Consider the following 113283-nt stretch of genomic DNA (forward strand, 5'->3'; position numbering starts at 1 on the left):
ATGGAACAAGGTCTTCCCCGATCCGGCAATGACGCTCGCGGCCGTCGACAGGCTCGTCCACCATGCGACCATCTTCGAGATGAACGTGGAAAGCTACAGACGACGATCGGCAATGGAGGCGAAACGGAAGAGAGGCAGGCCTGCCGCTTACGCGACAATCAAAAATACACCGCTGATTGACGCGGAGCGACAAACAGCAGCCGAAGAAAACCTTGCCAGCGGCAATCACGATGATAACGTCACAGGTGCCGCGACATAGAATCTCATCCTGATTGTCGCCAGCGTCTCACCCAGATTGTCGCGCTATACTCGGCGGCGGCGCTCAGCTGTGCTGCCATGATGATTGTGCCCGCCGCTCTCTGGGCCGAGGGCGTCCCGCAGTTGCCGGAGACAACGCCGCTGGCAGCGGTTCTGTACCTTGGGCTGCTGCCCACCGCGCTGGCGCAGGTTTTGCTGGTGCAAATCGCCCGCAGCGCCGGGCCTTCCTTCCTGTCGACGGTGAATTATCAGGTGCCAGTCTGGTCGGTGCTGTTCGGCGCCACCCTGCTGAACGAGACCCTGCCACCACAGCTCTTTGCAGCTTTGGCGCTAATCCTTGGCGGGCTGCTGCTGAGCCGCACGCCCCGCCGCCGCGCCCCTGCCCATTCCTGAGACAACCGACAAGCCCTTCGCAATCCTGAACGCCCTCCTGAACCAAAGACTAATTGGTTGACCTCGGTGCCGCGCTCGGGTCTTGTCGCGCGGCTGACGCAAGAGGGGTGTCAGTCAGGTTGACTGCCCCACCTTGGGGCAATCACTTGCAGGCGAACTAGGGACAGCGAAAAGATGCCAGAGCGGATGGGAAAATACTGGGCCATGATCGCCACCCTCGGGTTGGTCTGGGGCGGTACTTTTCCCCTGATCAAAGTGGCTCTGGAAGGGATTACGCCCTTCTGGCTGGCAGCTGGACGCATTGGCTTTGCCGCCGTTTTACTCTGTGCAATCTGGGGCTTGCGAGGCGGTGGTTTATTCAAGGCGCAGACCAGTTGGACGCCTCTTCTGATCATCGGCTTTGCCAGCACGGCCCTTCCCTTCATGCTGATCAATTGGGGACAGCAGCATGTCTCTGCCGGCTTCACGGGGCTTAGCATGGCAGCAATCCCGCTCTTTGTGCTCCCCTTGGCGCATTTTTTTGTACCCGGCGAGCGCATGATCCTGCGGCGTGTGATCGGCTTTGTGATCGGTTTTGTCGGTGTTGCCCTGCTGATCGGCGGCAAGGCCTTTGAAAGCAGCAATTCAGAGCTGGAACTTCTGGGACGTATCGCCTGCCTCTCTGCTGCAGGATGCTATGCGGTCAGCTCGATCCTGACCCGCCGCCTGCCGCCCGTCGATCCGGTGGGTCTTGCCGCGATCCTGCTGGTCATCGGCAGCGTCATCATCCTGCCCACAGCCTGGGCCATAGAAGGCCCTCCGGTCATGCCGGATACGCACACTCTTGCGATTATCGCCTTCCTGGGGCTGATCCCAACCGCTGCCGCCAATTTCCTGCGGGTGATTGTGGTGCGCGAGGCCGGGCCCACCTTCATGACCCTGACGAATTATCAGGTGCCTGTCTGGGCCGTGGTCATTGGTGCGGTCTTTCTGGGCGAAGCCCTACCCGCCTCGATGCTTTTGGCGATGGCCCTGATCCTGAGCGGCCTCTGCATCAGCCAATGGGGCGCCCTGCGCCGCCTGTTTTCGCGCGCCTAAGCCTGTTTCAGCGCACAGCCTGCCACAGGCGCACGGCCTGCGCGGTCTCTGCCACGTCATGCACGCGCAGGATCTGAACGCCCTGCGCCAGACCAGCCAGCCCGACAGCGATTGATCCCGGCGCGCGGGCATCTGGTGCAGGTGCCTGACCGATCTTGCCGATGAAGCCCTTGCGCGACACGCCCAAAAGGATGGGACAGCCAAGACCATGAAACAGGCTAAGATTACGCAGCAGGGTCAGGTTGTGCTCCTGCGTCTTGCCAAAGCCGATGCCGGGATCGATGACGATCCGGTCCCGCAGAACCCCAGTCGCCTCCAGCCGGTCCACCTGCGCCGCCAGAAAGTCATAGACGTCCAGCAGCACATTTTCATAAACCGGGTTTTCCTGCATGGTGGCGGGATCGCCCTGCGCATGCATCACGCAGACCGGCACCCCGGCCTGCGCCGCCAGCGGCGCCAATGCGGCATCAAAGGTAAATCCCGACACATCGTTGATCAGCCCGGCCCCGGCCTCCAGCGTTTCCGCGGCGACCTCGGCCTTGCGGGTGTCGATGGATATGGCCACCTGCGACACCTCGCGGATGGCGGCAATCACCGGCGCGGTGCGGGCGATTTCCTCGTCTTCGGGGATGAAATCCGCGCCGGGGCGGGTCGATTCGCCGCCCACATCGATGATCGAAGCGCCTTCCTCGACCATCCGCAGGGCGGCAGCGCAGCCTGCCTCTACCCCGCTGTGGCGACCGCCGTCTGAAAAACTGTCCGGGGTGACGTTCAGAATCCCCATGACCTGCGGCTGGGTCATATCAAGACCGGCAATCGCAGCGCGGCGGCCACTTAGCCGGTGACAGATGTCTTCCGGGATAAGCCCTGCTGGAATAAGGCGCGGCGGCGCATCGCGGCTCAACACCTCTGCCTCGGAAAACCACAGCGAAGATCCGCCCGCCAGGGGCACCGCCCCTTCGGGGCGGAGGTCTCCGTGCTGCACCAGCGGGCGGTAATACATCACAGTGTGGTTTGCTCCATATCGACGGCGCGCAAGGGCACCTGCGGATCGGTCGGCAGGTCCGCACCGATCACGATCATCTCTCCTGCTTCGAATGTTGCCGCAAACCAGGAGGCAAGCGCAACCGCTTCGGCAGGGGCAGCCGAGGGACCATCGACGGCATCCAGAACGATCTTGGACGGGGCCCAGACGCAGATCTGGCCGTTTTTCATCGCCCAGTCCAATTCAGTCCGGGTCGCCACCACAACGCAGCGGTGATCCTTGGCCGCCAGGCGCCAGGCGTTCTGCTCGATCGCCAGCAGGTCGATCCGGCGCTGGGTCATCTTGTGGCCGGTCTGCGGCACCGCAAGAGGATGCGCGCCGACACAAAGGATCAGCGGCCGTTGGCGGCACTCCATCTGATCGATCCAGCCGGTCAGATTGTCGCTGTCGATTGCCTCATTGGACAGGTACATCAGGCGCGGATGCGGGACTTCGCCTTCGTCCACCGTGTGCGTGACCTGATCCTTGGAGCGGACGATTTCCACCCCCAGCGCCCCCGGTCCACGGTCCAGTTTCTCCACCCGCACGAAACAGCGGATCGCCTGCGGTTCCAGCAGGACCCGTTCGGCCACGCGTTCGGCCAGAGTTTCAAGGAGGTTCAGCCGCTCGGCGGCCAGCTCATAGGCGATTGCCTCGGTCACCTTGTCATAGGACAGGATGCGGTCCACATCATCATCCAGATCCGCAGGCAGCGGCGCCACTTCGACCACCACATTGAAACAGATTCTCTGGGTGGTGCCGCGCTCGGCCTGAAAGGCGCCGATTTCTACTTCGACCAGGTGATCCCGCAGCGAGATCCGGTCCAGAGGACCACCGCTGGCGGTCGCAATCGACCGTTCCGAAGGGTGTTCAAATGCGAGACGGATTTCTGAGGGCATGGCTGCGGGCCTTTGTCTGGCGGTATCAAAACGTACGGTGTCCACCGTACATCTGTCTCCCCGTCCATAGCAGGCCCGCATGCGCCCTACCAGCGACCGAAACCGCCTTTACGGCGATCCGGCCGGTGCAATCACCCTTGCGGCCCGATCACTCGCTGGAAGCGGTGCGGAACCGGTCGTCACGGTAGAACTGGTGTACGCCAATCCGTGCGGTTTTGGTGAAATGGCTGCTCCAGCGCGGGCGCACTGCGGTGGTGTGGTAATAGGTGGCGCCCTTGGTCAGGCCGGTATCAACACCGTCAAGAACCAGACGGGCCACCTTGGCCACGCGTTCAAAGGCGCGTTTTTCGCGAATGACCTCTTTGTGGCCATCGCAGGTATAGGTGAACTGACACTGGTAGCGGCGGCCGGTTCCCTGATTGATCACGCCGCAGAAACTGCCGGGGAATTGGCTGCTTTCGACCCGGTTGCGGATCACCTCGGCGACAGCGAACTGGCCTTTGACGGTTTCACCGCGCGCCTCGAAATAGAGCGCCTCTGCGAGGCAAGCAAAGTTTTCGCCGCCAGTCGCCTTGGGTTGTTCGTCGAGCCAAGCACGGGTGAACCGCAGGTCCTTTACATCCGGCTTGGATGGGGTACGCTTGAACCCGAAAAATCCATTCAGGCGGCGTGTGGGCACGGCGTTCAGGGTGGACTGCTCGCGTTCGAACAGAGACTTCAGGCCAGTCTCGGCATGGGCCATGGGTGACGTGACCGTCAGGGCCGCCAGAGTGGCAGCCAGCGTCAGGAGTTTCATCTACAGATCCTCGTTTGTCAGCTCGCGCACGGCCTCCCCAGGTTGCGCGGTGGCAGGCTCTAAACGAATATCCACAGATCGTCCACCTATACGAATGGTCAGGTCCCTGTGCGCCCAGTAGGGAACCGCCCAGATGGACCCAGCCAAAGCTGTCTGAAATCGAATTTTATTAAGTCTTTACGTAGGTTGGGGCGGCCTTGCCGATCTTCTCTCCAATCGCCAGCTGCGCCGCAGCCAGACGCACCACCGGAACGCGGAACGGAGAGCAAGACACGTAATCAAAGCCCGCCTCACGGCAAAAGGCAATCGATTCGGGGTTGCCGCCGTGTTCACCGCAGATCGACAGAGTGATATCTGCGCGCCCCGTGCGCCCCCGCTGCGCGCCAAGTTTCAGCAATTCTCCGACCCCGTCCACGTCCAGAACGTGGAACGGATCCTCTGGGAAGACGCCCTGCTGCACGTAGTTCGACATGAAGCGACCTGCATCATCGCGCGACAGACCATAGGCCATCTGCGTCAGGTCGTTGGTTCCGAAGCTGAGAAACGCCGTATGCGGCGCGATCTCTTCGGCGCGCAAGGCAGCGCGCGGCGTTTCGACCATGACGCCCAGACGGTAGTCGAACTTCTGGCCGCGCTCGGCGCTGACGGCCAAGGCCACCGCATCGATGCGCGCCTTGACCAATTCCACCTCGCGTTTGGCCGAGACCAGCGGAATCATGATTTCCGGCACCACGGGCGCCCCGTCCTTGGAAGCCTCAAGCGTGGCCTCAAAAATGGCACGGGCCTGCATATCGTAGATTTCCGGCACCGTGACCCCCAGCCGTACACCGCGCAGACCCAGCATCGGATTGTACTCGTGCAGTTCCTCCACCCGCCGGGTGACATCGCTGACGGGAATGCCCAGCGCCTCGGACAGCTCACGCTGACCGGACAGCGATGTGGGCAGGAATTCGTGCAAGGGCGGATCGAACAGCCGGATACAGACCGGCAGCCCCTCCATAATCCGGAAAAGCTCGCGGAAATCGTCCCGCTGCATCGGCAGTAGTCGGGCCAGAACCGCCGCCCGCCCCGAAGAGGTCTCGGCAAAGATCATCTCGCGCATCACGGTCAGCCGACCGGGATCAAAGAACATATGCTCGGTCCGGCACAGCCCGATGCCTTCGGCCTTGAAGTTGCGCGCTGTCTGGGCGTCGGCAGGCGTATCCGCATTTGCGCGAATTCCCATGTCGCGTGCCTCGTCCGCCCAGGTCAGAAGGGTCTGGAAGGCATCGTCCTGCGCCGCTTCCAGCATTTCCGGCTCACCGGCCAAAACCTGACCGTTGCTGCCATCGATGGTGACGGTGTCACCGGCCTTGAAGACCCGGCCGTCCGTGGCCACCAGCTGTTTTTGCTTGGTCAGGAACTTCATGTTCGAGGCGCCAACGATACACGGCACCCCCAGCCCCCGACCGATCACCGCGGCGTGGCTGGTCATGCCGCCCCGTTCGGTCAGAACTGCAACGGCCGCATGCATGCCGCGAACATCTTCTGGCGAGGTTTCCCGACGCACCAGAATACATGGCTCACCGCGCGCGGCACTGGCCTGTGCTTCTGCCGCCGTGAACACGAGCCTGCCTGTCGCCGCGCCTGGACTGGCCGGGATCCCGGCACCAATCACATCCCGTTCGGCCGTTGGCAGCACCTGCCGGTGCAAAAGCTCGTTCAGGGCATGGGCGTCGACCCGCATCACCGCCTCGTGCGGGGGGATGATACCATCCTGCGCCAGCGCTACCGCGATCCGCACTGCCGCCTGCGCCGAGCGTGCCACCCGCACCCCGTCCAGAATATGCACGTCGTCGTCCTGAATGACGAATTCCACCTGCATTTCTTCGCGCAGCCGACGCCGCATCAATCCGGCATAGGATTTCAGATCGGCAAAGGCCGTGGGCGCCAGTTCCTCAAGCGAGGGACCCCGGGCGTCCTTTTCCAGAAACAGCGCGCGCGCCCCGGCGCCCAGCGCCTCGCGGCCCTGCGACTGGCTCAGGTAACGGCCGGTGAGCTGCGGCTTACCGGTGCGGCTGTCGACCAGCTGCAATACGCCAGAGCCGCATTCCCCCTGCCCCAGCCCCGGAATCATCTCCTGCACCACAAGGCCCAGTCCAGCATCCGCCGGAGCGCCCTTGGCCTGGCGCAACAGGCGTGCCGAGGTGCCTTCCCAGGCGCGCGCCATCGAGCGCAAAACGGCCGCCAGTTGCTCAGCCGGATCCTGCGGGAAGGGCTCATCCGTCTCCGCCTCATAGGCCATCAGCGTTTCGCGCAGCGCATCCGGGCCGCCGTCCTCGACATCGTCAAAGGCGTCCGGGTCCAGCCGCGCCACATGCACCGCATAGGATTGCACGAACCGCAAATACAGACCGGCTGCTGCCTCTTCTCCAAGCCGATTGCACAGCCCTTTGCAGCGGTCCTCGTTCATACCGATGTTGAGGATCGCACCCGGTCCGCCCCAATCCGGATCTTCGGATGAGGGCCGTACGCAGAGCAGCGCATCGGTTGGAAACTCCGACAGGATGGCGCTGATATCCGGCATATCTCCCGCGGCGATTTCGTGCACCGCATCAAAAGACAGGGCAACGGTGCGCGGCACCGGCAGATCCAGCCGGACCAAGCGCTGCAGACATTTGGCGCGCCCGCCATGGCTGGAGGTCGCAATTGGGGCTGTCTGGGTGATCAGCGTGGCCAGGGGCGCATCGGGCATTGTCTATCCTGAACTTTCTGCACTGCGGCACTCACAGTTTCCTAGCAGCATAAGCCGCCTTTGCGCTCCTGCAAGAGGAGAACAGAAGAGAAGCCCATGCAACGCCATATTTTCCTGACGTTATCCACGCCGAGCCGGGTGCCCTGCGAAGGCCCTGCCGCGTCCTACGAAAAACGCCGCGCAATCAGCACGGCGTTTACTGTAGTTTCATTCGGGCCTGATGCTCAGGATGCCGTTCAGCCTTCCAGACGGGTCAGGTCAGCCACCTGGCCACAGACCGCGCGGATCTGGTGCAGCAGGTTCAGCCGGTTACGGCGCACGATTTCCTTGTCCGAATTGACCTGCACCGCCTCGAAGAAGGCGTCGATCGGTGCCCGCAGCGCCGCCATGCCGCCCATGGCGGCCGCGAAATCTTCGGCCTCGATGGCCGAGGAGATCGCCCCCTCGCCCAGTTCAAGCGCATCAAACAAGGCAATCTCGCTGTCGTCCTCGGCGAATTTCTTGTCAGCGCCAAAGGAGTATTCGACCCCGTCCTTCTCTTCGGCCTGGGACAGGATGTTATTGGCGCGTTTGAAGCCCTGCAGCAGGTTCTCACCATCCTCGGTCTTGAGGAAGGCCTCCAGCGCCCGGGCGCGTTTCACCAGCAGTGTCAGATCGTCGTTGCCGTCCATGGCAATACAGGCATCGATCACATCGTGGCGGATGCCCTGATCACGCAGGAACACCTTCAGCCGGTCATGGAAGAACGTCAGCAGATCGCGCGACACATCCGGAAGGCTGTCCTTCAGCTCTTCCATATGCTTGGGCAGATCGCCGTCAAAGGCATCCAGAACCGTACGCACTGCGGAGCCGAAGACGCCATGTTCGGCGATTTCCTTGATCATGTCGCGCATCAGCCCGGCCGATACAGCGTCATCGCCGTTCTGTTCCAGCTCGTGGCGCAGCAGATGGGTGTCGATATGTTGGTCCAGCGGCGTGCGGATGTCATTTTCCAGCACCAGCCGGATGACGCCCAGCGCCGCGCGGCGCAAAGCGAAGGGGTCTTTTGACCCAGTGGGTTTTTCATCGATAGCCCAGAAACCGGTCAGCGTGTCCAGCTTGTCCGCCAGCGCGACCGCGACCGAGATCTTCTCACTCGGCACATCATCCGACGGGCCAAGCGGAGAATAGTGCTGTTCGCAGGCATTGGCCACTTCTTGCGGCAGACCCGCGGCCTCAGCGTAATAGCGGCCCATCAGGCCCTGAAGCTCAGGGAATTCATAGACCATTTCCGACGACAGATCCGCCTTGGCCACGCGGGCCGCCTGTTCGGCCAGGTCCGGATCGGCGCCCAGCACCGGTGCCAACTCGCGGGCAAGCGCGGCAATCCGCTCGATCCGCTCGGCCTGGGTGCCCAGCTTGTTGTGGAAGGTCACGTTCGACAGCGCCTCGGTCCAGGAGGACATACCCTCTTTGGCCACGCGCAGATCGTTCTCCCAGAAGAATTTCGCATCGGCCAGACGCGCCGACAGAACCTTCTGATTGCCCGCCAGAATGGTGGCGCCGTGATCGGCGGTTTCGCGGTTGGCAACGGTAACAAAGCCTTCGATCCGGCCCGTCTTTGGATTGCGGACCGAGAAGAACTTCTGGTGCTCCTTCATCGAGGTCTGCAGCACCTCGGGCGGCAGCTCCAGAAAATCGTCGTCGATCTTGCCCATCAGGACCACCGGCCATTCCACAAGACCCGCGACTTCGGTCAACAGCCCCTTGTCCTCGACCACCTCAAGACCACCAGCGAAGGCTTGGTTGGTAGCATCATGCCAGATCGCGGCCTCGCGTTCTGCCGGGTGCAAGATCACGTAAGCGCGCTTGAGCTTGGCGGAATAGTCCTCAAAACCGGTGACGGCAAAGCTGTCCGGCGCCATGAAGCGGTGGCCCCGGGTGCTGTCGCCCGCCTTCAGGCCTTCGATTTCAAACGGCACCACCTCGGCGCCGCCCTCATCCGACAGGATGCAGAGGATCGATTGCAGCGGACGCACCCAGCGCAAGGAACCAGCGCCCCAGCGCATGGATTTCGGCCAGGGGAAGTTGCGGATCGTCGTCTCCAGCACCTCGGCGATGATCTCTGCCGCCGGGCGACCGGGTTTTTCGATAGTGGCGAAATAGACGGCGCCCTTTGGCGTCTCGCGCTCTTCCAGCTGATCACGGGAAATTCCGGCGCCGCGCAGGAAGCCTTCGACGGCCTTGTCAGGCGCGCCGACCTTGGGGCCCTTGCGCTCTTCGCGCAGGGTGGGGCTTTCGGCCAGCAGACCATCGACAGCAAGGGTCAGACGGCGCGGTGTCGACAGGGCATGGGCCGCGGCATAGGTCAGACCGGCCTCGACCAGACCGTCGGTCATCCGTTTTTTCAGATCCGCCGCCGCACGCGCCTGCATACGGGCCGGGATTTCTTCGGAAAACAGTTCAATCAGCAGATCGGGCATTCCAGGTCCTCGGGGGTAGATGCGCCGGTGGCGCGAAAAATCTTCAGTCAGTGCAGCAGCCCCGGATGGGCTGTCAGGTGGTTTACTCGTCCCGCTCCGGGCAGGCGCCCTCCACCACAGAGGTGCCATCATAGGTTTGTTTGCCGCAATCGTTCATATCGTGCCAGACAAAGCCCTGCCCCTGATCGGTGATCGCCACGATGCGATCGACACCATAGGAAATGTTCTTCACTGAAACGAAAGCGGTGGCAGTACCTTCCTCAAGCGCGGTGCCCAGCGCTTCGGCGTCGAAACAGTCGAACCAGCCCGGCGCATTGCGCGGCACGGTCTGCTTGGAGGGGGTGAATTCCGCTGCCAGATCCTGCCGCGTCAAATCGGTCGTGAAGCAGGCCCGGTAGCGGATCGGAGAGCTGTCCGCGTCGATGGCCTGGAAATCATCATAGGCGATCGGGCGCGGCTCGCTGCCATCAAGTGGCAACAGCACCACGTCGCGGCCCGGTTGCGGCGCGACCTCTTCATAGAAGCCATAGACCTGAAGATAGTACATGGCGCCGCCCGCGACGAGCGCGGACAGTCCAAGAAAGATCGCAAGAACCTTGCCCAGCATGGCGTCTGTCCCCTTCAGGCGGCCTGTCCGCCAGCGGCTGTCTGCACAAAGGCATCGGCGCATTGCTTGGCCAGCGCCCGAACCCGGCCGATATAGGCCTGACGTTCGGTGACCGAAATCACCCCGCGCGCATCCAGCAGGTTAAAGATATGGCTCGCCTTGATGCATTGATCATAGGCCGGATGCGCCATGATGATGCGCTTGCCGGTCTTGGGGTCGTCATGCGCCTGCGACAGGATCGTGTTGCACTCCGCCTCGGCCTCTTCGAAATGGCGCAGCAGAACCTCGGTGTTGGCCACGTCGAAGTTCCAGCGGGCGTATTCCTCTTCGGTCTGCTTGAACACATCGCCATAGGTCAGCGGGATCGGCGCATTCGGATCGTTGAAGGGCATGTCCATCACGTGGTCGATACCAAGGACATACATCGCAAGGCGTTCCAGCCCGTATGTCAGCTCACCCGACACCGGCGCGCAGTCATGACCGCCGACCTGCTGGAAATAGGTGAACTGGCTGACTTCCATGCCATCGCACCAAACTTCCCAGCCCAGCCCCCAGGCACCCAGGGTCGGGCTTTCCCAGTCGTCCTCAACGAACCGGATGTCGTGCAACTCCATGTCGATGCCGATCGCCTCGAGGCTGCCGAGATAAAGCTCCTGCAGGTTCGGCGGGCTGGGTTTGATCAGCACCTGATACTGGTAGTAATGCTGCAGACGGTTGGGGTTCTCACCATAGCGGCCATCGGTGGGACGACGGGAAGGCTGCACATAGGCCGCAGCCCAGGGCGCCGAGCCTAGCGAGCGCAGCGTCGTGGCCGGGTGGAAGGTGCCGGCGCCGACCTCCATGTCATAGGGCTGCATGATGGCGCAGCCCTTGGATGCCCAGTAGGCCTGCAGCCGCAGGATGATTTCCTGAAACGAGCGCGGCGCGTCGGTGGAGGCAGTGGTGGCGGCGGCGCCGCTGGTGGTCTGGGTCATATCAGATCCCTCTCTGGGACATCTCAATAGGGCAGCAAATGCGGGGTTCTTCCTATGCAAGCCCCCGCCGGGGGTCAACGGCTAGTCGCCTTTGAACGGCAAGGTAAGGGATGCTTTGCGCCTCTGGCTGCGGCAAAGGTGATGGTTTGCTGCATCAAGGCACGAATTCCCCCTTCTGCAGGAGTTTTCTTTACCCCATCAAAATGCTTATCTGCGCAACAACAAATTGCCCCATCGGGATAGAGGTCCTGTAATGAAAAGAATAGTCACCGCCCTGCTGCTGGCGCTCAATATGTTTGCATTTGCTCTGGCTGGCCCAGCACAGGCGCAACAAGCCGGACAGGAGACCGTCTGGATCCAGATCGCGGCCCGCCCGTCGCTGGCTGATGCCCAGCAGGAAGCGCAGAGCTATGCCGCGCGACTGCCCGATGTGGCCGGTTTCACCCTTGGCGCAGGTTGGTACGGCATCGTTCTTGGCCCCTATACCCGCCAGGATGCCGAACGGGTCCTGCAGGTCTACCGCAGCGAGGGGCAGATCCCCCGCGACAGCTTCATCGCCTTCCAGGCCAACCTACGCAATCAGTTCTATCCGGTCGGCGCACAGGATCAGGCCACCGCGACGGCTCCGACCACGGCTCCGACCGTACCGCAGGTGTCCGAACCTGTTGTTGAATCGCAGCCGCAAATCACCCTGCCCGATGAAACCCCGGCCGAGGCCCGCCGCAGCGAACGCCTGCTGACCCGAGAAGAGCGCGAGGAGCTTCAGATCGCCCTGAAAGCCGCCGGTTTCTATGCTGCTGCGATCGATGGCGCCTTTGGTCGCGGCACGCGCCGGTCCATGTCGGACTGGCAGTCCTTCAAGGGTTTTGAGCCCACCGGCGTTCTGACCACCGCACAGCGTCAGGTTCTGCTGGATGATTACAACGCGCCGCTGATTTCCGTCGGCATGGCAAATGTCATCGATACCGGCGCCGGGATCTCGATGGATATTCCCGCTGGTGAAGTCGCCTTCTCCCGCTATGAATCGCCCTTTGCCCATTACGACAGCCGCGGCTCTTTGGGCGTGCGCGTGCTGATGATCAGCCAGCGCGGCGACAAGAACACGCTGTTCGGTCTTTATGACATCATGCAGACGCTTGAGATCGTTCCTCTGGACGGCCCCCGGCAGCGCGGCAACGACAGTTTCACCATCGAAGGCAGCAACGGGCAGATCGTCTCTCATACCGAGGCCAGACTGCAGAATGGTGAGATCAAGGGCTTCACCCTGATCTGGCCGACCGGGGATGAGGACCGCCGTGCCCGGGTGCTGGCCGCCATGCAGAACAGTTTCCAGCGGCTTGACGGGGTGCTGGACGCCGCCGCAGGCAGCGACGTGCGCCAGAGCGTCGATCTGGTGTCCGGTCTGGAAGTGCGCAAGCCCCGCCTGTCCCGGACCGGTTTCTTTGTCGACCAGAACGGCGCCGTGGTGACGACCTCGGATGTGGTTGCAGGCTGCAGCCGGATCACGCTGGACCATGGCTATCAGGCAACCGTCGCCGCAAACAATGCCGAGGATGGCCTCGCGATCCTGCAGCCTGTCCAGAACCTGGCCCCGATGGCCGTTGCTGGGTTCACCACCCAGACGCCGCGCCTGCAATCCGAAATCGCCGTGTCGGGTTTCTCCTACGAGGGCATTCTGGGCGCTCCCAGCCTGACCTTCGGCACCCTGGCCGATATCAAAAGCCTTGATGGCAACAACGGCGTGATCCGCTTGGATCTCGCAGCCCAGCCCGGCGATGCGGGTGGTCCGGTGCTGGATGCCTCTGGTGCGGTTCTGGGCATGCTGCTGCCGCGCGAAATCAAGGGCCGCCAACTGCCCGAAGGCGTCAGCTTTGGCATCAATGCCACCGCGCTGCGCAATGCACTCACGGCTGCAGGGATCGCCAGTGCCGATCAATCCGCCGGTGCCGCGCCCCTGTCGAACGAGGCACTGGTACGCCACGCCAGCGGCATGACCGTTCTGGTCAGCTGCTGGGAGTAACGACGTAGAAAAGACCTGCACATAAAGCAAAACGCCAGAGCCTGACCGCTCTGGTGTTTTCATTTGGCGACACGCGTTGGTTCGGCTCAGAAGGCGTGGATACGGCCATCCCAGGTGTGAAAGCAGCCTGTCGTCTGCAGTGTCAGCACGTCGAATTCATGCGTCAACCCAGCCGCCGATTCCTGGACCGAGATATCCCCTTCGCTGCCGCCCATATCGGTGCGCACCCAGCCGGGATGATAGATCCCGACCGAAATACCTTCAGGTTTCAAATCCGTCGCCAGATTGCGCCCGATGTTCAGCGCCGCCGCCTTTGAGGCGCGATAGGCATAGCTGCCCCCCGGGGCGCGGGCATGGCTGGCCATCTGGGAAGAAATGATCGCGATTTTCGGGTTATCCGACAGGCGCAGGTTCGGCAGCAGCGCCTGCACAGTCAGGAACACGCCGGTGACATTCACCGCCAGGGACTTGCTCCAGACCTCGGTGGTGTAATCCTCCAGCGCCATGCCCTTGTCGATATAGACACCAGCGTTGCAGACCAGAAGATCAACCGGTTTGTCGCCCAGGTGGGCGGCAAATCGCGCCTGCTGGCCGGAATCGCAGACATCAAGCCGCACCCCCGAGGAATGGTCCCGCGAGGTGCCTGTCACCTCGTGCCCGGCCTCTGTGAGCTGCTTTACCAGCTCCCGGCCAATGCCCCGGCTCGCCCCGGTCACAACTGCGTGCATATGCCTGTCCCTTTAATTCGTTTTTCGCGTCGGACCGAAAGGCAGCGGCAAAACCGGCACCCCGTCCTCGATCAATGCCTTTGCCTCGTCCAGCCGCGCCTCGCCGTGAATGGCCCGTTCGGGCGCATCGCCCAAATGCATAGCACGCGCTTCCGAGACGAAATCCTTTCCGACGTAGTCCGAGTTCTCCTCGACCTGGCGCCGCAGCTCGCGGAGGGCCTTTTCCTGCTCGCTGGCAGGAGCAATGAGCGCACCTGGCGCCCCCTCCGGCACCTGGGCAGGAACAGAAGCCTGCGGCGAAGCTCCGCCTGCCTGCGCGGACGCGGCGGCGGTATCGGGGTCAGTTGAGGGGGAAACAGACTTGCGACCGGGACGCACATGCGGCGCCATAATGGCCTTCTCCACCTTTTGCGAACCGCAGATGGCGCAGGACACCATCCCGGCGGCGGCCAGTTTGTCAAAGGCAGCAGCCGACTGGAACCAGCTGTCAAAGCTGTGACCCTCGGCGCATTTCAGACTATACTGTATCATCTCGTTTCTCGCAGCGGATACTGCCCATTACGCGTTCCCCTCACCTCACTTCAAGAGTTGAAAAGTTCAGAGCCGATCCCATCAGGATCAAACCGGGTAAGAATTTTCTTCAGCGCCTTTTCCTGCACCAACCCCGCAGCCTTGCGCGGGGATGTCCACGCCCGCTGGCGCTGATGCCGCTCGGGGAACTCATCCTGCAGGGCCGTCACGATGACGGGATAGACCCGCACGACACAGGGCACAGGTGATAACTCGCTGCGCCATTTGTCATAGGTAAACTCGCCCAGGCAGTTGTCCACCGGAACGCCCCGCACGCCCGCTTCCTCCCAGGCTTCGATGGCTGCGGATTCGGCCAGGCTGCGCCCCGGGATCGGCCAGCCTTTCGGCAAGATCCAGCGCCCGGTTCCTCGCGACGTGATCATCAGAATCCGCGGCTTGCCGGTCTTAGTGATGCGAAAACACAGCGCCGCGACCTGGGTTGCGGTCCCCGTCCCCGACTTTGAAATGGCAGACAGAGCGGATCTGTTCAATGTGGCACCACCTGGGCTTGCAGGGTTTCTGTGGATACAGCCCCTATCCTCCTTTTACGATAGCAGAGAAAAGGCCCCCAGTTGAAGCGGGATCGACCGCTTAATCCTGCATGCGGGTCCAGCGGGTCACATCTCCGTCAACACCGTCCCAGGCATCCGCGATCAGCGCCAGTCCCAGCACCCGGTCGGGGTTGGTGGGCGGCGGCATCAACACGCCCTCAAGCTTCTCGAACCCGAACCGGCGGTAATAGGGCGCATCGCCCACCAGCATGACGCGCGCCCAGCCAGAATCGGCGGCCCGCGCAAGGCTGTCCCGGATCAGAGACCCGCCCAGCCCCTCCCCCTGGTGGGTCGGGTGTACCGCCACCGGCCCCAGCAACAGGGCATCCGCCGTGCCCACATGCACCGGCCAGAACCGGATCGCACCGGCCAGAATGCCCTGCTCATCCCGCGCCACAAGGCTGAGGCCCGAAACCGGCGGACCCCCGTCGCGCAGGCGATAGGACGACAGCGCCTCACGCCCCGGCGCAAAGCACAGATCATAAAGCGCCTCCACTTCCCAGCGGTCGTCCGGCTGCTCCGGTTTCAGTTCGATCACGCCACTCACGCCTCCGCGAAATCACCCGTAAAGGGGTGGAATTCGCCCTAGCACGGGCCTAAGCATTGAGCAAACAATTGGAGATGCGCATGTTCTACCGCCCCGAAGACGGCCACGGCCTGCCCCATAACCCGTTCAACGCCGTGATCACGCCGCGCCCGATCGGCTGGATCTCGTCCCGCTCGGCTGACGGGGTCAACAACTTGGCGCCCTATTCCTTTTTCAACGGCGTCGCCTATACGCCGCCGCAGGTGATGTTTGCCTCCACCGGCAGCAAGGAAGACCAGGACAACACCAAGGACAGCATGGCCAATATCGAGGAGACCGGCGTCTTCTGCGTCAATATCGTCTCCTACGCCATGCGCGATGCGATGAATGCCAGCTCGCAGACCTTGGGCAAAGAGGTCGATGAATTCGCCCATGCGGGTCTTACCGCCGAGGACTGCCAGACCATCAATTGCGCCCGCATTGCCGGTGCCCCCGCCGCGCTGGAGTGCAAGCTGACCAAGATCGTGACGCTACCCGGAGTCTCCAACCGCGTCGCCTTTGGCGAAGTGACTGGCGTGCACCTGCGCGATGACTGCATGAAGGACGGCATGTTCGACGTCACCACATTTGAACCGCTGGCCCGCCTTGGTTACCGCGATTATTCCCGCGTGACCGAGGTCTTCTCGCTGGCCCGCCCCGACGACTGAGCCCCATCATGCCCCTTCCCGATCCCGGCCTGCGCCACCCGATCATCCTGCCAGACGGCACGCCCCATGCGGGCACCGTGATGCTGTCGCGCGCGGTGGACCATCCCAATTTCCAGGTTGGCGATTACAGCTATGCCTCGGATTTCGATCCGCCACAGGACTGGGCGTCGCATCTGGCGCCCTACCTGTTCCCCGGTGCCCGCGAAAGGCTGGTGATCGGACGCTTTTGCCAGATCGCCCATGGCGCGCGTTTCATCACCGCCTCGGCCAACCACGGGCAGGACGGGCTCAGCTGCTACCCCTTCCCGGTCTTCGACCCCGCGCAGATGGCAGGTTTTCAGCCCGACACCCGCGATACCGTGATCGGTAATGACGTCTGGATCGGCTATGGCGCGATAATCCTGCCCGGTGCGCGCATCGGCGATGGCGCCATCATCGGCGCAGGCGCTGTGGTGCGCGGCTCGGTTCCGGCCTATGGAGTCGTCACCGGCAATCCCGGACGCGCCGAGCGCTTTCGCTTTTCAAAACCCCAGATCGCGCGGCTTCTGGCCCTCAAATGGTGGGACTGGCCTGTCGATCTGATCCTGCGCGCCGAGCCTGCGCTGCTGTCCGGCGATCTCGATATGCTCGAAAGCCTCGCGCCCGACTGACACCTGCCCAAGCTGCTGCTTCGGAGCCGCCCTCGACGCAAACCGGCGGGCACGAAGCCGGACCAAGTGCAAGCAAAATCGCCGAGGCTCCGCGCCCCTGAGAGGGGCGTGGATACGGATATTTTGCTTGTCGCGCGGGACAGGATTCGTGACAGACAGGTCGCGCGTGGGCGGATCCGGGGCTGCTGCTCTGGTGAGCCCGAGACTTCTTTCTTCATACCCTACACACATCAAAAAGGGGCCTCCGCATTCGGAGGCCCCATTCTATTTTCCAGACTTGACCCAGACGGTCAGTGGCCGCCCAGAACCCCGGTCTTGACCGAGTAATCCACCGCCAGCGCGTATTCCGGGTCATCGTCGCTGTCGACCATCAAGTGGCCGGCCTTGGACAGGAGCTGGTGGCAATCACGGCTGAGGTGACGCAGCACGATGGTCTTGCCCTCCTCCTCGTACTTTCCGGCCAGCGCCTCGATCGCCTGCAGAGCAGACTGGTCCACCACCCGGCTATTGGCAAAATCGACGATCACACGCTCGGGATCGCCTGCCACGTCGAAGAGCTCGATGAAACCATCGGTGGAGCCAAAGAACAGCGGACCTTCGATTTCATAAACCTTGGCCCCCTTGTCGCTGGCGGATTCGCGGGTGCGGGCGTGAATGCGGCGCGCGTTGTTCCAGGCATAGGCCAGCGCCGAGACGATCACCCCCACCACCACGGCGATGGCAAGGTCGGTCATCACCGTCACCACGGTCACCAGCACGATCACAAAAGCATCCATCAGCGGCACCTTGGTCATGATCTTGAGACTGTTCCAGGCGAAGGTGCCGATCACCACCATGAACATCACCCCCACCAGCGCCGCCAGCGGGATCTGTTCGATCAGCGGCGAAGCCACGACGATAAAGGTCAGCAGGAACAGCGCCGCTGCGATGCCCGCAATCCGGGTGCGGCCACCCGATTTCACGTTAATCATCGACTGGCCGATCATGGCGCAGCCGCCCATGCCGCCAAAGAAACCGGTGACGATATTCGAGGTGCCCTGCGCGATGCACTCCTGGCTGGCACCGCCGCGCTTGCCGGTGATTTCGCCCACCAGGTTCAGCGTTAGCAGGCTTTCTATCAGACCAATGGCGGCCAGGATCACCGCGTAGGGCAGGATGATCTCAAGGGTTTCCAGATTGAACGGCGCCAGCGCAGTCCCATAAAGGCCAATGCCATCACCAAAGGGATTGTGAAAGGCCGGAAAGCCGCCTTCGATCGAGGCCAGATCGCCGACCCGCGGCACATCAAGGCCCAGTGCGATCACGAGGATTGCCACAATGCCAATGCCCGCCAACGGCGCCGGGATCACCGAGGTAATCTTGGGCGTGCCCCAGATAATCGCCATGGTCAGGGCCACCAGCCCCAGCATCATATAAAGCGACAGACCGGACAACCACTCGGTGCCACCGCTGCCGGGGACCTTGAACTGGGTGAGCTGCGCCAGGAAGATCACGATGGCCAGACCGTTCACAAAGCCCAGCATCACCGGATGCGGCACCAGCCGGATGAACTTGCCCCAATGCATCACCCCGGCGATCACCTGCAGGATGCCCATCAGCACCACGGTCGCAAAAAGATACTCGACGCCATGTTCCGCCACCAGCGCCACCATGACCACCGCAAGCGCCCCCGTCGCCCCCGAGATCATACCGGGCCGTCCGCCGATCAGCGCCGTGATCAACCCCACCATAAAGGCCGCATAGAGACCCACCAGCGGGTGCACCCCGGCGACAAAGGCAAAAGCCACCGCCTCGGGGACCAGCGCCAACGCCACGGTCAGCCCCGACAACAGCTCGGTGCGCACGCGGCCCACGGACCAGCCCTCGTCCTGCATGATGGATAGGTTCGGCGGGGAAATACGATTGGCCAGAAGGGCCATGGCGGCGCGTTTCATCAAGAATACCTGCGGTTGGAGGAGGTCACGTTGTGGCCCGCCCCTAGCTGAAACTGGCCTTGGGGGCAAGGCTCGTGATCCGATCTGACCTCCTCTCGCCCTTTGGTTAGCGGGCTGAAATCACCTGCAATAGCGCACTGCCCAAAAACAGACCAAACCCAAAAAGACCATGCGTGATCAGACTGTTCAATCGAGCGCGCCACGGAAAGGCTGTCTTGCGGGCGGCAAATCCCAAACCCATTGCGGGCTGCAACAGGCAAAAGGGCAAGACCACCGTCAATACTCCGTAGCCAAGCGACAGACCCAGGGCCGGTGCCTGAAGCCATCCTGCGCCGACTATGCCGCACAGGCCGAAGGCTAGCGCGCCCCCAACCGCATAGTGAAACATCCAGCCCAGCGCGGTTTCAAAACCCCTTGGGGGCATCTTCTTTCCCCCGGCGCCCAACATCAGGCGTCCTTGGAAAAGACCCAACACCCAGCGTGCGACAAGTCCCCAGTTCGGCCCCGGCACGCCCATCCAGCGGCCTCGCGCCCATGCTGCGACATCAATCAGCGCAGTTGCAACGCTCCCAACGAAAGTGACCTGCCAGATCAGGCTCCAATGCATCTCCATAATTTGCTCCTGTTTCATAACTCAAACTGCTAGAGATCTGAGGTGTGCAAATTCAAGCCAGCTTGAGGTCAAGATGAAATCCCTGGATATCGCAGAGGTTGCCCGGTGCAGCGGCGTCAAACCCTCTGCCCTGCGATACTACGAAGATATCGGCCTGATCCGCGCCGACAGCCGGAAGGGATTGCGACGTCAGTATGACGACAGCGTTCTGGACCGGCTCGCGCTCATTGCCATGGGACGGGCCGCCGGGTTCAGCCTGCAAGAGATAGGCGCCATGCTGGGCAATGCAGACGGGTTCGATCTGGACCGCCAAAGACTGCACGCGCGCGCAGATGAGGTCGAGCAGCGCATCCGAGAGCTCCGTGTCCTGTCCCGTGCGCTGCGCCACGTGGCAGATTGCACTGCTCCGGACCACAGTCAGTGCCCCACGTTCCGGCGCATGATGGACAGCGCCTTGACCCGCGCATCTACGCCAAAGCGCTGACCTCTCGCACGGGGTTACCTGCGTGCCCAGCCCATCCGGTTTCGGCATCGTGAGACAGCGGGGCTTGCCAAAAGGGCGCCGTCTTGCGCATACCCAAGAAGCAACATCAGCAGGAGAATAGGACGTGACCAAGGACACCATGATCGCCGTCATCGGCGGCTCCGGCATCTACGATATCGACGGGCTGGACGGGGCCGAGTGGGTCAGCGTTGAAACCCCCTGGGGTACGCCCTCGGACCAGATCCTGACCGGCATGCTGGACGGCGTGAAAATGGCCTTCCTGCCGCGGCATGGGCGCGGCCACGTGCATTCCCCGACCGAAGTGCCCTATCGCGCCAATATCGACGCGCTGAAACGGCTGGGGGTGACCGATGTGTTTTCCGTCTCTGCCTGCGGGTCTTTCCGCGAAAATATGGCGCCGGGCGATTTCGTCATCGTCGATCAGTTCATCGACCGCACCTTCGCGCGGGAAAAATCCTTCTTCGGGACCGGCTGCGTCGCCCATGTCAGCGTCGCCCACCCCACCTGCGAGCGGCTCAGCGATGCGGCCGAGGCGGCAGCGCGCGATGCCGGGATCACCGTGCACCGCGGCGGCACCTATCTTTGCATGGAGGGGCCGCAGTTCTCCTCGATGGCGGAAAGCAAAATGTACCGCGAAAGCTGGGGCTGCGACGTGATCGGCATGACCAACATGCCCGAGGCCAAACTCGCCCGCGAAGCAGAGCTTTGCTACGCCTCCATCGCGATGGTGACCGACTACGACAGCTGGCACCCCGACCACGGCGCCGTGGACATCACCGAGATCCTGGCCACGCTGCAGGGCAACTCCAGCAACGGGCGTGAACTCGTGCGTCGCCTGCCAGGCATTCTGGGCGCCGAGCGCGCGCCCTGTCCGCATGGCTGCGACCGGGCGCTTGAATACGCCATCATGACCGCTCCCGAAAAACGCGACCCTGCGGTTCTGGCCAAACTGGATGCGGTGGCAGGCCGCGTGCTCAGCGCCTGATCGCCCTCCAATCGTCTTGGGCCCGCTCGCCGCCGCTCTGCGGCACCGGGCGGCCCAGGATCGCAAGGTTTTCCTTGCATGGGCGGCGCGCTTCGGCCAAACCCCGTGGCGGCTCCGGTGCCCCTTTACCGGTCCGGGCCGCACCCATACGCGCCATCCGTTCCCGCAAGCAGGAGCCTTCCATGCCCAAGAAAACCGCCGTCAAAGACTACATCCGCACCATCGTCGATTTCCCGCACGAAGGGATCATGTTCCGCGATGTCACCACCCTGTTCGCCGATCCGCGCGGGTTCCGTATGGCCATCGACCAGATGCTGCACCCCTACGCCGGTGAGCGGATCGACAAGGTCGTGGGTCTTGAGGCGCGCGGTTTCATCCTGGGTGGCGCCATCGCTCACCAGCTGAGCGTCGGCTTTGTGCCGATCCGCAAGAAAGGCAAGTTGCCCGGCACCACCATCAGCGAAGAATACCAATTGGAATACGGCGAAGCGATTGTCGAGATCCACGACGATGCCATCCAGCCCGGAGAAAAGGTGCTGGTGGTCGATGATCTGCTGGCCACCGGCGGCACCGCAGGCGCCGGGATTAAGCTGATCGAGCGTCTGGGTGGTGAAATCATCTCCTGTTCCTTCATTGTCGACCTGCCCGATCTGGGCGGCCGCAAGAAGCTTGAGGATCTCGGAATGGACGTCCACGTCCTGTGCGAATTCGAAGGCGACTGAACCGCTCCGCGCCCAAACCGGGTCGCGGATCACTCACAGCCTGATCACGTTTTGTTGACTGGAAATCCTGAAACCGCCGGGCTTAGCTCCGGCGGTTTTCTTGTCAAACCCCTCCCGGCGAAAACCCGCTTCATCCGGACCGCCCCCTCTGCCGTAGGTCTCACGATGCCTGACGAAAGGTGTCGCACAACCGAAACACATGAGGAGACCAAGATGTTCCGCAAGATGATGACGACCACCGCAGCCACGCTGTTCATGGCCGGAGCGGCCTTTGCAGGCGGTCATTCCAAGGATATCGTCGACACTGCCGTCGGCGCCGGAGACTTCAACACCCTGGTCGCCGCCGTCAAGGCCGCCGGTCTGGTGGACACCCTGAAAGGCGAAGGTCCTTTCACCGTCTTCGCCCCGACCGATGCCGCCTTTGCCGCCCTGCCCGAAGGCACGGTCGAAGACCTGCTGAAGCCCGAGAACAAGGAAAAGCTGGTATCGATCCTGACCTACCACGTGGTGCCGGGCAAAGTGATGTCCGGTGACCTTACCGACGACATGAGCGCCGCAACCGTGCAGGGCAGCGCGGTGATGATTGATCTAGACAAGGGTGTGATGGTCAATGATGCCAGCGTGGTCACCGCCGATATCGAGGCCGAGAACGGCGTGATCCACGTGATCGACAAGGTCATCCTCCCGAAGTAAGCGCAGACGCGAATTCGTGATGGCGAATTCAGTTGCAGCCCGCCGGCACGCGCCCTAGCGTGCCGGCATGAACACTGCCGCGATCCTTGACAGCCGCTATTCCTGGCTTCGACTTCTCATCACCCTGGCCATTGCAACCGTGGCCAATGTGGGTATGTGGGCGATCATCGTCATCATGCCCGCCGTCGAAGCCGAATTCGGCTCCGGGCGCGCGGCCTCTTCCATGCCATATACGCTCACCATGGTGGGTTTTGCCCTTGGCAACCTGCTGATCGGGCGGCTGGTGGACAGGTTTGGCATTACCCTCGCGCTGATTGGCGCCGTTGCTGCGACGGCTTCGGGTTATGTGCTCTCCACCTTTGCGCCGACGATGGCGGTTCTGTCTCTCACGCACCTGCTTCTGGGTCTGGGCACGGCAGCAGGTTTCGGGCCTCTTATTGCTGACATCTCGCATTGGTTCCTACGGCGGCGCGGTATCGCCGTGGCACTGGTGGCCAGCGGCAATTACCTCTCGGGTGCGATCTGGCCGACGCTGCTGGCCGGGCTGCTGGAGACTGGCGGCTGGCGCATGGTCTATTTCGCCCTGGCCGCGATCACCGTTGCCGTGGTGATCCCGCTTGCGCTGCTGCTGCGGCGCCGAGTCCCGGCAGAGGCCTATGCCGCCTCTGATGCCGCCTCGGCGCTCAATGCGCGCAGCACCGGCATGTCCGCGCGCACCCTGCAATGGCTGCTGGGGCTTGCCGGGATCGGCTGCTGCGTGGCCATGTCGATGCCCCAGGTGCATATCGTTGCCTATTGCGTCGGCCTTGGCTACGGGCCTGCGGTGGGGGCAGAAATGCTGTCGCTGATGCTGCTGGGCGGTGTGGTTAGCCGGATCCTTTCAGGCCTCGCGGCCGACCGGCTTGGCGGCGTGGCGATCCTGCTGATCGGCTCGGTCCTGCAATGTATCGCGCTGTTCTTTTACCTGCCCTTTGACGGCATGGTGCCGCTTTATCTGGTGAGCGCGCTGTTCGGCCTCGCGCAAGGCGGCATCGTGCCCAGCTATGCGCTGGTGGTGCGCGAATACATGCCCCCGAAAGAGGCCGGTGCGCGGGTCGGCTTTGTGATGATGATGACCATCCTCGGCATGGCTCTGGGTGGCTGGATGTCCGGATGGATCTACGACGTGACCGGCAACTACCAGATGGCCTTCATCAACGGCATTGCCTGGAACGGGCTGAATATCCTGATTATCGGCTACCTGCTGATGCGCAGCCGCCCGCAGAAACCGTCGGCCACCCCCAGCATCGCCTGACCCTACGTCCGCGCTCTGCTGCACCGCTGCCCCCTGCGCACAGCGGGCTTTGACCGCTGCCGGGCCCAAGACTGTGAGGGGGCTGGCACAGTCCAATCCTGCAGGCGCGGGAGCGCCACGTTGTCAGGTACCTTGCCGCAGCACCGCGCCGGGGTTCATGATGCCGTGGGGATCGAGCGCGTCCTTGATGGCGCGCATCGCGGCCAGTTTTACCGGATCGCCATAACGCTCCAAATCGCCGGTCTTCATGCGCCCGATGCCATGCTCCGCACTCATCGACCCGTCGAAATCAGCCACCAGATCATGCACCGTGCGTTTCACATCCTCGCGCAGGTGTTCGTACTCCTTGCGCGTCTTTCCCGCCGCCGGGAAGACGTTGTAATGCAGGTTGCCATCGCCCAGGTGGCCAAAGCAGTTGATCCGCATATCGCCCTCTCCCAGCCGCGCAATAGCCTCTCCGCCGCGCGTGATGAAATCCGGAATTTCCGAGATCGGCACCGAAATGTCGTGGCTGGAAATCGCGCCGATCAGACGGTTGGCCTCGGGGATCGTCTCGCGCACCGTCCACAGGGCCTCGCGCTGCGCCGCCGACTGGGCAATCACCCCGTCCTGCGCCAGATCGGCCTCCAGCGCCGCCTCGAACAGGTCCGCAAGCGCCTCTTCCGGGTCCAGCCCGCGCGCCAGCCCCAGGTCAATCAGCACGCACCATTCCGGCGCCTCGGCAAAGGGTTGCCGCACCTGCGGCATGGTTTCTGCCAGAAACGCCAGCCCCTGCCGGTGCATCAGTTCAAAGGCGCTGATCCCTTCGCCCAGCTGGTCACGCGCCAGCGACAACAGCGCAATTGCCGCCTGCGGCGAAGGTACTACAAAGACCGCCGTGCCCTGCGCCGCCGGGATCGGTGACAGTTTCAACGATGCCGCAGTAATGACGCCCAAAGAGCCTTCGGAGCCGACAAGAAGATTGCGCAGATCGTAGCCGGTGTTGTCCTTCCTGAGGCGCGACAGCCCGTGCCAGATCTCTCCATTGGGCAGCACTGCCTCCAGCCCCAGGCACAGATCGCGGGCATTGCCATAGCGCAGCACATTGACCCCGCCTGCATTGGTCGCAAGGTTGCCGCCAATCCGGGCCGAGCCTTCGGCGGCCAGCGACAGCGGAAACAAGCGTCCGGCCTCAGTCGCGGCGGCCTGCACATCGGCAAGGATCGCGCCCGCTTCGGCAATCAGCACGTTTTCCTCGGGGTAGACGCCGCGGATCGCGGTCATCTTTTCCAGCGACAGCAGTAAGGGCGCCGGGCCTTCCGGCATTACCTGACCGCCGACCAGACCGGTACCGCCGCCATAGGGGACCACCGGCACCCGCGCCTCATGCGCAGCGCGCACCAGCGTTGCGACCTCTTCGGTGGAGTGCGGCACGGCCAGCAAGCCCGCCTGCCCCTGATACCTTCCACGCGGCTCTTCCAGATAGCGTGGGTCGGCGGGGCGCAAAACACCCTCAGGCAACTGATCGGCAAGGCGGGCGACAAAGGCGGAATCGGCAGAATTCAGTGTCATGAGACCTGCATGTCCAATTGCGCCTCCCAAGGCAAGACTGCTTACTCGTCTTTGCGCAGATAAGAGGGGCGCAGCACATGGATCGTCGGCCTGTCCGGCAGGCTGCGCAGCGACACAGTGATATCTGCCGCGCCATCCTGCACCACGTCGAACTCCGGCCCGATCTGCGACAGGAAACGCTCCAGCGAGTAGCCGGTGAACCAATGCATCGGCAGGATTACCGAGGACCGCAGCCGGTTCAACACCTCGACCATTTCAGGCAGCGCCAGGGTCATGCCGCCATCCACGGCGGCCATCACCACATCAAGCCGCCCCAGCGCCGCGAATTGCTCGGGCGTCGGCACGTGATGCAGATGGCCCAAATGCCCGATGCACAGCCCGGCGACCTCAAACACGAAAATCGAATTCCCGGCCACCTCGACCCCATCGCTGTAGGCAGAGCGGATATCGGTGGGCACGTTGCGGATCAGCATTTCACCCAGATCCAGATGGTGGCTGATCCCCTCACCAAAGGCACCCCAGCCTTCCAGCACATGCGGGATAGCCGGATCGGGATGGGCGGTCCAATGGGTTTCATGAGCGTGGTTCATGGTGACCACATCCGGGATGAAATCGGCCGATCCGGTAAAGCCGGTGAAGTCGGTCACCACGTTCAGGCCACCTTCGGTCTGGATCAGGAAACTGGCGTGCGACAGATACCGGATCCGCACCGAATGTTCCGGCACCGGGTCCTGCCAGCTGGCCTTATACAGATAGGCAATCCCTGGGGCCGCCTCAGCGAGAGCAATGCAATGGCTGGCCCGGCGCTCCTGCGCGGCCAGCGGAGCGGCGAAGATTGCCGAGACTACGAGCGAAACCAGATACTGAACAAAAACACGCATGGCAGAAGTGTAGCGCACTCGCCCTTTCTGTCAGCCTGTTTTCCGCAAAATCAGCATAAGTGAGCCTCTGCCCCCAGACACTGCCCCGAGTTATGCGCCGCTGCGCTCTGATCGTGTCGGCAAACACTCCCGCCCGGCCCGCGGCATTCACAGAATGCCCCTGCCCCGTTGGGCCCGGCGCCGCGCTAGGCGCGGCGCTGCACCGTGCAGCGCACGGTACCATGCCCAAGGCCGCCAAGGGGCATCGGCACAACCGGTGCATCTGCGGGCGCGGGAGGGGTCGCCCTCATACTTCGAAGAGGTATTTCTAAGCCTGACCGACCAGCGTCTTGCCGCGCCGGTCGTGGCGCAGCGAGGCATAGAGCACATGGGTGCGCCAGCGGCCGTTGATCTGCAGATAGGATTGCGCGACGCCTTCGTATTTGAAGCCCGAGCGTTCCAGCAATCCGCGCGAGGCCACGTTTTCCGGCAGGCAGGCGGCCTCGATCCGGCTGAGGTCCAGCTTGCCAAAGGCATGATGCACCACCGCGCCAATCGCCTCGGCCATGTAACCACGCCGCGCAAAGGGCTGCCCGGTCCAGTATCCAAGGGTACCCGCCTGCGCTGGACCGCGGCGGATATTATCCAGCGTGATCGCCCCCACCAGCGTCTGATCCGAGCGCCGGACTAGGAACAGCGGCAGCGCCGAGCCGGAGGACACCGCCCGCTGCGCCCAGTAGACCCGGTTGGTAAAGGCCTTGCGGCTGAGGTGATCCGGCGCCCAGACCGGCTCCCAAGGGACAAGATAGTCCTGGCTTTGCAGCCGCAACGCCGCCCAGCCGTGAAAATCGCCATGCACCGGCGGTCTGAGCGTCAGACGTTCTGTTTCAAGCCGGACTTTACGGCGGGACAGCAGCATCAGGCAGCGCGCCTCTCCTGCAGCCGCGCCAGACTGGGCGCATCAGCGACCGGACCATAAAGCGCCAACGCCGCCGGTGCCGCGACCGCAAGGCGTTCGGCCAAAGCCCGCACCCCGGCGACGGTTACCGCGTCAATGCGGGCCACGGTATCCTCCAGCGGCGGCACCCGGTCCCAGATCTGCACCAGACGAGCCAGACGTTCGGCGCGGTTCGACGGGCTTTCTAGCCCCATCAGCATGCCGGCCTTCATCTGGGCGCGCGCGCGCGCAACTTCGTCTTCGCGCATATCTTCGGCGGCGCGCTTCATTTCGTCGATGGTGATATGCGCCAGATCGGCAAGCTGATCGCCCGAAGTCCCTGCATAAATCGTCGTCGACCCGGTATCCGCATAGGCGCCTGCCTGCGCAAAGATAGTATAGCAAAGACCCCGCTTTTCGCGGATTTCCTGGAACAGACGCGAGGACATGCCGCCGCCAAGGGCGCTGGCATAGATCTGCGCGGTGTAGATCTCATCATCGCGGTAGCCGGGGCTTTCAAGAGCCAGCGCAAAATGAGCCTGCTCCAGCGGCTTATCCCGCCGCGCCTCGCCGCCACCGGTAAAGCGCGCGGCATCCGGTTCCGGCACTGGTCGTGGCGCCATATGGCCGAACTGCGCCTCGGCCAGCCGCACCAGCGCGTCGTGATCCACCGCACCGGCCGCAGCCAGAATCATCTGTCCCGGTCCGTAGTGCTGATCGACAAAGCCTTGCAGGTCATTACGAGAAAAGCTGCGAATGCGTTCTGCCGGGCCCAGAATGGTGCGCCCCAGCGCCTGATCGCGATAGCTTTCTTCCTGCAACCAATCAAAGATCACATCGTCCGGCGTATCCAGCGCCTGACCGATCTCCTGCAGGATCACCCCGCGCTCGACCTCAATCTCACGCGGGTCGAACACCGGATTGAGCAGGATATCCCCGATCACATCCATCGCCAGCGGCACGTCATCCTTCAGAACCCGCGCGTAATAGGCCGTGACCTCGCGGCTGGTATAGGCGTTGATATAGCCGCCCACATCCTCGATCGCCTCGGCAATCTGCAGCGCCGACCGGGTCTTAGTCCCCTTGAAGGCCATATGCTCAAGAAAATGGGCGATCCCATTCTGTTCAGGCCGCTCGTGGCGGCCGCCTGCTGTCACCCAGATCCCGATAGAGGCGGATTCCAGCCCCGGCATGTTCTCCGAAACGATGCGGAACCCGTTGGCGAGTGTGTGTTGCTGAACTGTCAATTCGCGATGTTCTTTCTGATATGCGCCTCAAGGGCGGCCAGATCGTTGTCGATGCGGGTGACGCGCTCGTCGCGCTCATAAAGATCCGCCATGCGGGCGGGCAGCGGCGGGTGGATACCACTCGCCTCTTCCACCGCGGCTGGGAATTTCGCCGGGTGGGCCGTCGCCAGCGTCACCATGGGGATATCGGCAACGCGCAACTGGTTTGCAACCTTCACACCAACGGCGCCGTGGGGGCACAGCAGTTCGCCCGAGGCGGTCCATTCGGATTTGATCGTCGCCATGGTTTCTTCTTCCGAGGCGCGGCCCGAAACATAGGTCTCCTGCAGCGCCTGCATGGCGCCCTGGCTGACCTCAAAGCCGCCCGTCTTCAGCTCATCCATCAACTGACCCACGGTAGCGCCATCCTGCCCGTAGGCGTAGAACAGGGCACGTTCAAAGTTGGAAGAGACCTGAATGTCCATCGACGGGCTGATCGAGGGAATGGTGTCGCCCTTGAAATAGCCCTGCCCCGAGAGGCAGCGGTGCAGGATGTCGTTCTGGTTGGTGGCCACCACCAGTTGGTCGATGGGCAGGCCCATCTGTTTGGCGATATAGCCGGCGAAAATGTCACCAAAGTTGCCCGTGGGCACGGTGTAGCTGATCTTGCGATGCGGCGCGCCAAGGCTGACAGCAGAGGAGAAGTAATAGACCACCTGCGCCAGCACGCGGGCAAAATTGATCGAGTTCACCCCGGCAAGGCGTACGCTGTCACGGAACTCAAAATCGTTGAACATGTCCTTGACCGCCGCCTGACAGTCGTCGAAGTCGCCTTCGACCGCCAGTGCGTGCACGTTGCTGTCCGCAGGCGTGGTCATCTGGCGGCGCTGCACCTCGCTGACGCGTCCATGGGGATAAAGGATGAAGACATTGACCGCATCCAGCCCCCGGAAAGCTTCAATCGCGGCAGAGCCGGTATCGCCAGAGGTGGCGCCGACGATGGTCACGCTTTCGCTGCGGCGCTTCAGGGCGACTTCGAAGAGCTGACCGATCAGCTGCATCGCGAAGTCCTTGAACGCGAGGGTCGGGCCGTGGAACAGCTCCAACAAGAAATGATTGGGCGCCAGCTGTTTCAGCGGTGCGCGAGCAGCGTGACCAAACCCGGCATAGGCCTTGGCGATGATCTCGCGGAATTCGTCATCGGTGAAGCAATCGCCGAGGAAGGGGCGCATCACCCGGAAGGCAGTTTCCTCGTAAGACAGGCCCGACAGGGCCGCGATCTCATCATGGCTCATCTGCGGGATCTCGGCGGGCACATAAAGGCCGCCGTCGCGGGCCAGCCCGGTCAGCATCGCCTCTTCGAACGTCAGCTCGGGCGCCTGCCCGCGGGTGGAGATGTATTTCATCGCTTCAGCCTTCGGATTTGACGCGGTTGCGCCACAGGAAATAGGCGGTCATCGCGGCCCAGATAAAGGCCAGCGAAAACCAGGTGAGTGCATATTGCAAGTGGTCATTGGCAATGCCCGATATGGTAACGGGCTGCGGCAGGGTCGCGCCGGGATCCACTAAGTCCGAGCGCAGCTCGCGCAGGATCACCATCGCCGGTTCGGTGCCCAGCTCTGCCGCCATCGGCGCAACGTCGCGGGCATACCAGATGTTCTTTTCCGTGTCCGGCTCCGGTGTGAACCCGTCCACCTCGACCGGCCAGTGCAGGTTGCCGATCACGGTCGCAGAACCGATGGTGCGGGTCTCATCCTTGCGGCTGGCGATGATGAAGCCACGGTCCAGCAGCAGGCGACGACCGCCGTCGGTCACGAAAGGCGCGATAACGCGATAGCCCGCGCCGGTGCCCTGGATCGAGGTCAGAACGTGCAATTCACCCGGCAGGATCTCGCCCTCAAGACGCACAGGCAAGTATTTGTCACACTCAGGCTCCAGCACCTCGGGCAAAGGGCCGGGGGCATCCGCAATGCGCGCTTCGATGGTGGCCAGGATGTCTTCCTTCCAGGCCAGGCGCTGCATCTGCCAGATCCCAAGCGATAGCAGCGCCAATAGGCCCAGCCCGCCAACAAGGGATAGAAAGATAAACCGCCGCATCGCGTCCTCATCGCCAATGGAAAAGCGCGCGGAGGAAGCCCCCGCGCGCTGCGTTTCTTACGGGCTGTCTGCGGATTTTGGAACCACAAACCTGTACCCGCTACAATTTCCGGTGTCGCCCGGGTCGGCTTAGTGCGCCAGACCTGCGGTGCCCCAGACGTAGACCGCTACGAAGAGGAACAGCCAGACAACGTCAACGAAGTGCCAGTACCAGGCAGCGGCCTCGAAACCGACGTGCTGCTCGGGGGTGAAGTCACCTTTCAGCGCACGGATAAGGCAAACAGTCAGGAAGATGGTGCCGATGATCACGTGGAAACCGTGGAAACCGGTGGCCATGAAGAAGTTCGAGTAGAACTCATCAGCGCCGAATTCCCAGCCTTCGTGCAGCAGGTGCGCGTATTCATAGCCCTGCAGGAAGGTGAAGAAGAGGCCCAGAACGATACCGATGGACAGGCCCTGAACCAGCGCCTTGCGGTCGTTGTTGTGCACCAGTGCGTGGTGCGCCCAGGTCACGGCACAGCCGGACAGCAGCAGGACCAGGGTGTTGATCAGCGGCAGGTGGAAGGCATCGACCGGATAGATGTCGGGCTGCACATAGGAGGTGCCGACATAGGTTTCCATCGGGTAGATGGCGTGTTTGAAGAACGACCAGAACCAGGCGAAGAAGAACATCACCTCGGACATCACGAAGAGGATGAAGCCATAACGCAGGCCGATGCGGACCACCGGGGTGTGATCGCCCTGACGGCTTTCGGCCACCACTTCGGACCACCAGGCGAACATGACATAGAGCACCATCGCCAGGCCGCCCCAGAACAGCCATGCCGTGATGCCATGCATCCACAGCACTGCGCCGAACAGCATTGCAAACCCGCCTACGGAGCCCAGAAACGGCCAGATCGACGGCGGCAGAATATGAAAGTCGTGATTTTTAGCATGCGCCATTTAAGTGTCCCTCACCTAGCGGCCTAGTTCGTGGTTATGCCTGCCCCGGCTTTATCACCGGTGTCGAGAGCGGCATAGCCCTCGGGCAGATCGATTTCATAGAACGTGTACGAAAGCGTGATCGTATGCACGTATTTTGCGTCCCGGTCGTTGACGATTTCCGGATCCACAAAGAAGGTCACGGGCATCTGCACCCGCTCCCCCGGTTGCAGCACCTGCTCTGTGAAGCAGAAACAGGCGATTTTCTCAAAGTAGCCACCGGCCGAATAAGGCGTCACGTTATACGCTGCCTGCCCCGCGACGGGGTGGTCGGTTGGATTGTATGCTTCGTAGAAGGCCAGACCGGTCTCGCCGATCTTCAGCTCCATCTCGCGCTGCACGGGTTTGAACTCCCAGGGCATGTCGCGCTCCTTGGAACCGTCAAAGCGCACCGTGATGGTCTGATCCAGCACAGTATCCGCGCCTTGCTCTGCCACGCCGGTGACGCCGCCAAATCCGGTGACCCGGCAGAACCAGTCATAGAAGGGCACCGACGCCCAAGACAGCCCGCCCATCAGCGCGACCACGCCGACCAGTTGCAGAACCGTTTTCTGTGGTCCTTTGATCGCCATCAGCCCTGCCCCGCCTGTGATTGGGTCTGCGGGAATTTGAAGCCGTTCGAGGTTACCTTGACCATGGTCAGAGCCAGCACCAGCACCACAAAGGCGCCCAGCAGCAGGCCAACGCCCATGTTGCGCCCGAGGCGCCGTTTGTGCAGTTCATGTTCCTTGCGCAAAGCCATATTACCAGCCTCCCAGACCATAGGGTTTCAACAGGGCTTCGACGAGAATCGCGCCGAAGTGCAAAAAGAGGTAGAGCAGCGACAGCTTGAAGAAACTGCGCTCAGCCTTGAAATTGTCGGCCTCGCTGTCGTCCTCATCGCGGCGGAAGATCTTCCAGGCGCCGTGCAGGAACAGCGCGTTCAGTACCACGGCCACGGCCAGATAGACCGGACCACCGATGCCCGAGAACCCGGTGCCCACAGCCAGAACCGCCAGCAGGATGGTGTAGACGAGGATATGAACGCGGGTGGCGCGGCGACCGTGGGTCACGGTCAGCATCGGAACGCCCGCATCATCGTAATCCGAGCGCATGAACAGCGCCAGCGCCCAGAAGTGCGGCGGCGTCCACATGAAGGTCAGCGCGAACATCAGCCAGGGTTCAACCGACATGGTGCCGGTGGCGGCGATCCAGCCGATCACTGGCGGGAAGGCCCCGGCGGCACCGCCGATAACGATGTTCTGCGGCGTCGCCCGCTTCAGCCACATGGTGTAGATGACGACGTAAAAGAAGATGGTGAAGGCCAGAAACGCACCGGCAAAGAGGTTCGTCGCCAGTCCCAGCATGATGCAGGAAAGGCCCGAAAGCGCCAGACCAAGGCTCAGCGCCTCGCCCTTGTCGACCTTGCCTGCGGGAATCGGGCGCGACTTGGTACGTTTCATCACCTGATCGATATCCGCATCCCACCACATGTTGAGCGCGCCAGAGGCGCCACCACCGATGGCAATGAACAGAATCGCGGCAAATCCGATGACCGGATGCACACCAACCGGAGCAGCCAGCAGGCCGACGAGGGCCGTAAACACGACCAGTGACATCACGCGCGGCTTCAGCAGGGCGAAATAATCGCCAAAGCTGGGCTCGTCTTCGCGGATGGTGCTGGCATTGATGCTTGCGTCGCTCATGTCAGTCTCTTCGGCCACTGAAGGATGGCCGCGCGGGCGCATCCTCGTTGCATTTAAGATGGTGCTATGGGCGCTACCATCGCGGCGCGCCCATGTTCGGGGCCGGACGTTCCGGCCCCTGCTTTAGTCAGTTGGAGGCAACCTGATAGGACTGCGGCAGACCCGCATATTCCTCGATCGCGCCGTCCAGCCATGCGTCATAGGCTTCCTGGCTGACCACTTTTACAGTGATCGGCATATAGGCGTGGTCCTTGCCGCAGAGTTCAGAGCACTGACCGAAGTAGATGCCTTCTTTGGTGGGCTTGAACCACAGTTCAGCCAGACGGCCGGGAACCGCGTCCTGCTTCACGCCGAAGGCAGGCATCGCCCAGGAGTGGATCACGTCGGCGCCGGTCACCTGCATCACGATGGTCTTGCCAACGGGGACAACAACAGCGGTGTCGGTTGCCAGCAGGTACTCGTCCTCGGCATAGCCGTAATCGGCCAGTTCGTCCTTGGCGAGGAGGAAGCTTTCATAGCCAAACTCGTGGTCGACGTATTCATAGCCCCAGTACCACTGGTAGCCGGTTACTTTGATGGTGACGTCGGCTTCGGGAATTTCCTGCTGGCGGAACAGTTCCGGCAGCGAGAAGGAGCCGATGAAAACCAGGATCAGGATCGGGATCACGGTCCATGCGATTTCGATCGGAGTGTGGTGGGTAAACTGCGCCGCGTTGGGGTTCGCGCGCTTGTTGAAGCGAACGATTGCGAACAGCAGCAAACCAGCCACAAAAACGCAGATGGCGGTGATGATCACCAGGATCAGCCCGTCCAGCATGTGAATGCCTTCCGCCAGTTCAGTTGCGGCCGGCTGGAAACCCAGACCGCCGTTGGTCGGCTTACCAATGGATTCAAGACCTTCTTGCGCTGTGGCTGGAAGGCTTGAGAGGCCAGCGAAAAGGCCCGAAAGCATCAAAGCATTCTTCATATCGTGTCCTGATCGTTTGATCGCGTTATTAGCTGCTACCGGTAACGTCGCTGGAAAGCTTGATTCCATAAAACGCACCGAACCCGTTGTCTTTGACGCTGCTTAAAATCATATTCCAACGTGCAGATAAAGAGGCAGGCGAGCGGCAAAGCGTCGCTTTCTTGATTTAGATCAAAAAAAACCGCCGTCGCGAAGAGGATTTGAGACATGGAAACCACGGCCTACCGCCCGTTTGAGACCAGCCTCCCCGAGGATGAGGCGCTTGGCGTGCTGCGCAGCGCCACTCAAGGGGCCGACGATGGCGAGATTTTTGCCGAGCGGCGCAAATCGGAGGCGCTGGTGTTTGATGACGGGCGGCTGCGCAGCGCCAGTTACGATGCCTCCGAAGGCTTTGGCTTGCGGGCGGTCAATGGCGATGTGGCGGGCTACGCCCATTCCACCGACGTGTCGATCAGCGCTCTGACCCGCGCCGCGGAAACGGCGCGCCTTGCGGTGGGCGATGGCGGCGGCACCTATGCCGAACCACCTGCGGCCACCAACAGACATCTTTACGCCGACACCGATCCGATCAGCGCGCTGCCCTTCCCGGTGAAGGTCGAGACCCTGCGCGAGATCGACGCGTTCGCCCGCGATCTGGATCCTCGGGTGGTTCAGGTCTCGGCGACGCTGGCGGCCTCCTTGCAAGAGGTAGAGATCCTGCGCGCCGACGGGGTGCGGGTGCGCGACGTGCGCCCGATGACCCGGCTCAATGTCTCGGTGATCGTGGAACAGGACGGCCGCCGCGAAAGCGGCTCGGCCGGAGGCGGTGGCCGGGTTGGTCTGGACGGGTTGATTGATCCCGTTAGTTGGCAGGCCAAAGCCCGCGAGGCGCTACGAATCGCGCTGGTCAATCTCAAAGCAGTGCCTGCACCCGCCGGGGAGATGGAAGTCGTGCTTGGGCCGGGCTGGCCGGGTATCCTCTTGCACGAGGCCATCGGTCACGGTCTTGAGGGCGATTTCAACCGCAAGGGCAGTTCGGCCTTTGCCGGGCTGATGGGGCAGCGGATTGCCTCCCCCGGTGTCACGGTTCTGGACGATGGCACAATCCCGGACCGGCGCGGCTCGATTACGGTCGACGATGAAGGGACCCCCAGCCAGAAAACCACCCTGATCGAAGACGGCATTCTGGTTGGCTTCATGCAGGACCGCCAGAACGCCCGCCTGATGGGGGTTGAGGCCACCGGCAACGGACGCAGGCAAAGCTATGCCCACGCCCCAATGCCGCGGATGACCAACACCTATATGATGGGCGGCGATGCCGATCCGGCGGATCTGGTGGCCGGAATCAAGGACGGGATCTGGGCCGTTGGCTTTGGCGGCGGACAGGTAGACATCACCAACGGCAAGTTCGTCTTTTCCTGCACCGAGGCTTACCGGGTGCAGAACGGCAAGGTCGGCGCACCGGTGAAGGGCGCAACCCTGATCGGCGATGGTGCCACCGCGCTGCAGCAGATTCGCGCCCTCGGCAACGACATGGAACTGGATCCCGGCATGGGCAATTGCGGTAAAGCAGGCCAATGGGTACCCGTCGGAGTCGGCCAACCCTCTGTTCTAATGGGGGGACTCACCGTTGGCGGGGCAGCAATCTAAGTAAAGATTCCCCGACCAAACCCTTCGGAGTTGAGCACAAAACGGACCCAACGGTCCGTTTTTTTGCGTGACTGTATCAGAAACTGAATCAGTCTTGCCGCCGAGAAGAGGGCGCCATTCGCGATCGCGCCAACTTTTTTCTTTTAAAAACAAATAGCTATTCAAAGAATTCGAAAATCTTCGGAAAATTAAGGGTCATTCACCACCTGTTAACCCGTCAAGGTTAATTCTAATTGTGCAAACAGGCGGAGCAACGGATGACTGAAGAAGCATATTCTTCCACTCACCCCCCACTCCCACCCACCACGGAAGATCTCCGGCGTTCGTGGCTTCGCCTTTTGCGCTCCAGACGGGTAGGTCCGGCTACATTTTACCGGCTGCTGTCTGAACACGGTTCAGCGCAGAATGCGCTGGAAGCGTTGCCTAAAATGGCACGTTCCGCTGGGCTCAAAGGGTATGAAATATGCCCTTCCGATGCGGTAGACGCCGAAATAAATGTCGCAAAAGCCGCCAAAGCGCGGCTTTTGTGCTTTTCGGATCCTGAATATCCCGCTCCGCTTGCGCACCTGAAAGACGCACCGCCCGCGCTTTGGGCCATTGGCGACCTGTCCTTGCTGCAACGCCCCATGATTGCCATCGTCGGGGCCCGCAATGCCTCCTCCCTCGGGACGCGGATGGCGCGGGCACTGGCGCATGATCTCAGTGCCGTAGGATATGTGGTCGTCTCCGGGCTGGCGCGCGGCGTGGACACCGCCGCGCATCTTGCCGCCCAGCCCTCCGGCACCATTGCCGTCATGGCAGGCGGCGCGGATGTAATTTATCCTTCGGAAAACAACCGTCTGGGCAAGAGCATCGGCGAGCAGGGTCTGATCCTGTCAGAGCAACCCATGGGCCTAGCGCCCCAGGCCCGCCATTTCCCGAAACGCAACAGAATCATTGCCGGTCTGGCCCAGGCCGTTGTGGTGGTCGAGGCCGCAGCCAAATCCGGCAGCCTGATTACCGCCCGCGACGCATTAGATCTGGGCCGCGAGGTGCTGGCGGTTCCTGGCCATCCCTTCGATGCCCGCGCTTCGGGCTGCAACATGCTGATCCGCGACGGGGCGCAATTGGTGCGCAATGCCGCAGACGTGATCGCCGCGCTGCCGCCGGTGGAACAGCCTGCCCCTCTTTCAGGCTCTACCGATCAGCCTGACGCGCCACCTGCCAACGCAGGCCTCGCGGATCTGCCGCCGCCGCCTCCCGAACGGCGAAGCCTGCGCGAAACAGCCGCGCTGCATCAACAGGTTCTGGCTCGTCTTGGCCCCTCTCCCACGCCGGAGGATCAATTGCTGCAGGACCTCTCTGTCGCGCCAAAGGAGCTGTCCTCGGTCCTGACCGAACTGGAACTGGATGGCGCAGTCGACCGCCATCCCGGGGGCATGTTGTCCCGCCCGCCCGGAAGGAACGAAGGATGACGTGGGCCAGCCGATCCGGGCAAGCAACCCGGTCCTCACAGCTTGCCCCACATGGCGCAAAACATGGTGCAAAGGCAGCGCAACGCATGCGTCCAAAGCCCACGGATTGACAATCTCCCCTTGCGCGCCACATGTTGCCCCGCCATAGAACGCGCAGTATCCGCCCCTCAAGAGGTCCTGAATTTACATGCCAGTTGTTGTCGTCGAATCCCCGGCCAAGGCCAAAACAATCAATAAATACCTGGGCTCTGACTACACTGTGCTGGCGTCTTACGGACACGTCCGTGACCTGCCGCCAAAGGATGGGTCGGTCGATACCGAGCATGAGTTTGACATGAAATGGGAGGTCGGAAACGACAGCCGCAAACACGTCAAGGCCATCGCCGACGCTCTGAAAGAAGACAACGCCCTGATTCTCGCGACTGACCCTGATCGCGAAGGAGAAGCGATCAGCTGGCACCTGCAGGAAGCGCTGACCAAGCGCCGGTCGATCAAGAAGGACACACCGGTGAGCCGCGTGACCTTCAACGCGATCACCAAGGAAGCTGTCGCCGAAGCGATGAAAAACCCGCGTCAGGTGGACATGCCGCTGGTCGAGGCCTATCTGGCCCGCCGCGCGCTGGACTACCTCGTGGGCTTCAACCTGTCGCCGGTGCTGTGGCGCAAACTGCCCGGCGCACGGTCTGCGGGCCGGGTGCAATCAGTTTGCCTGCGGCTGATCGTTGAACGCGAGATGGAGATCGAAGCCTTCAATCCGCGCGAATACTGGTCGGTGAAGGCGCAACTTTCGACCCCGCGCGGGCAGGAATTCGAAGCGCGCCTGACGGTTCTGGGCGGCGACAAGCTGGATAAATACAGCCTCGCCAACTCCACTGCCGCAGACCTGGCAGTCAAAGCAGTTTCCAGCCGCGACCTGAAGGTGCAATCGGTGGAGGCAAAACCTGCCTCCCGCAACCCGTCGGCGCCCTTCATGACCTCCAGCCTGCAGCAGGAAGCCAGCCGCAAGTTCGGCATGGGCGCACGCCAGTGTATGAACGCGGCGCAGCGGCTTTATGAGGCAGGCTATATCACCTATATGCGGACCGATGGTATCGACATGGCGCCCGAGGCGGTTCAGGCCGCCCGCGCAGAGATCGAAACCCGCTATGGCGCCGACTATGTGCCGTCCTCGCCGCGCATCTACAAGAACAAGGCCAAGAACGCCCAGGAAGCGCACGAATGTATCCGCCCCACGGATATGAGCCGCGATGCAAAAAGCCTGAAAGTCAGCGAAGAAGAGCAGCGCAAGCTTTATGATCTGATCTGGAAGCGCACGATTGCCTGCCAGATGGAAGGCGCCCGGATGGAGCGCACCACCGTCGATATCGGATCAGGCGACGGTCAGGTGGTGCTGCGCGCAACTGGTCAGGTGGTGCTGTTCGACGGTTTCATGCGCGTCTACGAAGAAGGCCGCGACGATGTGGTGGACGAGGACGACAAGCGCCTGCCGCAAATCATGAACGGCGAAAACGTCAGCTTTGCCTCCTCGCTGGCAGCGCAGGCAGAAAAAGCGGGCAAGGACGCCGCGATCCTGTCGGAGAACGCCGCCGTTCTGGGCCTGCAGCACCACACACAGCCGCCACCGCGTTATACCGAGGCGACGCTGGTCAAGAAGATGGAAGAACTGGGTATCGGCCGTCCGTCGACCTATGCCAGCGTGATCACCACGATCCAGGACCGCGAATACGTCCGTAAGGAGAAGAACCGCCTGTTCCCCGAGGACAAGGGCCGGATCGTCACCATCTTCCTACTGAACTTCTTCAAACGCTACGTGGAATATGATTTCACCGCCGCGCTGGAGGAACAGCTGGATGACGTCAGCGCCGGTGAGGCCGATTACAAGGACATCCTGAGCAATTTCTGGCGCGACTTTTCCGCTGCGATTGCCGAGACATCGGATCTGCGGATCTCCGAGGTGCTGGATGTGCTGGACGATGCGCTGGCGCCGCAGCTCTACCCGCCGCGCGAAGATGGCACCGACCCGCGCATCTGCCCCAAATGCGGTGCGGGTCAGCTGCATCTGAAAACCTCGCGCACCGGCGGTTTTGTCGGCTGCGGCAACTACCCGGAATGCAACTACACCCGCCCGATCTCTGGCGAAGGCGCCGAAGGCTATGAGCGGGTCCTTGGCGAGGATGACGGTGACGAGATCCACCTGAAATCCGGCCGCTTTGGCCCCTATGTCCAGCGCGGCGAGGCCACGCCGGAAAACAAGAAGCCGCCACGCTCCTCCCTGCCAAAACAGGGCCGTGATTATCTGCCGGGCTGGGGCCCGAACGAGATCACTCTGGAGCAAGCCGTAACGCTGCTGACCCTGCCGCGCCAGATCGGGGAACACCCCGATGGCGGCATGATCGCCTCGAACCTTGGCCGGTTCGGTCCTTACATCATGCACCAGCGCCCGGATGAAGAAAAACCGGTCTACGTGAACCTGAAAGAGACGCTGGATGTCTTTGAAATCGGGATGAACCGGGCGGTGGAAATGCTGGCCGAGAAACGCGCCAACCCGGGCCGTGGCCGCCGCGCTGCTGCCAAGCCGCTGAAGGAACTGGGCGAACACCCCGAAAGCGGCGGCGCCATCAGCATCATGGACGGTCGTTATGGGCCTTACGTCAAATGGGAGAAGGTGAACGCCACCCTGCCCAAGGACGTAGAGCCCAAGGATGTTACCATGGAGATGGCGGTGCAGCTGATCACCGACAAAGCGGGCAAGACCAAGAAGAAAGCCCCGGCGAAAAAGGCCGCGCCCAAGAAAGCTGCTGCGAAGAAAACCACCGCGAAGAAGCCTGCGGCCAAGAAGACGGCCAGCAAGAAAACCGCGGCCAATGATGCAAGCGACAGCTAGGCTCGACTTTCGCCACACATGACCACCCTGCCCGGCCAGAAACCGGGCGGCTCCCGCCGGATCGGGGCACAGTGAAGAACTGTGACCGTTCCGTTGGGCCCGGCGCCGCTGACGCGGCGCGGTCCGGGCTGACCATCTTCGCACAACCCAAATTCAAGCTCGTCCAGGCGGCATTCTAGGTTCAGCGCCTAGGCGCGATCCCACAGCATGCCTGGCGAAGCCTCCCAAGCGGCTGGGTTCGCCAAAGGCGGCCGTTTGTTACGCCGGTGACGCCGGACGAGGTTCGCAGCCGCAGCGCCGGAAATGCAGGGTCTGGCGGCACTTGGCGCGGGCTGTCCCTGCATCAGAAACGGCAGGCGTTTTCGCAGGCTGGCGCGGTTTTCCGGCGACAGGCCTGCCAGTGCGATGGGGCCCGGTAGAAAACTCTCGACCGGCGCGCCTTCGGCGAAGAGGATTTCGTGCCGTTTGAGCATCAGGTGCCAGTAGTGATGCCTCGCTTGTACCACCGGCTGGGTGACGCCCGGCAGATCGATCATCTTTGTTGCCGGGACAAAGACCTGATCCGTTCCAAACATCCGGCCTGCAATGGGCGAGTCGAACAAAACCCGGTGCTGCGGCGACAGATAGAGATCGCGTTCCGGAAACCCCGCACCCAGTGCCTTTTCCCGAAGCCGGATCGGGGAGGTCCGCCGCCCCGCTGACACGGTTTCCTGCCCCAGCCAGATCAGGGGCTGAAACCCATGATCCAGCGTTTCCACGAGATCGCCGACCGACAGGCGCTCCACCGGGACCTCCCCGGCCGCTGCGCGTATCCGCGTTCCTTCAAGGAAGCACACAACAAAAGCATCGGCTTCGCGGTCGACATAGGCGTGGGTGCCCGCGTCATTAACGATGCCGGTGAACGTCATCGAGCGAATGCCGCCATCATTCAGCACATCGTTTTTGGCCGACCCCACCAGAAAGGGCGCCAGAAAGGTGCGCCCGGACATATCCTGCAGCAACAGAATCTCGGCCGCGGCTGTGGAGCCGTCATTGAAGACGAGATCGACCTGGTAATCGATGACACTGTCGAGCCCCGACGCGATGCCATCAAAGATCACATCTTCGGGAGACCAGCCGTAATCATTGCTGGAAACCGCACCGTCACCGCTTGGATCATCGAGGGTGAGATAGTCCAACTGCTGATACAAGGGAGATCCAGCAGAGCCGAAGGTCATGCCGACCAGCGCCGCCGCATTCTCGGCCACCGCATCCTGTTCGTCAGGATCCAGATCGGCCATGGCCCCCAGATTGATAACTTCGATTGTTTTCTGAGCCAATACAGGGCTCCTACACGCAACATATTCAACTATTCCAACATTAGCCCAACAACTCTTAACATTCCCCTTTCCGGAAACCCGTTTCGCTGAGCATCATTAACAGTAGGTCCTGGCACGGCCATGCCACGGGACACCGGTGGTCACGGCGTCGGTCATGGGAACCTGACTCCGTAGAAATACGCGTTTTTCTCCGTATTATTGACTCTGCCGACGCCGAGGCGCAGAACCCTCTCCAATAGGCAGTTTAGGGAGAACTCCGTGAAAAAAGTCTACTCCAACGCCGCCGAAGCGCTTGACGGGCTGCTTCATGACGGCATGTTCATCGCCGCCGGGGGCTTTGGCCTCTGCGGTATTCCAGAGCTTCTGCTGGACGCGATCAAAGACGCCGGCACCAAGGATCTGACCTTCGCCTCCAACAACGCGGGCGTTGATGATTTTGGCATCGGCATCCTGCTGCAGACCAAGCAGGTGAAAAAGATGATCTCCTCCTACGTGGGTGAGAACGCCGAATTCATGCGCCAGTACCTGTCCGGAGAGCTAGAGCTGGAATTCAACCCGCAGGGCACCCTGGCCGAGCGCATGCGCGCAGGCGGCGCGGGCATCCCCGGCTTCTTCACCAAGACCGGCGTGGGCACCGTGATTGCCGAAGGCAAGTTCGAAAAGCAGTTCCCGACCGGACCGGATGGCGCCATGCAGGACTACATCATGGAAGAGGGCATCTTTGCCGATCTCGCCATCGTGAAAGCCTGGAAAGCGGACGAAACCGGCAACCTGGTGTTCCGCAAGACCGCGCGTAACTTCAACGTGCCCGCCGCCACCTGCGGCAAGGTCTGCGTTGTCGAGGTCGAGGAAATCGTGCCCACTGGCAGCCTTGACCCTGATCACATCCACCTGCCCGGTATCTATGTGCACCGCATCATCCAGGGCGAGCACGAAAAGCGCATCGAACAGCGCACCGTTCGTCAGAAGGAGACCGCATAATGGCTTGGGATCGCAATCAGATGGCCGCACGCGCGGCACAGGAGCTGCAGGACGGCTGGTATGTGAACCTCGGCATTGGTATCCCGACGCTGGTGTCGAACTACATCCCCGAAGGCGTCGAGGTGACGCTGCAATCCGAGAATGGCATGCTGGGCATGGGCCCCTTCCCCTACGAGGGTGACGAGGATCCCGACCTGATCAACGCCGGCAAGCAAACCATCACCGAACTGCCGCAGACCGCGTTCTTCGACTCGGCACAGTCCTTTGCCATGATCCGTGGCGGCAAGATCGCCATGGCGATCCTGGGCGCGATGGAAGTGGCGGAAAACGGCGATCTGGCCAACTGGATGATCCCCGGCAAGCTGGTCAAAGGTATGGGCGGCGCGATGGACCTGGTCGCAGGCGTTGGCCGCGTGGTCGTGGTCATGGACCACACCAACAAGCACGGCGACAGCAAGGTTCTGAAGGCCTGCACCCTGCCGCTGACCGGCAAGGGCGTCGTGGACCGCATCATCACCGGTCTGGGCGTTCTGGACGTGGTCGAAGGTGGCCTGAAGATCGTTGAGCTGGCCGAAGGCGTCACCGAAGAAGAACTGCGCGCCGCAACAGAGGCGACCATCGTCAACTGATTGCTTAGCGACAGCAGAAACAAAAAAGGCCCGCCTGATGCGTTAGGCGGGCCTTCTTTTTGGCCGAAGCGGGTGCAGGACCTCGAAATCACCCGCGCCGTGCCAAAGGCGTACATACTTGCGCTGTGCCCACAGGAGATGACGGCCTGCAGCAGCGATGTAGCGCCCATGTCCTCGCCCTGAACAATGTCGATGGCAAAGGCATTGCGGCAGTTAAACAGGCGGGGGCGGATATCATCCCGGCCCCCACCCTGTCAGTTGTTGATACGATCGAGAAAGCTCAGCATCTTCCCGGCGATTTCCGGTCCCTTTTCCTGCAGGGCGAAATGGCCGGTGTTCAGCAAGTGAAACTCCAGATCGGTAAGATCGCGTTTATAGGGGTGCGCCCCTTCCTCGGGGCAGATCTGATCATTGGCGCCCCAGACCAACAGCGCGGGGGGCTGGTGTTCGCGAAACAGTGCCTGCCACTTGGGGTACTCGCTCAGGTTCGAGCCATAATCGAGGAACATTTCCAGCTGCACCTCCTGGTTGCCCGGGCGGTCCAGCAGATACTGGGCGTGCCAGAAATGATCCGGGCTGACGCTGGCCGGATCCTCTGCCCCATGGGTGAACTGCCATTTGGTGGCATCAAGGGTCAGAAAGCCGCGCAGCGCATCGCCGTTCTCCGGGCTGGGATCGGCCCAATAGGCGCGCATCGGCCCCCAGAACTCCCTTAGCCCCTCTTCATAGGCATTGGCGTTCTGGATGATGAAACCCGAGACCCGCGCCGGATCCTCGGCGAACATGCGAAACCCAACCGGTGCGCCATAATCGGTCATATAGACCGCGTAATTCTTCACGCCCTTCTGGTCCAGAAGCTGCGTCACCAGATCCGCCGTATTGGCAAAGCTGTAGTCATAATCGGCAGCAAGCGGCATGTCCGAGGCGCCAAACCCGGGATAATCCGGCGCGATCACATGATACTCCTGCGCCAGCACCGGGATCAGGTCACGGAACATATAGGAAGAGCTGGGGAACCCGTGCAGCAGCAACACCGTCGGATTCCTGGGATCACCTGCCTCACGATAGGCAATCGTGAGGCCCTCGATCATTTGCGAGGAAAAGGCGGTCTCAGGCATCGTGGATGCCTGAGCCGACGGCGCCACCGCAGGAGAGAGCGTCAGCGCCGCCGTAACAAGGGCTGAATTCAGCATGTTCATCGGGTCGAATGTCATATCAATTTACCTCGTAACAGAACGTACTGCAGCCAGCAGAAACGGAATGGCTGCCTTCAGACCTTCTGGCCTGCTTTCAGTCTTTCATTCTCCGCTTTGAGCTGGGCCAGCTGGCTGCGCAGGGGGGCCAGGTGGGGCTCCAGCTCCTCCAGCGTCAGACGCTCGGGGATGTGGCTGGGGCAATTCCAGTCAAAGGCTTCCAGATGGATCAGGATGGCCCGCTCAGGCGCGGCGCGCGCGCCGGTCGGGAACAGGCCATCCGTAGCCTCGGCACCTTCGATGATTTCAACCGTGCCCCAGATCTTCAGCCGCCGCCGGTTCGGGTAATCCATCAGGATCATCGCGAGACGGGCGTTATCCGTCAGGTTGCCAAGCGAGATATACTGCTTGTTGCCGCTGAAATCGGCATAGGCGATGGTCTTTTCGTCCACCACTTTCAGGAAACCGCGCGGTCCACCCCGGAACTGGACGTAGGGCCAGCCGGTTTCCGAAACGGTTGCCTGATAGAAGCCGTCGCGCTCGGCGATAAAGGCGGCTTCGGCGACGCCGATCCGATCACCGGAGCGTTCCGGGGTTTCCAGCAGGCGCCCATAGGCACGGGCAGACCCCTGCCGCTTCTGATGCTCACGCACGGATTCGGTAAAGGCAATTTCTGCAAAGGCACGGGGCATGGTTGCTCTCGCTTTCTTAGGACTGAACGGGCAGATCAGAGACCGAGGTCAGACAGACCGGGGTGATCATCGGGGCGACGGCCCAGCGGCCAGTGGAACAGACGCTCGTCTTCGCTGATCGGCTTGTCATTGATCGAGGCGATGCGGCGCTGCATGCGGCCGTCTTCGGCGAATTCCCAGTTTTCGTTGCCATAGGCCCGGTACCACTGGCCGCTATCATCGCGCCATTCATAGGCAAACCGCACGGCAATGCGGTTGTCGGTATAGGCCCAGAGTTCCTTGATCAGGCGGTATTCCAGCTCACGCGACCACTTGCGGGTCAGCAGGGCGCGAATTTCATCGTGGCCGGTGACGAATTCGGCGCGGTTCCGCCAGGGGCAGTTATCGGTATAGGCCGGCGCAACGATCTGCGGATCGCGGGTGTTCCAGCCATCTTCGGCAAGGCGCACCTTCTTTTTGGCGCTGGCTTCGTCGAAAGGCGGCAAGGGGGGACGGGTCATTCGGCGTGTCCTTTGGTCTTCATTTGGTTCGGAGGAGGAGAAGGTAAGGAAACCCCGGCCAGGGGGAGGCTTGGCCGGGGTTTATTGAGGGCGGCACCAATCAGTCGGCGGCCACCTTCAAGGCGAAAGCCGGGGTGTTGGCCTTCGCCACATGGGCAGCCACCGGGGCAGCCACATGAACGGTAAAAAGGGTTGCGAGAGCGGCAGCGCGGCTCGGCACCATGACGCCATTGGCGGGGTCAGACGGAAGGGAAAGAACGGTAGCTTCCGGCGGTGGGGGCGCTAGCATCGCCACGGCAATACCTGCGGTCAGAACAACGGGAGCCAAAGGGGATCGCATGGGGCTGAATAGTCGTTTCATCTGCGCCTCCACTGCTGCGCTTGCTTAACTGTACTGATCGGTAAATCCTGAACTCAAAGTGTACTGATCGGTACCCTTTTGCAATTCATTTTTTGTGATGTCCATTGAACGAATTCGTGAACACGATCTCAATCCTATGAAATTGTTCACTTTAATGTGTTGCAGTTGCCAACGCTGCACCTGCAAACTATGTACAGATCGGTACACAAAGAGACGAATCATGCGCCCAAACAAGCGAGACGAGCTGGTCCGAAAGGCCCTTGATGTATTTTACCGGAACGGGTTTCACGCCACCGGCATGGACAAGCTGGTGAGCGAAACCGGTGTGTCGAAGACATCGATGTACAAACACTTCCGCACCAAGGAGGATCTGATCCTCGCGGTGCTGCGCCTTCGGGATGAAAACTTCCGCCACTGGCTTTATCGCCGCATCGAAGAGCTGAGCGACACGCCGAAAGGACAGATGCTGGCGTTGTTCGACGCGCTTTCGGAATGGTTCACCAAGCCCGAGTTTCGTGGCTGCATGTTCATCAAGGCCAGCGCCGAGTTCCAGGAGATCAACCACCCGATCCACGCCCAGTCGGCCGCGCACAAGCAGATCCTGCAGGACCATTTTTCCGAAATCGCAGAGGCCGCCGACGCCAATGATCCCCGGCTGCTGGCCCGTCAGCTGCTGCTGCTGAAAGAAGGCGCAATCGTCTCGGCAGTGCTGGCGCGCGGCGGCGGGCTGGCCGGAGACCCCGCTGCGGACGCCAAAGAGGCCGCGCGCGGGCTGATTGATCTGCAGATCCCCTCAACCTGACACCTGCCCGGTTGTTCAACCGGTCATTCAAACCGGCGGAAAACGCAGCCGTCGGTGATCAACTCGGGCGGCGTCATGCACAGGCTGCGGGCCACCTGATAGGCCGCCAGCACCTTTGGCACGTAATCCCGCGTTTCCGGAAAGGGCGGCACGCCCTGATGGCTGCGCACCGCGCCCTCGCCCGCGTTATATCCGGCCAGGGCCAGAACCGCGTCGTTTTCAAATTCCTGCATCAGCCAATCGAGGTATTTGACGCCCCCCGCAATATTCTGCGGCGCCTCGAAGGCATCGGTAACCCCAAACCGGATGGCGGTGTCCGGCATCAACTGCATCAGCCCCTGCGCCCCGGCCGAGCTTTGCGCATCTACCCGCCCCTCGCTTTCCACCGCGATCACCGCCAGAGCCAGCGCCGGAGAGACCCGTGTGCCCACACTGGACAAAAGGATCGGCGTGCCTTGCGCTGCAACGATGTCCTGCAGCAGCTGCAGCCGCGGCGCAGCAACGCCACCTGTGCCCCCGGGTGAGGAAAGCGCGGCGATGGCAAGCTCCAGACGTGCAGCGCCGGTTGTCGCCCCCAGTTCCGGCGCAACCTGCTCCCAGAACCACTCATAGCGCCCCGGCAGGATCTCTCCGTCAGCTTCGCCGGTCGCCACCGCTTGCGCTGGGGGCGCCTCCGCATTTGGTTCGATTTGCACGGTGATGCGCGGCCCTGCCCCGGGTTGCGGCGGCTTGACCCGCTTTGCCTCGAAGTCGGGAAAAGGTTTAGGCGCCTGTTCCGCGCTTACGGGAAAGGCAAGCCAAAGGGAAAACCACACCGCAACAGCGGCACGAAAACGACGAATGGTCATGGGACTATTCAAAATCCTGTGAAGCGCTCAGCTTTTGGGTCTCAAGACTCGGTGAAATCCCTACCCGAATCCAGTCCACAGGTTCAGAATCTGGCATATTCGCCATATTTACAGGGGCCTGCCGCGCAAAAGCCACGCAGGTTTACACCTCATAAAGACTTAAATCCTTTAGTTTCAGAGCTTTGCTAAATTTCTTTAAAAATCATTAAATTTTGACTGCCTTTCCGGTTTTCGGCCCAAATGCTGCCACGCTCACCCGGCTATATGTATTCATCCAAGCCGGACAGGGTCGGTGAGAGAGAGAGACAGACCCACACAACGGACGGCGGGATAGTGCAAATTCAGTGATCCTTTGGAGGGACATAACCATGATCAAGTTCATCAAAAACTTCCGTAAAGACGACTCTGGCGCCGTGACCGTTGACTGGGTTGTTCTGACCGCAGCCGTTGCCGCCCTGGCAGGCGCTGTCTACACCGCAATCGAAACCGGCGCAGGCAGCCTGACCACCTCGACCGGCTCCTACATCTCGGGCAAGACCCCGACCGACCCGGCCGGCTAATAGCCTCACCTAGGCAAGACTATCGGGGCCGCGTCTTTCACGTCAAAGGCGTGGCCCTTTTCCTTTCCCGGAATTCCCGTTTTAAAAGGTAGCCCGACATGAAAAAGATCTGGTCTTTCCTAGCCAGGGATGAGGGCGCAGTAACTGTTGACTGGGTCGTTTTGGCCGCTGCTATCGTGGGGCTTGCCGTATTGATCTCTTCTGCCATGCAGGATGGGGCGATGGGGCTGGCCAATGCGATGCTCGCTTACATGTCTAACTGGTCGTTCGGCTGAAGCCAGCCACACAACAGACTGTTTGCATGACTGGACGGCAGCGTCCTGATCGATCCATGCACCGGTGTCGCATGCCGCGGAACCGGTTAACGTGAATGAGAGGTACCACAATGCGTGCGGTTTTCGGACTTGTGCTTATTGTCGGTGTCGCCCTGGCCGGTGGCGCCGTTATGATGGCGAAGAACTACATCTCGGCCTATCAGAACGAACTGGCCCGCGAGCGGGCAAACCGGGCCGAAGTCGTCCCGGTCACAGATGTATACGTTGCAGACAAGGCGCTGAAATATGGCGAACGGCTGAGCGAGGATGCCGTCCGTAAGGTACGCTGGCCGGAAAATGCCGTTCCGGAAGGTGCATTTACCAGCCTTGAGGCGCTGTTTCCGCCGGAACGTGCCGATGAGCCGCGCGTCGTGTTGCGCACCATGGAAAAGGGCGAACCGCTGCTTGCGGTCAAGGTCACCGCGCCGGGCGAAGATGCAGGTATTACCTCGCGCCTCGCCCGCGGCATGCGTGCCTTTGCCATCAAGGTTGATGTGGCATCCGGTGTGTCCGGCTTCCTGCGCCCCAGTGACCGCGTCGATGTCTACTGGACCGGCACCGTGCGGGGCACCAATTCCAATGTCCAAGGGGAAGTCACCCGGCTGATCGAAACCAACGTCGAGTTGATCGCCGTCGATCAGAGCGCAGGCGGAGACATCAGCGGCGCCGTGATCGCCCGCACCGTCACCGTGGCCGCCCGCCCCGAGCAGGTCGCCGCCCTCGCCCAGGCCCAAAGCACCGGCAAACTGTCCCTCGCCCTTGTTGGCGCGCAGGACGATACCGTGGCTGCGCTTGTCGAAGTGGACCAGCGCAAACTGCTGGGGCTCAGCGCAGTGGAGGCACCGGTTATCGCCAAGGAAGAGCGGGTTTGCACAATCCGCACCCGCCGCGGAGCCGAGGTGGTCGAGATCCCGATCCCCTGCTCCGACTGAAGCAAAAACCGGCGCCACATGCCAAAAAATGAAATAGTCCCAAAACCTTGGACCACGCGCCAGTTGCCCAGAATGGGTCGCTGGCGCGCTTTTTTGTTGCCCCGACCCCACACAGCCGCGCCGCCACAACAGCCCGTTTTCCTTTGATTCTTGCAATAATTCGGGAACTGCCGCACAGTGACCTGAAATATCGGGCAAAAAGACCCGGAGTTGAGGCGTGATCGGAAAGGCAGGTCACATGGCATTTCGTAGGTTTGTAGCGGCAGCCCTGACCGGGCTATCGTTGGTGTGTATGGCCGTCCCGGACGGGGCTTTGGCCAATGGATTGCGCGTGGTGAAGAAAGGGACTTCGGCATCGCTGAATGTGCCTATGAACCGCGCCGTCGTGGTCGAAAGCGACGAACCCTTTGCCGAACTCAGCATCGCCAATCCCAGCATCGCCGACATCTCTTCTCTTTCCGACCGCACGATCTATGTGCTTGGCAAATCGCCCGGCTTGACCACTCTGACGCTGCTGGATGCCTCGGGGCGACTGATCACCAATGTGGATGTGCGCGTCGCCGCCGATGTGACCGAGTTCAAGGAACGTCTGCGGCAGATCCTGCCCGGCGAGAAGATCGAAGTGCGCACTGCCAATGACGGCATTGTGCTCTCCGGCACCGCCTCCAGCTCGGCCCGCCTGCAGCGGGCGCTGGATCTTGCCGAACGCTATGCGCCTGACCGTGTCAGCAACCTGATGTCCGTCGGCGGTGTACAACAGGTCATGCTGAAAGTCCGCTTTGCCGAAATGCAGCGTTCCGTTTCCAAATCTCTCAGCTCTTCGCTGGGGATCAACGGCGGAAGCAGCTTTGGCGTTAATGGCGGTACCAACACGCTGAACAACCAGACCGGCCTGACCAATTCGCTGTCCGGAAATATCCCCGCCTCCAATAGCAATACCGGCGCGGTCCTCTTTGGCTTTAACGCCGGGTCGGTTCAGGTCGGGCTGCTGCTTGAGGCGCTGGAACAGAAGGGGGTCGTGCGCACCCTGGCCGAACCCAACCTTTCCGCCCTGTCCGGACAAGAGGCAAAATTCCTGGCCGGCGGTGAATATCCGGTTCCGGTGGCCCAGCAAGATGGGCTGATCACCGTCGAATTCAAACCCTTCGGGATCGAGTTGAACTTCATTCCCCGCGTGGTGGATGAGGACATCGTGAACCTGGAACTGAAGGCCGCCGTCTCGGCCATCGACCCGACCAATTCGCTGGAGCTGAACGGGCTGTCGATCAACGCGTTTTCACGCCGCGAAACCTCGACCACGGTTGAGATGCGTGATGGCGAAAGCTTTGCCATTGCCGGACTGATCAAGGACGAATTCCTTGATAACTCGTCACAATTGCCCTGGCTTGGGGATGTACCGGTGCTGGGCGCCCTGTTCCGCAGCGCCGATTACCAACGCGCCCAGACCGAACTGGTCATCATCGTCAGCGCCCATCTGGTCACCCCGACCCGTGGCGAGGCCCTGACGCTTCCGACCGACCGCATCAAGCCGCCGAGCGAAGCGGACCTGTTCCTGTTCGGCCGCACCGCACGCAGCAGCTCCGGCCCAGCCAGTGAAGTGGCGAAACAGGACTTCAACGGCTCTTATGGCTATGTAATGGACTGACCACAGGAAAGATGGGGCCGATGATCAAGAAATCCGCTGTTCTGGCACTGCTTCTTGCCACTTCCGCCTGCGCAACGCGGGAAGCGGGCAAACCGCTGTCAGGTGACCTGTTTGGCCAATCCAATGCCAATAATACTGCCGTGATGAGCGGCGAGCGCGATTTCGCAATCCAGCTCGCGGGCCGGTTCGCCGAGGAAGTTCCGACCACCATCAACTTCGAATTCGACAGCGCCCAGCTTGACGGTGCCGCCCGCGCGACGCTGGACCAGCAGGCACACTGGATCAAACAGTTCCCCGAGGTCCGCTTCCGCGTTTACGGCCATACCGATGCCGTCGGCAGCAGCAGCTATAACAAACGCCTTGGTCGGCGCCGCGCACAGGCCGCCGTTAACTACCTGGTTTCACGCGGGATTAGCCGGGCCCGGCTGGAGGCAATGGTATCCTATGGCGAGACCCAGCCGCTCATCGTCACGCAGGACCGTGAACGGCGCAACCGCCGCACCGTGACCGAGGTCAGCGGCTTCCTGAAACGACATCCCACGGTGCTGGATGGCAAGTATGCGCAGATCATCTACCGCGAGTATGTTGCCAGTGCCGTTCCCGCCTCGACGCTGACGGCTGAGCAATCGCTGCAGAGCAATCTGGAATAAAATTCCGACTCAAAACCCCTTAACTTTTCCCTACAATTGGGGCTTTTTCGTCCAATTGTGGTCAAGATCTTAACGGACATTCTCTACAAGAGGTGAGGTGCGCCCCGCTCCGGGGCCCGGCTTCTTTTGACTATGAGGATGTTGGCGATGAGCAGCGGACTGCCGCAAACTGATACACCTGCAATTGTTGCCTGTACGATCAGTCGCGATGTTCAGAATTTCGACCTCTTGATCGAAGACATGGAGGCAGCTCTGGGTGAAGCCTGGGGCGATCTCGGGTTTTCCGAGGCGCTGGCGTTCTTCGCCCAGCCCGAGGCAGAAACCCTGCAATTCGTTGCCATGGCGATGGATGCCCAAGACGAGGATGATCTGACCCTGATGGGGGAAATCATCGCACAGGCCCATGCCAAGGAGATCAAGGTCATCCTCATCGCCGAAGACGTGACCCCGGCAGCGCTGCATTCGCTGCTGCGCCAGGGCGCCGATGAGTTCATCCCCTACCCCTTGCCGGAACAGGAGTTGCAGGCGGCCATCGACCGGCTCAGCGCCGAGGACAAGCCGCCGGAACCCGACACCAATCCGCACCAGCTGAAAAGCGGCAGTCGACGCGAAGGGGCCTTGATCGCCTGCCACGGCCTGGCCGGTGGCACCGGATCGACCACGCTGGCGGTAAACCTCGCCTGGGAGTTGGCCGAGCTCAGCAAGAGTAAGGAACCGCGCGTCTGCCTGCTGGATTTCGACATGCAATACGGTTCGGTTTCCACCTATCTGGACCTGCCCCGCCGCGAAGTCGTGATGGAAATGCTGAGCGAAACCGAAAGCCTGGACGAAGAGGTGTTTGGACAAGCGCTGCTCCCCTTCCAGGATAAGCTTCAGGTGCTGACCGCCCCGTCGGACATGATTCCGCTGGAAATCATCACCCCTGAGGACGTGGAACGGGTGATCGAAATGGCGCGCAGCCATTTTGATTTCGTGGTGGTAGATTTGCCACATACGCTGGTGCAATGGTCCGAAACCATCCTGCACATGGCACATGTCTATTTCGCGATGATCGAGCTTGATATGCGCTCGGCCCAGAACACCCTGCGGCTGAAGCGGGCGCTGCAATCTGAAGGCTTGCCGTTTGACAAGCTGCGCTTTGCACTGAACCGGGCGCCGAAATTCACCGACCTCAGCGGCAAGAGCCGCGTCAAACGCATGGCAGACAGTCTCGGGATCTCGATTGAACTCTTGCTACCGGACGGCGGCAAACCTGTACTGCAAAGCTGCGACCACGGTCTGCCGCTGGCGCTGTCCAATCCAAAAAATCCACTGCGTAAGGAAATCGCGAAGCTCGCGCAATCCCTGCACGAGCTGGGCCAGGCGGAAGCCGACGCAGCCGCTTAGGCTGCGGCAAAACCGGGGGATAGAAGTTGTTTTCGAAATACAAAAAACCAGCCGCCAAGAAACGTCCGGCACCGGTTCAGGCATCGGCTGCGCCTGTCGCAGCTGCCCCGGCGGCCGCGGAGGCCGCGCCCAAAGCGGCCGCCTCTCTACGTCGGCCCATGACGCGCGCCAAGGCCGAAGCGCCGCAGGCGGACAGGGACCGCAAGCGCAAAGAAAGGCTGGGCGAAATCAAGGTGCAGCTGCACCGTGAACTTCTGGAAAACCTGAACCTCGCAGCCCTTGAAAAAGCCAGCGAAAAGGAATTGCGCACCGAAATCTCGCAGATCGCCGGCGAAATCCTTGAAGAAAAGGGTATCGCCCTCAACCGCGAAGACCGCATGACGCTCAACAAGGAGCTCTATGACGAGGTCACCGGTCTGGGGCCGCTGGAAACCCTGCTTCAGGACGAAACCGTCAGTGATATCCTGGTCAACGGGCCGCAGCAGATCTTTGTCGAGCGCGAAGGCAAGCTGCAGCTGTCGGATGTGACCTTCAAAGATGAAAAGCACCTGATGCGGATCATCGACAAGATCGTCTCGGCTGTGGGACGGCGGGTCGATGAATCCAACCCTTATGTGGACGCCCGCCTTGCCGATGGCTCCCGTTTCAATGCCATGGTCCCGCCAGTTGCGGTTGACGGATCGCTGGTTTCAATCCGGAAATTCAAAAAAGACAAGCTCGGCATCGACGATCTGGTGAACTTCGGCGCCTTCACCGAGGAAATGGCCGCCTATCTTCAAGCTGCTGTGTCGACCCGGCTGAATGTGATCGTCTCGGGCGGTACCGGTTCGGGCAAGACCACCACGCTCAACGCGCTGTCCAGCTTTATCGACGATGCCGAGCGCATCCTCACCATTGAGGATACCGCCGAACTCCAGCTGCAGCAGACCCACGTGGGCCGTATGGAAAGCCGCCCGCCGAACGTCGAAGGCAAAGGCGAAGTTTCCCCGCGCGACTGTTTGAAAAACGCCCTGCGGATGCGTCCGGACCGAATTATCGTCGGCGAAACACGCGGCGAAGAGGTCATCGACATGCTGCAGGCGATGAACACCGGCCACGACGGATCGATGACCACGATCCACGCCAACTCGGCCCGCGATGGGATTTCGCGCCTTGAGAACATGATCGCCATGGCCGGGATTGAAATGCCGATCAAGGCGGTGCGCAGCCAGATCGCCAGCGCGGTGAACGTGATCGTTCAAGCCTCACGCCTGCAGGATGGTTCGCGCCGGATGACCTCGATCACCGAAATCACCGGCATGGAAGGCGATGTGATTTCCATGCAGGAGATCTTCCGCTTTCAACGCGTCGGGCTTACCCCGGAAAACAAGATCATCGGCCATTTCACCGGCACCGGCGTACGCAGCCACTATTCCGAACGCTTCCGCCTTTGGGGCTATGACCTGCCGCCGTCGATCTATGAGCCCACGCGGATGGAGGTGATCTGATGCAAATCCCTATCGAACCGCTGATCTACGGGCTGATTTTCGTCGGCGTCATCGTGCTGGTCGAAGGCATCTATCTGGTCGTCTTTGGCAAATCCATCCGGCTCAACAGCCGGGTCAGCCGTCGTCTGGAAATGATGGAGAAGGGCAATACCCGCGAACAGGTACTGGAACAGCTGCGTAAAGAGCTGAAACAGCACGGCAAATCTCAAACCATCCCACTTTATTCTTTGCTGGCGGAACGGGCTCAGAAGGCAGCGATCGCCTTTACCCCCAAGCAGTTAATCATGATCATGGGGCTGGTTGCGATCATCGCCTTTATCGGGCTCAGCGTGGGCACCGCTGCACCGTTCCCCGTGCGCATTTTGGGCTCCATCGTGATCGGCGTCGGCGGCGTCTTCTTCTGGGTCAACAAGAAGGCCACCAAACGTATGACGATGATCGAGGAACAGCTGCCCGACGCGGTCGAACTGATGGTGCGTTCGCTGCGGGTCGGCCATCCTTTCACCTCGGCCATTCAGATCGTCTCGAACGAAATCGAAGACCCGCTTGCCTCAGAGTTCGGCATGATTGCCGATGAAGCCGCCTATGGCCGCGACGTGGGTGAATCGCTGAAAGAAATGGCCGAACGGCTGGACATGCAAGACATGCGTTTCTTGGCAGTCGCCGTCACCATCCAGCAGCAATCGGGCGGCAACCTGGCCGAGGTTCTGGCCGGGCTGGCCAAAGTGATCCGTGCCCGCTTCCGCCTGTTCCGCAAGGTGAAGGCGATCACCGCCGAAGCGCAATGGTCGGGCAAGTTCCTCTCTGCCTTCCCGCTTCTGGCACTGGGGGGCATTCTTCTAAAGGATCCGAACTATTACGACAATGTTCTGGATCACCCGTGGTTCATACCTGCCTGTTTCCTGGTCGGGATCATGCTGACCGTGAACCTGTTTGTGATGAAAATGCTGACCAATATCGAGGTCTGAGGAGCGCGCAATGTCCATTCTTTCCGACATCAACGGCTTTCTGACCGATCAGTTCGGTGCCTTCGGTCCGCTGCTGGCGCTGGGTCTTCTGGGGTTGTTCATGATCCTGCTGGCGATCCCGCTGATCCTCAATCAGCCTGAGGATCCGCTGAAGAAGCTGCAAAAGAACATGGCGCCGGAAACGCAGGCGAAACCGCAAAAAGAACGCCTGCGCCAAGCCAACCGCAACGAACAGCTGCAAAAATTCGCCTCTTTCCTGGAGCCACAGAACGCCGAGGAACTTTCGGCGATGGAGCTGAAGCTGCGTCAGGCCGGCTATGCCTCAAAGGACTCAGTGCGCCTGTTCCATTTTGCCCAGTTTGCCCTGGGTCTTCTGGGGCTTGGCGCGGGGCTGTTCTATGTCTTCGTGCTGAAGGCCGGCACTGAATTTGACAGCCAACAGCTGGCCCTGCGCATCATTGGCCCCGGCGGTGCCGGATATATGCTGCCCAAATACTGGGTCACCCGCCGTATCGAAGAGCGCAAGAAACAGATCACCCAAGGCTTTCCCGATGCGCTCGACATGATGCTGGTCTGCGTTGAGGCAGGTCAGTCGCTGGACCAGTCCATCGTGCGCGTCGCCAAGGAACTGCACGCCTCTTACCCGGCGCTGGCCGAGGAATTCGAAGTGGTCGCCTATGAAATGAAGGCGGGCAAGGAACGGGAAAAGGTGCTGCGCGACATGGGCACCCGCTGCGGGGTGCAGGATGTTTCCTCCTTCACAACCGTGATGATCCAGTCGCAGGCCTTCGGCACCTCGATCGCCGATGCGCTGCGGGTCTATGCCGACGAAATGCGGGACAAACGCGTGATGCGCGCCGAAGAGGCTGCAAACAAGTTGCCAGTGAAAATGACTCTTGCCACAATGGGCCTCACGGTGCCGCCACTGCTGATCATTCTGGTCGGACCATCGGTGCAGGGCATCCTGAATATGGGCAACATGGGTAACTGATCATGGCCAATTCGCGGAGGGCAGTGCCCCACCGCCCATACGTTTCTGAAACCGCCATCCGTGCCGCCGCGCTGATGGCGGTGTTTGCTGTTGGGGCCTGCGATACGCAGATTATGCATCAGGATCCCGCCAGCCCCTGGGCACCCGGCGTGGATACCCGCAAACAGGCAGAGGACGGGCTGGTCGTTGGCCACCGGCTGATGGATGCCGGAGAGTATGAACTGGCCCTTGATGCCTTTACCCGCGCCGGGTTGGAGCACGGGCTGACCGCCGAGGTGCTGTCCAGCATGGGATCGGCCAATCTGGGACTTGGCCGTCTGGGTCAGGCAGAGACCCTGTTGCGACGCGCAACAAAGGCCGCGCCAGACTGGCCCGAGGCCCTGAACAACCTTGGCGTCGTCCTGATGGAGCGCGGAAAAACTCCAGAAGCCACACAAATTCTGCGCCGTGCCTATGCGCTGGATAATGGCGAAAGTGACGCAATCCGGGATAATTTGCGCCGGGCTCTCGAAAATCTTGAAAATTCCGCGCATAGTGATCCGCAAAACGAAAGTCGAAACGACTACACTTTGATGCGGCAAGGCGGCGGCAGCTACCGGATTGGCAAGGTGCCCTGACTCCAAGACCGCAAAGGCAGAGCAGCAAAAGGACGCATAAAATGCGCCAGTCAATTCTTGTGACACCATGCCTGATCGGCGCACTGGCCCTGTCGGCCTGCGTAAAACCCGATGGCAAGGAAACCGTCGAACGGGCGTTTCAGGACGTGAACGTCGTCGATGAACACAACCTCAACGATGTGATGCTGACCGTGGCGGACCCGAATGAGGCGGTGAGCTACTTCCAGAAATCGCTGAAATCCGCTCCGGACCGGATCGATTTCCAGCGCGGACTGGCCACTTCGATGATCCGCGCCAAACGCAATACCGAGGCCGCAAGCGCCTGGAAAAAAGTCGCGGCCCACCCCGAGGCGACCGTGGAAGACAAGGTCTCGCTGGCAGACGCCCTGATCCGCACCGGCGATTGGAAAGGCGCAAAGGCCGCGCTGGATTCAGTGCCACCAACACATGAAACCTATCGCCGGTATCGGCTTGAGGCGATGGTGGCGGATGCCAACAAGGAATGGAAACGCGCCGACAGTTTCTATGAAATCGCCACTGGCCTCACCACGCAGCCTGCCAAGGTGATGAACAACTGGGGTTACTCAAAACTCTCGCGCGGCAGCTATGCCCAGGCCGAGCGCCTGTTCAGCGACGCCATCCGTCAGGATCCCTCGCTGTTCACCGCCAAGAACAATCTGGTTCTGGCCCGCGGTGCCCAGCGCAATTACACCCTGCCGGTGATCCCGCTCGATCAGACAGAGCGCGCCCAACTGCTGCACACGTTGGCGCTGTCGGCGGTGAAGCAGGGCGACGTCAAGACAGGTGAGAACCTGCTGCGCGAAGCCATCACTACCCATCCCCAGCATTTTGAGGCCGCAGCCCGTTCGCTGGCAGCCCTCGAAAACGGCTGATCCATGGTCCATCTGGCCATCCCGGCCCAGGCCGCGCTGTGGTTCCTGCCCTTCGTGCTGCCGCTGTGCTATGCGGCGGCGCTGACCGACCTGCGCGGCATGCGCATTCCCAACTGGATCAATGACACGCTGGGTGCAGTCTATGTGGTGGTTGGGCTTTTCGTGATGCCGTCCTGGGCCGATTATGGCTGGCAGCTGCTGCATCTTCCCGTCGGGATCGGCCTTGGCTTTCTGTTCTATTCGGCCGGCATGATCGGCGCCGGGGATGCCAAATTCGCCGGGGCTGCCGCGCCGCTGGTGGCGCTCGCTGATCTGCCAGCGGTGATGATGATCTTTTCCGCCAATCTCCTTGCGGGCTTTGTTACCCATAGGCTGGTGAAATACACACCGCTGCGCAGGCTCGCGCCCGACTGGCGCAGCTGGAACGTCGGCAGCAAATTTCCCATGGGCCTATGCCTTGGCGGCACATTGGCCATCTACCTGATCCTTGGCGCCCTGTTTGGCAGCCTGCCTGCAGCCGCCTGATACCAAAGCTGAGACATCCTGTCGGTCACTAAAATCCAGCTCAAATTGCAACGCCTTTCCCGGAAATGCACCAGCATTGCCGTTGTCTTGCCACAGTGGTGAATAGACTGTGAGGTCAGCAACGCAGCTCTTGTCCCGTGCCCCGCCAGGCAGAGGCGTAGCAGGGGCACAGGATGAACAGACAGGCCGTGACATGAACATGCAGACCAGCGCCGTGGTGGCACCGCCCGCGCCCAAGGGGCTTGCCCAGATGCAGCTGCCCATCGTGATGATGCGCGATATCCTTCTAAAAACCATGTTCCGCAAGAACGCGGATATGGTCAGCGATATCGCCGCCGCGCTGTGCCTGCCGATCCCGGTGACGCAGGAACTGGTCGACATGGCCCGCGAACAGAAACTGCTGGAGGCGACCGGCACGCTCAACGCCAACAGCGGTAGTGAAATGGGCTATCAGCTGACCGATGCGGGGTGCGCGCGCGCGCTCGATGCGCTCAGCCAGTCCGAATACTACGGCGCCATGCCTGTGCCTCTGGATGTCTACCGCGAACAGGTCGAACGCCAGTCGATCCGCAACATCATGGTCACCCGGCAGCAACTAACCGATGCGATGGGGCACCTGATCCTGCCCGACAGCCTGCTGGACCACCTCGGCCCTGCCGTCAGCGCTGGCCGGTCGATCCTGATGTATGGCCCACCCGGCAACGGGAAATCCTCGATCTCGAACGGGATCCGCGATGCCCTGGGCGATTGTGTCTACGTGCCGCGCGCCATCGAATACGCCGGTCAGGTTATCACTGTCTATGACCCCATCGTGCACACCGCGGCCCCCGAAGAAGCCGAAGACCCCAATGCCCTGCGCCGCCCGCGCCGGTTCGACACGCGCTATGTGAAATGCGAACGGCCCACCGTGGTCACAGGCGGCGAATTGTCCCTGTCGATGCTGGATCTGGTCTACAACCCGACCGCGCGCACCTACCAGGCGCCGCTGCAATTGAAATCCACTGGCGGCATCTTCATCGTCGACGACCTTGGCCGTCAGGCAGAGCCGCCACAGGCCCTGGTCAACCGCTGGATCGTGCCACTGGAAGAGGGGCGCGATATTCTTGCCCTGCAATCGGGTGAAAAGTTCGAGGTCCCATTCGACACGCTGGTAATCTTCTCGACCAACTTCCACCCGAACGAGATCTTTGACCAGGCCGCGCTGCGCCGGATCTTTTTCAAGATCAAGATCGACGGTCCGGATCAGGAAAACTTCCTCAAGATCTTTGCCCTGGTGGCGCGCAAGAAGGGGATGCGCCTGGACGAGGCCACATTGGTGCATCTCCTGAAAACGAAATACCCCACCATCGACAACGTATACGCCAATTACCAGCCGGTGTTCCTGATCGACCAGATGATGGCGATCTGCGATTTCGAAGGCATCCCCTACGAGATGAGTCCCGATCTGATCGACCGAGCCTGGGCGAACATGTTTGTCGAGGATGAGGAGATCGTGAAGTAAGACGCTGCAAACAGCGCCCCCAGGCTAGGGGCCGTCGGCGCATTTCTTTTGGCTTTGCCTAGTCCGCTTCTGCCGTCCGGCTCATGGTGCGATCCTCCAGCGGGATTTCCGCCAGGAACAGCGACATCAGGCAAGCAAGGCAAGCCAGCACCGTAGCAGCCCAGAACACCGGGTGCAGCGCCTCGGCGATGCCGGTCACCACCGCCTCGCGCAGGCCGGGCTCCATCGCCATGATGGCATCCTTGCTGAGGCTGCGCGGGTTCATACCGCCAAGGGCACCGCCCAGTTCCCGCGTCAGACCGGCGGCAAACACCGCGCCAAAGACCGCCGTGCCGACCGAGCCGCCGATCATCCGGAACATATTGGCGCTAGCGGTGCCAACACCGACCATGGTCAGCGGGACCGCGTTCTGGATCGAAGTGACGCCAACCGCCATCACCGGCCCGATCCCGAGTCCCGTCAGCACCATCGATACCGCGATCCACCATTCGGACGTGCCGGTGCCCATCTGCGCAAGGGAGGCCATCGCCCCCGCCAGGATCAGCGTGGACACGGTGGGCATCCAGCGATACCGCCCGGTCCGCACCATGATCCGCCCCGAAATGGACGAACCAAGGATGATCCCCAGCATCATCGGAAAGGTGAACATGCCCGACAGCGCCGGCGACATGCCCCGCACCACCTGCATGAAAAAGGGCACAAACACGATGGTACCGAAAATCGCCGAACCGACGATCAGCCCAACGGCGTTGGACACCAGGAAATTGTTGATGCGGAACAGGCGCAGCGGCAGGATCGGCTCCTTGGCGCGGCTTTCGATCATCACAAAGACAGCCAGCGCCGCCAGTGTCGCGATCAGAAGGCCCTGCATCTCGGCGCTGCTCCAGGGCAGCGTTGAGCCGCCAAGGCTCGCTGAGATCACCGCCAGTGAAAGCAGCAGCGACAGGCTCAGCCCGCCCGCATAGTCAATCGAGGGACGCCGCCCGGTTGGCACCGAGCGCAGCGAGCGGGCCAGCACCACAAAGGCCGCAAGTCCCAGCGGCAGGTTCAGCAGGAACAGCCACTCCCACGCGAAATGCTGCACGATAAAGCCCCCCGCCAGCGGTCCGACCACGGTCGAGGCGGCAAAGACGCTGCCCAGCATCCCCTGATAGCGGCCCCGCTCGCGGGCGGGGACAGCATCGGCGACGGTGGCCATGGAGACGACGATCAACCCGCCACCGCCCACGCCCTGCACAAACCGCCCGGCCACCAGCACCCAGAGGTTCGGCGCCAGCGCGCAGATCAGCGAGCCGACAAGAAACACCACGATGCCACCCTGCATCACCGGTTTGCGCCCGAACAGGTCGCCCAGCTTGCCACAGACCGGCGCCCCGACGGTCGCTGCCATCAGATAGGCGGTGATGACCCATGTGATCTGCGACAATCCGCCCAGCTCGCTCAGGATCGTGGGCAGCGCCGTCGTCACCACCGTCTGACCCAGCGATGCAATGAACAAAACAGAGGCCACCGCGCCGATCATCAGCTTCAGCTCTCTGTCGTCCAGGGCTCCGGGGGTGCTTGGGATCGGTCCGCTCACGTGATAATCCTTGCTCTGGCTTGATTTGAGGGGGCCGCTCTGCAGTTGCATTGCGTTCGGCCCTGAAACAGGTCATCTGATACTAGCACATGTATGACCACGTCATTTACATGTCAACAGCATGTAATTTTGTCAGCCCCCCCTGGGCCGACGACCTCCTGGAGGATGGAACCATAGCCGGGCGCAACACCGAACTGACGCATTTCCTGGAACAGGCCGGGATTGACAGCCGCACCAGCACGGCTTCGCTGGAAATTGACGACGTGCTGCAACAGTGGCGGCGCCGGGTGAACAAGCGCGAGCTTGGCTCGGCGGCGCTGGCGGCCTTTGGGCTGGCCGAGGAGGTCGATCTGGCCCAGCTTGACGTGATGATGGCAATCTGGGCCCCGGCCAGCACCTTTGGCAGCGACGATGCCGAGGAAGAGGTCATGGTCTCTACCATCGCCACCCGGCTGCGCATCGACCCCTCGCGGGCCTCCCGCCTGACCAGCGACCTGATCGCCCGGGGGCTGGCCCGGCGCACCGTCAGCCAGCGCGACGCCCGCCGCACGCTGGTTGAGCTGACGGAACGCGGCACCGCCATCATCGAAGCCGTGAGCCAGTTCAAGTTCCTTGTTCTCGGAGAATTCCTGTCGGGCTGGAGCGAAGAGGAACTCGCCCTATTTGTCCCTCTGTTCGAACGGTTCGTCACCTGGACCGAAGAAGCCGGGGACATTGGTAACAACCGGTTCCCGGAGGAAATCAAAGCCATCAGCGCGCGGCTGGCGCAGGTCCCCGGCGCCTCCTGACGCCCTGCCCGCCGCCGCCCCGAACGGAACCTTTATGGATAGCACCGCCGCCTTGCCGCCCCGGATCCTGGACTGGTTCAGCGCCCGGGGCTGGACCATCCATCCGCATCAGCAGGACATGCTGGTGCGCGCCGCCGATCCCGCCACGCTGCTGATCGCCCCCACTGGCGGCGGCAAGACGATGGCAGGTTTCCTGCCGACGCTGTCCGAATTGGCGGACGGCAACCACGAAGGTCTGCACACGCTCTATGTCTCACCACTCAAGGCGCTGGCGGCGGATATCAAACGCAACCTGCGCACCCCGGTCGAGGAAATGGGACTGCCGATCCGGATTGACGACCGCACCGGCGATACCCCGCAATCGCGCCGCAAACGTCAGCGTGCCGACCCGCCGCATATCCTGCTGACCACCCCCGAAAGCCTGGCGCTGATGGTGTCCTACGAGGATGCCACCCGGACCTTTGGCGGGCTGCGGCGCATCGTCATCGACGAAATCCACGCTCTCGCCGAAAGCAAACGTGGCGACCAGCTGATGCTGGCGCTGGCGCGGCTGCAAAGCCTCTGCCCGGATCTGCGCCGGGTGGGCCTTTCGGCCACGGTGGATGATCCCGCCGCCGTCGCCCGCTATCTGGCGCGCAATCCGGACCCCTGCGATATCGTGCTGGCCGATCCCGGCCCCGCCCCCGATATCGCCATGCTGAACACGAGTGAGGCACCGCCCTGGGCCGGGGGCGGCGCGGCCTATGCGATCCCTGCCGTGCTGGAGCAGATCCGCGCCCATCAGACCACGCTGATCTTTCACAACACCCGGGCGCAGGCGGAAATCTTCTTTCACAACCTGTGGCTCGCCAATGAAGACGCGCTGCCCATCGCCATTCATCACGGCTCGCTTGACCGGGCGCAGCGCGAGCGGGTCGAGGCCGCGATGGTCGCCGGAGAGCTGCGCGCCGTGGTCTGTACCGGCTCGCTGGATCTGGGCATCGACTGGGGCAACGTGGATCTGGTGATCCAGATCGGCGCCCCAAAGAACGTCAAACGGCTGGTGCAGCGCATCGGGCGGGCAAATCACCGCTACAACGCCCCGTCCAAGGCTCTGCTGGTGCCCGCCAACCGGTTTGAAGTGATCGAATGCCACGCCGCGCTGGAGGCGGTGCAGGCAGGCAGGCTTGATGGCGATCCACGCCCACCGGGGCCGCGCGACGTGCTGTGCCAGCATATCCTGATCACCGCCTGCGCGGGGCCGTTTGATGCCGATGCGCTTTATGCCGAGGTCATCAGCACAGGCGCCTATGCCGCCCTCAGCCGCGCGGAATTCGATGCCTGTCTCGATTTCTGCGCCACCGGCGGTTACGCCTTGCGCGCCTATGACCAATGGCAGCGCCTGCTGCAGCGCCCGGACGGCCTGTGGCAGCTGCGCGATCCGCGCGCGGCGGCCCGCATCCGCATGAATATCGGCACCATTCAGGACGCCGACCTTCTGAAGGTGCGGATGAAACACAGCCGCGGCGGCAAGCCTCTGGGCGAAATCGAAGAGGCTTTTGCCGCCACATTGACCCCCGGCGACACCTTCCTGATCGGTGGCCAGATCGTGCGCTATGAATCCTTGCGTGAAATGACGGTGGAAGTCAGCCGCGACAGGGGCCGCAAGCCGAAGATCGCCGTGTTCTCGGGCACCAAATTTGCCACCTCCACCCAATTGAGCCAGGGCATTCTGGACCTTCTGGCGCGCGGCGACTGGCCCGATCTGCCCGCCCACACCGCCGACTGGCTTGACCTGCAGCGCCAGGTGTCCGAATTGCCCCGCGCCGGGCAGATGCTGATCGAAAGCTTTCCGCATCAGGGCCGGGAACATACCTGTCTCTATGGCTTTGCCGGGCGCAACGCTCAGCAGACGCTGGGGCTTTTGGTGACCAAACGGATGGAGGAGTTGGGCCTTGATCCGCTTGGGTTCGTTGCAACAGATTATGCCACGCTGATCTGGGGGCTGGCGGAGCTGACCGACCCCGCGCCGTTGCTGGAGGCCGAGACCCTGCGCGACGGGCTGGAGCGCTGGCTGGCGGAAAACGCGGTGATGAAACGCGCCTTTCGCGGCGCGGCTACCATCGCCGGGCTGATCGAACGCAACAGCCCCGGCGCCCGCAAATCCGGGCGGCAGGCGACGTTTTCATCCGATATCCTCTATGACACGCTGCGCAAGTACGATCCCGATCACCTGCTGTTGGATATCACCCGCGACGAAGCGCTGAGCGGGCTGGTGGATTTTGCCCGTATTGAGGAGATGGCCGACCGCATCCGCGGCCGCGTGACCCTGCGGCGACTTGAGCGGATCAGCCCGCTGGCCGCGCCCTTACTGTTGGAAATGGGGAAGGTGCCAGTTCAGGGCGCTGGAGCACAGAAACTGCTGGAGCGCGAAGCCGAAGAGCTGATGCGCACCTCGGGCCTCGCGGAGCTGGACACATGAACGATCCGGCAGGATCTCAGGGCGCCCTGCTCGGCTATGACTTCACGCTGGCAGGCGCACGGCTCACCGCGCTTGGCAGCGGCGCGCTCTGGTGGGCAGAGCAGCGGCTGCTTTGTGTCTCGGACCTGCATATGGGCAAATCCGAGCGCCACCTGCGGCGCGGCGGGGCTCCCCTGCCTCCGTATGAGACCCGCGATACACTGGCGCGGCTGGCGGCGCTGATCCGGCAGCTGCAGCCCGAGACCGTGCTGTGCCTAGGCGACAGTTTCGACGATCTGGCCGCCGCCCAGGCGCTACCGCCAGAGGACGTGCAGGACCTGCGCAGCCTGATCGCCGCACAGGACTGGATCTGGGTGGAGGGCAACCACGATCCGGGTCCTGCGGGATTTGGCGGTCGCTCCTGCACCGAGATGCGCCTTGGTCCGCTCACCTTTCGCCATATTGCCGAGGGTGACGCCGAAGCAGGAGAGATCTCAGGCCATTTCCACCCCAAGGCGCGGCTACGCCGGGGCAGTGCCCGCCCCGCCTTTCTGCTGGATCGCACCCGACTGATCCTGCCCGCCTTTGGCACCTATACCGGTGGGCTGCGCAGCAGTGATCCTGCCCTTGCGGGACTGATGGCGCCAGAAGCGATTGCGATCCTGACCGGACCAAAACCCCTGCCCTGCCCAATGCCTCGCTAGGCTGGCCCAGCTAGACCGGCCCCGCTAACGCAACGTCTTGTTCCCACCGGTCCCTGCAGGCCGTATGATCGCGCCATGAGCACAGATCGCATATCAGACAGTTTCGCCCGCCAAAGCGTGATGCAAACCCTTGGCGCCACGCTGGATTCCGTGTCGCCAGGCAAGGTGGTGGTCTCCGCCCCTATCCTGCCCAGCAGCCTGCAACAGCATGGCGTCGCCCACGCGGCGTTGACCTTTGCCATCGGCGATACCGCAGCAGGATACGCGGCGCTGTCCCTGATGCCCAAGGATCAGGAAGTGATGACCGCAGAGATCAAGATCAACCTGCTGGCGCCCGGCGCTGGGGATCGCCTGCGGGCCACCGGCACCGTGGTGAAACCCGGACGGCGGCTGGTCGTGGCCACCTGCGAAGTCCATGCCATCACCGGTGAGGAAGAAAAGCTGGTGGCGATCCTGCAAGGCACCATGGTGCCGGTCGCCAAGTAAAATCCTGCCCCACCAGAGACCAAACAGCAGAACACCCGCCGAAACAGTCCGGCGGGCGCAGCTGACAAAAGCGTCAGAGTATCAAAGCAATCAGGCGGTCAGACCTTCCGGCTCTGCCAGACCGTTGGCCCGGCAGCAGGCGGTGACCGTGTTGGCCAACAAGCAGGCGATGGTCATCGGACCGACACCGCCAGGCACCGGGGTGATGGCACCGGCACGCGCCGCAGCGCTTTCGAAATGCACGTCACCCACAAGGCGGGTCTTGCCTTCGCCCTTTTCCGGGGCGTCGATGCGGTTGATGCCCACGTCAATCACGGTGGCACCTTCCTTGATCCAGTCACCTGGCACCATTTCCGGGCGCCCGACGGCGGCCACCACGATATCGGCGCGGCGCACCACATCGGGCAGATCCTTGGTGCGGCTATGCGCGATGGTCACGGTGCAGCTGTCCCCCAGGAGCAGCTGCGCCATGGGTTTGCCCACGATGTTGGAGCGGCCGATCACCACCGCATCCATGCCCGACAGGCTGCCGTGATAATCACGCAGCATCATCAGACAGCCCAGCGGCGTGCAGGGCACCATGGATTTCTGGCCGGTGCCCAAAAGACCCACGTTGGAAATATGGAAGCCGTCCACGTCCTTGGCCGGGTCGATGGCATTGATTACCAGATCCTCGTCCAGATGGCCGGGCAGCGGCAGCTGCACCAGAATGCCATGCACGGCGGGATCATTGTTCAGCTGGTCGATCAGCGCCAGCAGGTCGGCCTCAGAGGTATCCGCCTCCAGCTTGTGCTCGTAGGAGTTCATGCCGACCTCGACGGTCTGCTTGCCCTTGGAGCGGACATAGACCTGGCTCGCCGGGTCCTCGCCCACCAGCACAACCGCCAGACCGGGGGTGATACCGTGCTCTTCCTTCAGGCGCGCCACATGTTCGCCGACCTGACCGCGGACCTTGGCCGCAAAGGCCTTGCCGTCAATGATATTTGCTGCCATCGCTTCGTTCCTTCTCAGGGCTGCAAGACCAGATGCGGCCTCGCGCTCATGTCTCGGGGATCTCTCGCGCCTCGCGCGAAATCGACCAATCCACCATATCGCGCCAGATACCTTCGACCAGAGCAGGATCGAGCCCCTCGGCCTCGGCGGTGCGGCAGGCGTTGACCACAACCTCCTCAACACGGGCCGGGATCCGTGCGGGCCAGCCATTCACCTGCTTCAGCTCTACCGCCCGGTCGATATAATCCGCCCGCGCCCGCAGCATCCTGACCAGTGCCACATCGAGCGCATCAATCGCGGCGCGCAACTCTCCCATATCGGCGCAGTCCTGCGGTGGTTTCGGATTGGTCATCGTCACAAAAACTCCTACGGCCCGGGAATAGGTCCCCGGGCCGCAGATTGCGCAATTTGCGCCTTAGAACAAGCCTTCGATCTGCCCTTCGGCATTCAGATGGATGTTTTCCGCCGCAGGGGTGCGGGGCAGGCCCGGCATGGTCATGATCTCACCGCAGACAACCACGACAAACCCGGCGCCCGCAGAGAGGCGGACCTCACGCACCGGGACCGAGTGGCCGGTGGGCGCGCCGCGCAGGTTGGGATCGGTCGAGAAGCTGTACTGGGTCTTCGCCATGCAGACCGGCAGGTTGCCATAGCCCTGATCTTCCCAGAGTTTCAGCTGATCGCGGATCTTCTTGTCGGCCAGCACTTCGTCGGCGCGGTAGATGCCCTTGGCGATGCGCTCGATCTTCTCAAAAAGGGTCAGCTCATCGTTGTAGAGCGGTGCGAACTGGCTGACGCCGCTGTCGGCGATTTCCGCGACGCGGCGGGCCAGATCGGCAGAACCTTCCGAACCCAGCTCCCAGTGACGCGACAGGATCGCTTCGGAGCCCTGGGTTTCCACGTAGTCCTTGACCGCCTGGATTTCCGCATCGGTGTCGGTGACGAAGTGGTTGATCGCGACGACAACCGGCACACCAAAGGATTTCAGGTTGCCGATGTGACGGCCGAGGTTGGCGCAGCCTTCCATCACCGCTTCGACGTTTTCGGCGCCAAGATCTGCCTTGGCCACGCCGCCGTTCATCTTCATCGCGCGCACGGTGGCGACCAGCACAACGCAGTCGGGTGCGATACCGGCCTTGCGGCACTTGATGTTCATGAACTTCTCGGCGCCAAGGTCCGCACCAAATCCCGCTTCGGTCACCACGTAATCAGCAACTTTCATCGCGGTCTTTGTCGCGATGACAGAGTTACAGCCGTGCGCGATGTTGGCGAAGGGACCGCCGTGGACAAAGGCGGGGTTGTTTTCCAGCGTCTGCACCAGGTTCGGCTGCATTGCGTCCTTCAGCAGCACCGCCATGGCGCCTTCTGCCTTGATATCACGGCAATAAACCGGGCTGCGGTCGCGGCGATAGGCCACGATCATGGCGCCCAGACGCTTTTCCAGATCCTGCAGGTCGTTGGCCAGGCACAGGATCGCCATCACTTCGGAGGCCACGGTGATGTCGAAACCACCTTCGCGCGGGAACCCGTTGGCAACACCGCCGAGCGAGACGTTGATCTGGCGCAGGGCACGGTCGTTCATGTCGACAACGCGGCGCCACTGGACGCGGCGAATGTCGATTTCCTGCTCGTTGCCCCAGTAGATGTGGTTGTCGATCATCGCGCTCAGCAGCGAGTGTGCCGAGGTGATCGCGTGGAAGTCACCGGTGAAGTGGAGGTTCATGTCCTCCATCGGCACGACCTGCGCGTAGCCACCACCAGCGGCACCGCCCTTCATGCCGAAGTTCGGGCCAAGCGAGGCTTCGCGGATGCAGACCATGGCGTTCTTGCCGATCTTGTTCAGACCATCGCCCAGCCCCACGGTGGTGGTGGTCTTGCCTTCGCCCGCCGGGGTCGGGTTGATCGCGGTCACCAGGATCAGCTTTCCATCGGGTTTGTCCTGCACCGAGTTGATGAAGGACTGGCTCACCTTGGCCTTGTCGTGGCCGTAGGGCAGCAGATCGTCATGCGACATGCCCAGCTTGCTGCCGATGTCCTGAATGGGGAGCTTCTTCGCTTCGCGCGCGATTTCGATGTCACTCTTGTAGCTCATGGCCTGGTTCCTGACCTGTTTCTGTCCGTTGACCGGCTCGCGGGCCGGAGTTGACCAAGACTTAGCCAGACTGCGGCAAATGGCGCGCGTGATTTCCGACATTATCGTGTCTTGAAGCGGCGTAGCGCGAATTCGATCGGAACTTCGAGTGTCCGAAAGGAACGCATTGTTCCTTTCGGGCGCGGCTTCAGGGCGCCCAGGCGCGCTGATCCGGCACAAAAACCGTCAGAGCATCCCCGATTGAGAGTCGCCCCGGACGTTCTACCCAGGCGGTGATTCCCCGTCGATTTTTCGCCGCAGGTTTGAATTTCGCGCCGTAACCGCCATGATCCTTTTCAATCTCGCGCCCCGGCAGCACGCAGGGGCGGTTCTCCATATCCACGGTCAGGGTGGTGCCATCCGGCCCCTGCAGCCGGGAACTGGGCGGGATGAAGGTGAAATCGGGAATACCGCGCAGCACCAGGCTGGCACCCAGCCAGGCCGGGTCGATCTGCTCCAGCCCCATATCCGCGGCAATCAGGGCCAGCTCTTCCTCAGAGAGAATGGTCAGCTGGCGCACGTTGCGGATTTCGGTGCCGGTGGGATAGAGGTTCTTCACCCGCACACAGGAGGGACGCAAACTGCCCTCGTGACGCTCCCCAGCAATGCCGTCAAAGCCGAGGTCCAGCGTCTGCTGTGGAATCGCTGCAAGCACCTCTCCTGCCGGAACCTGTCCCATCCAGACAATCTCTCCGGTGAATTCGGTTTCGCGCAAGACTGGCATGTGAGGACTCCCCTGTACTTCATCCGCTTTGCACTACCGCTTTCGCAGGGCACAGCGCTTGTGCCGAACCATACACGCTAAGCCCCGAACTGCCAGAGAGAACCATGGGCTTTACCCAGCGCCACCCCCACCCCAACCGGCCCGGTCCAAACAAATGCCCACTGCTGCAAAGAAAAAGACCCGGTCAAAGACCGGGCCTTTCACATTCAGGGAGCGCCTCAGGAGGACGGTTCCGGCTCCATGCCGCCCTCGGGCGGGGTTTTCTTCGGCTTGGCCTTGGGCACTGCGGTGACCGAGGCACTACCCTGATCGGTGTCGTCGCCTTCATCCTCGCCTGAATGCGGCGGCTCGCCACCCATGACGCGCTTGATCTCATCGCCGGTCAGGGTTTCGTACTCGAGCAGACCCTGCGCCAGACGTTCCCATTCGTCGTGATGATCGGTCAGGATCTTGAAGGCGCGGTCATAGCCCATCTGGATGAACTCGCGTACCTCTTCCTCGATCAGCTCCTTGGTATGCGCGGAGACCGAGAAGCCAGTGGTGTTGCCACTGTAACCTTCGTGCGCCTCGGCATAATCGATATTGCCGACCTTTTCCGACATACCCCAGCGCATCACCATGGCGCGGGCCAGCTGGCTGGCCTGCTGGATATCGCCGGCCGGGCCGTTCGAAACGTGGCCTTCACCGTATTTGATGATTTCGGCGGCCTTACCGGCCATGGTCATCGCCAGCTTCTGCTCGCACTCGTCCTTGTGCCAGTTGAGCCGGTCCATCTCGGGCAGGCTGACAACCATACCCAGGGCACCGCCGCGCGGAATGATCGTCGCCTTATAGACCGGATCACACTCGGGCAGCTTCAGGCCAACAACAGCGTGGCCCGCCTCGTGATAGGCGGTCTTTTCCTTCTGATCCGCCGTCAGCACCATCGAGCGACGCTCGGCGCCCATCATCACCTTGTCCTTGGCGTTCTCGAAGTCTTCCATGGTGACAAAGCGGCGGCCGACGCGAGCAGCCATCAGCGCAGCCTCGTTCACGAGGTTCGCCAGATCCGCACCGGAGAAGCCCGGGGTGCCGCGCGCGATGATGCGCATATCCACATCGGGGCCCAGCGAGGTCTTGCGTGCGTGCACGCCGAGGATCTTTTCACGGCCCTTGATGTCCGGGTTACCGACGGTGACGTTGCGGTCAAAGCGGCCCGGACGCAGCAGGGCGGGGTCGAGAACGTCCTTGCGGTTAGTCGCCGCCAGGATGATCACGCCTTCGTTGGCTTCAAAACCGTCCATCTCGACCAGCAGCTGGTTCAGCGTCTGTTCGCGCTCGTCGTTACCGCCGCCATAGCCGGCGCCACGATGGCGGCCCACGGCGTCGATTTCGTCGATGAACACGATGCAAGGTGCGTTTTTCTTGGCCTGTTCGAACATGTCGCGCACACGGGATGCACCGACACCGACGAACATTTCAACGAAGTCAGAGCCCGAGATGGTGAAGAAGGGCACGCCAGCCTCACCCGCGATGGCGCGGGCCAGCAGCGTTTTACCGGTACCCGGAGGGCCTACCAGCAGCGCACCCTTGGGGATCTTGCCACCGAGGCGCGAGAATTTCTGCGGGTTGCGCAGGAATTCCACGATCTCTTCCAGCTCTTCCTTGGCTTCATCGATACCGGCAACATCGTCAAAGGTGACGCGGCCATGTTTCTCGGTCAGCATCTTCGCCTTGGACTTGCCAAAGCCCATGGCGCCGCCTTTGCCCCCGCCCTGCATCCGGTTCATAAAATAGACCCAGACACCGATCAGCAGCAGGAAGGGCAGCAATGTGATCAGGAACGACTGGAAACCCGACTGCTGCTGTTTCTCAGCCCGCACCGGGATGTTGTTCTCGATCAGCATCGAGGTGACTTCCGCGTCCCCCGGCTTGATGGTGACATAGCTCTGGCCATCGGATGTGGTGAAGCGGACCTGCTCCCCGTCAAGGGTGACGGTGCTGACCTGCCCGCCTTCGACGGCGGCGACAAAGTCGGAATAGGTGCGCTCACGGCTCTGCATGGTGCTGCCCGACCCGCTGAACAAATTGAACAGCGCGAGGATCAGCAGAAACAGAACGACCCAGAAGGCGATATTGCGTGCATTACCCAAGGAAAATCTCCCAATATTCGAGGCGACGCGTAGATCGCCCACGTTGCGCTTAAAATAGGGAACATTCGGTCAGGTTCAATGCGATAAAAAGGATGCAAAGAACTCTTCTTCGCTGCAGGTCAGCTCTGCCGTACATCCCGGCGCCGGTCTCACCAGCGGTGCGGCAATCAGATCGGCCCCGCGCCACAAAGCAGGGGTGACCTCCAGCACTGGTCCCGGCAGACCGGTTTCCCGCCAATCCGGACAGAGCTGAAGTCCCTCTGCTCCGAGGGCACGCACCTTGCAATCATCTGATTTTACGTAACTAATTCCCCAGCGCCCATCCCAGACCTGCCCAACTTCCGCGATCTGGCCACGTACGGCCTGCGCTTCGCGGCAGATCCAGAGACGGCCCCGGCGGCACAGGATGCGCCCACCAGCAAGGGTGGCCGAACCGCCGGTACGGGCGGTTTCCAGCGCCGCCATCATCGGCGCGCGCCGCGGCGGATAGGTGCCGCCAGAAACCCATTGCAGCGCCGCCCGCAGCAACCGGTGGGCAATTTCATCCGGCAGTCCCGCAAAATACGCCCGCTCTACCGCCACAGCGCCCGCCTGAAACGAAAATCCCTCCTGCGCCGCCGATAGTGCATAGTGATCAAGCGTTTGCCGCGCCTGTTGCATATTTTTTGCAACAAGCGACAGCGCCTCGACGCTCAGCCCCAGTTCTTCAAGCATCGGCAGGGCCTGGCGCAACCGCACCCGGTCGAATCGCCTGTCCTCATTTGACGGATCGTCGACCCAAGGTACGCCTTCGGCGCGCAGGTAATCACGCAGATCCGCCCGGCGCAAAGACAAGAGCGGACGCAGCAGCGTCAGATCCTCAAGCTGCCGCACGGCGGACATTGCTGATAATCCATCCACGCCAGAGGCCCGCGTCAGCCGCATCAGCACGGTTTCCGCCTGATCGTCTGCCGTATGACCCAGCGCCAGTGCGGCGATGCCTTTGCTGCGCGCCCAATCCCGCAGCAGACCATAGCGAGCCTGCCGGGTCTGATCCTGCAGATTGCCAACGCCGGGTCCCTCGGCCCAGTGCAGAATATCGTGTGAAAGTCCAAGGCCCGTGGCCAGCGCCGCAACGCCCTCCGCCTCTGCGGCCGAGGCTGCGCGCAATCCGTGGTCCACCGTGACCGCGTAAAGCTGCACCCCTTCGGGTGTCAAAGCGCGGTGTAGGATGTGAAGAAGCGCAACCGAGTCGCTCCCCCCGGAAACGGCAACCCCCAGCCGCTCTGGCAGGGGGTGTGGGATCTGGGCGCGAACGCCTGCAATGATATCCGCCGCGTCTTGCGTCAAGAACAGCCCAGCGTGGCCATCTCCGCCTCGGCACGGGCCACCGTATCATTGCCGGGGAACCGTGCGTTGACTTCAGAGAGGGTGATGCAGGCCTGATCGCGCTGGCCCAACCGGCCAAGAGCGGCACCCAGCTCGAACAACGCCTCGGGCGCCATCGGGCCAACCGCATCGCCGGTAAAGGACGCCAGATAGGCCCGCGCCGCCTCACGCGTGTCGCCCAGACCATCCATCGCCTTGCCGCGATGGAAATCGGCCTTTGCCGCCAACGGGCTACCCGGATAAGCGGCATTGAAGGCCGCGAATTTCTCGGCGGCGTCCTGATAGCTGCCTTCGTCCAGCGCCTGCTTCGCGGCATCGAAATCGGCGCGCTCGCCCACCGCCAACTCGCTGGCAGCACCCGGCACAGGAACCGGCACAGAAGTCTCGATGCTTGCCGCCTCGGTGTCCCCGCCCAGCGTCGAGGTTTCACCCAGAGCACTGATGTCGCCGCCTTCCAGTTCGACCAGACGGAACTCCAGATCGCCAATGCGGTTGGTGCCATCGGCAACGATCCGGTTGATGCGGTATTCCAGCTGTTCGGTCTGAGCGGTCAGGCGCTGCAGCTCGGTTTCGATCGCCTCGACCCGGTCCAGCACCGAACTGCCTGCCAGATTGGTGGCAGGCGCGCCGGTGGTGGACAATTCGCGCGTCAGACGCTGGATCTCCACGTGCAAGACGGTCAGTTCCTGCCGGATATCGGCAAGGGTCTGCTGGTCCTGCGCTGCTGCGGGCAGCGGCCCGAACAGCGCGGCAACGGCGGCCGAGGCAATCAGGGTGGCGCGGATCCGGCGGGGCAGCTGCATCGCCTTACCCCGTCAGGCCGCTGGCCAGAACGGTCACGGCGCGGCGGTTCTTGGCATAGCAGCTTTCGGCCGAACAGATCTCAAGCGGGCGTTCCTTGCCATAGCTGACCACCTGGATCCGGTTGCCCGCAACCCCTTGGGAAATCAGGAACTCCCGCGCCGAATTGGCCCGGCGCGCACCAAGCGCAAGGTTGTACTCGCGGGTGCCCTGCTCATCCGCGTGGCCCTGGATCGTGACGTTGTAATCGGTATTGGTCAGCAGCCAACCCGCCTGCCCGCGCAGGACCTCTTCGGCCGCAGGCGACAGGCTGGACTGATCCACCGCGAACAGCACCCGGTCACCGATGGCCTGCTGGAAATAAGCCGGGCTGGTGGGATCTGAAACCGATCCCGCTGCACCGGCGCCCGCGCCGCTGCCATCCCCGAACCTGGTGTCGTCCCAGGAGGCGTTGCTACAGCCTGCAACCCCAAGGGCCGCGACCACCAGAAGTGCCTTTTTGAAACCGCTCATGCTCATTCCCTACCCCTTTACGTTTCTTGCTGGCAGCCTACCACATGTCGGATCAGGCAGCCATGCCGGTATTTATGCCCCTTTGACCATTGCGTTATGGTCCGGGCCTCAGTTCTGCAGCGGCGACCAGGCCGGATCCGATGCCCCGTCGGGGGTGCGGACCGGCTTCAGGTTGCGCCCAGTGATATCCACCGAATAGAGCAGCGCCCGGCCGCTCGCCCCCTGGGTTTCGCGGGTGAACATGATCACCCGGCCATTGGGCGACCAGGTCGGCCCCTCGTCCAGGAAGGACGCCGTCAGCAGGCGTTCCTCGCTGCCATCGGTGCGCATGACGCCGATATGGAAACGGCCCTTGCTTTGCTTGGTAAAGGCGATCAGATCGCCGCGCGGCGACCACACCGGGGTGCCATAGCGCCCGGTGCCAAAACTGATCCGCCGCGCCGCGCCGCCCGCTGCGGGCATCACGTAGAGCTGCGGCGCGCCAGAGCGGTCGCTTTCAAACACGATCTGGCTGCCATCCGGCGAATAGGAAGGCGCCGTTTCGATCGACGGTGCGTTGGTCAGGCGGGTGCGTTTTCCGCTGGCGATATCCATCGTGTAAATGTCGGTATTGCCGCCTTGGGATTGTGAATAGACCACAGTGCGCCCATCGGGGGCGAAACGCGGAGCAAAGCTCATGATACCATCGTCCGCCGACAGGATGCGGCGCTGCACCTTACCCACGTCCAGCACGTGGATCTGCGGAAAGCCGGTCTCGTAACTGGTATAAAGCACCCGGTCGCCGGTAGGCGAAAACCGCGGCGCCAGCACGATGGCATCGCTGTTGGTCAGATACTGCACGTTGGCGCCATCATAATCCATGATCGCCAGCCGTTTGCGGCGGTCGTTCTTGGGGCCGGTTTCAGACACAAATACCACCCGGCTGTCGAAATAGCCGCCCTCACCCGTGATCCGGCTGTAGACGGCATCGGCCACCTTGTGCGCCATGCGCCGCCAGCCATCGGTGGTCCCGGAAAACTGCAACCCGCCGCCAAGCTCCCCTTCGGAAAAGACATCATAGGCGCGGAAGCGCACGGTCAGACGCTTGCCCTTGACGCTGACTGCGCCGGTGATCAGCGCCTGCGCATTGACGGCCTTCCAATCAGCAAATTTCACAGCGTCGTCAAAGGCGGCTACCTTGGAAATATGCGCCGAGGCCGGAACCTCGCGGAACAGGCCAGTGCCGCTCAGATCCGCAGCCACCACCCGGGCGATCTGCGCCGCGTATTCGCGCGCTGCCGGGTCGTCTGGAATGAAATCGGGCACCGCATAAGGCAAGGGCTCGATCACGCCCTGATCGATCTCGATCCGCAACGGCCCGTTTTGCGCCAAGGCAGACCCGTTCAGCGCCAGAACGGCGCCGCAGAATGTCAGGCCAATCAGAGCCAGGCGAGCCAGATAGGTCTTCATTTGATCCGCATCCTTTCGGGATTGAATGTCATCTCAATATCACGCCATTGCGCATATTTTTCAGGGGGAAGTTGAAATCCTCGTGACCCGCAGCGGATAATTGCCCGCCGGGCGGCCTCATATGCCTGTTTTGCCGCCGTTGCCGAGCCGCCGGTGCTGGACAGCATCCGGATCGAGCCGCTGTCGGGTTTGCCATCCTGCGCGAGGGAGACACCCACGACCACGGTGGTCTTTAGCGCCTCGGTCGATAGCGAGCCGACATTCCAGCATTGCGACACCGCAACCCGCAGGGCGTCTTTTTCGCCCGAGGTCAGCGGCGGGCCAGAGGGTACCGGCGCCTCCACATCCGCGCCGCCGGACAACGCAGCGGCAAGCGCATCCTCCACAGCAGAAGGGTCCACCTGCGGCTGGGTGTCTTCGGTCTCAACCGGCGTCGACGCCGCTTCAGGCTCCGGCTCCGGCGCCGCCGCGCGGCGTATCGGGCGCCCACGGGGCCGCAGGGACTGCTCGGGCGCGGTCACGGTCTGCTCGTCGCTTTCGTTCTCTTCGGTCACGATACGGTCGCTGGCGGCCTCGGGGGCGGTGGCCTCCTGGACTTCCTGCTCTGTCTCGGCACCGACGTCGGGGGAGACTTCGGGCTGTTCGATCTCATCCACTGCCGTGTCCGGCTCGGGCGGGGCCACCGGCACCGGGGCGACCCGGTCCACCGGGCGCTGCTGCTGTACCTCGGGCTGCGGCGCCACCAGCGCCGTTGTCTCCGGCGGCTCAGGCACGCCGGGCGCCGTGTCCGGCACCTCGGGTTCGGCAGGTTCCGGGGGCTGTTCGGGCGTTTCTGCCACCACCGGGTCGGGGACTGGCGGGGACAGGGGTTCGGGTGTGGGGGGCTCCGGCTCTGGCCGCTGCTGTGGCGGCAGGGACACCTCAGGCGCGGCACTTTCCTGCGGCGGCTGCAGCGTGCTGGCCTCGGGCGCCACCTGCGGCGCCTGCCGCGTCTGGCTGAGGCGCTCGAATTCCTCGGCGCTGATCAGAGAGACCTCCTGCACCTCGAACGGCAACGGCTCGGACGGGAACCAGGCGCCAAATGCGACCCAGCTCAGCAGCAGCCCATGCCCCGCAAGAGAGATCTTGGTTCCGGTCTGCACGCGTCGTGCCCCCGCCTATTGATCCGGGCCGCTGCCCGACCCGCCATCTGCCGCACCCGCAGGTGCACCATCCAGCGCCGGACCACCAACGTCGGTCACCAGACCCACGTTGGAAAAGCCGCCCGCATTGAGCGCCCCCATGATCTGCATGACATCGCTATAGGCAATCGCCCCATCGGCGCGCAGATAGACCCGGTCAGAGCTGCGTTCGGCCGCGATGGCGCGCAGTTTCACCACCAGTTCGTCCCGCGCGACCGAGGTGGTCTGGATCTGGATATCGCCGCCTGCGGTCATGGTGACGGTCAGCGGCTCTTCCTCATCGCCGGGCAAGGCGCCGGCAGCGGTTTTCGGCAGATCCACCGGCACACCCACCGTCATCAGCGGCGCGGCCACCATGAAGATGATCAAGAGTACCAGCATCACATCGACAAAGGGCGTGACGTTGATTTCGGCCATCGGCTGCACCCGGCCGCGACGGCGGCCCCGGCGGCGCCCGCCCGATCCCGAAGACGACTGTTGAACAGCGGCGCCCATGGCTCAGGAATCCAGCTGACGGCTGAGAATGGTAGCGAATTCATCGGCAAAGGCTTCATAGCCGCCAAGGATCCGGTCACTGTCCGCGCTCAGCTTGTTGTAGAAGATCACCGCCGGGATGGCGGCCAGAAGGCCAAGGCCCGTTGCCATCAGCGCCTCGGCAATACCCGGCGCGACAACGGCAAGGTTGGTGTTCTGCTGTTCGGCGATTTCGATAAAGGCAGTCATGATACCCCAGACGGTGCCGAAAAGACCGATAAAGGGCGCCGTGGAACCGACGGTGGCCAGCACTGGCAACCCGCTTTGCAGGGTTTCTGCCTCCTTGGCGATGGCCACATCCATCGACCGGTCAATGCGCGCCTGCGCGCCGGGGATCAGCCCGCCATCGCTGCGATGGCTGCGGCGCCATTCCGCCATGCCAGCAGCAAAGATCCGCCCCGATGGCCCGGCCGGATCCGGCCCCAGCTGATCGAACAGCCCGTCCAGAGGCTCACCCGACCAGAAGGCGGCTTCAAAATCCGCCGCTTCGGCCCGTGCTTTGCGATAGTTGATGATCTTCTGGATGATGATGCCCCAGGACCATACCGAGGCGGCGATCAGCATCAGCATCACCAGTTTCACGGTGATCGTGGCCCGCGCGAATAGGCCCCACATAGAGAAATCAATCTCCTGCGCCAGCGCCAGAGTTTCTGCTTCCATTTGCCTGCTCTATCGTTTCCGGCCATCTGCCTGCGGCCTTGATTGAGGCAACGCTAGCGCAGTTCACACGGAAAAGCCAATGAAACAGGCGTGACAGAGGCCCCAGCCTAGAGCAATGCGCGAATCTCTGCCGGCAGGCGTGTGGGACGTCCATCCGCCGCGGTGACGCAGACCGCCGTGACCACCGCCTTGAACAGGGGCGTGTCGCCGCGCCGCACCAGCTGCCGCATCGTAAGCCGCGCCCCGGTCAGTTTTTCCACCTCGGTTTCCACCACCAGCTCATCTTCGAACTTGGCAGGCGCCAGGTAATCGGCTTCGATCCGCTGCACCACCCAGATGAGACCCGCATCGCGCATGGCATTCTGGTCATTGCCAAGCTTGCGCACCCAGTCGCTGCGCGCCCGCTCGATATAGCGCAGGTAGTTGGCGTGATAGACGATCCCGCCCATGTCGGTGTCTTCATAGTAGACCTGTAACGGGAATTCATGCGTCATGATCTGCCCTTTCTCGCTCTTGCCCGCACCCTAGGGCGCCCCCCTCAGGCCAGCAAGCCCCCGGCCTTTATGACGGTGCGGGATCTTCCAAGGGGTAGTCCGCCAGCACCTCATAGCGCGCACCATCCGGCGTCAGGGTCGAGCGGAACAGCGCCATCCGGTCGATCTGCATCTCTGGCAGCGAGAAATCCCCCTGCGCCTGCAGGAAGGCGCCAAGGCGCTGCGCCCTGTGCTCCGGCATCTGGCGGGGAAACCGGGCAAGGGTGATATGCGGGCGGAACCTTTCGCGCGGCAGGTCGATCTCCGCCCGCTCTGCTGCCCGCCGCACCTGGTCGCGCAACCGGGACAGGTCGGGATCCGGCGCCACCGCAGCAAAAAGGATACGCGGCATACGACCGCCAAACAGATCCAGCCCAGTGATCCGCAACCTCAGGGGCATCGCCGCAATCCGCGTCAGCTCTTCATGCAGCAGCTGCAGTGCGAAATCGGGCTGATCGTCCAGAAAGGCCAGCGTCAGATGCAGATTGTCCCCTGGCACCACGCGCCCCACCGGGATCTCCTCTTGCAGGGTCTCCAGCGCCAGAATGGCCTCCTCTGGCAGTGACAGCCCGACAAAGGACCGCATGGCGCTGACCTCCCCCGTTACTGAACCGGTGTGTCCGGCGGCGGCGCCTGAAGACGCGCAAACAGGCGCAGCGCGTGCGAGGCATCATCCGCAGCCACCGGCATCATCCGGTCATAGGCGGCGGCGATCACCCCGGCGATCTCCGGACGCAGGATGGTCGCGCCGGTTTCCGGCAGCACCGCCAGCGGGGACCTATCGGCAAAGGCGCCCTCGCCCCACATCAGCATCACCTGCACCGCCTGCGTCAGCGCCAGGGTTTCCGCAGGCATCCGCGCCATGTCACCCTTCATCCGCAGGAAGACGAACCCGGCCTGGATGGCACCCTGATCATCAAACCGAAAGGCGCGGTACTGGCTGGCATCCGCCGCCTTGAGCCGCGCCACCAGAGGATCCAGATCCGGGATCAGACGGCCCAGATCCAGAACTTCCAAAAGCTCATCCCACTCGCGGAAGAAAAAGAACATCAGATTGGCGCCCAGTTCCGGGTCGGTTTCGGCCATCTGGTGCCCTGCCAGCGTCACCACAGCTTCGAGCGCACCCTTGATTGTCTTCAGCGTCTCCTCTTCGACACCAAAGACGATAGGCGCAATCGGTCGGCCCCAGCGGGCAAAGGCATAGCCGCCGCCGGGGCGGGAAAACAGCGCTTCGATCTGCTCCGGTGTCAGGTCCAGTGTCATGATGGCGGCTCCGTCGGTCATCCCAGTCTCGCATCGGGGCCGTCTATGCCTGCAAGAGGGCTGAACGGCAAGGGGCAGCTCCCGCGCCCGCAGGACCCCGGCTGCGCCGATGATCCTGACCGGCTTTGGGCCCGGCGCCGCTGTCGCGGCGCGGTTGCGCCATCCGCGCACGCCCCTTTTTCGGGTCAAGGGACGCGCCAGCGGCCACGCGGCACGCGTGGTTCACCCTTGAGGCGGAAAAGGGGAACACACAATAGAAAATGTTCCTGAGGGACAGATCTGTCCTTCAGGAACCTCTCAGCAAGTTATTGCGCCGCCATAGCGGCGCCCCGCCCCTTCAGGAAAACAGATCGCTTTGCGATTTCGGCGGCGCAATCCCCAGATGCGTCCAGGCCTTCTGCGCCAGCATCCGGCCACGCGGCGTGCGCTGGATCAGCCCCTGCTGCAACAGGAAGGGCTCGATCACCTCTTCCAGCGCATCACGGCTTTCGCTCAGCGCCGCCGACAGGGTTTCGATACCCACCGGGCCGCCCGAATAATTCTCGGCAATCAGCCGTAGGTAACGGCGGTCGGCGCCATCTAGGCCCAGATTATCGACACCAAGCCGGGTCAGCGCGCCATCGGCCAACTCCCGGGTGATCGTGCCATCGCCCTCGACCACCGCAAAGTCCACCACGCGGCGCAAGAGCCGCCCGGCGATCCTGGGGGTGCCGCGGGCGCGCCGCGCGATCTCCCGCGCGCCAGCCTCATCCGCCGGGGCGCCAAGCTTGCGGGCGTTGCGGGTGACGATCTCGTGCAGCTCTTCCACGGTATAAAACTGCAGCCGCGTGGGAATGCCGAACCGGTCCCTGAGTGGCGTGGTTAGCAAGCCCATCCGGGTGGTGGCCCCAACCAGAGTAAAGGGCTGCAATTCGATCCGCACGGTGCGGGCCGCCGGTCCTTCACCGATGACGAGATCCAGCTCGAAATCCTCCATCGCCGGGTAAAGCACCTCCTCCACCGCCGGGTTCAACCGGTGGATCTCGTCAATGAACAGGACGTCCCGCGCCTCCAGATTGGTCAGGATCGCGGCCAGATCGCCTGCCTTGGCCAGCACCGGGCCAGAGGTCATACGGAAGTTGACGCCCAGCTCGCGCGCCACGATCTGCGCCAGCGTTGTCTTACCAAGGCCGGGAGGCCCGTGAAAAAGCGTGTGGTCCATCGCCTCGCCGCGGCGGCGGGCGCTTTCGATAAAGACGCGCAGGTTGGCACGCGCCTCGGCCTGACCGATAAACTCGCCCAGCCCCTGCGGGCGCAGGGCACGGTCGCCATCGCCTGCACCGTCTTCGGGCAATGGATCGGGGCGCAGAGTCGGATCGGCGTCAATCATTTCGGCCTCGCAGGCTATTATTCGCACGCTCCCGTCCGGCTGACAGGCCGGACAGTGCCCGGCCGCCCCTCCAGGCGGGCACTTCGTTTCCACCAGCGGCCGGGCACTGCGCTTTGTGCTTCACTGCCATTCTTCGTTCACCCTTTGGGCGCCAGCAGGCGCAGCGCGGCGCGGATCAGCTCCGCCTCTCCGGCTTCCGGCTCTGCTGCTGCGGCCTCGGCCACGGCAGCAGCGGCATCCGACGGCCCATAGCCAAGGTTCCCCAGCGCAGACAGCGCCCCGGCCGAGGCCGCAGCAGCTCCGCTGGGTTGTTTCTGCTGTTTCTTGTTCTTGCGCGCGGGTTTTGCCGCGGGTGCGGGTTCGCCCGTTTCCACCACCGCGTCCAGCTCAGGCCCGTCCATTGCCTCGGTGACGGTCCCGCCCATGGCCATCACGCCGGGCGCCTTGTCCTTCAGATCGAGCACGATGCGCTGCGCGGTCTTGGGACCGACCCCCTTGGCCGCCTTGACCGCTGCCCAATCGCCAAGCGCAATGGCGCGGCTAACCCCATCTGGCCCGAGCGCGCTGAGGATGGCCAGCGAGACCTTCGCCCCGACCCCCTGCACCGAGGTCAGCAGCCGATGCCATTCCTTTTCCGCCAGCGAGGTAAACCCGAACAGCTGCATCAGGTCCTCGCGCACCAGGAGTTCGGTATAAAGCGCCACCGCCTCTCCGACACCGGGCAGCGCCGCCATGGTCCGATCCGAGCAATAGACAATATAACCAACGCCGCGCACGTCGATCAGCACGTGGTCCTGGGCGCGGTACTCCAACCGTCCGGTGAGTTTTCCGATCATGCCCGCACCTCCTTCAGGACCCGCTGCTGCGTACCCCCGTAATAGGCGTGACAGATGGCAATCGCCAGCGCATCGGCCGCATCCGCGCCCTTGGGCGCGCAGCCGGGCAGTTGCAGTTTGACCATATGCAGGATCTGCCCCTTGTCCGCATGTCCGACGCCAACCACCGTCTTCTTCACCCGGTTGGGCGCATATTCCCCCACCGGCAGACCGGCCTTGGCCAGGGTCAACAGCGCAACGCCGCGCGCCTGCCCCAGTTTTAGCGTCCCTGCACCGTCCTTGTTCACGAAGGTCTGTTCGATGGCCGCCTGATCTGGACGATAGGCCGCGATCACCTCGCTGACCTGATTGTGGAGCGACAAGAGCCGCTCTCCCAGATCATCCCCATCTGACTGGCACAGCCCGTTCGCCACATGCGACAGGCGCGTGCCCTGCGATTCGATAACGCCCCAACCGAGGGTCCGCAGCCCCGGATCGATTCCCAAAATCCGCATGCTGTGACCGGTCCCTGCTCATTGGTTCGAATTGTTTTGAAGGTCCACTAGCACAAAAGGCGAACATATCCAAACGCTTTCGCCTTGGGCCACTCAGGGGCGCGAACACCGGAAACGGCGCAAATCGGTAAATTCGGGTTCGAAAACGCCTTCTCGTTGTCGGGCTGCGACATCCGCTGGCGCAAACACTGCAAAACGGAGGAGAGCCCTTATTTACAAGGCCAAAAGCCATGCAAAATTTGCATGGGGCCATGCAAAAATCGACCTTGCTGCCGACGGATTTCGCCTCTACCTGCCGATTAACGTCACACGGCGCATCACAGTAACACATACCCAAGAGGACAAGGATATGGCTGCATTCGACACCACCCGCACCACCTATGGCTCCGTCGGCCTGTTTGGCCGTATCGGCGGCCTTCTGACCACCACTCTGGCCTCTGTCGTGGCCTGGAATGACGCGCGTGTAACCCGCAAGGCGCTGTCCGGTCTCAGCGACCGCGAACTGGCCGACATCGGCATGTGCCGCGGCGACATCGACGACATTGCAGAGGGCAAGCCGGTCTTCTGATCGCCTCCCTTGACCTGACTGACGCTCTTTTTCCCTCAGGGCGCACAGTAAGACGCCGCGGACCACCCTGGTCTGCGGCGTTTTTCGTCTGAATTCAGGAATGTGTCGGCACCCGCCGCCGCAACCGATATAGGCGGCAGGGAAAACGCGCGATACCGCTATTCAGTGCAGATAGGGGCGGAGTTTTTCTCCGATCAGCATGGACACCGGCTCGGCTTGCATCAGAAAGGCACCGGCCCGCTCGACCGCGACCCCTTGGGACAGTTCCGCCACCCGTGCGTCGTAGCTGGCGAAACCCAGCGCCGCCATCAGGAAACCCTTGAACAGAAAAAAGGCACAGAGGAAAAACACCACCGCGCGCGGTGTGATCCGCGAGCGTATCTGGCGCGGTGCCACCACGATCAGACCGTCCGAGCGCACCCGGGCGGAATAGCCAGCAGACATGTCGTTGTGCTTGCCTTCAAGGCGCCGCAGACGCGCCTGGAATTCTTGATGTTGCTTGCCCATAACACGAGCCCCCAAAACCTACTGGCCCCCACCAGCGATTGAGGCAGTATGCGCGCGAAATGTGGCAAGTTTTGGGCGGATACTTAAAATAAGAGGCAAACTTAGCTCAATCAGCTCTCTTTCTGCAGCAAGAGCGTGGTCCATTCGCCGATTTCATCACGTCGACGCAGGGCCAGACCATTCTCTGCGTCGACCGCGATCACATCGTCCGCCTGCTCGTTGAGGATGCCCGACAGGATGGCAAAGCCGTCCTTACGCAGGTTTGCTGCGATATCCGGGGACAGCGCCACAAGCGGGCCTTTCAGGATATTGGCAAAGATCAGATCATAGGGTGCCACCGCCTTCAGATCCGGGTGATCAAAGCCCGCGGCCTCAAGACAGGTCACCTGCCCGCCCATGTCATTGGCCTTGAGGTTCGCCTCGGCGACCTCGACAGCGACCTGATCGATATCGCTGGCCATGAACTGCCCGTCCCAGACCCGCGCCGCTGCCATGGCCAGAACCGCAGTGCCGCAGCCGATGTCGGCCACCTTGGCGCCGGTAAACCCTGTGTCGATCAGATGATCCAGCGCCCGAAGACAGCCCAGCGTGGTGCCGTGGTGGCCGGTGCCGAATGCCATCGCCGCCTCAATCAGGAGCGGGATCTTGTCCCCCGGCACCTTATCCGCATCGTGGCTGCCGTAGACGAAGAACCGCCCGGCCTCGACCGGAGCGAGTTCCCGGCGCACATGGGCGACCCAGTCGGTTTCCGGCAGTTCAGAGACGGCAAAGGGTTTCGCCTCATGCATCGCTGCCAGCAGCGCAAGACCCGCCTCATCCGGAGCTTCGGTGAAATAGCCGCCAACCTCCCACAGGCCCGATCCATCCTCGACCTCGAAGACACCGACACCGGTGGGTTCCGGGGTCAGACGTTCCATCGCATCGCCCAGCGCCTCGGCTTTGGCTTTTCCGGTGAGGGTGGTCAGGGCGGTGAAAGTGGGCATGGCGGGTCTCCAGGATGTGCTGTACAGCGCCTAGGCCCCGCAGACGGTCCCGTCAAGCGTAAGGCGCGCAGGTCCACAGGCACGCCTGCCTCAGCCCGGCCTCACTCAGCCGGGGCGGCAGCGGTAAACTTGCTGAACACCGTCTCGTTGCCCGGCTCGGGATGGCGCGGGATCAGGCAGGCCAGCGTCAGCGAGACCAGCGCCATCGCTGCCGCCAGACCAAAGACCGCGGCCGGAGAGATCACCCACAATAGACCAAGCAGGACCGGCAGGAAGACCGCCGCGATATGGTTGATGGTAAAGGCAACCGCTGCCGTGGGGGCGATATCGCCAGGATCGGCGATTTTCTGGAAATAGGTCTTCAACGCCAGCGCCAGCGCAAACAGCACGTGATCGATGACATAAAGCGTCGCCGCCAGCACGACGCCCCAACCGAACCAGTAGATGCCGCCATACATGGCAAAGACCACGGCCAGCCCGGCGTATTCAAAGATCAGGGTTCGCCGTTCGCCGAATTTAGCGACAAACCGGCCCAGCAGCGGCGCCACGGTCATGTTGATCACCAGGTTGATCAGGAACAGGGCGGTGACTTCATGCACCTCAAACCCAAATTTCTCGACCATCATGAAGCCGGCAAAGACGACAAAGATCTGCCGCCGCGCCCCGGCCATGAATTGCAGCGCATAATAGAGCCAGTAGCGGCGGCGCAGGATCAACTTTTTGACCTGCGGGTGCGGAGCCTCGAATTGCGGATAGACCATGAGGCAAACCAGCGCCAGCAGCGTCGTCACCCCGCCTGCGCTCATGAAAACGACGTTGTAGCTGAGGTTCAGCGGCTCCCACAGCAGGACAATCAGCCCGTAGACCACCAGCGTCGCCGCCGACCCGGCGGCCAGCAACCAGCCCAGGATCTGCGGCGCCCGTGCCTTTGGCAGCCATTGCAGCTGCAGCGATTGGTTCACCGTCTCGTAGTAGTGAAACCCAATCGAGGACAGCATGGTGATGGTCAGGATCCCGCCCAGCGAGGGGAACCAGGCAGTTACCGCCGTCGCCGCGCCCAGAAGCATAAGCGACACCAGCCCCAGCACCTGTTCCCGCACCAGCAGGATCACTGCGATCACCCCGATGGCCAGAAATCCTGGGATTTCCCGCACCGTGTGAAGCAGGCCGATATCGGCGCCGTCGAACTGAGCCACCTCGATGACAAAGTTGTTGAGCAGCGCATTCCAGGCATTGAAGGCAATCGGCATACATAGCGCCATGACGAACAACAGCGTGGTCGGGCGACGCCAGCGCGGCATATTGCGCGCGGTCTCTATCGGGACGGGATTGAACATGGGTCAAGCATGTACGCCCCTTTGCCTGCTCTGGCGAGAGCAAAACCGCCCGTGCACATCTGATCTGCATCAATGCAGCGCCCCTGATTTATACATATTACGATGCGTGCATAGATCAGGAGGCGCGCAATGGATCTGGTTTCACTTGTAGAAGGCATCGGAGAGGCCCCGACGGCGGCCCTGTTCGGGTTGCTCACCGGTCTGACCTTTGGCGTTGCGGCGCAGCGCTCCCGCTTTTGCCTGCGCGCGGCCACGGTGGAATTCGCGCGCGGCCGGATGGAGGACAAGGTGGCGGTCTGGCTGCTGACCTTCTCTACCGCCGTGGTCTGGGTGCAGGCGGCGCAGCTACTGGGGCTGATGAATGCAGCGGATGCGCGGATGATGGCGGTGCCGGGCAGCTGGTCCGGCGCGGTGATCGGCGGTCTGATCTTTGGCGCTGGCATGGTGCTGGCGCGGGGCTGCTCGGGGCGGCTTCTGGTGCTGGCGGCCACCGGCAACCTGCGCTCGGTCGTGTCCGGGCTGATCTTTGCCGTCGTGGCACAGATGAGCCTTTCGGGCGTGCTGTCACCGCTGCGCGACCGGCTGGCCGGGCTCTGGGTGACATCCGGCGGGCGCAACATGGATCTTCTTGCCACCTTTGGCCTGCCGGAATGGGGCGGTCTGGCCCTTGGCGCGGCGATTGCTGTGCTGGCGCTCTGGCTGTCGCGCCGCAACCGTATCGGCGCGGCGCGGCTGATCTTTGCCTCGGGCGTGGGGTTTGCCGTCGCCATGGGCTGGGTGCTGACCTATGAGCTCAGCCTCGTCGCCTTTGACCCGGTGCAGATCGAAAGTGCCACCTTCACCGGCCCCTCGGCCCATACGCTGATGTTTTTCCTCGACCGCAACGCCATTCTTGAATTCGATGTGGGTCTGGTGCCGGGCGTCTTTATCGGCGCGATGCTGGCCGCTGCCCTGTCCGGAGAGATGAGGATCCAGGCCTTTGACGGCGCTGTCACCATGCGCAAGGCGATGATCGGCGCGGCCCTGATGGGATTTGGCGGCATGCTGGCGGGTGGCTGCGCCATCGGCGCGGGCGTCACCGGCGGGTCGATCTTTGCCGGCACCGCCTGGCTGGCGCTGTTCTACATGTGGATCGGAGCGATGCTGACCGATTTCCTGATCGATCAGCGCACAGAAGGTGTCTTGGCCTGAAGAGAACTCTGTATCGCGCAACCCCTGTCTCCGGCTACGCCCTGAGATAGTCGAAGCGCGCGACCATCAAATCGACAATTTTCTTGGCTTCCCCACGCTCCAGTTCCAATCCGAAGCCAAGCGTGCGGGTACCATAGTCGAACTTGATGGCGCCATACGAAAATCCGGACATGAACCACGCGGGCATGTTGCGTCCGCCAAACATGGAAGGGGTGCCCTCATCCACGCTCCGCAAATCCGAGATGTGTTCGGCCTTGCAGTTATTGCCCCGCTGAAAGGAACCGATGCTGCGGGTGACGTGGATGCCCTGCGGTGTCACAAAGACGACCTCCCTGCCAAACAGCATCCATCCGGCAAAGCCAATCGCAAAAGCTCCGCCTACCGTCCAGGCGCCGAGCCAGAAGATAAGAAACAGACCGCCGCCCCCCGCACTGCCAGAAAACAAGGTACCAGCCGCGACAATCCAGCCAAAGGCCCAGCCACAGAGCCAGAAACAAAGAAACACGGAAATCAGGATACGCTTCTTGGAGGGAACGACAATCCGCAGACCATCTGATGTCTCATATACCGTGGCACGCCCCGCCTCCGGATCAAGGAACTCATCTCTCATAATCGCACTCTGCAACGTTTGCTCAAATATTTGACTGAAGCATGCAGCGCTGAGGCGAAAAGGCCCACCGATTTCTTCGCCATCAGAAGAAACTCTGCGGGTCGATATCGACGCTGAGGCGCAGATCGCCCTTTGGCCGCACCGGCGCGATCCAACGGGCGATGGCCTCTTGCAAGGGCGCGCCCTTGGCCGCCTTCACCAGAAGTCGCACCCGGTGGCGGCCCCGGACCCGGGCGATGGGAGCAGGGGCCGGGCCGAACAGCTGCGCGCCGATCTGGCGCAGGGCGCCATCGTTGCGCGCCAGCGTTTCGCCAAGATCAAAGACCTGCGCCAGATCTGATCCCGACAGGATGATCCCCGCCATACGGCCAAAGGGCGGCACCCCGGCAGCCTGCCGTTCAGCGGCCTCAGCCTTCCAGAAGGCTTCCTCGTCCCCGGACAGGATCGCCCGGATCACCGGATGCTCGGGCTGAAAGGTCTGCAAGAGCGCCTCGCCCGGCTTTTCCGCCCGCCCGGCACGCCCCGCGACCTGCCGCATCAGCTGGAATGTCCGCTCTGCTGCGCGCAGGTCAGACCCCTGCAGACCCAGGTCCGCATCGATCACACCCACCAGCGTCAGCAGCGGAAAGTTATGCCCCTTGGCCACCAATTGCGTGCCGAGGATGATATCCGCCTCTCCCGCCGCAATCTCCTCGATCCGTTGTTTCAACGCGCGGGCCGACCCAAACAGATCCGAGCTGAGAACCGCGATGCGCGCTTCGGGAAACAGCGCGGCGGCTTCCTCTCCCAGCCGTTCGATCCCGGGGCCGACCGGGGCCATCTTGCCTTCGACCTGACACGATGGACAGACCTCGGGCACCGGTTTCGTCTCACCGCATTGGTGGCACATCAGCCGTTTCAGGAAGCGATGCTCGACCATTCGGCTGTCACAATGATCGCAGGCCATCTGCGCACCGCAGGCCCGACAGATGGTCACGGGCGCAAATCCCCGGCGGTTGAGGAACAACAGCGACTGTTCCCCCTGCTCCAGCCGCGCCTTCATGGCGTATTTCAGCGTCGGAGAGATCCAGGTCGAGGGCAGAAGATCCTCGGCCCGCATATCCACCGCGCGCATCTCCGGCAGCACCGAGGCGCCAAAGCGCGAGGTCAGATCCAGCCGCTTGTACTTGCCTGCGTCGGCGTTGGCCCAGGTTTCAAGGCTGGGCGTGGCCGAGGCCAATACCACCTGCGCCGAACACATGGCCGCGCGCAGCACCGCCATGTCGCGGGCATTGTAAAGAACGCCATCCTCTTGCTTGTAAGAGGTGTCGTGTTCCTCATCGACGATGATCAGCCCAAGGTTCCGGTACGGCAGGAACAGCGCCGAGCGCGCGCCGATCACCAGCTGCGCCTTGCCCTGCCCCACCATGCGCCAGACCCGTCGGCGTTCGGTCATGGTGGCGCCGGAATGCCATTCCGCCGGGGTGGCGCCGAACCGCGCTTCGACCCGTTTCAGGAACTCCGCTGTCAGCGCGATCTCGGGCAACAGGACTAGCGCCTGGCGCCCGGCGCGCAAGGCCGCCGCCACCGCTTCAAGATAAACCTCGGTCTTGCCCGATCCGGTGACACCTTTCAGCAGCGTGGTGCCATAGGCGCCGCTTTTGACGCCCTCTTCCAGCGCCGCCGCTGCTGCCGCCTGATCGTCGGTCAGCGCCTTGCCCGGCAGATCAGGATCCAGATTCGGATAGGGCAGATCGCGCGGGGTTTCTTCCTCGCGCAGGGCGCCCTGTTTCACCAACCCCTTGACCACCGACGGGGTCACGCCCGCCATATCGGCCAGTTCCTTGGGGGTGAAAGCCAGCCCACCAAATTCCTCCATCGCGTCCAAAACCCGGGCGCGGGCATCGGTCATCCGGTCCGGCTCTTGATCGCCCCGACGCAGGATCTTGCGCATCGAGGGCGGATCGGACAGCCCCGGCGCCCGGCTCGCCAGCCGCAGCATCGCGGGCATCGGCGTCAGCGTGTAATCGGCCGCCTTGCCCAGAAACGCGCGCATCTCGCTGCGCATCGGCGCCACATCCAGAACCCGGATCACGCTGCGCAGTTTCGACGAATCAAAATCGCCCGCGCCCGGCCCCCAGACCACGCCCAGCACCTTGCGCGGACCCAGCGGCACCTCGACATAGGCGCCGAGGAAACAACCGCCCTCGGGGGCGCGGTAATCCAGAAGCCGGTCAAGCGGCTGCGTGGTCAGCACCGCCACCCGCTCTCCTGCTTCGAAATGCTCCTGATCGCTCACCGCTACCTACCTTGTGCCCTTGCAAATTGTCCGTGCAAAGTGTCCCTGCAAAACCGCCGGGGCTTTTTAATGCCTCCCCCATGAGGTAAAGGCTAGCCCAATCAAGGCCAACCCACGCCAAAGGATTCCCGGATATGAAATTCTTCGTAGATACCGCCGAAATCGATGCCATTGCCGAACTCAATGACCTTGGCATGGTGGATGGCGTCACCACCAACCCCTCGCTGATCAAGAAATCCGGCCGTGACATCATCGAAGTCACCAAGGAAATCTGTGATCTGGTCGACGGTCCCGTTTCCGCCGAAGTGACGGCCACCGATGCCGAAACCATGATCGCCGAAGGCCGCAAGCTGGTCGAAATCGCCGAGAATATCGCCGTCAAGGTGCCGCTGACCTGGGATGGCCTCAAGGCCTGCAAGGTGCTCAGCGACGACGGAAATATGGTCAACGTGACGCTGTGCTTCTCCGCCAATCAGGCACTTCTGGCGGCCAAGGCCGGTGCCAGCTTCATCTCTCCCTTCATCGGGCGTCTGGATGACATCAACCTCGATGGCATGGAGCTGATCGAGGACATCCGCACCATCTACGACAACTACGGGTTCGAGACCGAGATTCTCGCCGCCTCGATCCGCACCGTGAACCACGTGCTGGACTCTGCTCGCATCGGCGCCGACGTGATCACCGCACCTCCTGCCGTGATCAAATCCATGGTGAACCACCCGCTCACCGACAAGGGGCTTGATGCCTTCCTCGCCGACATCAAGGACGCAGGCATCAAGATCCTCTGATCCGGGGCCAATATTCCAACGACCCAAAGGCGCCCCATCCCGGGGCGCTTTTTTCTTGGCGTTTCCTGATCCGGCGCAAACCGCCGGGTCAAGGGCCGCGCAGCGGTCGCGCCCCGCGCGATCCACCCTTGATGCGGCGCCTTTCAAAACACAATCGACAGGGCGCTTTGAGGGGGCAGAGCGCCCCCTCAAACGCTTCTCAGCAAACCTCAAAAGGTCCGCCAGGACCGCCACGCCGGGCAACAGCCCGGCGCCCGGCCCAACCAGCGAGGAGGCCGCCCATGGCGGCCCCGCAGTGGGCGGGAGCCTCCCGATACCCTTGATGCGGAGCTTCGGCGTTTTCCCACCAGAGACACATTTTTCACCCGCATCGCCCAAAACCCATGTTATAACCCGGTCAAAAGACCCCAAAGAGGTTCGAACATGAGCAGCAATACCGCCAAACTCGACGACGCCCTGCGCGCCGCGATTCTGGAAAAACCAGACGCGATCCTGGAGGATCAGAATCTGATGAACGCCCTCGTCAGCGCCAATGAACGCGCCATGGGCTCGAATATCGTGGATCTGCGCGGCATCGCCATGGAGCGGCTGGAGGCGCGGCTGGATCGGCTGGAGGATACGCACCGTTCAGTCATCGCCGCGGCCTATGAAAACCTGTCCGGCACCAACCAGATCCACCGCGCGGTGCTGCGCCTGCTGGACCCCACCGATTTCACCGGTTTCCTGGCCAGCCTCAATCAGGAGATGGCCGAAATCCTGCGCGTCGATGCGCTGGCGCTGGTGCTGGAAACCCGGCAGGAGGACGGCAGCGCCGCCGCCGAACGTATCGGCGATGTGCTGAAAATCGTCTCGCCCGGCTATGTCGCCGACTATGCCGCCGCAGGCGGGCGCGGCGGGCCGGACCGTCAGGTCACCCTGCGCCAGTTGCAGACCGGCAGCGCCCGGATCTATGGCGGCAAGGCGGAGTGGATCCGCTCCGAAGCTTGCCTGAAGCTGGATCTGGGCAGCGGCCGCCTGCCCGGCATGCTGGTGCTCGGCTCTGAGGATCCGCATCAGTTCTCGCCGCAGCAGGGCACCGACCTTCTCGGCTTCTTCGCGGGTGTCTTTGAACGAACCATGCGCCGCTGGCTGTCATGAGCCTGATCTCCCCGGCCTGCCGCGACGCCCTGCAGCACTGGCTGGAGGGGCTTGCCGCGCTGGGGAGCGCCTCGGCCAATACGATCACCGCCTATCAGGGCGATGTCACCAGCTTCCTCGCCTTCATGACCAGCCATACCGGCGGCCCACAGGGGCTGGGGGCGCTGGCGCAGATCTCTACCGCCGACATGCGCGCCTGGATGGCCTCCGAGCGCAGCGCGGGCACCGGTTCACGCTCGCTGGCACGCAAACTCTCCTCGGTCAAAAGCTTCTATCGCTGGCTGGCGACACGCGAAGGGTTCGAGCCCACCGCGGTTCTTGCGGTGCGGGCACCGAAGTTCCAGAAAAAGCTGCCCCGCCCGCTGGCGCAGGACGCTGCCCGCGCCGTCATCGAGACGGTCGAGCTGCAATCCACCAGCGACTGGGTCGCCGCCCGCGATGTTGCGGTCGTGACTCTGCTTTACGGCTGCGGCTTGCGCATTTCCGAGGCGCTCAGCCTCACCGGCGGCGATGCGCCCCTGCCACAGGTCCTGCGGATCAAGGGCAAGGGCGAAAAGGAACGGGTGGTGCCTGTGATCGCTGCCGCCCGCGATGCCGTGGATCGCTATCTGGACCTCTGCCCGCATCCGCAGATGCAGGACGCACCGCTGTTTCGCGGCCAGCGCGGTGGTGCCCTCAACCCCCGCCAGATCCAGGGGGTCATGGCCAGAACCCGCGCCCAGCTGGGCCTGCCTGCCTCGGCCACGCCCCACGCGCTGCGGCACAGTTTTGCCACCCACCTGCTGGAGGCCGGAGGCGATCTGCGCGCCATTCAGGAGCTTCTGGGCCATGCCTCGCTTTCCACCACGCAGGCCTACACGGCGGTGGATACGGCGCATCTGATGGAAGTCTACAACCGCGCCCATCCCAAGGCTTGATCTCAGACCGAAAGGCCCCTCAGCGTCGCTGGAAGACAGCCCAGGTAAAGGGTTGCTCGGCGCCGCCCGGTGTCTGGTGTACTTCTCGCCAGTCGTGCAACAGGGTGAACGCGTCCCCCAGCTCCTGCCCCAGCCCTTCGGCGGAATATCTGCGCACCGGCAGGCCGCTGCATGTCTCCGGCCCGTCCGGCGCAAAGGTTGCAAGGATCACATGTCCATCGGGACGCACCCCAACCCGCAAAGCAGCCACATAGGCGGCACGGTCGGCCGCGTTGGTCAGAAAGTGGAACACCGCCCGATCGTGCCAGATCCCATAGGCGCGCGGCGGCACCCATTCAGTGATATTGGCCGCGATGCGCACGACGTCCTGCGCCCGGTCTCCCAGCCGCTGTGCCTGTACCGCCAAAGCAGCGTCGGAGATATCCAGAACCGTCAGATCCCGCCAGCCACGTTCCAGCAGAACCGCCGCCAGATCCGAAGCGCCTCCCCCGACGTCCAGAAACGGCTGATCCTGCGCGCCGATCAGATCAATAGCCTTCAGCGAAGCCTTGGGATACGCCTGATACCAGCTGACGCTCGTCGGCGCCTTGCTCTCATAGACAGCATTCCAATGTGCGCTCTGGTCTGGCATCGCGCTCCCCCTTCAGACGCTCCCCGTGCCGGAGCATATCTGGCCAGCACATTAGACATGCGATTATCAGAATGCAAAACGCTCAGGCGGCCCCCCACCGGATAAGACAGGCATCCAAGCGCGCGGAATAAATAAAATGCAATATATTCCGAAGCCTGCCGACAACCTCTCCTTAACCGCGTTCAGAGTTGATAGGGGCAAACCCGCTCCAGAAAGGATGCCCTATGTATCACGACCCCCATTTCTGTTTTGGCCAGGCCCCCGCTGCACCGGCGGCGCCCGTCTCTCAGATCCGCCTCCCCCGCTCCATTCCTGTTTCGCATTGGCCCTTCCCCGGCTCCATCCCCGGCGTCGTAAGGGAAATGCTTTATATGTCCGATGATGGTGCCGCCTTTGATGCGGCCGTGGAAAACGCGCCCCATATCAGCAAAACGCTGCACTGAACCCTTGCGGGCCGAGGGCAAATTCGCCATCACGGGTGAATGAAACCTCAGATCCGCGCCATTCTCGTTCATCTTCTAACCGCCACCGGCGCCGTCTTTGCCATTCTGGCAATGCTGGCGGCCGCCGATGCCAAGTGGAGCCTGATGTTCCTGTGGCTGGTGGTGGCCTTTGCGGTGGACGGTGTGGATGGCCCCCTGGCGCGGCATTATCACGTAAAACGCTACGCGCCGCAGTTTGACGGGGTCCTGCTGGATCTAATCATCGATTACCTGACCTATGTCTTCATCCCGGCTTTTGCCCTGTTTAAATCCGGGCTGATGGCAGGCTGGACCGGCTGGTTCGCCATTATCGTCATCACCTTTGCCAGCGCGATGTATTTTGCTGACACCCGGATGAAGACCAAGGACAACTCCTTTTCCGGCTTCCCCGGCTGCTGGAACATGCTGGTGCTGGTGATCTTTGCGCTGGAGCCGAGCCACTGGACCAGCCTGGCGCTGGTGACGTTGCTCTCCATCGCGATGTTCCTGCCGCTGAAGTTCATTCATCCGGTCCGCACCCAGCGCTGGCGCCGCATTTCGCTGCCGGTGGCGCTGGTCTGGACCGCGCTGGCAGGCTATGCGGCCTGGATCGATTTCCATCCCGAAAGCTGGGCCCACTGGGGGCTGATCGTGACCTCGGTCTACCTGCTTTTCGTCGGGATCGTGCAGCAGATCTTCCCGCCCAAACGCGCCTGAGCCTGCTGCAGACGCAACCACGTGCGACAAAACCGGCCTGAAACCAGTAGCTTCTGAATACGTCTCAAAGCCGTCTCAAATGCGAGGCACTATGGCTTCCCTAGGGTAAGCCTGCCTTAAATTCTGATCGTCAGGATCGATGGAGCATCCTTTGCACCGGGGGTGCGTTCCAATCGTTCAGGAGATCATACCATGAATTCGATCCATGCCCCCGGCGGCCTGTCATCCGCCCATCACGCCCACTCTGCGCCCCGGCAGTTCACCCCGCCCGGACAGTCGGACCAGCCGGACCGCGTTGGTCCGCCCGATCATGCCAAGGCCTGGGGCTGGCGCGCCAAGCAGGCCGCTGAAACGCCCGCAGAGCCTCCGGCAGAAACCACACAACCCACGGGTGTCAATGCGGTGCTGAACGGCAGCTTTGGCGAAATTTCCATCCGAATTGAAGACCTCGGTGGCGCATTCGACATCGAGGTCACCCGCGAGGACGGCGGGCTGAATGTCGCGACAGACAGCGGCACCGGCGGCGGTGAGATCAGGATCAACTTCGAGAACGGCGAACACGGCGGCCTTGTGGCCCTGTTTGAAACCAATGAAGCGGGCGAGATCACCGTTTCGGTGAGCAATGTCAGCGACAGCGATCCGGCGACCGAGGTCGCGGTCAGCCCGCTTGAGGTCCCCGAAGAGGCCGAGCCCGCGCAGGCGGACACCAGCCTGGCAGAGACCAGCGGCGCAGATATGGAAACCGTCGTTCTGGGTCTGGCCGCAGGCGATCCTGCCGCAACCGGCACCGGCGCCATGTCAGAGTATGACAAGACGAAAGCACTGTTTTCCTGAACAGCGCTTCAGGCGCCCCGCCTGACGGACAAATCCTAGGATCTCAAATCAGCAACCCTGCCGCGCCCTCATGGCGCAGCAGGGATACTTTTGTTTCGACCCCGCCCCGGCCTGAAAACCCGCCAAGCCCGCTTCCCCCCAGCACCCGGTGACAGGGAATAATGATCGGAATGGGATTAGCGCCGCAGGCATTGCCCACCGCCTGCGCCGAACTGCCAAGAGTCTGCGCCAGCTGACCGTAGGTGCGCGTTTCGCCAAAGGGAATGGCGGCGATTTCCGCACAAACTGCCTGCTGATAGGCGGACCCTGCCACATCCAGCGGCAGGCTGAAGGCCTTCAGCTCTCCGGCGAAATAGCCACGCAGCTGCGCCACTGCCCGGCTCAGCACCTCCTTCGTTGCGGCATCTCCGGCGTGCGCCTGCGCAGGTTCTGCGGGAGTTTCCTGCCAGCATAGCCGGGTGATCACCCCATCTTGCGCGGTCACGACCACCCGCCCGACCGGGGTTTTCAGATGCGCGCTCGGCTGCTGCATGCGTTCTATCCTCTTGCGGTTGTTCACTTAGGGCGCTCCCACCCTGCGGCGGGGCGAAGCGGGCCGCAAGCACAAGCGCCCCGCTCAGGGCGCGAAATGCGCACTTTGGTATAGGTGCCATATCCCTCTGCCGCTCTCCCCTGCCCAAGCGGGCAGGTGCCAAGCACTTTAATTAATATGTATTAATGATGGCACGCAGAGCGGGGTGCCTGCGTCGTGCTGCAATATCCCGGCCTCTGCCACGGACAGCCTTTCGGCCATCTGGAGGAGCAATGCCGGAACAGATCAGCTGCACGTCTCGGTAAAGTAAAGGTGGGAACAAGGACATGATTCGACTGGATGCGGCCAACCTGGCCTGGAAACAAAGCTGGTCAGCCAATCAGCCGGTCATGGTCGGCCCAGTGCAGGCTGAAAAGGAGAACGCCAGCCTGTCCGAAAAGATGGGCCTCTCCGAACAATCGGCCTATCGCCTGAAAGCCTTGCCTGAGAAGGAAAAGATTCAAGCCGCGACCGAACAGGTCGATGGCAGCCAGCAGGGCATGGCCTTCCGGCAGCAGCGCGAAGAGGCCCTGCAAAACTCGCCAAAGATGCAGAATAGCAGTGTGAACTCGGTCTTCACTGGCCCGGCCAAACCGTCCTTGGCGGTGCGCGACGCCCAGCAGATGCCGGGGCAACCGGATGCATCACCCTGGGAAAAGGCGCAGGACGACATGCGCCGGGAACGCGTGACAGGCTCTGCCTACGGTGCCCAGTCCGAAATTTCCGCCGCCGCCAAGGCGCTGTGGCGGCAGTATATCGCTCTGCTGGCCGGCCACCCGGTTGGGCCGCTGCCGATGAACGTCATCAACGCCTGCGCCAATTACAAGGCGGCGCAAAAGGTCGTTGCTGCCTGATCTCCGCGCGCCTCCCCCTCTCCAAAGACCCGGAATTCCGACGAAAAAGCGCCGCCGTTGCCCTCAACAGGCAACGGCGGCGCAATCTGTTTTGGACCCGCCCCCGCAAAAGGAGGCGGTAAGTCTTAGCTCAGCGCGCTGTCGCAGCGACCGCAGACACCGGCATGGGCATGGGTGCCCACATCCGGCAGGATCTTCCAGCAGCGCTGGCATTTCTCGCCTTCTGCCTTTTCAAACACAACCGAGATGCCGTCGATCTCGGGCATGCGGAAGGCTTCGGCAGGGGCCGGATCGCCAGTCAGCACCACATCCGAGGTGATGCAGATATCGGCAAAATTCACCGATTTAAGCGCCTCCAGAACTTCCGCATCGCGCAGATGCACCACCGGCGCTGCTTCAAGCGAGGCACCGATCACCTTGTCGGTGCGCTGGATTTCCAGCGCCGAGGTCACCACCCGGCGGGCCTGACGGATCGCGGCCCATTTCGCGGCCAGCGGCTCGTTCAACCAGTCGGCCGGGGTTTCGGGGATGTCCACCAGATGCACCGAGCTGTCCTCGCCCGGGAAGCGTTCCAGCCAGACTTCTTCCATGGTGAAGACCAGGATCGGCGCCAGCCAGGTGGTCAGGCGGTGAAACAGGATGTCCAGAACGGTGCGCGCGGCGCGGGCATTCAGCGTATCACCATCACAATAGAGCGCATCCTTGCGCACGTCGAAATAGAAGGCCGACAGATCGACGGTGGCAAAGGTGAAGACCGCGGAGAACACGCCCTGGAAGTCGAAGGCGGCATAGCCGGAGCGCACCTTGTGATCCAGTTCCGCAAGGCGGTGCAGCACCCATTGCTCCAGCTCGGGCATATCGGCGGGATCAACGCGCTGGTCTTCGGTGAAATCGCCAAGGCTGCCCAGCATATACCGCATGGTGTTGCGCAAGCGGCGATAGCTGTCGGCGGTGCCTTTCAGGATCTCCGGACCGATCCGCTGGTCGGCGGTGTAATCGGTCTGAGCCACCCACAGACGCAGGATATCGGCGCCGTATTGCTGCACGACCTTTTCCGGCACAATTGTGTTGCCCAGCGATTTGGACATCTTCATGCCCTTCTCGTCCAGCGTAAAGCCGTGGGTCACCACATTGCGGTAAGGCGCGCGGCCCAGGGTGCCACAGGCCTCCAGCAGGGAAGAGTGGAACCAGCCGCGGTGCTGGTCGGTGCCTTCCATGTAGACATCGGCGATGCCGTCCTCGGTGCCATCTTCGCGGTCACGCAGCACAAAGGCGTGGGTGGAGCCGGAATCGAACCACACGTCGAGAACGTCAAAGACCTGATCATAGGCGTCGGGATCAACGATACCGTCCAGCACCTGCGCCTTGAAGCCGTCCTCGTACCAGACATCGGCGCCCTTTTCGTCAAAGGCGGCGACGATACGGGCGTTGACCTCATCGTTGCGCAGCAGGAAATCGTCATCGGTGGGCAGGGCGCCCTTTTTGGTGAAGCAGGTCAGCGGCACACCCCAGGCGCGCTGGCGCGACAGCACCCAGTCAGGGCGCGCTTCGATCATCGAATAGAGGCGGTTACGCCCGGTCTGCGGCGTCCATTTCACCAGCTGGTCGATCGAGGTCAGCGCCCGCTCGCGGATGGTCTTGCCATAGGTATCGAGCCCGTCACCCAATTCCTTGTCCACCGCTGCAAACCACTGCGGCGTGTTGCGATAGATGATCGGTGCCTTGGAGCGCCAGGAATGCGGATAGCTGTGCTTGATCTTGCCACGCGCCATCAGCCCGCCGACCTCGACCAGCTTGTCGATGACGGTCTTGTTGGCATCGCCCTCGCCGCCTTTGCGGTTCAGGATGTATTTGCCGCCAAAGAACGGCAGATCGGCACGGAAGGAACCGTCGTCCATCACGTTGTAGGTGATGACCTGCTTCAGCATGCCAAGGTCACGGTAGAGTTCGAATTCCTCCATCCCGTGGCTGGGCGCGCAGTGTACGAAACCGGTGCCTTCGGTGTCGGTGACGAAATCGGCCGCGCGGAAATCGCGGATATCGTCCCATTCGCCGTTGGAGCCTTCGGCACCTGCGAGGGGGTGGGTCAGGCCGATGCCTTCGAGATCGGCCACCGGCACATCGGCAACGCGGGTATACTGGTCTTCCTCCAGCCGCGCGCGCTTCATGACGTCAGCGGCCAGGTTATCGGCCAGAACGTATTTGTCGCCCACCTTGACCCAGGATTCCTCTGGCGTGCCGGTCACCTCATAAAGGCCATAGGCAATGTCTTCGCCGTAAACCACGGCCTTGTTCGAGGGCATGGTCCAGGGGGTGGTGGTCCAGATCACCACATAGGCACCTGCCAGTTTGTGATCGGCAGGCTCGGCCACCTTGAACTTCACCCAGATGGTGAAGCTTTCCTTGTCGTGGTATTCCACCTCGGCCTCGGCCAGCGCGGTTTTTTCCACCGGCGACCACATCACGGGTTTGGAGCCCTGATAAAGCGTGCCATTCATCAGGAACTTCTGGAATTCGCCCGCGATCACCGCTTCGGCGTGGTAATCCATCGTAAGGTACGGATTCGCCCAGTTGCCGGTGATGCCAAGACGCTTGAACTCTTCGCGCTGGATATCGACCCATTCATCGGCAAAGGCGCGGCATTCCTGGCGGAACTCGATGACTGGCACCGCGTCCTTGTTCTTACCCTTCTTGCGGTACTGTTCCTCAATCTTCCATTCGATCGGCAGACCGTGGCAGTCCCAGCCCGGCACGTAACGCGCATCATAGCCCATCATCTGGTGCGAGCGCACGATCATGTCCTTGATGGTCTTGTTCAGCGCGTGACCGATGTGCAGGTGGCCGTTGGCGTAGGGCGGGCCATCATGCAGCGTGAACGGCTCGCGGCCTTCGTTGTTTTCGCGCAGCCGGTCATAGACACCGATCTTTGCCCAGCGTTCCAGCCATGCGGGTTCCCGCTTGGGCAGGCCCGCGCGCATGGGGAAATCGGTCTTGGGCAGGTTCAGGGTGTTCTTATAGTCGGGGGTCTGAGGCGTGTCGGCGCACATCGGTGGCGTCCTTTGAATAGCTGGTCGTCGTCAGGATTATCTGTGGGATATTCGGTTCGGTGCGATGGCTCAAGCACCTTTGCCCGGCGGCTCTTAGGATTCCGTGTTCGGATCAGAGCGCCGGGTACGTAATTCGAATAATGATGGCCGCACGGTGGGACATGCGGGCCTTATAGGGCGCTGCATCAGGAGGGTAAAGCACACAACGTCGCGACACCCTGCGCTGCTGCGCAACATTCTTGCGCCTCAACAGTTGCCGGACACACCCATGCGCTGTATTTACGGAGGAATAATCAATTAAAAAAACACAACACAGGACCCTTTTTAGTGAAAACCTACATTCTACCCGCGCTGCTTTCCGCCAGCGTCACGCTTTCGGCTTGCGACACAGCAGAATCCCCCAGCGAAACCTACGCCAGCAGGCTGCAAACCGCAGAACAGCTGCCTGTCTCAAAGAATATCTCGCTGACTGCGGCCGGGAAAAAGCTGCCATTGCAAACGGCGACACAGACCCGGATCAGCTTTGCGCAAAACGAGTTGAACGAAGCCAATCCCCCCATGACCCAAGCGGACTGTACACTGACCAGTTCCGCCTTTTCGGGCGCCCTGCGGGTTCCGGGCAAGGTGAACCTGCCCAGCTTTGGTCGCGCCACACCGCCGATGACGATCGCCTGCACAGATGGCAAAAAGACTGTCACTCAAACCATAGAGGTGACGAACCTCACCAAGCTCAAGGCCCAGGAAAATGCCGCAGCGCAGGTTCTTTGGGGTGGTGGTCTGCTGGGGGCGGCTGTGCTGGCCGGAATGTCCAGTGAACGTGACAAGTCTCTGGACCTCTACGGCTACCCTCCAAAAATCCAGGTCAAGTGACCCGCGCTGCGGATCAGTCAGAAGCAAAGGTTCTGCGGCCCCCGTTGCGGGGCCTCAGCGCGCCATAAAAATGGACTGTCAGGATAACCTAACAAGGTCTTAAACCGTTTCGCACGCGAAACATTTTCCCCCGCCGGGCAGACACCGCGCCTCAAGCGTGGAACATCAGCCCCACGCCATAGGCCATGGCCGCCGCCGCGCCGCCGATCACCAGCGTTTCCCCGCCCGAGCGCCACCAGGGCGCCAGCGACCAGCGGCTTTTGAGGGCGCCAATGGCAAAGAAACAGCCCATGGTCATCCAGGATGACACGGTAAAGGCGTTGGAAAGACCGAAGAGGAAGGGCAGCAGCGGCACCATCCCCGCCACCAGAAAGGCAGCAAAGGTAGCGATGGCGGCCTTCATCGGGTGCGGGTCCACCCCGGCCAGCCCGTATTCCCCCTCGATCATCAGGTCGACCCAGGTTTCGCGGTTCTTGCAGATCTCGTCAGTGGCCTCGTCCAGCACGCGACCGCTCAAACCCTTGAGCCGCAGGATCTCTCGCACCTCCTCGCGCTCTCCATCCGGGTAGTGATCGATATGATGGTTCTCGACCTGGCGCAGTCGGCGGGCGTCGTCCAGTTCAGCCTTGGTGCCGGAATAGTTGCCTGCCGCCATGGAGAACCCATCGGCCAGCACATTGGCCAGCCCCAGCGCCACGATCACAAAGGGCGACAGCCCCGCGCCCGCCACCCCCGCCACGATGGCAAAGGTGGTGACGGATCCGTCGATGCCGCCATAGACCACATCGCGCAGCACCCCCCGCCCCGGCGGTGCGCCGATCCGGTCCTTGATCTCCTGCGGGCTGTGGCCGTGGTCTGTCATTGTGGGGTCTCCGGGCAGGGCATTTACGCTACCCTATCGCGGCAAAAGAAGGGGCGCAGCCCTCAAATAGAAGACCGCGCCCCGTCGTTGTTTTGCCCTCAACAGCAGGGATCAGAAGATGAAATCGCTTTGGTCCAGCTGATCCGCCATGACGCCTTCGAGCAGGATCGAGGTATTGCCAAATTCCACCCGCGCGCCGCGCCCCGCATCGCTGATGCTGAGATCGGCAAAATCCATGCCCAGGGTATTGAGGCTGATCAGGTCGATCCCGTCCTCAAAATCGGTGATCCGGTCGCGCCCTTCGCGCATATCGGTATAGACGAACTCATCCCAGCCCGCGCCACCGGTCAGCACGTCGCGGCCATTGCCGCCGGTCAGGACATCATCGCCGCTGTGACCCTTCAGCATGTCGCGTCCGGCGCCGCCCTCCAGCATATCATCTCCGCGGTGGCCTTTCAGCATGTCATTGCCAGAGCCGCCGTTCAGATCATCGCCGCCACCGTGACCCTTCAGGTGGTCATCCCCCTCATCACCGAACAGGCGGTCGCTGCCCTTGTTTCCGAAAAGATGATCGTCGCCACCGTCACCGCGCAGCACATCGTTCTGGCTACGTCCCCAGAGCCAGTCATCATCGGCGCCGCCATCGATCCGATCAGCGCCCTTGCCACCATAAATCCGGTCATTGCCAAGACCGCCATCAAAGACATCGTCCCCCGCGCCCAGACGCACGGTTTCCGAGGCGCGCTCGAACTGGTCCTCAAGGATGTCGAGCGCCTGCGCCCGGTTGGTGCCTTCGATCTCACCCGCGGCCACGGGTAGCAGGCCGACATAGCCATCCTGCGATCCGTTGATCTCGCCGCCGGTCCCGGCGCCGAAACCCGATCCCACGTTCTGGCCATGAATAACGATTTCCCGGTTCTCCAGCGGCATCAGATCCGCCGCGGTATAGTCATTGCCGCTGACCGGGCTGAAGAAGTTGCTGTCGTCACCCAGCTCATAGCTCTGGATGAAATTCATCGTGCCGTCCGACCGGGTCATCGGCAGCACCCCATCGCCATCGGTCAGCGGCAACAGGATGTCGCCATAGGCGGCCAGCCCTTCCAGCACTTCGACAAATCCGTCCTGATCCGCATCATCCGCAATCACCGGCATGCGGGCATCCGAGGGGTTCCCTTCGTCATCAAACGTGCCATGCACATGCTGGGCGTGGCGCACATCCGGGGTCAGCCCCGCCGCCGAGATCGAGATATTCAGATAGCGGGTACCGTCCTCTTCGGTATTGACCGACAGCAGCGCATCGCCGGTGACGCCCGAATTATTCATCGCCCCCAGGTCTACCGACCAGAAGGCGTCGGCGCCGCGCAGGAACGTCTCGTAGGATGCATAGGATGAAGCCAGATGGGCCATAGGTATCTCTCCCTTTGTTTGAACCTCTGCCCACAGCCACGAAGCCCGCGCGCAAAAAGTTTCATGCCCGATACGATTTTTTTCTAAACGGCTTCGGTCGGCCTACATCAGCCCCCTTTTCCCGCACGCCCGGCCCGGTTATTGCTGTCCTTCGAAACCAAAGTCAGGACCTCCCGTGACCTCCCCCGATCTGCCCAGCCCCCCCGCGCAAGACGCCCCGCTGCGCCGCTTTGACATCAGCGGCGCCGAGATCGACGAGGTCGTGCGTGTTTTTTATGGCAAGATACGGCAGCATCCCGTGCTGGGGCCGGTGTTCGGCGCCCATGTGACCGACTGGCCGGAACACGAGGAAAAGATCGCCCGGTTCTGGCGCAACGCGATCCTGCGCGAGAAGTGCTACAACGGCAATCCGATGCGGGTGCATGTCTCCCGCCCTGATATCAAGGCCGAGCATTTCCCACTCTGGCTTGATCTGTTTCACAGCGTTCTGAAGGCTGAGCTGCCCGCACAAACCGCGCAAAGCTGGGGCGCCCTTGCCGACCGGATCGGCGAAGGCTTCAGAACCGGCGTCACCGCCATGCGCCAGCCCAAGGATGCCCCGCCCAAACTGTTCTGAGGCGCGGGTCTAGCGGTCTGCGTCCGCCTTTGCCTTGGATCGGGAGAACAGACCGGACAGCGCCCGCTGCACGACCCTGCGGGTCGAAGGGCGGTGGCGCGGGGAAAACGGCATCGGGCGGCAGACCTCCATCGCGGCGATGCCAACCCGCGCCGACAGCGCCCCATTGACCACGCCTTCGCCAAACCGCCGCGACAATTTCGACAGGACCGATCCGCCCAGCACGGATTCCAGAAGATCGTCCCCCGCCGCAACCGCGCCGGTGGCCACCAGATGCGCCAGCACCGCCCGCGTCAGCCGCCAGGAGCCAAGCAGGCCCGAGCGTCCGCCGTAGATCTCGGCCACCCGCCGGATCATCCGCACCGAGGCAACAAGCGCCGTCACCACGTCGGCCAGCGCCAGCGGCACCAATGCCGTCACCGTCGCCACCTGCCGCGCGGCGCCTTCGACCTCCTGCAGTGCGCGCGCATCCAGCGGCGCCAGCAACTCGTCCTCGGCCAGCTGCAACAAGGCATCGGCATCCATCACCTCGGGGCTGCGCTCGGCCAGTCGCACGCGATGCCAGGCCAGATCCGCGCGATCTCCGTAAAACCGCTCCAGCCGCGCCACATAGGCGCGCGCCGCCGTGGGATCCTCCACCGCCGGGATCGCGGCCTGTCGCAGATCGTCAACCCGCTTCAGCCGCGCCAGCGCCAGCCCTTCGCGCAGCAGCATCAGCGCCGCCAGCACCAGCGCCAGCAGCAAAGCGGCAGAGATCGCCCAGCCCAGAACCGGCACCCGTGCAATCAGCCCGGTGGCAAAATCCCAGGCCGCAACGGACACCATCGCGCCGAGCAGTGCCAGAACCGTGCCCCAGAACCAGCGCGACAGCCGCGAGGGAGGCCGGGCCGCCAGCGCCGCAGCCCGCTGCATGGCAGCCGGAGGCGGCCCGCTCGGCACCTCCGGCCCAAGATCGGGAACCGGCGGCGCATCGCTGACAGCGGGGGCCGATTTCTGGTCTTCCTCCAGATCAAAGACGACGGGTCCCTGGCTCATCACGCGGCCTCCTGTTTCGCGGCCTGCCAGGCATAGGAAATATCCGGCAGCCCTTCGTCATTGCGCGCGCCATCGCTGCGCGCCGTCTCAGTAAACCCTTCGCGCAGGTAGAACCGCTGCGCCCCGGAATTGGCCTCAAAGGTCCAGAGGTGCAGATGCCCGCTGGTCCCCTTGGCCGCGTCCAGAAGGCGTTTGCCTATGCCCTGCCCGCGCGCCTCGGGCGCCAGATAGAGGGCGCAGATTTCCGCGCCATCACGGGCCAAAAATCCCAGCACCCTGGCGCCCTCCTCGGCCACGGTGACCCATCCCCGGTCGATCATCACCCCGCAAAAGGAAATCGCCTCGGCCCCGGAATACAGCTCTGGCATCCAGGGCGTTTCTGCCGCAAACCGGTGCAGGATATCGCCAATCGTGCCCGCATCCGTCGGGCGCGCCGGGCGCAATTCAAGGCTCATAGACGATCTCCGATCAGGAATTCGGCGGCCCGGTCCAGTCGGATATGCGGCAGGCCATCCCCGGGTCTGAGGCTCAGGGGCGCAGGCGCAAAGGCCATGCTCTGATAGTCTCCCTCCAGCCACCTCTCCGCCCCTTGCCGCGCCGGGGTCAGCAGCTTGCCCGGATCCTCGGGCAAAGCGCCGGGGTAGAAGGCCGCTTGCCGTCCACCCTCCAGCAATGTGCCGCGCACGCAGGGTAGCTCCTGTCCCTGATGGGCGCGCATTTCCTCGGTCGTGGTCCGCAAAGAGGCCAGCGACAGGGCCGCCGTTTCCGCCCCGGCAAAGCGGGCGCGGTCCTGCGCCTCTCGGGTCAACGCCTCGATGATCGCGGTCAGCTGCGGATGCTGGACGTGGTGCAAATGGTCCGCCTTGGTGGCGGCGAACAGGATCTTCTCCACCCTTTTGCCGCCCAGGATCCGGGTCAGGAACCGGTTGCGCCCGGGCCGGAAGGCGCCCAGGATATCCGCCATCGACTGGCGTAGATCCTCGACCGCGGGCGGGCCGGAATGGATCGCCCCCAGTGCATCGACCAGCACCACCTGCCGGTCGATGCGGGAAAAGTGATCGCGAAAGAACGGCTTCACCACCCGCGTCTTATAGGCCTCGTAGCGGCGCGCCATTTCCCGCCGCAGGCTGCCGCGCGGCGCGCTGCCCTCCCCGGCGGCAAGCGGCGCAAAGGTCAGCACCGGTGAGCCTGCGAGATCACCCGGCAGCAGGAACCGGCCAGGCGTGCAGTCATAGAACCCGGCATTTCGCGCGGCGTTAAGGTATTCGGTGAAGGAGGCCGCCAGCGCCTGTGCCTGCCCCTCGTCATGAGCGGCATGCGCATCGGTGGCCCCTGCGGCAGCGAGGAACCCCTGCGCCTCTTCCCGCCCTGCGATCCGGGCCAGCACTTCGCCGGACCACTGGTCATAGCTCTTGTCCAGCAGCGCCAGATCCAGCAACCATTCCCCCGGATAATCCACGATATCCAAATGCAGCACCCGGGGGCCCTGCAACCCGGCAAGCAGCCCCGAGGGCCGTACCTTCAGGCTGAGGCGCAGTTCGGAAACGGCGCGGGTGCTGTCCGGCCAATGCGGATCAGCCCCGGTGAGGGCGGCCAGATGGGATTCATAGTCGAACCGCGGCACGGTGTCGTCGGGCTGGGGTTGCAGATAGGCGGTCTCGATCCGCCCATCCCGCGCCGCCGATAGCTGCACCATGCGGCCCCGGTTCATCAGATTGGCCACCAAAGAGGTGATAAAGACGGTCTTGCCCGCCCGCGCCAGCCCGGTGACGCCGAGCCTCAGGCTCGGTTCCAGAAAAGTCTCCGACAGGCTGCTGCCCAGGGCCTCGACCCGGCGGGCTGCGCTGTCGGCTAGGGATGTCAGTACCACGCGCCTGCCTTTGTCCTGTTCTGCTGCACTCTGCTCTGCTTGGTCGCTCCGGCGGCCGGGCCGCTGCCCCCAAGATAGGCAGGCTCCAGGCTGGATACCAGTGCCCGATGCAGCAGACAAAGGCCGTCGGGGCAAAGGACTTGCCTTGCGTCCCGCACCACGCTACTGCCGCGCCATGCCGCGTTTTGCTCTCAAAGTCGAATATCATGGGGCGCCCTTTGCCGGCTGGCAAAGGCAGAAGGAACACCCCTCTGTGCAGGGGGCGATCGAGGCTGCGCTGGCGCGACTGGAGCTTGGGGATCACACCATCGCCGCCGCCGGACGTACCGATGCCGGAGTGCACGGGCTGGGCCAGGTGGCGCATTGCGATCTGCAGAAAGACTGGGATCCCTTCCGCCTGTCAGAGGCGCTGAACTTCCACCTGAAGCCCAATCCGGTCGCCATCACCGCCTGCGCAAGGGTTGCCGATGACTGGCACGCGCGGTTCTCGGCGGTAGAGCGGCAATACCTCTTCCGCATCCTGATGCGCCGCGCCCCGGCCACCCATGAGGCAGGCCAGGTCTGGCAGGTGCCGCATGAACTTGATGCCGAGGCGATGCAGCAGGCCGCAGATCACCTGATCGGGCACCACGATTTCACCACCTTCCGCTCCACCATCTGCCAGGCCGCCAGCCCGGTCAAAACCCTGGACGAGCTGACGGTGGAACGGGTCGACGGCTTCACCGGACCGGAAATCCATTTCCACGTGCGCGCCCGCAGCTTTCTGCACAATCAGGTGCGCAGCTTCGTCGGCACGCTGGAACGGGTCGGCGCAGGCAGCTGGTCCGCCGCCGACGTAAAGGCAGCACTTGAAGCCCGCGATCGCGCCGCCTGTGGCCCGGTCTGCCCCGGACATGGCCTCTATCTGGCCCGCGTCGGTTACCCCGATCCGGTCTTTGCCACAGACAGTCGGTAGCACACGTCCCAGAATGCAGGGGCGGGCTCCCGCGCCTTTTCCCTGCATCACAGATGCAAAGCAAAGCCTTGGGCCGGGCGCCACTGACGCGGCGCAGATCCCTCCCCCACTGCCGGGTCAAGGGCGGCCCTGCCGCCGCGCGGCACGCGCGGTTCACCCTTGAGGCGGCATTTCAAACTCACAATCGAAGGCGCGCGTTCAGGGCAGACCTGCCCCTGAACCGCTTCCCCAGCAGCCCTGCGCCGCGCCAGCGGCGCCACGCCCAACTGTGCGGAGCATTCGCAGAATGCTGCAAACAGGCGGGAGAGCCCCTGCCCCACCGCAACCTCAGGTGGGCGGGTGCAGCACCAAAGTCTGCAAGGCGGTTGCGACCGGCCCTTTGGTGTCCTGCAGGACCGATTGCGACATGCCGATGCCGGTGCCGTGCCAATGCGACACGGAATCGGAGGCCAGCCAGTCACTTTCCGGGGCGCGGTGCACATGCAGGGTCAGGTCGGTGTTCATGAAGCCCATTTCGGCCGGACGCGCGTTCCAGGAAATGCCATTGCCGCAATCGGCAAGCGCGCAGATCGACTGGATCGGCGACTGCTCCTCTCCCTCCAGCAGGGTCGTCGTGCGCATCCACATCGCCTTGGGGCCAGGGCCAAAGCCCGCCCCCGGCGGATAGGCAACATCCAGAAACTGCCCGAAATAGGGCCTGTCGTGCAGCCCGGCGCCGATGGTGAAATCGCCGGGCGTGGCCTCCTCCAGCCGCAGGGGCGTGACCGGTGCCGTCGGCACCTGTCCCAGATCCTTCTCGACCAGATGCATCGAAGAAGCCCGCACGCAGAGCGTCCCGTCGTCATCGTGGACAGTCACCGAAGTGGTTGCCAGCGTCCGGGTGTGGCGGGTGGTTTCCGCCGCCACCCAAAGCCCCGCCAGCGGCAGAGGGCGCAGGATGTCGAGGGTGAGCCGGGTCAGCATCTTGCCCGGCCCCACCGCCTGCTCAGCCGCCCGCGCCACCAGCCCGGTGACCGGACCGGCGTGGCAATGATCCGGGGACCAGGGGCCCCGGGCCGGGTCATGGCCGACAAAAGCGCCATCGGCGCGCTGGAAAAAGAACGGCGCAGCCGACAGGGCGTTCGACGACCGCGCCTTTGACATCAGCCTCAGACCTTTTCCTGCGTGTATTTCTTCAGCTCGGTCCGCGCCACCTGACGGCGGTGCACCGCATCCGGCCCATCGGCAAAGCGTAGCGCCCGCTGCCAGGTCCAGCCCATGGCCAGCGGTGTGTCCTGAGAAATGCCCTGACCGCCGTGCATCTGCATCGCCTCGTCCAGCACCTTCAGCGCAACCCGGGGGGCAACCACCTTGATCTGCGAGATATGCGGCGCGGCGGCGCGCGCATCGCCCTGATCCATCATCCATGCGGCCTTGAGACACAAAAGCCGCGCCATCTCGATCTCCATGCGGCATTCTGCGATGATATCGTAGTTGGCCCCCAGCTGCGCCAGCTTCTTGCCAAAGGCTTCTTTCTCGAGCGAGCGGCGGCACATCAGCTCCAGCGCCGACTCGGCCTGACCAATCGAGCGCATGCAATGGTGGATACGGCCCGGCCCAAGACGCCCCTGGGAGATCTCGAAGCCGCGTCCTTCGCCAACCAGCAGGTTCTCGGCCGGAACGCGCACATTGGTGAAGCGCAGATGCATGTGGCCATGGGGCGCATCGTCGTGGCCAAAGACCTCCATCGGGCGCAGGATCTCGATGCCCGGCGCATCGGCAGGCACCACGATCATCGAATGGCGCCCGTGCTTGGGCAGATCATCACCGCCGGTGCGCACCATTACGATATAGACCTTGCAGCGCGGATCGCCCGCACCCGAGGCCCAGTATTTTTCACCATTCAGGACATAATCATCGCCATCGCGTACGCAGGACATGTCGATATTGGTGGCATCGGAAGATGCAACTTCCGGCTCGGTCATCAGGTAGGCGGAGCGGATTTCGCCTTCCAGCAGCGGCGCCAGCCATTCCTTCTTCATCTTTTCGGTGCCGTAGCGCTCGAAAACTTCCATATTGCCGGTATCGGGCGCCGAACAGTTGAACACTTCGGAGCCCAGCGGGGTCTTGCCCATTTCCTCGGCAAAGTGGGCATATTCCACTGTGGTGAGGCCAAAGCCACGGTCGCTGTCGGTCAGCCAGAAGTTCCACAGACCGGCAGCTTTCGCCTTGGCCTTCAGCCCTTCAAGGATCTCTGCCTGACGCTCTGTATAGGTCCAGCGGTCGCCCTTGCCGATCTCGGCCTGGTATTCGGCCTCCAGCGGCATGATCTCATCACGCACCATCGCTGCGACCCGATCCAGCAGCTTGCGGTTCTCGTCCCGCATCCCAAAATTCATATCCATGACCTTCCTCCCTGCGCCTTTCGCTTTGGCTGAAATCATGGCTTAGTCGCGCGAACGCTGTCCAGCACTGTGACGGAACGTAACAGGCTGACGGTACGGAAGTAACGGAAGGAAACAGAGCGAATGGCACTACTTATCAGCATCGGACATGGCGGCTGGTTCACCGAAGAAGAGCTGGCAGAAGAGCTGCGCGCGCTCAGCCCCGGCGCGGATATCCGCCCGGCCTCAAACCCTGGCAACCTGGATGAGATCACCATGCTGGCCGTTTCTTCGCTGAAAACCGACATCGCCGCACAGCTGCCCAATCTGCAACTGGTGCAGAAACTGGGCGCCGGGGTCGAAACCATCGTCAATCACCCCACCGTGGCGCCGCATGTGCGCGTGGCACGGCTGAAGCCGGAAGAACCCGCGCGCGAAATCGCGGAATACTGCCTCGCCTATATTTTGCGCGAACAGCGCAATCTCCTGCATCACGCGGCGGCGCAGGCCCGGGCTGAATGGGATTCGGTGGCCCCGAAACGCACCCATGTGACAACGGTCGGCGTTCTTGGCCTCGGCCATATCGGCGGGTTGACCGCACGGCTGATGGCGAGCCTTGGCTTTCAGGTTCACGGCTGGAGCCGCTCCCCCAAGGAGATTGAAGGCATCACCTGTCACCACGGCGCGGAGGCACTGCCGCAGATGCTGGGCCAATGCGATTATGTCTGCGCCATCCTGCCCTCGACCGCCGATACGCGCGGGCTGATGGATGCGGAACTGCTGGCGGCGATGAAGCCCGGCGCGGTGCTGATCAATGCCGGGCGCGGCGATCTGATCGACGAGGCCGCCCTGATCGCAGCGCTGGATCGCGGCACGCCCGGTCATGCGGTGCTGGATGTCCTGTGCACGGAACCCCTGCCCCAAGATGATCCGCTGTGGCGCCACCCGCGTGTGACCATCACCCCGCATGTGTCGGGCTGGCATCTGGGGGATGCACTGGGGGATGTGGTGGAGAACCTGCGCCGCCTTGGCACCGGTCAGGCGCTGCTGCACGAGGTGGACCGGGCGCGCGGTTACTGACGCGCCCGGAAACCGGTCTTCAGATCGGGGCGAGGCACTGGAACCCCGACCGTTCATACAGCAGCGGCTCGCCATCGCCGTGGGCGATATCGGTGATCTCACCGATGAATACCGTATGGCTGCCCGCCTCGGTCGCTTCGCGTACCTCGCAGGAAAAACACAATAGCGCAGAGGCAAGGCGTGGCAGGCCGCGGGAGTCCTCCTGCCAATCGCCCTCGGCGAATTTCTCTTCGCCGGTGACCCCGCCCTGCCCCGCGAATTGCAAGGCCAGCAGGCCATCGGGTTTGGCCAGCAAGTTGACATTGAACCGCCCGGTGTCCCGGATCGCGGCGCCAGTGCCGGTGGCGCGGTTGACGCAGACCAGAAGGCTGGGCGGCTCGGCCGAAACCGAACAAACGGCGGTGGCGGTGATGCCCCGACGTTCCCGGCCCGCATCTGGCCCCGACAGGGCGGTGATCACCGTCACCGCCCCCGGGAACCGCGCCATCGCCGAACGGAAGCTGGCTGGATCGACGCTCATGCCCATGCCTCAGGCCGCCTGCAATTGCGACAGATAGGCCTCTGCCGCCTGCGGATCGGCAAACCACGGGAAGAAGTCGCGCGGATCGTCGAACCCGTTGGTGATCCGGTTGGCCAGACGCGGCTCGGCGCAGGCGGTGCCCATGATATTGAGCACATGCGGCGGCGGCGGCAGCAGCATCATGTTGGTCCAGTTCACCACCCATTGCGCATAGTCCCAATAGGCGTTGAAGGTGCCCTGCATCCAGGCCTCGTCAAAGGGCAGATCATCCCGCGCGAGGATCCGGTCCATATAGACCTTGGCCGCCTTGGAGGCGTTGTTGGAGCCCTGCCCGGTGATCGGATCGTTGAGGCAGACCGCATCGCCGATGCCCAGCACCTTGGCGCCCGAGGGCAGCGTCGCCACCGGTTTGCGCACCGTCGGCGGGAAGCGGCCCGCGAGGATGCCGTTGTCGTCGGTCAGCTCGATATTGGTGCACCGCTCGGCCTCCCAGGGCAGGAAGGTCGACAGGATTTCCTTGGATTTCGCCAGATGCTGCTCGGGGGATTTCACGTCGCCCCAGCAATCCATCGGACCACCCGGCACGCCTTCAAACACCATGATCTCGCAAGGGCCGGTGGTGGTCAGCGCCGGGAAGACGAAATATTCGCCAACGCCCGGGATCAGGTTGAAACAGACCGCCGAATGATCGGGGCGCGGGGTCATGCCGGTGACATAGGTCAGCGCCAGCGCGCGCATCGGCTTGTCATAGGGGGATTTTTCCGCGTCGCGTTCGAACAGCCGACCCACGTCGCCCTTACCCGAGGCGACCAGCACTAGATCGTCTTCACGCGCATAAAGCTCCAGATCGCTGATGCCGGCTTCCTTGATGACCAGCTGGCCGCCGAGGCGTTCGAACTCCTCCAGCCAGACCGGGATCTTGCCCCGCTGGTCCACCGAATAGGCAAAGCGGTCCAGCCGCCCGGTCCAATCGATTGCCTTGGCGCCTGCCTCTTCGGGGTGCGGCACGGCAAAGGAAATGCCTTCGACCGGGGGGCACTGGTCCTCGGTCCAGAAATCGATACCGAGATCGCGCTCGTTCTGTACCGATTCGCCGAACATGCACTGGCTGGACATGACGCGGCCGGTCTTGATGTCTTCGGCGGTGCGGTTCTGCACGATGCGGACCTTGTAGCCCTGTTTCAACAGACCAAGCCCCAGTTGCAGTCCGGACTGGCCGCCACCGATGATGGTGATCTTTCTCATGGTTGTTACTCCCTGTCGGTTTGTTTTTGTGCGCAGGCTCAGGCCATCAGCTGGGCGATGGCTTCTTCGTCGCGTTCCGGCCCCATCGCGGTATAGCCCCCGTCGACGCGGATATCGGTGCCGGTGATGAAGCCCGCCTCATCCGAGCAGAGGAACAGCACCGAATTGGCGACTTCCTCGGGGTTGCCGGTGCGCCCCAGCAGGTGGAACGGCTTGGCCACGCTGTCGGTTTTCTCCCGGTCGCCGCCGGTCAGCTCATCC

General features: G+C 62.6%; 114 protein-coding genes (1 of these 114 only partly in view). 47 read left to right on the forward strand and 67 right to left on the reverse strand.

All coding sequences use genetic code 11. The features are described 5' to 3' along the window. From SM763_RS11400 to SM763_RS11410, 3 genes are all read left to right on the forward strand, one after another. A partial coding sequence (locus tag SM763_RS11400; RefSeq protein ID WP_368998616.1) for an ATP-binding protein occupies window positions 1-259 on the forward strand: 259 nt, incomplete at its 5' end. Window positions 260-336: 77 nt separating this feature from the next. Next, complete coding sequence (locus SM763_RS11405) at window positions 337-651, forward strand: EamA family transporter (RefSeq protein ID WP_490363282.1); 315 nt, start codon at window positions 337-339, stop codon at window positions 649-651. A gap of 174 nt (window positions 652-825) precedes the next feature. Next, the gene (locus SM763_RS11410) at window positions 826-1728 is read left to right on the forward strand and encodes a DMT family transporter (protein ID WP_274839468.1); all 903 of its coding nucleotides are present in this window, start codon (window positions 826-828) and stop codon (window positions 1726-1728) included. 7 nt (window positions 1729-1735) lie between these two features. Here SM763_RS11410 and folP read toward each other — a convergent pair whose 3' ends face one another. From folP to SM763_RS11445, 7 genes are all read right to left on the reverse strand, one after another. Next, window positions 1736-2734 carry a dihydropteroate synthase gene (gene folP, locus SM763_RS11415; protein ID WP_274834480.1) on the reverse strand — a complete coding sequence of 333 codons (999 nt, stop codon included), beginning with the start codon at window positions 2732-2734 and terminating at the stop codon, window positions 1736-1738. Beyond that, window positions 2731-3651 carry a dihydroneopterin aldolase gene (locus tag SM763_RS11420; protein ID WP_274867064.1) on the reverse strand — a complete coding sequence of 307 codons (921 nt, stop codon included), beginning with the start codon at window positions 3649-3651 and terminating at the stop codon, window positions 2731-2733. Before SM763_RS11420 ends, folP begins: the two co-directional genes overlap by 4 nt. 148 nt (window positions 3652-3799) lie before the next feature. Further along, complete coding sequence (locus SM763_RS11425; protein ID WP_065272727.1) at window positions 3800-4447, reverse strand: cell wall hydrolase; 648 nt, start codon at window positions 4445-4447, stop codon at window positions 3800-3802. A 169-nt stretch (window positions 4448-4616) separates the two neighbouring features. Then, on the reverse strand, window positions 4617-7181 hold the full coding sequence (locus SM763_RS11430; RefSeq protein WP_368998617.1) for a putative PEP-binding protein: 2565 nt from the start codon (window positions 7179-7181) through the stop codon (window positions 4617-4619). A 236-nt stretch (window positions 7182-7417) separates the two neighbouring features. Continuing rightward, window positions 7418-9643, reverse strand: a complete 2226-nt coding sequence (gene glyS, locus SM763_RS11435) for a glycine--tRNA ligase subunit beta (RefSeq protein WP_368998618.1) — start codon at window positions 9641-9643, stop codon at window positions 7418-7420. 82 nt (window positions 9644-9725) lie between these two features. After that, a complete protein-coding gene (locus SM763_RS11440) occupies window positions 9726-10250 on the reverse strand; it encodes a DUF6446 family protein (protein ID WP_368998619.1) in 525 nt (174 codons plus the stop codon). 14 nt (window positions 10251-10264) lie between these two features. Then, complete coding sequence (locus SM763_RS11445) at window positions 10265-11224, reverse strand: glycine--tRNA ligase subunit alpha (protein ID WP_065272723.1); 960 nt, start codon at window positions 11222-11224, stop codon at window positions 10265-10267. 253 nt (window positions 11225-11477) lie between these two features. Between SM763_RS11445 and SM763_RS11450 the strand changes: the two genes are divergently transcribed. Continuing rightward, complete coding sequence (locus SM763_RS11450; protein WP_368998620.1) at window positions 11478-13244, forward strand: trypsin-like peptidase domain-containing protein; 1767 nt, start codon at window positions 11478-11480, stop codon at window positions 13242-13244. Between the two features lie 86 nt (window positions 13245-13330). On the opposite strand, the gene SM763_RS11455 is transcribed toward SM763_RS11450, so the two are convergent. From SM763_RS11455 to SM763_RS11470, 4 genes are all read right to left on the reverse strand, one after another. Then, entirely contained in the window at window positions 13331-13972 is a 642-nt protein-coding gene (locus SM763_RS11455) for an SDR family oxidoreductase (RefSeq protein WP_368998621.1), read from the reverse strand. Between the two features lie 12 nt (window positions 13973-13984). After that, on the reverse strand, window positions 13985-14503 hold the full coding sequence (locus tag SM763_RS11460) for a DUF1178 family protein (RefSeq protein ID WP_368998622.1): 519 nt from the start codon (window positions 14501-14503) through the stop codon (window positions 13985-13987). Between the two features lie 50 nt (window positions 14504-14553). Continuing rightward, window positions 14554-15033: an NUDIX hydrolase gene (locus SM763_RS11465; RefSeq protein ID WP_065272719.1), complete on the reverse strand. Its 480-nt coding sequence runs from the start codon at window positions 15031-15033 to the stop codon at window positions 14554-14556. 100 nt (window positions 15034-15133) lie between these two features. Continuing rightward, window positions 15134-15631, reverse strand: a complete 498-nt coding sequence (locus tag SM763_RS11470) for a GNAT family N-acetyltransferase (RefSeq protein WP_368998623.1) — start codon at window positions 15629-15631, stop codon at window positions 15134-15136. Between the two features lie 89 nt (window positions 15632-15720). Here SM763_RS11470 and SM763_RS11475 point away from each other — a divergent pair, with 89 nt between their 5' ends. Together SM763_RS11475 and SM763_RS11480 are read left to right on the forward strand one after the other, a co-directional pair. After that, window positions 15721-16326, forward strand: a complete 606-nt coding sequence (locus SM763_RS11475; protein WP_065273736.1) for a flavin reductase family protein — start codon at window positions 15721-15723, stop codon at window positions 16324-16326. A gap of 8 nt (window positions 16327-16334) precedes the next feature. Further along, complete coding sequence (locus tag SM763_RS11480; protein WP_368998624.1) at window positions 16335-16976, forward strand: CatB-related O-acetyltransferase; 642 nt, start codon at window positions 16335-16337, stop codon at window positions 16974-16976. A 290-nt stretch (window positions 16977-17266) separates the two neighbouring features. Here SM763_RS11480 and SM763_RS11485 read toward each other — a convergent pair whose 3' ends face one another. Then, window positions 17267-18910 carry a SulP family inorganic anion transporter gene (locus SM763_RS11485; RefSeq protein WP_274827768.1) on the reverse strand — a complete coding sequence of 548 codons (1644 nt, stop codon included), beginning with the start codon at window positions 18908-18910 and terminating at the stop codon, window positions 17267-17269. A 106-nt stretch (window positions 18911-19016) separates the two neighbouring features. Then, window positions 19017-19541 carry a DUF2938 family protein gene (locus SM763_RS11490; RefSeq protein ID WP_368998625.1) on the reverse strand — a complete coding sequence of 175 codons (525 nt, stop codon included), beginning with the start codon at window positions 19539-19541 and terminating at the stop codon, window positions 19017-19019. Window positions 19542-19596: 55 nt separating this feature from the next. Between SM763_RS11490 and SM763_RS11495 the strand changes: the two genes are divergently transcribed. The 5 genes from SM763_RS11495 to SM763_RS11515 all read left to right on the forward strand — a co-directional run bounded on the left by SM763_RS11495 (window position 19597) and on the right by SM763_RS11515 (window position 23722). Further along, the gene (locus tag SM763_RS11495; RefSeq protein WP_065272716.1) at window positions 19597-20007 is read left to right on the forward strand and encodes a helix-turn-helix domain-containing protein; all 411 of its coding nucleotides are present in this window, start codon (window positions 19597-19599) and stop codon (window positions 20005-20007) included. Between the two features lie 139 nt (window positions 20008-20146). Continuing rightward, window positions 20147-21013 (forward strand): S-methyl-5'-thioadenosine phosphorylase, encoded by an 867-nt coding sequence (locus SM763_RS11500; protein WP_368998741.1) that lies wholly within the window; start codon window positions 20147-20149, stop codon window positions 21011-21013. Window positions 21014-21195: 182 nt separating this feature from the next. Continuing rightward, window positions 21196-21735 (forward strand): adenine phosphoribosyltransferase, encoded by a 540-nt coding sequence (locus tag SM763_RS11505; RefSeq protein WP_065272715.1) that lies wholly within the window; start codon window positions 21196-21198, stop codon window positions 21733-21735. A gap of 213 nt (window positions 21736-21948) precedes the next feature. Beyond that, window positions 21949-22428 carry a fasciclin domain-containing protein gene (locus tag SM763_RS11510; RefSeq protein ID WP_274827765.1) on the forward strand — a complete coding sequence of 160 codons (480 nt, stop codon included), beginning with the start codon at window positions 21949-21951 and terminating at the stop codon, window positions 22426-22428. Window positions 22429-22495: 67 nt separating this feature from the next. Further along, on the forward strand, window positions 22496-23722 hold the full coding sequence (locus SM763_RS11515) for an MFS transporter (protein WP_274831285.1): 1227 nt from the start codon (window positions 22496-22498) through the stop codon (window positions 23720-23722). 123 nt (window positions 23723-23845) lie between these two features. On the opposite strand, the gene SM763_RS11520 is transcribed toward SM763_RS11515, so the two are convergent. The 11 genes from SM763_RS11520 to coxB form a co-directional block, all read right to left on the reverse strand. Beyond that, on the reverse strand, window positions 23846-25273 hold the full coding sequence (locus SM763_RS11520) for an FAD-binding oxidoreductase (protein ID WP_368998626.1): 1428 nt from the start codon (window positions 25271-25273) through the stop codon (window positions 23846-23848). Window positions 25274-25314: 41 nt separating this feature from the next. Beyond that, complete coding sequence (locus tag SM763_RS11525) at window positions 25315-26154, reverse strand: MBL fold metallo-hydrolase (protein WP_368998742.1); 840 nt, start codon at window positions 26152-26154, stop codon at window positions 25315-25317. Window positions 26155-26461: 307 nt separating this feature from the next. Beyond that, on the reverse strand, window positions 26462-27052 hold the full coding sequence (locus SM763_RS11530) for a GNAT family N-acetyltransferase (protein WP_065272710.1): 591 nt from the start codon (window positions 27050-27052) through the stop codon (window positions 26462-26464). Then, complete coding sequence (locus SM763_RS11535) at window positions 27052-28317, reverse strand: M16 family metallopeptidase (protein WP_368998627.1); 1266 nt, start codon at window positions 28315-28317, stop codon at window positions 27052-27054. Before SM763_RS11535 ends, SM763_RS11530 begins: the two co-directional genes overlap by 1 nt. After that, the gene (thrC, locus tag SM763_RS11540) at window positions 28314-29702 is read right to left on the reverse strand and encodes a threonine synthase (RefSeq protein ID WP_368998628.1); all 1389 of its coding nucleotides are present in this window, start codon (window positions 29700-29702) and stop codon (window positions 28314-28316) included. The genes SM763_RS11535 and thrC overlap by 4 nt, the downstream gene beginning before the upstream one ends. 4 nt (window positions 29703-29706) lie before the next feature. Next, window positions 29707-30393 (reverse strand): SURF1 family protein, encoded by a 687-nt coding sequence (locus SM763_RS11545; RefSeq protein WP_368998629.1) that lies wholly within the window; start codon window positions 30391-30393, stop codon window positions 29707-29709. Window positions 30394-30522: 129 nt separating this feature from the next. Beyond that, window positions 30523-31338 carry a cytochrome c oxidase subunit 3 gene (locus SM763_RS11550; RefSeq protein ID WP_065272707.1) on the reverse strand — a complete coding sequence of 272 codons (816 nt, stop codon included), beginning with the start codon at window positions 31336-31338 and terminating at the stop codon, window positions 30523-30525. Window positions 31339-31361: 23 nt separating this feature from the next. Further along, the gene (locus tag SM763_RS11555; RefSeq protein ID WP_065272706.1) at window positions 31362-31949 is read right to left on the reverse strand and encodes a cytochrome c oxidase assembly protein; all 588 of its coding nucleotides are present in this window, start codon (window positions 31947-31949) and stop codon (window positions 31362-31364) included. Beyond that, window positions 31949-32119 (reverse strand): cytochrome c oxidase system small membrane protein, encoded by a 171-nt coding sequence (locus SM763_RS11560; protein WP_065272705.1) that lies wholly within the window; start codon window positions 32117-32119, stop codon window positions 31949-31951. Before SM763_RS11560 ends, SM763_RS11555 begins: the two co-directional genes overlap by 1 nt. Window position 32120: 1 nt before the next feature. After that, window positions 32121-33062 (reverse strand): heme o synthase, encoded by a 942-nt coding sequence (gene cyoE / locus SM763_RS11565; RefSeq protein ID WP_065273732.1) that lies wholly within the window; start codon window positions 33060-33062, stop codon window positions 32121-32123. A 127-nt stretch (window positions 33063-33189) separates the two neighbouring features. Further along, window positions 33190-34029 (reverse strand): cytochrome c oxidase subunit II, encoded by an 840-nt coding sequence (coxB, locus tag SM763_RS11570; RefSeq protein WP_065272704.1) that lies wholly within the window; start codon window positions 34027-34029, stop codon window positions 33190-33192. A gap of 207 nt (window positions 34030-34236) precedes the next feature. Between coxB and tldD the strand changes: the two genes are divergently transcribed. The 3 genes from tldD (at window position 34237) to topA (ending at window position 39996) form a co-directional block, all read left to right on the forward strand. Beyond that, window positions 34237-35658, forward strand: a complete 1422-nt coding sequence (tldD, locus tag SM763_RS11575) for a metalloprotease TldD (RefSeq protein WP_065272703.1) — start codon at window positions 34237-34239, stop codon at window positions 35656-35658. Window positions 35659-35915: 257 nt separating this feature from the next. Continuing rightward, a complete protein-coding gene (dprA, locus tag SM763_RS11580) occupies window positions 35916-37112 on the forward strand; it encodes a DNA-processing protein DprA (RefSeq protein WP_368998630.1) in 1197 nt (398 codons plus the stop codon). 187 nt (window positions 37113-37299) lie between these two features. After that, the gene (gene topA, locus SM763_RS11585; protein ID WP_368998631.1) at window positions 37300-39996 is read left to right on the forward strand and encodes a type I DNA topoisomerase; all 2697 of its coding nucleotides are present in this window, start codon (window positions 37300-37302) and stop codon (window positions 39994-39996) included. Between the two features lie 188 nt (window positions 39997-40184). Here the strand turns inward: topA and SM763_RS11590 are convergent, their stop codons facing one another. Then, entirely contained in the window at window positions 40185-41315 is a 1131-nt protein-coding gene (locus tag SM763_RS11590; RefSeq protein WP_274831294.1) for a Hint domain-containing protein, read from the reverse strand. A 258-nt stretch (window positions 41316-41573) separates the two neighbouring features. Here SM763_RS11590 and SM763_RS11595 point away from each other — a divergent pair, with 258 nt between their 5' ends. Together SM763_RS11595 and SM763_RS11600 are read left to right on the forward strand one after the other, a co-directional pair. Next, entirely contained in the window at window positions 41574-42296 is a 723-nt protein-coding gene (locus SM763_RS11595; protein ID WP_065272699.1) for a CoA transferase subunit A, read from the forward strand. Next, on the forward strand, window positions 42296-42925 hold the full coding sequence (locus SM763_RS11600) for a 3-oxoacid CoA-transferase subunit B (RefSeq protein WP_065272698.1): 630 nt from the start codon (window positions 42296-42298) through the stop codon (window positions 42923-42925). Before SM763_RS11595 ends, SM763_RS11600 begins: the two co-directional genes overlap by 1 nt. Window positions 42926-43179: 254 nt before the next feature. Here the strand turns inward: SM763_RS11600 and SM763_RS11605 are convergent, their stop codons facing one another. The 4 genes from SM763_RS11605 to SM763_RS11620 all read right to left on the reverse strand — a co-directional run bounded on the left by SM763_RS11605 (window position 43180) and on the right by SM763_RS11620 (window position 45671). Beyond that, window positions 43180-44139 (reverse strand): alpha/beta fold hydrolase, encoded by a 960-nt coding sequence (locus SM763_RS11605; RefSeq protein WP_368998632.1) that lies wholly within the window; start codon window positions 44137-44139, stop codon window positions 43180-43182. A 56-nt stretch (window positions 44140-44195) separates the two neighbouring features. Further along, window positions 44196-44810, reverse strand: coding sequence for a pyridoxamine 5'-phosphate oxidase family protein (locus SM763_RS11610; RefSeq protein ID WP_065272697.1), 615 nt, complete (start codon window positions 44808-44810; stop codon window positions 44196-44198). Window positions 44811-44845: 35 nt separating this feature from the next. Beyond that, a complete protein-coding gene (locus SM763_RS11615; protein ID WP_065272696.1) occupies window positions 44846-45310 on the reverse strand; it encodes a nuclear transport factor 2 family protein in 465 nt (154 codons plus the stop codon). A gap of 100 nt (window positions 45311-45410) precedes the next feature. Beyond that, entirely contained in the window at window positions 45411-45671 is a 261-nt protein-coding gene (locus SM763_RS11620) for a hypothetical protein (protein ID WP_274827752.1), read from the reverse strand. A 220-nt stretch (window positions 45672-45891) separates the two neighbouring features. On the opposite strand from SM763_RS11620, the gene SM763_RS11625 reads away from it, so the two are divergent. Continuing rightward, the gene (locus SM763_RS11625; RefSeq protein ID WP_065272695.1) at window positions 45892-46473 is read left to right on the forward strand and encodes a TetR/AcrR family transcriptional regulator; all 582 of its coding nucleotides are present in this window, start codon (window positions 45892-45894) and stop codon (window positions 46471-46473) included. A gap of 23 nt (window positions 46474-46496) precedes the next feature. Here the strand turns inward: SM763_RS11625 and SM763_RS11630 are convergent, their stop codons facing one another. Continuing rightward, on the reverse strand, window positions 46497-47321 hold the full coding sequence (locus SM763_RS11630; RefSeq protein ID WP_368998633.1) for a lytic transglycosylase domain-containing protein: 825 nt from the start codon (window positions 47319-47321) through the stop codon (window positions 46497-46499). A gap of 368 nt (window positions 47322-47689) precedes the next feature. On the opposite strand from SM763_RS11630, the gene SM763_RS11635 reads away from it, so the two are divergent. The 13 genes from SM763_RS11635 (at window position 47690) to SM763_RS11695 (ending at window position 59790) form a co-directional block, all read left to right on the forward strand. Further along, on the forward strand, window positions 47690-47881 hold the full coding sequence (locus SM763_RS11635; RefSeq protein ID WP_368998634.1) for a hypothetical protein: 192 nt from the start codon (window positions 47690-47692) through the stop codon (window positions 47879-47881). Between the two features lie 98 nt (window positions 47882-47979). Next, window positions 47980-48156, forward strand: a complete 177-nt coding sequence (locus SM763_RS11640; RefSeq protein ID WP_368998635.1) for a hypothetical protein — start codon at window positions 47980-47982, stop codon at window positions 48154-48156. A 110-nt stretch (window positions 48157-48266) separates the two neighbouring features. Next, entirely contained in the window at window positions 48267-49127 is an 861-nt protein-coding gene (gene cpaB / locus SM763_RS11645) for a Flp pilus assembly protein CpaB (protein WP_065272692.1), read from the forward strand. Window positions 49128-49365: 238 nt separating this feature from the next. Then, entirely contained in the window at window positions 49366-50772 is a 1407-nt protein-coding gene (locus tag SM763_RS11650; RefSeq protein ID WP_274837645.1) for a type II and III secretion system protein family protein, read from the forward strand. 20 nt (window positions 50773-50792) lie between these two features. Continuing rightward, window positions 50793-51422, forward strand: coding sequence for an OmpA family protein (locus SM763_RS11655; protein WP_274834500.1), 630 nt, complete (start codon window positions 50793-50795; stop codon window positions 51420-51422). 147 nt (window positions 51423-51569) lie between these two features. Next, entirely contained in the window at window positions 51570-52808 is a 1239-nt protein-coding gene (locus SM763_RS11660; protein WP_065272690.1) for a CpaE/TadZ family protein, read from the forward strand. A gap of 26 nt (window positions 52809-52834) precedes the next feature. After that, window positions 52835-54295, forward strand: a complete 1461-nt coding sequence (locus tag SM763_RS11665; protein WP_368998636.1) for a TadA family conjugal transfer-associated ATPase — start codon at window positions 52835-52837, stop codon at window positions 54293-54295. Continuing rightward, on the forward strand, window positions 54295-55263 hold the full coding sequence (locus SM763_RS11670) for a type II secretion system F family protein (RefSeq protein WP_368998637.1): 969 nt from the start codon (window positions 54295-54297) through the stop codon (window positions 55261-55263). Before SM763_RS11665 ends, SM763_RS11670 begins: the two co-directional genes overlap by 1 nt. 10 nt (window positions 55264-55273) lie before the next feature. After that, window positions 55274-56254, forward strand: a complete 981-nt coding sequence (locus SM763_RS11675; RefSeq protein WP_065272687.1) for a type II secretion system F family protein — start codon at window positions 55274-55276, stop codon at window positions 56252-56254. A gap of 2 nt (window positions 56255-56256) precedes the next feature. Next, the gene (locus tag SM763_RS11680; RefSeq protein ID WP_082996095.1) at window positions 56257-56871 is read left to right on the forward strand and encodes a tetratricopeptide repeat protein; all 615 of its coding nucleotides are present in this window, start codon (window positions 56257-56259) and stop codon (window positions 56869-56871) included. 41 nt (window positions 56872-56912) lie between these two features. Then, window positions 56913-57764 (forward strand): tetratricopeptide repeat protein, encoded by an 852-nt coding sequence (locus SM763_RS11685; protein WP_274834503.1) that lies wholly within the window; start codon window positions 56913-56915, stop codon window positions 57762-57764. Between the two features lie 3 nt (window positions 57765-57767). Then, the gene (locus SM763_RS11690) at window positions 57768-58289 is read left to right on the forward strand and encodes a prepilin peptidase (protein ID WP_274831303.1); all 522 of its coding nucleotides are present in this window, start codon (window positions 57768-57770) and stop codon (window positions 58287-58289) included. Window positions 58290-58482: 193 nt separating this feature from the next. Continuing rightward, window positions 58483-59790, forward strand: coding sequence for a DUF8689 domain-containing protein (locus SM763_RS11695; RefSeq protein ID WP_368998638.1), 1308 nt, complete (start codon window positions 58483-58485; stop codon window positions 59788-59790). 58 nt (window positions 59791-59848) lie between these two features. On the opposite strand, the gene SM763_RS11700 is transcribed toward SM763_RS11695, so the two are convergent. Further along, window positions 59849-61369: an MFS transporter gene (locus SM763_RS11700; protein ID WP_368998639.1), complete on the reverse strand. Its 1521-nt coding sequence runs from the start codon at window positions 61367-61369 to the stop codon at window positions 59849-59851. A gap of 110 nt (window positions 61370-61479) precedes the next feature. On the opposite strand from SM763_RS11700, the gene SM763_RS11705 reads away from it, so the two are divergent. From SM763_RS11705 to SM763_RS11720, 4 genes are all read left to right on the forward strand, one after another. Continuing rightward, on the forward strand, window positions 61480-62157 hold the full coding sequence (locus SM763_RS11705; protein ID WP_368998640.1) for a MarR family winged helix-turn-helix transcriptional regulator: 678 nt from the start codon (window positions 61480-61482) through the stop codon (window positions 62155-62157). A 34-nt stretch (window positions 62158-62191) separates the two neighbouring features. Beyond that, window positions 62192-64618, forward strand: a complete 2427-nt coding sequence (locus SM763_RS11710) for a ligase-associated DNA damage response DEXH box helicase (protein WP_368998641.1) — start codon at window positions 62192-62194, stop codon at window positions 64616-64618. A 26-nt stretch (window positions 64619-64644) separates the two neighbouring features. Beyond that, on the forward strand, window positions 64645-65301 hold the full coding sequence (gene pdeM, locus SM763_RS11715) for a ligase-associated DNA damage response endonuclease PdeM (protein WP_368998743.1): 657 nt from the start codon (window positions 64645-64647) through the stop codon (window positions 65299-65301). A 75-nt stretch (window positions 65302-65376) separates the two neighbouring features. Further along, window positions 65377-65787 (forward strand): PaaI family thioesterase, encoded by a 411-nt coding sequence (locus SM763_RS11720; RefSeq protein ID WP_368998642.1) that lies wholly within the window; start codon window positions 65377-65379, stop codon window positions 65785-65787. 90 nt (window positions 65788-65877) lie between these two features. On the opposite strand, the gene folD is transcribed toward SM763_RS11720, so the two are convergent. The 18 genes from folD to ruvC form a co-directional block, all read right to left on the reverse strand. Continuing rightward, on the reverse strand, window positions 65878-66780 hold the full coding sequence (folD, locus tag SM763_RS11725; RefSeq protein WP_274827737.1) for a bifunctional methylenetetrahydrofolate dehydrogenase/methenyltetrahydrofolate cyclohydrolase FolD: 903 nt from the start codon (window positions 66778-66780) through the stop codon (window positions 65878-65880). A 46-nt stretch (window positions 66781-66826) separates the two neighbouring features. After that, window positions 66827-67132, reverse strand: a complete 306-nt coding sequence (locus SM763_RS11730) for a chorismate mutase (protein ID WP_065272680.1) — start codon at window positions 67130-67132, stop codon at window positions 66827-66829. Between the two features lie 63 nt (window positions 67133-67195). Beyond that, window positions 67196-68872 (reverse strand): formate--tetrahydrofolate ligase, encoded by a 1677-nt coding sequence (locus tag SM763_RS11735; RefSeq protein ID WP_274837641.1) that lies wholly within the window; start codon window positions 68870-68872, stop codon window positions 67196-67198. 187 nt (window positions 68873-69059) lie between these two features. Continuing rightward, entirely contained in the window at window positions 69060-69635 is a 576-nt protein-coding gene (locus SM763_RS11740; RefSeq protein ID WP_368998643.1) for an MOSC domain-containing protein, read from the reverse strand. A gap of 218 nt (window positions 69636-69853) precedes the next feature. Beyond that, on the reverse strand, window positions 69854-71767 hold the full coding sequence (gene ftsH, locus SM763_RS11745; protein WP_065272678.1) for an ATP-dependent zinc metalloprotease FtsH: 1914 nt from the start codon (window positions 71765-71767) through the stop codon (window positions 69854-69856). A gap of 75 nt (window positions 71768-71842) precedes the next feature. Continuing rightward, window positions 71843-73096, reverse strand: a complete 1254-nt coding sequence (tilS, locus tag SM763_RS11750; RefSeq protein WP_368998644.1) for a tRNA lysidine(34) synthetase TilS — start codon at window positions 73094-73096, stop codon at window positions 71843-71845. Then, window positions 73093-73938: a tol-pal system protein YbgF gene (gene ybgF, locus SM763_RS11755; protein ID WP_368998645.1), complete on the reverse strand. Its 846-nt coding sequence runs from the start codon at window positions 73936-73938 to the stop codon at window positions 73093-73095. The genes tilS and ybgF overlap by 4 nt, the downstream gene beginning before the upstream one ends. Window positions 73939-73942: 4 nt before the next feature. Beyond that, the gene (pal, locus tag SM763_RS11760) at window positions 73943-74449 is read right to left on the reverse strand and encodes a peptidoglycan-associated lipoprotein Pal (protein ID WP_065272677.1); all 507 of its coding nucleotides are present in this window, start codon (window positions 74447-74449) and stop codon (window positions 73943-73945) included. A gap of 108 nt (window positions 74450-74557) precedes the next feature. Then, window positions 74558-75898 (reverse strand): Tol-Pal system beta propeller repeat protein TolB, encoded by a 1341-nt coding sequence (gene tolB / locus SM763_RS11765; protein ID WP_274827732.1) that lies wholly within the window; start codon window positions 75896-75898, stop codon window positions 74558-74560. Continuing rightward, window positions 75895-77040 (reverse strand): energy transducer TonB, encoded by a 1146-nt coding sequence (locus SM763_RS11770; protein ID WP_368998646.1) that lies wholly within the window; start codon window positions 77038-77040, stop codon window positions 75895-75897. The genes tolB and SM763_RS11770 overlap by 4 nt, the downstream gene beginning before the upstream one ends. Before the next feature lie 15 nt (window positions 77041-77055). Continuing rightward, complete coding sequence (gene tolR / locus SM763_RS11775; RefSeq protein ID WP_274827730.1) at window positions 77056-77574, reverse strand: protein TolR; 519 nt, start codon at window positions 77572-77574, stop codon at window positions 77056-77058. A 3-nt stretch (window positions 77575-77577) separates the two neighbouring features. Continuing rightward, on the reverse strand, window positions 77578-78273 hold the full coding sequence (tolQ, locus tag SM763_RS11780; protein WP_065272673.1) for a protein TolQ: 696 nt from the start codon (window positions 78271-78273) through the stop codon (window positions 77578-77580). 107 nt (window positions 78274-78380) lie between these two features. Further along, window positions 78381-78767, reverse strand: a complete 387-nt coding sequence (ybgC, locus tag SM763_RS11785; protein WP_274834516.1) for a tol-pal system-associated acyl-CoA thioesterase — start codon at window positions 78765-78767, stop codon at window positions 78381-78383. A gap of 67 nt (window positions 78768-78834) precedes the next feature. Continuing rightward, window positions 78835-79392, reverse strand: coding sequence for an RNA 2',3'-cyclic phosphodiesterase (gene thpR, locus SM763_RS11790; RefSeq protein ID WP_368998647.1), 558 nt, complete (start codon window positions 79390-79392; stop codon window positions 78835-78837). 17 nt (window positions 79393-79409) lie between these two features. Further along, a complete protein-coding gene (locus SM763_RS11795) occupies window positions 79410-80069 on the reverse strand; it encodes a hypothetical protein (RefSeq protein ID WP_368998744.1) in 660 nt (219 codons plus the stop codon). Window positions 80070-80406: 337 nt separating this feature from the next. Next, on the reverse strand, window positions 80407-81438 hold the full coding sequence (gene ruvB, locus SM763_RS11800; RefSeq protein ID WP_274827841.1) for a Holliday junction branch migration DNA helicase RuvB: 1032 nt from the start codon (window positions 81436-81438) through the stop codon (window positions 80407-80409). A 137-nt stretch (window positions 81439-81575) separates the two neighbouring features. Further along, a complete protein-coding gene (gene ruvA / locus SM763_RS11805) occupies window positions 81576-82274 on the reverse strand; it encodes a Holliday junction branch migration protein RuvA (RefSeq protein ID WP_368998648.1) in 699 nt (232 codons plus the stop codon). Continuing rightward, on the reverse strand, window positions 82271-82768 hold the full coding sequence (gene ruvC / locus SM763_RS11810) for a crossover junction endodeoxyribonuclease RuvC (RefSeq protein ID WP_065272667.1): 498 nt from the start codon (window positions 82766-82768) through the stop codon (window positions 82271-82273). The genes ruvA and ruvC overlap by 4 nt, the downstream gene beginning before the upstream one ends. Window positions 82769-83117: 349 nt before the next feature. Between ruvC and SM763_RS11815 the strand changes: the two genes are divergently transcribed. Beyond that, window positions 83118-83336 carry a DUF1127 domain-containing protein gene (locus SM763_RS11815; RefSeq protein ID WP_065272666.1) on the forward strand — a complete coding sequence of 73 codons (219 nt, stop codon included), beginning with the start codon at window positions 83118-83120 and terminating at the stop codon, window positions 83334-83336. 162 nt (window positions 83337-83498) lie between these two features. On the opposite strand, the gene SM763_RS11820 is transcribed toward SM763_RS11815, so the two are convergent. From SM763_RS11820 to SM763_RS11830, 3 genes are all read right to left on the reverse strand, one after another. After that, window positions 83499-83843, reverse strand: coding sequence for a hypothetical protein (locus SM763_RS11820; RefSeq protein WP_274831318.1), 345 nt, complete (start codon window positions 83841-83843; stop codon window positions 83499-83501). A gap of 110 nt (window positions 83844-83953) precedes the next feature. Beyond that, window positions 83954-84826: a 50S ribosomal protein L11 methyltransferase gene (locus SM763_RS11825; protein WP_368998649.1), complete on the reverse strand. Its 873-nt coding sequence runs from the start codon at window positions 84824-84826 to the stop codon at window positions 83954-83956. A 101-nt stretch (window positions 84827-84927) separates the two neighbouring features. Further along, entirely contained in the window at window positions 84928-86163 is a 1236-nt protein-coding gene (locus SM763_RS11830) for an MFS transporter (protein ID WP_368998650.1), read from the reverse strand. Window positions 86164-86292: 129 nt separating this feature from the next. On the opposite strand from SM763_RS11830, the gene SM763_RS11835 reads away from it, so the two are divergent. Continuing rightward, window positions 86293-87354: a YeeE/YedE family protein gene (locus SM763_RS11835; protein WP_368998651.1), complete on the forward strand. Its 1062-nt coding sequence runs from the start codon at window positions 86293-86295 to the stop codon at window positions 87352-87354. Between the two features lie 34 nt (window positions 87355-87388). On the opposite strand, the gene SM763_RS11840 is transcribed toward SM763_RS11835, so the two are convergent. After that, window positions 87389-87964 (reverse strand): hypothetical protein, encoded by a 576-nt coding sequence (locus SM763_RS11840; RefSeq protein ID WP_368998652.1) that lies wholly within the window; start codon window positions 87962-87964, stop codon window positions 87389-87391. 82 nt (window positions 87965-88046) lie between these two features. Then, window positions 88047-90242 (reverse strand): primosomal protein N', encoded by a 2196-nt coding sequence (locus tag SM763_RS11845; RefSeq protein ID WP_368998653.1) that lies wholly within the window; start codon window positions 90240-90242, stop codon window positions 88047-88049. Between the two features lie 134 nt (window positions 90243-90376). Here SM763_RS11845 and fsa point away from each other — a divergent pair, with 134 nt between their 5' ends. The 3 genes from fsa to SM763_RS11860 all read left to right on the forward strand — a co-directional run bounded on the left by fsa (window position 90377) and on the right by SM763_RS11860 (window position 93084). Further along, window positions 90377-91030: a fructose-6-phosphate aldolase gene (gene fsa, locus SM763_RS11850; RefSeq protein WP_065272657.1), complete on the forward strand. Its 654-nt coding sequence runs from the start codon at window positions 90377-90379 to the stop codon at window positions 91028-91030. Between the two features lie 423 nt (window positions 91031-91453). After that, the gene (locus tag SM763_RS11855; RefSeq protein ID WP_274831324.1) at window positions 91454-92167 is read left to right on the forward strand and encodes a DUF484 family protein; all 714 of its coding nucleotides are present in this window, start codon (window positions 91454-91456) and stop codon (window positions 92165-92167) included. Beyond that, window positions 92164-93084, forward strand: coding sequence for a tyrosine recombinase XerC (locus SM763_RS11860; RefSeq protein ID WP_368998654.1), 921 nt, complete (start codon window positions 92164-92166; stop codon window positions 93082-93084). The genes SM763_RS11855 and SM763_RS11860 overlap by 4 nt, the downstream gene beginning before the upstream one ends. Window positions 93085-93103: 19 nt before the next feature. Here SM763_RS11860 and SM763_RS11865 read toward each other — a convergent pair whose 3' ends face one another. Next, on the reverse strand, window positions 93104-93715 hold the full coding sequence (locus SM763_RS11865) for a class I SAM-dependent methyltransferase (RefSeq protein ID WP_368998655.1): 612 nt from the start codon (window positions 93713-93715) through the stop codon (window positions 93104-93106). Window positions 93716-93939: 224 nt separating this feature from the next. Between SM763_RS11865 and SM763_RS11870 the strand changes: the two genes are divergently transcribed. The 3 genes from SM763_RS11870 (at window position 93940) to SM763_RS11880 (ending at window position 95727) form a co-directional block, all read left to right on the forward strand. Then, window positions 93940-94158, forward strand: coding sequence for a hypothetical protein (locus SM763_RS11870; RefSeq protein ID WP_274827716.1), 219 nt, complete (start codon window positions 93940-93942; stop codon window positions 94156-94158). Window positions 94159-94197: 39 nt separating this feature from the next. Then, window positions 94198-94893 (forward strand): CDP-alcohol phosphatidyltransferase family protein, encoded by a 696-nt coding sequence (locus SM763_RS11875; RefSeq protein ID WP_065272653.1) that lies wholly within the window; start codon window positions 94198-94200, stop codon window positions 94891-94893. A gap of 192 nt (window positions 94894-95085) precedes the next feature. Continuing rightward, the gene (locus tag SM763_RS11880) at window positions 95086-95727 is read left to right on the forward strand and encodes a hypothetical protein (RefSeq protein ID WP_368998656.1); all 642 of its coding nucleotides are present in this window, start codon (window positions 95086-95088) and stop codon (window positions 95725-95727) included. Window positions 95728-95770: 43 nt separating this feature from the next. Here SM763_RS11880 and SM763_RS11885 read toward each other — a convergent pair whose 3' ends face one another. Then, window positions 95771-96259 (reverse strand): methylated-DNA--[protein]-cysteine S-methyltransferase, encoded by a 489-nt coding sequence (locus SM763_RS11885; RefSeq protein WP_368998657.1) that lies wholly within the window; start codon window positions 96257-96259, stop codon window positions 95771-95773. 326 nt (window positions 96260-96585) lie between these two features. On the opposite strand from SM763_RS11885, the gene SM763_RS11890 reads away from it, so the two are divergent. Next, entirely contained in the window at window positions 96586-97152 is a 567-nt protein-coding gene (locus SM763_RS11890; RefSeq protein ID WP_368998658.1) for a hypothetical protein, read from the forward strand. Between the two features lie 125 nt (window positions 97153-97277). Here the strand turns inward: SM763_RS11890 and ileS are convergent, their stop codons facing one another. Further along, on the reverse strand, window positions 97278-100199 hold the full coding sequence (gene ileS / locus SM763_RS11895; protein ID WP_368998659.1) for an isoleucine--tRNA ligase: 2922 nt from the start codon (window positions 100197-100199) through the stop codon (window positions 97278-97280). A gap of 327 nt (window positions 100200-100526) precedes the next feature. Here ileS and SM763_RS11900 point away from each other — a divergent pair, with 327 nt between their 5' ends. Continuing rightward, window positions 100527-101069: a hypothetical protein gene (locus SM763_RS11900; RefSeq protein ID WP_368947200.1), complete on the forward strand. Its 543-nt coding sequence runs from the start codon at window positions 100527-100529 to the stop codon at window positions 101067-101069. 151 nt (window positions 101070-101220) lie between these two features. Here SM763_RS11900 and SM763_RS11905 read toward each other — a convergent pair whose 3' ends face one another. Next, a complete protein-coding gene (locus SM763_RS11905; protein WP_274827710.1) occupies window positions 101221-101931 on the reverse strand; it encodes a VIT1/CCC1 transporter family protein in 711 nt (236 codons plus the stop codon). A 111-nt stretch (window positions 101932-102042) separates the two neighbouring features. After that, window positions 102043-103338 carry a calcium-binding protein gene (locus SM763_RS11910; RefSeq protein WP_368998660.1) on the reverse strand — a complete coding sequence of 432 codons (1296 nt, stop codon included), beginning with the start codon at window positions 103336-103338 and terminating at the stop codon, window positions 102043-102045. Between the two features lie 175 nt (window positions 103339-103513). On the opposite strand from SM763_RS11910, the gene SM763_RS11915 reads away from it, so the two are divergent. Further along, entirely contained in the window at window positions 103514-103954 is a 441-nt protein-coding gene (locus SM763_RS11915; RefSeq protein ID WP_274831332.1) for a group III truncated hemoglobin, read from the forward strand. Between the two features lie 9 nt (window positions 103955-103963). Here SM763_RS11915 and SM763_RS11920 read toward each other — a convergent pair whose 3' ends face one another. Genes SM763_RS11920 through SM763_RS11930 form a run of 3 tightly spaced genes read right to left on the reverse strand, consistent with a single transcriptional unit; the run spans window position 103964 to window position 106859 of the window. Continuing rightward, a complete protein-coding gene (locus tag SM763_RS11920; RefSeq protein ID WP_274837626.1) occupies window positions 103964-104989 on the reverse strand; it encodes a YcjF family protein in 1026 nt (341 codons plus the stop codon). Then, on the reverse strand, window positions 104989-105444 hold the full coding sequence (locus SM763_RS11925; RefSeq protein WP_368947205.1) for a GNAT family N-acetyltransferase: 456 nt from the start codon (window positions 105442-105444) through the stop codon (window positions 104989-104991). Before SM763_RS11925 ends, SM763_RS11920 begins: the two co-directional genes overlap by 1 nt. Then, a complete protein-coding gene (locus tag SM763_RS11930; protein ID WP_368998661.1) occupies window positions 105441-106859 on the reverse strand; it encodes a YcjX family GTP-binding protein in 1419 nt (472 codons plus the stop codon). The genes SM763_RS11925 and SM763_RS11930 overlap by 4 nt, the downstream gene beginning before the upstream one ends. Before the next feature lie 175 nt (window positions 106860-107034). Here SM763_RS11930 and truA point away from each other — a divergent pair, with 175 nt between their 5' ends. Further along, window positions 107035-107814, forward strand: coding sequence for a tRNA pseudouridine(38-40) synthase TruA (gene truA, locus SM763_RS11935; protein WP_368998745.1), 780 nt, complete (start codon window positions 107035-107037; stop codon window positions 107812-107814). Between the two features lie 327 nt (window positions 107815-108141). Here the strand turns inward: truA and SM763_RS11940 are convergent, their stop codons facing one another. Beyond that, on the reverse strand, window positions 108142-108957 hold the full coding sequence (locus SM763_RS11940; RefSeq protein ID WP_368998662.1) for a thioesterase family protein: 816 nt from the start codon (window positions 108955-108957) through the stop codon (window positions 108142-108144). A 5-nt stretch (window positions 108958-108962) separates the two neighbouring features. Continuing rightward, window positions 108963-110198 (reverse strand): acyl-CoA dehydrogenase family protein, encoded by a 1236-nt coding sequence (locus SM763_RS11945; RefSeq protein WP_368998663.1) that lies wholly within the window; start codon window positions 110196-110198, stop codon window positions 108963-108965. 123 nt (window positions 110199-110321) lie between these two features. On the opposite strand from SM763_RS11945, the gene SM763_RS11950 reads away from it, so the two are divergent. After that, a complete protein-coding gene (locus SM763_RS11950) occupies window positions 110322-111257 on the forward strand; it encodes a 2-hydroxyacid dehydrogenase (RefSeq protein WP_368998664.1) in 936 nt (311 codons plus the stop codon). 19 nt (window positions 111258-111276) lie between these two features. Here SM763_RS11950 and SM763_RS11955 read toward each other — a convergent pair whose 3' ends face one another. The 3 genes in view from SM763_RS11955 to SM763_RS11965 are tightly spaced (at most 38 nt apart) and all read right to left on the reverse strand, a layout consistent with a single transcriptional unit that may run on beyond the window. Beyond that, window positions 111277-111777: a flavin reductase family protein gene (locus SM763_RS11955; RefSeq protein ID WP_274827701.1), complete on the reverse strand. Its 501-nt coding sequence runs from the start codon at window positions 111775-111777 to the stop codon at window positions 111277-111279. Between the two features lie 9 nt (window positions 111778-111786). After that, complete coding sequence (locus SM763_RS11960; protein ID WP_368998665.1) at window positions 111787-113022, reverse strand: styrene monooxygenase/indole monooxygenase family protein; 1236 nt, start codon at window positions 113020-113022, stop codon at window positions 111787-111789. A 38-nt stretch (window positions 113023-113060) separates the two neighbouring features. Next, on the reverse strand, window positions 113061-113283 hold the 3' portion of the coding sequence (locus SM763_RS11965) for an SDR family oxidoreductase (RefSeq protein WP_368998666.1). 554 nt of this gene lie beyond the right edge of the window; the window shows 223 of its 777 coding nt (coding positions 555-777); its start codon lies off the right edge, out of view; it ends in the stop codon at window positions 113061-113063.

Origin of the sequence: Pseudophaeobacter sp. C1-32P7, from assembly GCF_041008775.1 — a bacterium.
In the GTDB taxonomy this organism is placed as follows: Bacteria; Pseudomonadota; Alphaproteobacteria; order Rhodobacterales; family Rhodobacteraceae; genus Phycobacter; species Phycobacter gallaeciensis_A.

What these genes read in the sequence shown, in the direction of transcription:
- SM763_RS11405 (WP_490363282.1), top strand. Translation starts at nt 337, where the DNA reads ATGATGATTGTGCCCGCCGCTCTCTGGGCCGAGGGCGTCCCGCAGTTG.
- SM763_RS11410 (WP_274839468.1), top strand. Translation starts at nt 826, where the DNA reads ATGCCAGAGCGGATGGGAAAATACTGGGCCATGATCGCCACCCTCGGG.
- SM763_RS11420 (WP_274867064.1), bottom strand. Translation starts at nt 3,651, where the DNA reads ATGCCCTCAGAAATCCGTCTCGCATTTGAACACCCTTCGGAACGGTCG.
- SM763_RS11425 (WP_065272727.1), bottom strand. Translation starts at nt 4,447, where the DNA reads ATGAAACTCCTGACGCTGGCTGCCACTCTGGCGGCCCTGACGGTCACG.
- SM763_RS11430 (WP_368998617.1), bottom strand. Translation starts at nt 7,181, where the DNA reads ATGCCCGATGCGCCCCTGGCCACGCTGATCACCCAGACAGCCCCAATT.
- glyS (WP_368998618.1), bottom strand. Translation starts at nt 9,643, where the DNA reads ATGCCCGATCTGCTGATTGAACTGTTTTCCGAAGAAATCCCGGCCCGT.
- SM763_RS11440 (WP_368998619.1), bottom strand. Translation starts at nt 10,250, where the DNA reads ATGCTGGGCAAGGTTCTTGCGATCTTTCTTGGACTGTCCGCGCTCGTC.
- SM763_RS11445 (WP_065272723.1), bottom strand. Translation starts at nt 11,224, where the DNA reads ATGACCCAGACCACCAGCGGCGCCGCCGCCACCACTGCCTCCACCGAC.
- SM763_RS11450 (WP_368998620.1), top strand. Translation starts at nt 11,478, where the DNA reads ATGAAAAGAATAGTCACCGCCCTGCTGCTGGCGCTCAATATGTTTGCA.
- SM763_RS11455 (WP_368998621.1), bottom strand. Translation starts at nt 13,972, where the DNA reads ATGCACGCAGTTGTGACCGGGGCGAGCCGGGGCATTGGCCGGGAGCTG.
- SM763_RS11460 (WP_368998622.1), bottom strand. Translation starts at nt 14,503, where the DNA reads ATGATACAGTATAGTCTGAAATGCGCCGAGGGTCACAGCTTTGACAGC.
- SM763_RS11475 (WP_065273736.1), top strand. Translation starts at nt 15,721, where the DNA reads ATGTTCTACCGCCCCGAAGACGGCCACGGCCTGCCCCATAACCCGTTC.
- SM763_RS11480 (WP_368998624.1), top strand. Translation starts at nt 16,335, where the DNA reads ATGCCCCTTCCCGATCCCGGCCTGCGCCACCCGATCATCCTGCCAGAC.
- SM763_RS11485 (WP_274827768.1), bottom strand. Translation starts at nt 18,910, where the DNA reads ATGAAACGCGCCGCCATGGCCCTTCTGGCCAATCGTATTTCCCCGCCG.
- SM763_RS11490 (WP_368998625.1), bottom strand. Translation starts at nt 19,541, where the DNA reads ATGAAACAGGAGCAAATTATGGAGATGCATTGGAGCCTGATCTGGCAG.
- SM763_RS11495 (WP_065272716.1), top strand. Translation starts at nt 19,597, where the DNA reads ATGAAATCCCTGGATATCGCAGAGGTTGCCCGGTGCAGCGGCGTCAAA.
- SM763_RS11500 (WP_368998741.1), top strand. Translation starts at nt 20,147, where the DNA reads ATGATCGCCGTCATCGGCGGCTCCGGCATCTACGATATCGACGGGCTG.
- SM763_RS11505 (WP_065272715.1), top strand. Translation starts at nt 21,196, where the DNA reads ATGCCCAAGAAAACCGCCGTCAAAGACTACATCCGCACCATCGTCGAT.
- SM763_RS11510 (WP_274827765.1), top strand. Translation starts at nt 21,949, where the DNA reads ATGTTCCGCAAGATGATGACGACCACCGCAGCCACGCTGTTCATGGCC.
- SM763_RS11515 (WP_274831285.1), top strand. Translation starts at nt 22,496, where the DNA reads ATGAACACTGCCGCGATCCTTGACAGCCGCTATTCCTGGCTTCGACTT.
- SM763_RS11520 (WP_368998626.1), bottom strand. Translation starts at nt 25,273, where the DNA reads ATGACACTGAATTCTGCCGATTCCGCCTTTGTCGCCCGCCTTGCCGAT.
- SM763_RS11525 (WP_368998742.1), bottom strand. Translation starts at nt 26,154, where the DNA reads ATGCGTGTTTTTGTTCAGTATCTGGTTTCGCTCGTAGTCTCGGCAATC.
- SM763_RS11530 (WP_065272710.1), bottom strand. Translation starts at nt 27,052, where the DNA reads ATGCTGCTGTCCCGCCGTAAAGTCCGGCTTGAAACAGAACGTCTGACG.
- thrC (WP_368998628.1), bottom strand. Translation starts at nt 29,702, where the DNA reads ATGAAATACATCTCCACCCGCGGGCAGGCGCCCGAGCTGACGTTCGAA.
- SM763_RS11545 (WP_368998629.1), bottom strand. Translation starts at nt 30,393, where the DNA reads ATGCGGCGGTTTATCTTTCTATCCCTTGTTGGCGGGCTGGGCCTATTG.
- SM763_RS11550 (WP_065272707.1), bottom strand. Translation starts at nt 31,338, where the DNA reads ATGGCGCATGCTAAAAATCACGACTTTCATATTCTGCCGCCGTCGATC.
- SM763_RS11555 (WP_065272706.1), bottom strand. Translation starts at nt 31,949, where the DNA reads ATGGCGATCAAAGGACCACAGAAAACGGTTCTGCAACTGGTCGGCGTG.
- SM763_RS11560 (WP_065272705.1), bottom strand. Translation starts at nt 32,119, where the DNA reads ATGGCTTTGCGCAAGGAACATGAACTGCACAAACGGCGCCTCGGGCGC.
- cyoE (WP_065273732.1), bottom strand. Translation starts at nt 33,062, where the DNA reads ATGAGCGACGCAAGCATCAATGCCAGCACCATCCGCGAAGACGAGCCC.
- coxB (WP_065272704.1), bottom strand. Translation starts at nt 34,029, where the DNA reads ATGAAGAATGCTTTGATGCTTTCGGGCCTTTTCGCTGGCCTCTCAAGC.
- tldD (WP_065272703.1), top strand. Translation starts at nt 34,237, where the DNA reads ATGGAAACCACGGCCTACCGCCCGTTTGAGACCAGCCTCCCCGAGGAT.
- dprA (WP_368998630.1), top strand. Translation starts at nt 35,916, where the DNA reads ATGACTGAAGAAGCATATTCTTCCACTCACCCCCCACTCCCACCCACC.
- topA (WP_368998631.1), top strand. Translation starts at nt 37,300, where the DNA reads ATGCCAGTTGTTGTCGTCGAATCCCCGGCCAAGGCCAAAACAATCAAT.
- SM763_RS11600 (WP_065272698.1), top strand. Translation starts at nt 42,296, where the DNA reads ATGGCTTGGGATCGCAATCAGATGGCCGCACGCGCGGCACAGGAGCTG.
- SM763_RS11605 (WP_368998632.1), bottom strand. Translation starts at nt 44,139, where the DNA reads ATGACATTCGACCCGATGAACATGCTGAATTCAGCCCTTGTTACGGCG.
- SM763_RS11610 (WP_065272697.1), bottom strand. Translation starts at nt 44,810, where the DNA reads ATGCCCCGTGCCTTTGCAGAAATTGCCTTTACCGAATCCGTGCGTGAG.
- SM763_RS11615 (WP_065272696.1), bottom strand. Translation starts at nt 45,310, where the DNA reads ATGACCCGTCCCCCCTTGCCGCCTTTCGACGAAGCCAGCGCCAAAAAG.
- SM763_RS11620 (WP_274827752.1), bottom strand. Translation starts at nt 45,671, where the DNA reads ATGAAACGACTATTCAGCCCCATGCGATCCCCTTTGGCTCCCGTTGTT.
- SM763_RS11625 (WP_065272695.1), top strand. Translation starts at nt 45,892, where the DNA reads ATGCGCCCAAACAAGCGAGACGAGCTGGTCCGAAAGGCCCTTGATGTA.
- SM763_RS11630 (WP_368998633.1), bottom strand. Translation starts at nt 47,321, where the DNA reads ATGACCATTCGTCGTTTTCGTGCCGCTGTTGCGGTGTGGTTTTCCCTT.
- SM763_RS11635 (WP_368998634.1), top strand. Translation starts at nt 47,690, where the DNA reads ATGATCAAGTTCATCAAAAACTTCCGTAAAGACGACTCTGGCGCCGTG.
- SM763_RS11640 (WP_368998635.1), top strand. Translation starts at nt 47,980, where the DNA reads ATGAAAAAGATCTGGTCTTTCCTAGCCAGGGATGAGGGCGCAGTAACT.
- cpaB (WP_065272692.1), top strand. Translation starts at nt 48,267, where the DNA reads ATGCGTGCGGTTTTCGGACTTGTGCTTATTGTCGGTGTCGCCCTGGCC.
- SM763_RS11650 (WP_274837645.1), top strand. Translation starts at nt 49,366, where the DNA reads ATGGCATTTCGTAGGTTTGTAGCGGCAGCCCTGACCGGGCTATCGTTG.
- SM763_RS11655 (WP_274834500.1), top strand. Translation starts at nt 50,793, where the DNA reads ATGATCAAGAAATCCGCTGTTCTGGCACTGCTTCTTGCCACTTCCGCC.
- SM763_RS11660 (WP_065272690.1), top strand. Translation starts at nt 51,570, where the DNA reads ATGAGCAGCGGACTGCCGCAAACTGATACACCTGCAATTGTTGCCTGT.
- SM763_RS11670 (WP_368998637.1), top strand. Translation starts at nt 54,295, where the DNA reads ATGCAAATCCCTATCGAACCGCTGATCTACGGGCTGATTTTCGTCGGC.
- SM763_RS11675 (WP_065272687.1), top strand. Translation starts at nt 55,274, where the DNA reads ATGTCCATTCTTTCCGACATCAACGGCTTTCTGACCGATCAGTTCGGT.
- SM763_RS11680 (WP_082996095.1), top strand. Translation starts at nt 56,257, where the DNA reads ATGGCCAATTCGCGGAGGGCAGTGCCCCACCGCCCATACGTTTCTGAA.
- SM763_RS11685 (WP_274834503.1), top strand. Translation starts at nt 56,913, where the DNA reads ATGCGCCAGTCAATTCTTGTGACACCATGCCTGATCGGCGCACTGGCC.
- SM763_RS11690 (WP_274831303.1), top strand. Translation starts at nt 57,768, where the DNA reads ATGGTCCATCTGGCCATCCCGGCCCAGGCCGCGCTGTGGTTCCTGCCC.
- SM763_RS11695 (WP_368998638.1), top strand. Translation starts at nt 58,483, where the DNA reads ATGAACATGCAGACCAGCGCCGTGGTGGCACCGCCCGCGCCCAAGGGG.
- SM763_RS11705 (WP_368998640.1), top strand. Translation starts at nt 61,480, where the DNA reads ATGTCAACAGCATGTAATTTTGTCAGCCCCCCCTGGGCCGACGACCTC.
- SM763_RS11710 (WP_368998641.1), top strand. Translation starts at nt 62,192, where the DNA reads ATGGATAGCACCGCCGCCTTGCCGCCCCGGATCCTGGACTGGTTCAGC.
- SM763_RS11720 (WP_368998642.1), top strand. Translation starts at nt 65,377, where the DNA reads ATGAGCACAGATCGCATATCAGACAGTTTCGCCCGCCAAAGCGTGATG.
- folD (WP_274827737.1), bottom strand. Translation starts at nt 66,780, where the DNA reads ATGGCAGCAAATATCATTGACGGCAAGGCCTTTGCGGCCAAGGTCCGC.
- SM763_RS11730 (WP_065272680.1), bottom strand. Translation starts at nt 67,132, where the DNA reads ATGACCAATCCGAAACCACCGCAGGACTGCGCCGATATGGGAGAGTTG.
- SM763_RS11735 (WP_274837641.1), bottom strand. Translation starts at nt 68,872, where the DNA reads ATGAGCTACAAGAGTGACATCGAAATCGCGCGCGAAGCGAAGAAGCTC.
- SM763_RS11740 (WP_368998643.1), bottom strand. Translation starts at nt 69,635, where the DNA reads ATGCCAGTCTTGCGCGAAACCGAATTCACCGGAGAGATTGTCTGGATG.
- ybgF (WP_368998645.1), bottom strand. Translation starts at nt 73,938, where the DNA reads ATGCAGCTGCCCCGCCGGATCCGCGCCACCCTGATTGCCTCGGCCGCC.
- pal (WP_065272677.1), bottom strand. Translation starts at nt 74,449, where the DNA reads ATGAGCGGTTTCAAAAAGGCACTTCTGGTGGTCGCGGCCCTTGGGGTT.
- tolB (WP_274827732.1), bottom strand. Translation starts at nt 75,898, where the DNA reads ATGAAGACCTATCTGGCTCGCCTGGCTCTGATTGGCCTGACATTCTGC.
- tolR (WP_274827730.1), bottom strand. Translation starts at nt 77,574, where the DNA reads ATGGGCGCCGCTGTTCAACAGTCGTCTTCGGGATCGGGCGGGCGCCGC.
- tolQ (WP_065272673.1), bottom strand. Translation starts at nt 78,273, where the DNA reads ATGGAAGCAGAAACTCTGGCGCTGGCGCAGGAGATTGATTTCTCTATG.
- ybgC (WP_274834516.1), bottom strand. Translation starts at nt 78,767, where the DNA reads ATGACGCATGAATTCCCGTTACAGGTCTACTATGAAGACACCGACATG.
- thpR (WP_368998647.1), bottom strand. Translation starts at nt 79,392, where the DNA reads ATGCGGTCCTTTGTCGGGCTGTCACTGCCAGAGGAGGCCATTCTGGCG.
- SM763_RS11795 (WP_368998744.1), bottom strand. Translation starts at nt 80,069, where the DNA reads ATGACACTGGACCTGACACCGGAGCAGATCGAAGCGCTGTTTTCCCGC.
- ruvB (WP_274827841.1), bottom strand. Translation starts at nt 81,438, where the DNA reads ATGATTGACGCCGATCCGACTCTGCGCCCCGATCCATTGCCCGAAGAC.
- ruvA (WP_368998648.1), bottom strand. Translation starts at nt 82,274, where the DNA reads ATGATCGGAAAACTCACCGGACGGTTGGAGTACCGCGCCCAGGACCAC.
- ruvC (WP_065272667.1), bottom strand. Translation starts at nt 82,768, where the DNA reads ATGCGGATTTTGGGAATCGATCCGGGGCTGCGGACCCTCGGTTGGGGC.
- SM763_RS11815 (WP_065272666.1), top strand. Translation starts at nt 83,118, where the DNA reads ATGGCTGCATTCGACACCACCCGCACCACCTATGGCTCCGTCGGCCTG.
- SM763_RS11820 (WP_274831318.1), bottom strand. Translation starts at nt 83,843, where the DNA reads ATGGGCAAGCAACATCAAGAATTCCAGGCGCGTCTGCGGCGCCTTGAA.
- SM763_RS11825 (WP_368998649.1), bottom strand. Translation starts at nt 84,826, where the DNA reads ATGCCCACTTTCACCGCCCTGACCACCCTCACCGGAAAAGCCAAAGCC.
- SM763_RS11830 (WP_368998650.1), bottom strand. Translation starts at nt 86,163, where the DNA reads ATGTTCAATCCCGTCCCGATAGAGACCGCGCGCAATATGCCGCGCTGG.
- SM763_RS11835 (WP_368998651.1), top strand. Translation starts at nt 86,293, where the DNA reads ATGGATCTGGTTTCACTTGTAGAAGGCATCGGAGAGGCCCCGACGGCG.
- SM763_RS11840 (WP_368998652.1), bottom strand. Translation starts at nt 87,964, where the DNA reads ATGAGAGATGAGTTCCTTGATCCGGAGGCGGGGCGTGCCACGGTATAT.
- fsa (WP_065272657.1), top strand. Translation starts at nt 90,377, where the DNA reads ATGAAATTCTTCGTAGATACCGCCGAAATCGATGCCATTGCCGAACTC.
- SM763_RS11855 (WP_274831324.1), top strand. Translation starts at nt 91,454, where the DNA reads ATGAGCAGCAATACCGCCAAACTCGACGACGCCCTGCGCGCCGCGATT.
- SM763_RS11860 (WP_368998654.1), top strand. Translation starts at nt 92,164, where the DNA reads ATGAGCCTGATCTCCCCGGCCTGCCGCGACGCCCTGCAGCACTGGCTG.
- SM763_RS11865 (WP_368998655.1), bottom strand. Translation starts at nt 93,715, where the DNA reads ATGCCAGACCAGAGCGCACATTGGAATGCTGTCTATGAGAGCAAGGCG.
- SM763_RS11870 (WP_274827716.1), top strand. Translation starts at nt 93,940, where the DNA reads ATGTATCACGACCCCCATTTCTGTTTTGGCCAGGCCCCCGCTGCACCG.
- SM763_RS11875 (WP_065272653.1), top strand. Translation starts at nt 94,198, where the DNA reads ATGAAACCTCAGATCCGCGCCATTCTCGTTCATCTTCTAACCGCCACC.
- SM763_RS11880 (WP_368998656.1), top strand. Translation starts at nt 95,086, where the DNA reads ATGAATTCGATCCATGCCCCCGGCGGCCTGTCATCCGCCCATCACGCC.
- SM763_RS11885 (WP_368998657.1), bottom strand. Translation starts at nt 96,259, where the DNA reads ATGCAGCAGCCGAGCGCGCATCTGAAAACCCCGGTCGGGCGGGTGGTC.
- SM763_RS11890 (WP_368998658.1), top strand. Translation starts at nt 96,586, where the DNA reads ATGATTCGACTGGATGCGGCCAACCTGGCCTGGAAACAAAGCTGGTCA.
- ileS (WP_368998659.1), bottom strand. Translation starts at nt 100,199, where the DNA reads ATGTGCGCCGACACGCCTCAGACCCCCGACTATAAGAACACCCTGAAC.
- SM763_RS11905 (WP_274827710.1), bottom strand. Translation starts at nt 101,931, where the DNA reads ATGACAGACCACGGCCACAGCCCGCAGGAGATCAAGGACCGGATCGGC.
- SM763_RS11910 (WP_368998660.1), bottom strand. Translation starts at nt 103,338, where the DNA reads ATGGCCCATCTGGCTTCATCCTATGCATCCTACGAGACGTTCCTGCGC.
- SM763_RS11920 (WP_274837626.1), bottom strand. Translation starts at nt 104,989, where the DNA reads ATGAGCCAGGGACCCGTCGTCTTTGATCTGGAGGAAGACCAGAAATCG.
- SM763_RS11925 (WP_368947205.1), bottom strand. Translation starts at nt 105,444, where the DNA reads ATGAGCCTTGAATTGCGCCCGGCGCGCCCGACGGATGCGGGCACGATT.
- truA (WP_368998745.1), top strand. Translation starts at nt 107,035, where the DNA reads ATGCCGCGTTTTGCTCTCAAAGTCGAATATCATGGGGCGCCCTTTGCC.
- SM763_RS11940 (WP_368998662.1), bottom strand. Translation starts at nt 108,957, where the DNA reads ATGTCAAAGGCGCGGTCGTCGAACGCCCTGTCGGCTGCGCCGTTCTTT.
- SM763_RS11945 (WP_368998663.1), bottom strand. Translation starts at nt 110,198, where the DNA reads ATGGATATGAATTTTGGGATGCGGGACGAGAACCGCAAGCTGCTGGAT.
- SM763_RS11950 (WP_368998664.1), top strand. Translation starts at nt 110,322, where the DNA reads ATGGCACTACTTATCAGCATCGGACATGGCGGCTGGTTCACCGAAGAA.
- SM763_RS11955 (WP_274827701.1), bottom strand. Translation starts at nt 111,777, where the DNA reads ATGAGCGTCGATCCAGCCAGCTTCCGTTCGGCGATGGCGCGGTTCCCG.
- SM763_RS11960 (WP_368998665.1), bottom strand. Translation starts at nt 113,022, where the DNA reads ATGAGAAAGATCACCATCATCGGTGGCGGCCAGTCCGGACTGCAACTG.